The sequence below is a fragment of the Pseudomonas sp. Mn2068 genome (assembly GCF_049319725.1).
Taxonomy (GTDB): Bacteria; Pseudomonadota; Gammaproteobacteria; order Pseudomonadales; family Pseudomonadaceae; genus Aquipseudomonas; species Aquipseudomonas gingeri.
This window is the reverse complement of the sequence record NZ_JBMOUG010000008.1, coordinates 1-109796: the sequence shown is the minus strand read 5'-3', so window position 1 is coordinate 109796 and position 109796 is coordinate 1. Positions and strand designations below refer to the sequence as shown.

Annotated in this window: 108 protein-coding genes, 2 pseudogenes and 1 riboswitch (1 of these 111 running past the window's edge); of the genes and pseudogenes, 57 read left to right on the top strand and 53 right to left on the bottom strand. The window is 63.9% G+C overall.

Annotation, left to right across the window (positions count from 1 at the left end):
- From ACL9RJ_RS19390 to ACL9RJ_RS19335, 12 genes are all read left to right on the top strand, one after another.
- Window positions 1-439, top strand: partial view of a heavy metal translocating P-type ATPase gene (locus ACL9RJ_RS19390; RefSeq protein ID WP_422765566.1) — the 3' end only. Its footprint begins 2042 nt before the window's first position; 439 of the gene's 2481 nt are visible here — the last part of the coding sequence; its start codon lies off the left edge, out of view; its stop codon occupies window positions 437-439.
- A gap of 31 nt (window positions 440-470) precedes the next feature.
- The gene (locus ACL9RJ_RS19385) at window positions 471-1334 is read left to right on the top strand and encodes a LysR family transcriptional regulator (protein WP_042934834.1); all 864 of its coding nucleotides are present in this window, start codon (window positions 471-473) and stop codon (window positions 1332-1334) included.
- 104 nt (window positions 1335-1438) lie between these two features.
- Complete coding sequence (locus ACL9RJ_RS19380) at window positions 1439-2515, top strand: putative 2-aminoethylphosphonate ABC transporter ATP-binding protein (protein WP_422765565.1); 1077 nt, start codon at window positions 1439-1441, stop codon at window positions 2513-2515.
- Window position 2516: 1 nt separating this feature from the next.
- Window positions 2517-4241, top strand: coding sequence for a putative 2-aminoethylphosphonate ABC transporter permease subunit (locus tag ACL9RJ_RS19375; RefSeq protein WP_017124908.1), 1725 nt, complete (start codon window positions 2517-2519; stop codon window positions 4239-4241).
- A gap of 58 nt (window positions 4242-4299) precedes the next feature.
- A complete protein-coding gene (locus tag ACL9RJ_RS19370; RefSeq protein ID WP_422765606.1) occupies window positions 4300-5322 on the top strand; it encodes a putative 2-aminoethylphosphonate ABC transporter substrate-binding protein in 1023 nt (340 codons plus the stop codon).
- A 135-nt stretch (window positions 5323-5457) separates the two neighbouring features.
- Window positions 5458-6597 (top strand): TIGR03364 family FAD-dependent oxidoreductase, encoded by a 1140-nt coding sequence (locus ACL9RJ_RS19365; RefSeq protein WP_422765564.1) that lies wholly within the window; start codon window positions 5458-5460, stop codon window positions 6595-6597.
- The gene (locus ACL9RJ_RS19360) at window positions 6594-7190 is read left to right on the top strand and encodes a phosphonate degradation HD-domain oxygenase (RefSeq protein ID WP_422765563.1); all 597 of its coding nucleotides are present in this window, start codon (window positions 6594-6596) and stop codon (window positions 7188-7190) included. The genes ACL9RJ_RS19365 and ACL9RJ_RS19360 overlap by 4 nt, the downstream gene beginning before the upstream one ends.
- A gap of 188 nt (window positions 7191-7378) precedes the next feature.
- A complete protein-coding gene (locus ACL9RJ_RS19355) occupies window positions 7379-7543 on the top strand; it encodes a hypothetical protein (protein WP_017124904.1) in 165 nt (54 codons plus the stop codon).
- Window positions 7544-7633: 90 nt separating this feature from the next.
- Complete coding sequence (locus tag ACL9RJ_RS19350) at window positions 7634-8914, top strand: HlyD family secretion protein (RefSeq protein ID WP_256260486.1); 1281 nt, start codon at window positions 7634-7636, stop codon at window positions 8912-8914.
- Window positions 8911-11088 (top strand): peptidase domain-containing ABC transporter, encoded by a 2178-nt coding sequence (locus tag ACL9RJ_RS19345; protein WP_422765562.1) that lies wholly within the window; start codon window positions 8911-8913, stop codon window positions 11086-11088. The genes ACL9RJ_RS19350 and ACL9RJ_RS19345 overlap by 4 nt, the downstream gene beginning before the upstream one ends.
- Window positions 11088-12089 carry a hypothetical protein gene (locus ACL9RJ_RS19340; RefSeq protein WP_422765561.1) on the top strand — a complete coding sequence of 334 codons (1002 nt, stop codon included), beginning with the start codon at window positions 11088-11090 and terminating at the stop codon, window positions 12087-12089. The genes ACL9RJ_RS19345 and ACL9RJ_RS19340 overlap by 1 nt, the downstream gene beginning before the upstream one ends.
- 124 nt (window positions 12090-12213) lie before the next feature.
- Complete coding sequence (locus ACL9RJ_RS19335) at window positions 12214-12753, top strand: hypothetical protein (RefSeq protein WP_422765560.1); 540 nt, start codon at window positions 12214-12216, stop codon at window positions 12751-12753.
- A 60-nt stretch (window positions 12754-12813) separates the two neighbouring features.
- Here the strand turns inward: ACL9RJ_RS19335 and ACL9RJ_RS19330 are convergent, their stop codons facing one another.
- Both ACL9RJ_RS19330 and ACL9RJ_RS19325 read right to left on the bottom strand, forming a co-directional pair.
- Window positions 12814-14187: a DUF3482 domain-containing protein gene (locus ACL9RJ_RS19330; protein WP_422765559.1), complete on the bottom strand. Its 1374-nt coding sequence runs from the start codon at window positions 14185-14187 to the stop codon at window positions 12814-12816.
- Window positions 14180-15559 (bottom strand): DUF2868 domain-containing protein, encoded by a 1380-nt coding sequence (locus tag ACL9RJ_RS19325; RefSeq protein WP_017124897.1) that lies wholly within the window; start codon window positions 15557-15559, stop codon window positions 14180-14182. The genes ACL9RJ_RS19330 and ACL9RJ_RS19325 overlap by 8 nt, the downstream gene beginning before the upstream one ends.
- 83 nt (window positions 15560-15642) lie before the next feature.
- Between ACL9RJ_RS19325 and ACL9RJ_RS19320 the strand changes: the two genes are divergently transcribed.
- Window positions 15643-16155, top strand: a complete 513-nt coding sequence (locus ACL9RJ_RS19320; protein ID WP_017124896.1) for a dihydrofolate reductase — start codon at window positions 15643-15645, stop codon at window positions 16153-16155.
- Between the two features lie 91 nt (window positions 16156-16246).
- Here ACL9RJ_RS19320 and ACL9RJ_RS19315 read toward each other — a convergent pair whose 3' ends face one another.
- The gene (locus ACL9RJ_RS19315) at window positions 16247-17638 is read right to left on the bottom strand and encodes an L-cystine transporter (protein ID WP_422765558.1); all 1392 of its coding nucleotides are present in this window, start codon (window positions 17636-17638) and stop codon (window positions 16247-16249) included.
- Between the two features lie 331 nt (window positions 17639-17969).
- Between ACL9RJ_RS19315 and ACL9RJ_RS19310 the strand changes: the two genes are divergently transcribed.
- Window positions 17970-19025 (top strand): hypothetical protein, encoded by a 1056-nt coding sequence (locus ACL9RJ_RS19310; RefSeq protein WP_017124894.1) that lies wholly within the window; start codon window positions 17970-17972, stop codon window positions 19023-19025.
- Window positions 19026-19167: 142 nt separating this feature from the next.
- Here ACL9RJ_RS19310 and ilvD read toward each other — a convergent pair whose 3' ends face one another.
- The 4 genes from ilvD to ACL9RJ_RS19290 form a co-directional block, all read right to left on the bottom strand.
- Entirely contained in the window at window positions 19168-21015 is a 1848-nt protein-coding gene (ilvD, locus tag ACL9RJ_RS19305) for a dihydroxy-acid dehydratase (RefSeq protein ID WP_017124893.1), read from the bottom strand.
- A 133-nt stretch (window positions 21016-21148) separates the two neighbouring features.
- On the bottom strand, window positions 21149-22231 hold the full coding sequence (locus tag ACL9RJ_RS19300) for an MFS transporter (protein WP_422765557.1): 1083 nt from the start codon (window positions 22229-22231) through the stop codon (window positions 21149-21151).
- A gap of 42 nt (window positions 22232-22273) precedes the next feature.
- Window positions 22274-23353: a SagB/ThcOx family dehydrogenase gene (locus ACL9RJ_RS19295; protein ID WP_042934825.1), complete on the bottom strand. Its 1080-nt coding sequence runs from the start codon at window positions 23351-23353 to the stop codon at window positions 22274-22276.
- 332 nt (window positions 23354-23685) lie between these two features.
- The gene (locus ACL9RJ_RS19290; protein ID WP_422765556.1) at window positions 23686-24882 is read right to left on the bottom strand and encodes a class I SAM-dependent rRNA methyltransferase; all 1197 of its coding nucleotides are present in this window, start codon (window positions 24880-24882) and stop codon (window positions 23686-23688) included.
- A 198-nt stretch (window positions 24883-25080) separates the two neighbouring features.
- On the opposite strand from ACL9RJ_RS19290, the gene ACL9RJ_RS19285 reads away from it, so the two are divergent.
- The 3 genes from ACL9RJ_RS19285 to ACL9RJ_RS19275 all read left to right on the top strand — a co-directional run bounded on the left by ACL9RJ_RS19285 (window position 25081) and on the right by ACL9RJ_RS19275 (window position 27151).
- Window positions 25081-25893, top strand: a complete 813-nt coding sequence (locus ACL9RJ_RS19285) for an HDOD domain-containing protein (protein WP_177087447.1) — start codon at window positions 25081-25083, stop codon at window positions 25891-25893.
- A gap of 34 nt (window positions 25894-25927) precedes the next feature.
- Entirely contained in the window at window positions 25928-26740 is an 813-nt protein-coding gene (gene mutM / locus ACL9RJ_RS19280; protein ID WP_017124887.1) for a bifunctional DNA-formamidopyrimidine glycosylase/DNA-(apurinic or apyrimidinic site) lyase, read from the top strand.
- 66 nt (window positions 26741-26806) lie between these two features.
- Window positions 26807-27151: a hypothetical protein gene (locus ACL9RJ_RS19275; protein WP_017124886.1), complete on the top strand. Its 345-nt coding sequence runs from the start codon at window positions 26807-26809 to the stop codon at window positions 27149-27151.
- A 36-nt stretch (window positions 27152-27187) separates the two neighbouring features.
- Here the strand turns inward: ACL9RJ_RS19275 and ACL9RJ_RS19270 are convergent, their stop codons facing one another.
- From ACL9RJ_RS19270 to ACL9RJ_RS19250, 5 genes are all read right to left on the bottom strand, one after another.
- The gene (locus tag ACL9RJ_RS19270) at window positions 27188-27439 is read right to left on the bottom strand and encodes a YfhL family 4Fe-4S dicluster ferredoxin (protein ID WP_017124885.1); all 252 of its coding nucleotides are present in this window, start codon (window positions 27437-27439) and stop codon (window positions 27188-27190) included.
- A 146-nt stretch (window positions 27440-27585) separates the two neighbouring features.
- Complete coding sequence (coaD, locus tag ACL9RJ_RS19265; RefSeq protein WP_017124884.1) at window positions 27586-28065, bottom strand: pantetheine-phosphate adenylyltransferase; 480 nt, start codon at window positions 28063-28065, stop codon at window positions 27586-27588.
- A gap of 115 nt (window positions 28066-28180) precedes the next feature.
- Window positions 28181-29776 carry a GMC family oxidoreductase gene (locus ACL9RJ_RS19260; protein WP_103032762.1) on the bottom strand — a complete coding sequence of 532 codons (1596 nt, stop codon included), beginning with the start codon at window positions 29774-29776 and terminating at the stop codon, window positions 28181-28183.
- 117 nt (window positions 29777-29893) lie between these two features.
- Window positions 29894-30439, bottom strand: coding sequence for a twin-arginine translocation pathway signal protein (locus ACL9RJ_RS19255; protein ID WP_177087079.1), 546 nt, complete (start codon window positions 30437-30439; stop codon window positions 29894-29896).
- A 46-nt stretch (window positions 30440-30485) separates the two neighbouring features.
- Window positions 30486-31916, bottom strand: coding sequence for a coniferyl aldehyde dehydrogenase (locus ACL9RJ_RS19250; RefSeq protein WP_212810250.1), 1431 nt, complete (start codon window positions 31914-31916; stop codon window positions 30486-30488).
- Window positions 31917-32069: 153 nt separating this feature from the next.
- On the opposite strand from ACL9RJ_RS19250, the gene ACL9RJ_RS19245 reads away from it, so the two are divergent.
- From ACL9RJ_RS19245 to ACL9RJ_RS19235, 3 genes are all read left to right on the top strand, one after another.
- Window positions 32070-32744 carry a TetR/AcrR family transcriptional regulator gene (locus ACL9RJ_RS19245; RefSeq protein ID WP_017124880.1) on the top strand — a complete coding sequence of 225 codons (675 nt, stop codon included), beginning with the start codon at window positions 32070-32072 and terminating at the stop codon, window positions 32742-32744.
- Between the two features lie 40 nt (window positions 32745-32784).
- Window positions 32785-33639 carry a sulfurtransferase gene (locus ACL9RJ_RS19240; protein ID WP_212810249.1) on the top strand — a complete coding sequence of 285 codons (855 nt, stop codon included), beginning with the start codon at window positions 32785-32787 and terminating at the stop codon, window positions 33637-33639.
- 124 nt (window positions 33640-33763) lie between these two features.
- Complete coding sequence (locus ACL9RJ_RS19235) at window positions 33764-34747, top strand: hypothetical protein (protein WP_177119780.1); 984 nt, start codon at window positions 33764-33766, stop codon at window positions 34745-34747.
- Window positions 34748-34786: 39 nt separating this feature from the next.
- On the opposite strand, the gene ACL9RJ_RS19230 is transcribed toward ACL9RJ_RS19235, so the two are convergent.
- From ACL9RJ_RS19230 to ACL9RJ_RS19205, 6 genes are all read right to left on the bottom strand, one after another.
- Window positions 34787-35797 carry a hydrolase gene (locus ACL9RJ_RS19230; RefSeq protein ID WP_244861794.1) on the bottom strand — a complete coding sequence of 337 codons (1011 nt, stop codon included), beginning with the start codon at window positions 35795-35797 and terminating at the stop codon, window positions 34787-34789.
- Window positions 35798-35920: 123 nt separating this feature from the next.
- On the bottom strand, window positions 35921-37384 hold the full coding sequence (locus ACL9RJ_RS19225) for a M16 family metallopeptidase (protein ID WP_422765555.1): 1464 nt from the start codon (window positions 37382-37384) through the stop codon (window positions 35921-35923).
- Window positions 37377-38726, bottom strand: coding sequence for a M16 family metallopeptidase (locus ACL9RJ_RS19220; RefSeq protein WP_422765554.1), 1350 nt, complete (start codon window positions 38724-38726; stop codon window positions 37377-37379). Before ACL9RJ_RS19220 ends, ACL9RJ_RS19225 begins: the two co-directional genes overlap by 8 nt.
- 125 nt (window positions 38727-38851) lie before the next feature.
- Window positions 38852-39466, bottom strand: coding sequence for a 16S rRNA (guanine(966)-N(2))-methyltransferase RsmD (gene rsmD / locus ACL9RJ_RS19215; protein ID WP_017124875.1), 615 nt, complete (start codon window positions 39464-39466; stop codon window positions 38852-38854).
- On the bottom strand, window positions 39466-40956 hold the full coding sequence (locus ACL9RJ_RS19210) for a M16 family metallopeptidase (RefSeq protein WP_017124874.1): 1491 nt from the start codon (window positions 40954-40956) through the stop codon (window positions 39466-39468). Before ACL9RJ_RS19210 ends, rsmD begins: the two co-directional genes overlap by 1 nt.
- Window positions 40953-42305, bottom strand: a complete 1353-nt coding sequence (locus ACL9RJ_RS19205; RefSeq protein ID WP_042934812.1) for a M16 family metallopeptidase — start codon at window positions 42303-42305, stop codon at window positions 40953-40955. The genes ACL9RJ_RS19210 and ACL9RJ_RS19205 overlap by 4 nt, the downstream gene beginning before the upstream one ends.
- Before the next feature lie 174 nt (window positions 42306-42479).
- On the opposite strand from ACL9RJ_RS19205, the gene ftsY reads away from it, so the two are divergent.
- The 4 genes from ftsY (at window position 42480) to rpoH (ending at window position 46593) form a co-directional block, all read left to right on the top strand.
- On the top strand, window positions 42480-43922 hold the full coding sequence (gene ftsY, locus ACL9RJ_RS19200; RefSeq protein ID WP_017124872.1) for a signal recognition particle-docking protein FtsY: 1443 nt from the start codon (window positions 42480-42482) through the stop codon (window positions 43920-43922).
- On the top strand, window positions 43919-44590 hold the full coding sequence (gene ftsE, locus ACL9RJ_RS19195; protein WP_017124871.1) for a cell division ATP-binding protein FtsE: 672 nt from the start codon (window positions 43919-43921) through the stop codon (window positions 44588-44590). The genes ftsY and ftsE overlap by 4 nt, the downstream gene beginning before the upstream one ends.
- Window positions 44587-45609 carry a permease-like cell division protein FtsX gene (gene ftsX / locus ACL9RJ_RS19190; RefSeq protein WP_017124870.1) on the top strand — a complete coding sequence of 341 codons (1023 nt, stop codon included), beginning with the start codon at window positions 44587-44589 and terminating at the stop codon, window positions 45607-45609. The genes ftsE and ftsX overlap by 4 nt, the downstream gene beginning before the upstream one ends.
- A 129-nt stretch (window positions 45610-45738) precedes the next feature.
- Entirely contained in the window at window positions 45739-46593 is an 855-nt protein-coding gene (gene rpoH, locus ACL9RJ_RS19185) for an RNA polymerase sigma factor RpoH (protein ID WP_017124869.1), read from the top strand.
- A 206-nt stretch (window positions 46594-46799) separates the two neighbouring features.
- On the opposite strand, the gene mtgA is transcribed toward rpoH, so the two are convergent.
- Window positions 46800-47522, bottom strand: coding sequence for a monofunctional biosynthetic peptidoglycan transglycosylase (gene mtgA / locus ACL9RJ_RS19180; RefSeq protein ID WP_017124868.1), 723 nt, complete (start codon window positions 47520-47522; stop codon window positions 46800-46802).
- 70 nt (window positions 47523-47592) lie between these two features.
- On the opposite strand from mtgA, the gene ACL9RJ_RS19175 reads away from it, so the two are divergent.
- The 4 genes from ACL9RJ_RS19175 (at window position 47593) to trmB (ending at window position 49850) form a co-directional block, all read left to right on the top strand.
- Window positions 47593-47964, top strand: a complete 372-nt coding sequence (locus ACL9RJ_RS19175) for a DUF423 domain-containing protein (RefSeq protein ID WP_177087060.1) — start codon at window positions 47593-47595, stop codon at window positions 47962-47964.
- A gap of 90 nt (window positions 47965-48054) precedes the next feature.
- Window positions 48055-48255, top strand: a complete 201-nt coding sequence (thiS, locus tag ACL9RJ_RS19170; protein WP_017124866.1) for a sulfur carrier protein ThiS — start codon at window positions 48055-48057, stop codon at window positions 48253-48255.
- A gap of 65 nt (window positions 48256-48320) precedes the next feature.
- Complete coding sequence (locus ACL9RJ_RS19165; protein ID WP_017124865.1) at window positions 48321-49115, top strand: thiazole synthase; 795 nt, start codon at window positions 48321-48323, stop codon at window positions 49113-49115.
- 9 nt (window positions 49116-49124) lie between these two features.
- Entirely contained in the window at window positions 49125-49850 is a 726-nt protein-coding gene (gene trmB / locus ACL9RJ_RS19160; protein WP_103032759.1) for a tRNA (guanosine(46)-N7)-methyltransferase TrmB, read from the top strand.
- 225 nt (window positions 49851-50075) lie between these two features.
- Here trmB and ACL9RJ_RS19155 read toward each other — a convergent pair whose 3' ends face one another.
- The 9 genes from ACL9RJ_RS19155 to ACL9RJ_RS19115 form a co-directional block, all read right to left on the bottom strand.
- The gene (locus ACL9RJ_RS19155) at window positions 50076-50399 is read right to left on the bottom strand and encodes a DUF3392 domain-containing protein (RefSeq protein ID WP_017124863.1); all 324 of its coding nucleotides are present in this window, start codon (window positions 50397-50399) and stop codon (window positions 50076-50078) included.
- A 9-nt stretch (window positions 50400-50408) separates the two neighbouring features.
- Complete coding sequence (hemW, locus tag ACL9RJ_RS19150) at window positions 50409-51611, bottom strand: radical SAM family heme chaperone HemW (protein ID WP_256261795.1); 1203 nt, start codon at window positions 51609-51611, stop codon at window positions 50409-50411.
- Window positions 51608-52204: an RdgB/HAM1 family non-canonical purine NTP pyrophosphatase gene (gene rdgB, locus ACL9RJ_RS19145; protein WP_042934810.1), complete on the bottom strand. Its 597-nt coding sequence runs from the start codon at window positions 52202-52204 to the stop codon at window positions 51608-51610. Before rdgB ends, hemW begins: the two co-directional genes overlap by 4 nt.
- Window positions 52201-52632: a DUF4426 domain-containing protein gene (locus ACL9RJ_RS19140; protein ID WP_017124859.1), complete on the bottom strand. Its 432-nt coding sequence runs from the start codon at window positions 52630-52632 to the stop codon at window positions 52201-52203. Before ACL9RJ_RS19140 ends, rdgB begins: the two co-directional genes overlap by 4 nt.
- A 26-nt stretch (window positions 52633-52658) precedes the next feature.
- Entirely contained in the window at window positions 52659-53279 is a 621-nt protein-coding gene (metW, locus tag ACL9RJ_RS19135) for a methionine biosynthesis protein MetW (protein WP_017124858.1), read from the bottom strand.
- Between the two features lie 7 nt (window positions 53280-53286).
- Complete coding sequence (gene metX / locus ACL9RJ_RS19130) at window positions 53287-54426, bottom strand: homoserine O-succinyltransferase MetX (RefSeq protein WP_017124857.1); 1140 nt, start codon at window positions 54424-54426, stop codon at window positions 53287-53289.
- A gap of 204 nt (window positions 54427-54630) precedes the next feature.
- Complete coding sequence (locus ACL9RJ_RS19125; RefSeq protein WP_017124856.1) at window positions 54631-55221, bottom strand: YggT family protein; 591 nt, start codon at window positions 55219-55221, stop codon at window positions 54631-54633.
- An 18-nt stretch (window positions 55222-55239) separates the two neighbouring features.
- Entirely contained in the window at window positions 55240-56058 is an 819-nt protein-coding gene (proC, locus tag ACL9RJ_RS19120) for a pyrroline-5-carboxylate reductase (protein WP_103032757.1), read from the bottom strand.
- Between the two features lie 33 nt (window positions 56059-56091).
- Window positions 56092-56778: a YggS family pyridoxal phosphate-dependent enzyme gene (locus ACL9RJ_RS19115; RefSeq protein WP_017124854.1), complete on the bottom strand. Its 687-nt coding sequence runs from the start codon at window positions 56776-56778 to the stop codon at window positions 56092-56094.
- A gap of 56 nt (window positions 56779-56834) precedes the next feature.
- On the opposite strand from ACL9RJ_RS19115, the gene ACL9RJ_RS19110 reads away from it, so the two are divergent.
- Both ACL9RJ_RS19110 and ACL9RJ_RS19105 read left to right on the top strand, forming a co-directional pair.
- Window positions 56835-57869, top strand: a complete 1035-nt coding sequence (locus ACL9RJ_RS19110) for a type IV pilus twitching motility protein PilT (protein ID WP_017124853.1) — start codon at window positions 56835-56837, stop codon at window positions 57867-57869.
- A 111-nt stretch (window positions 57870-57980) separates the two neighbouring features.
- Complete coding sequence (locus ACL9RJ_RS19105; RefSeq protein WP_017124852.1) at window positions 57981-59087, top strand: PilT/PilU family type 4a pilus ATPase; 1107 nt, start codon at window positions 57981-57983, stop codon at window positions 59085-59087.
- Window positions 59088-59232: 145 nt separating this feature from the next.
- On the opposite strand, the pseudogene ACL9RJ_RS19100 reads toward ACL9RJ_RS19105, so the two are convergent.
- Together ACL9RJ_RS19100 and ACL9RJ_RS19095 are read right to left on the bottom strand one after the other, a co-directional pair.
- Window positions 59233-59649, bottom strand: a pseudogene (locus ACL9RJ_RS19100) (C40 family peptidase); the annotation flags it as partial.
- A gap of 131 nt (window positions 59650-59780) precedes the next feature.
- Window positions 59781-59922: pseudogene (locus ACL9RJ_RS19095) on the bottom strand (peptidoglycan endopeptidase); the annotation flags it as partial.
- 220 nt (window positions 59923-60142) lie between these two features.
- On the opposite strand from ACL9RJ_RS19095, the gene ACL9RJ_RS19090 reads away from it, so the two are divergent.
- Entirely contained in the window at window positions 60143-60562 is a 420-nt protein-coding gene (locus tag ACL9RJ_RS19090) for an NINE protein (RefSeq protein ID WP_017124850.1), read from the top strand.
- Between the two features lie 163 nt (window positions 60563-60725).
- Here the strand turns inward: ACL9RJ_RS19090 and ACL9RJ_RS19085 are convergent, their stop codons facing one another.
- From ACL9RJ_RS19085 to gshB, 7 genes are all read right to left on the bottom strand, one after another.
- Window positions 60726-61997, bottom strand: a complete 1272-nt coding sequence (locus ACL9RJ_RS19085; RefSeq protein WP_103032756.1) for a dihydroorotase — start codon at window positions 61995-61997, stop codon at window positions 60726-60728.
- The gene (locus ACL9RJ_RS19080) at window positions 61994-62998 is read right to left on the bottom strand and encodes an aspartate carbamoyltransferase catalytic subunit (RefSeq protein WP_103032755.1); all 1005 of its coding nucleotides are present in this window, start codon (window positions 62996-62998) and stop codon (window positions 61994-61996) included. Before ACL9RJ_RS19080 ends, ACL9RJ_RS19085 begins: the two co-directional genes overlap by 4 nt.
- Before the next feature lie 23 nt (window positions 62999-63021).
- A complete protein-coding gene (gene pyrR / locus ACL9RJ_RS19075) occupies window positions 63022-63528 on the bottom strand; it encodes a bifunctional pyr operon transcriptional regulator/uracil phosphoribosyltransferase PyrR (protein WP_017124847.1) in 507 nt (168 codons plus the stop codon).
- Between the two features lie 68 nt (window positions 63529-63596).
- Window positions 63597-64037, bottom strand: coding sequence for a Holliday junction resolvase RuvX (gene ruvX, locus ACL9RJ_RS19070; protein ID WP_103032754.1), 441 nt, complete (start codon window positions 64035-64037; stop codon window positions 63597-63599).
- Complete coding sequence (locus ACL9RJ_RS19065; protein WP_017124844.1) at window positions 64037-64606, bottom strand: YqgE/AlgH family protein; 570 nt, start codon at window positions 64604-64606, stop codon at window positions 64037-64039. Before ACL9RJ_RS19065 ends, ruvX begins: the two co-directional genes overlap by 1 nt.
- Window positions 64607-64745: 139 nt before the next feature.
- Window positions 64746-65645, bottom strand: coding sequence for an energy transducer TonB (locus tag ACL9RJ_RS19060; RefSeq protein ID WP_017124843.1), 900 nt, complete (start codon window positions 65643-65645; stop codon window positions 64746-64748).
- A 77-nt stretch (window positions 65646-65722) separates the two neighbouring features.
- On the bottom strand, window positions 65723-66676 hold the full coding sequence (gene gshB, locus ACL9RJ_RS19055; protein WP_042934799.1) for a glutathione synthase: 954 nt from the start codon (window positions 66674-66676) through the stop codon (window positions 65723-65725).
- A gap of 249 nt (window positions 66677-66925) precedes the next feature.
- Here gshB and pilG point away from each other — a divergent pair, with 249 nt between their 5' ends.
- The 17 genes from pilG to madM all read left to right on the top strand — a co-directional run bounded on the left by pilG (window position 66926) and on the right by madM (window position 85432).
- Window positions 66926-67333 (top strand): twitching motility response regulator PilG, encoded by a 408-nt coding sequence (gene pilG / locus ACL9RJ_RS19050; RefSeq protein ID WP_017124841.1) that lies wholly within the window; start codon window positions 66926-66928, stop codon window positions 67331-67333.
- Window positions 67334-67378: 45 nt separating this feature from the next.
- Complete coding sequence (pilH, locus tag ACL9RJ_RS19045; RefSeq protein ID WP_042934830.1) at window positions 67379-67744, top strand: twitching motility response regulator PilH; 366 nt, start codon at window positions 67379-67381, stop codon at window positions 67742-67744.
- Between the two features lie 12 nt (window positions 67745-67756).
- Window positions 67757-68296, top strand: a complete 540-nt coding sequence (locus ACL9RJ_RS19040) for a chemotaxis protein CheW (RefSeq protein WP_103032753.1) — start codon at window positions 67757-67759, stop codon at window positions 68294-68296.
- 3 nt (window positions 68297-68299) lie between these two features.
- Complete coding sequence (locus ACL9RJ_RS19035) at window positions 68300-70357, top strand: methyl-accepting chemotaxis protein (RefSeq protein WP_017124838.1); 2058 nt, start codon at window positions 68300-68302, stop codon at window positions 70355-70357.
- A 7-nt stretch (window positions 70358-70364) separates the two neighbouring features.
- Entirely contained in the window at window positions 70365-76295 is a 5931-nt protein-coding gene (locus ACL9RJ_RS19030; RefSeq protein WP_422765552.1) for an Hpt domain-containing protein, read from the top strand.
- On the top strand, window positions 76288-76743 hold the full coding sequence (locus ACL9RJ_RS19025; RefSeq protein WP_017124836.1) for a chemotaxis protein CheW: 456 nt from the start codon (window positions 76288-76290) through the stop codon (window positions 76741-76743). The genes ACL9RJ_RS19030 and ACL9RJ_RS19025 overlap by 8 nt, the downstream gene beginning before the upstream one ends.
- A gap of 264 nt (window positions 76744-77007) precedes the next feature.
- Complete coding sequence (locus tag ACL9RJ_RS19020; protein ID WP_042934797.1) at window positions 77008-77637, top strand: nucleotidyltransferase domain-containing protein; 630 nt, start codon at window positions 77008-77010, stop codon at window positions 77635-77637.
- The gene (locus tag ACL9RJ_RS19015) at window positions 77600-78034 is read left to right on the top strand and encodes a hypothetical protein (protein ID WP_212810240.1); all 435 of its coding nucleotides are present in this window, start codon (window positions 77600-77602) and stop codon (window positions 78032-78034) included. The genes ACL9RJ_RS19020 and ACL9RJ_RS19015 overlap by 38 nt, the downstream gene beginning before the upstream one ends.
- A gap of 110 nt (window positions 78035-78144) precedes the next feature.
- Window positions 78145-79821 (top strand): malonate decarboxylase subunit alpha, encoded by a 1677-nt coding sequence (mdcA, locus tag ACL9RJ_RS19010; RefSeq protein WP_177109206.1) that lies wholly within the window; start codon window positions 78145-78147, stop codon window positions 79819-79821.
- Entirely contained in the window at window positions 79822-80679 is an 858-nt protein-coding gene (locus ACL9RJ_RS19005) for a triphosphoribosyl-dephospho-CoA synthase (protein WP_422765551.1), read from the top strand.
- On the top strand, window positions 80679-80978 hold the full coding sequence (locus tag ACL9RJ_RS19000; RefSeq protein WP_017124831.1) for a malonate decarboxylase subunit delta: 300 nt from the start codon (window positions 80679-80681) through the stop codon (window positions 80976-80978). Before ACL9RJ_RS19005 ends, ACL9RJ_RS19000 begins: the two co-directional genes overlap by 1 nt.
- Window positions 80971-81822: a biotin-independent malonate decarboxylase subunit beta gene (locus tag ACL9RJ_RS18995; RefSeq protein ID WP_422765550.1), complete on the top strand. Its 852-nt coding sequence runs from the start codon at window positions 80971-80973 to the stop codon at window positions 81820-81822. The genes ACL9RJ_RS19000 and ACL9RJ_RS18995 overlap by 8 nt, the downstream gene beginning before the upstream one ends.
- A complete protein-coding gene (gene mdcE, locus ACL9RJ_RS18990) occupies window positions 81819-82622 on the top strand; it encodes a biotin-independent malonate decarboxylase subunit gamma (RefSeq protein WP_422765549.1) in 804 nt (267 codons plus the stop codon). The genes ACL9RJ_RS18995 and mdcE overlap by 4 nt, the downstream gene beginning before the upstream one ends.
- A 6-nt stretch (window positions 82623-82628) precedes the next feature.
- The gene (locus tag ACL9RJ_RS18985) at window positions 82629-83258 is read left to right on the top strand and encodes a malonate decarboxylase holo-ACP synthase (protein WP_042934828.1); all 630 of its coding nucleotides are present in this window, start codon (window positions 82629-82631) and stop codon (window positions 83256-83258) included.
- Window positions 83255-84184 carry a malonate decarboxylase subunit epsilon gene (gene mdcH, locus ACL9RJ_RS18980; RefSeq protein WP_017124827.1) on the top strand — a complete coding sequence of 310 codons (930 nt, stop codon included), beginning with the start codon at window positions 83255-83257 and terminating at the stop codon, window positions 84182-84184. The genes ACL9RJ_RS18985 and mdcH overlap by 4 nt, the downstream gene beginning before the upstream one ends.
- Before the next feature lie 65 nt (window positions 84185-84249).
- Window positions 84250-84666 (top strand): malonate transporter subunit MadL, encoded by a 417-nt coding sequence (madL, locus tag ACL9RJ_RS18975; RefSeq protein WP_017124826.1) that lies wholly within the window; start codon window positions 84250-84252, stop codon window positions 84664-84666.
- Window position 84667: 1 nt separating this feature from the next.
- Window positions 84668-85432: a malonate transporter subunit MadM gene (gene madM / locus ACL9RJ_RS18970; RefSeq protein ID WP_017124825.1), complete on the top strand. Its 765-nt coding sequence runs from the start codon at window positions 84668-84670 to the stop codon at window positions 85430-85432.
- A 4-nt stretch (window positions 85433-85436) separates the two neighbouring features.
- Here madM and ACL9RJ_RS18965 read toward each other — a convergent pair whose 3' ends face one another.
- The 3 genes from ACL9RJ_RS18965 to ACL9RJ_RS18955 form a co-directional block, all read right to left on the bottom strand.
- Window positions 85437-86351 carry a LysR family transcriptional regulator gene (locus tag ACL9RJ_RS18965; protein WP_017124824.1) on the bottom strand — a complete coding sequence of 305 codons (915 nt, stop codon included), beginning with the start codon at window positions 86349-86351 and terminating at the stop codon, window positions 85437-85439.
- A 64-nt stretch (window positions 86352-86415) separates the two neighbouring features.
- Window positions 86416-86958, bottom strand: a complete 543-nt coding sequence (locus ACL9RJ_RS18960; protein ID WP_017124823.1) for a chromate transporter — start codon at window positions 86956-86958, stop codon at window positions 86416-86418.
- Between the two features lie 3 nt (window positions 86959-86961).
- Window positions 86962-87528, bottom strand: coding sequence for a chromate transporter (locus ACL9RJ_RS18955; RefSeq protein WP_177087030.1), 567 nt, complete (start codon window positions 87526-87528; stop codon window positions 86962-86964).
- Between the two features lie 182 nt (window positions 87529-87710).
- Here ACL9RJ_RS18955 and trhA point away from each other — a divergent pair, with 182 nt between their 5' ends.
- Window positions 87711-88328, top strand: a complete 618-nt coding sequence (gene trhA, locus ACL9RJ_RS18950; RefSeq protein ID WP_017124821.1) for a PAQR family membrane homeostasis protein TrhA — start codon at window positions 87711-87713, stop codon at window positions 88326-88328.
- Between the two features lie 118 nt (window positions 88329-88446).
- Here trhA and ACL9RJ_RS18945 read toward each other — a convergent pair whose 3' ends face one another.
- Together ACL9RJ_RS18945 and ACL9RJ_RS18940 are read right to left on the bottom strand one after the other, a co-directional pair.
- Window positions 88447-89166 (bottom strand): 16S rRNA (uracil(1498)-N(3))-methyltransferase, encoded by a 720-nt coding sequence (locus ACL9RJ_RS18945; protein WP_178992258.1) that lies wholly within the window; start codon window positions 89164-89166, stop codon window positions 88447-88449.
- A 230-nt stretch (window positions 89167-89396) separates the two neighbouring features.
- Entirely contained in the window at window positions 89397-90803 is a 1407-nt protein-coding gene (locus ACL9RJ_RS18940) for an adenosylmethionine--8-amino-7-oxononanoate transaminase (protein WP_178992257.1), read from the bottom strand.
- Window positions 90804-91143: 340 nt separating this feature from the next.
- Here ACL9RJ_RS18940 and ACL9RJ_RS18935 point away from each other — a divergent pair, with 340 nt between their 5' ends.
- A complete protein-coding gene (locus ACL9RJ_RS18935) occupies window positions 91144-91695 on the top strand; it encodes a cytochrome b (RefSeq protein WP_177128327.1) in 552 nt (183 codons plus the stop codon).
- A 31-nt stretch (window positions 91696-91726) separates the two neighbouring features.
- Complete coding sequence (locus ACL9RJ_RS18930; RefSeq protein ID WP_017124818.1) at window positions 91727-92305, top strand: YceI family protein; 579 nt, start codon at window positions 91727-91729, stop codon at window positions 92303-92305.
- Between the two features lie 81 nt (window positions 92306-92386).
- On the opposite strand, the gene ACL9RJ_RS18925 is transcribed toward ACL9RJ_RS18930, so the two are convergent.
- From ACL9RJ_RS18925 to ahcY, 4 genes are all read right to left on the bottom strand, one after another.
- Window positions 92387-94243, bottom strand: coding sequence for a DEAD/DEAH box helicase (locus tag ACL9RJ_RS18925; protein WP_017124817.1), 1857 nt, complete (start codon window positions 94241-94243; stop codon window positions 92387-92389).
- A 306-nt stretch (window positions 94244-94549) separates the two neighbouring features.
- Window positions 94550-95332, bottom strand: a complete 783-nt coding sequence (locus tag ACL9RJ_RS18920; RefSeq protein ID WP_177087026.1) for a substrate-binding periplasmic protein — start codon at window positions 95330-95332, stop codon at window positions 94550-94552.
- Window positions 95333-95453: 121 nt separating this feature from the next.
- Window positions 95454-96299: a methylenetetrahydrofolate reductase [NAD(P)H] gene (gene metF, locus ACL9RJ_RS18915; protein WP_017124814.1), complete on the bottom strand. Its 846-nt coding sequence runs from the start codon at window positions 96297-96299 to the stop codon at window positions 95454-95456.
- 147 nt (window positions 96300-96446) lie between these two features.
- Entirely contained in the window at window positions 96447-97856 is a 1410-nt protein-coding gene (ahcY, locus tag ACL9RJ_RS18910) for an adenosylhomocysteinase (RefSeq protein ID WP_177087024.1), read from the bottom strand.
- Between the two features lie 21 nt (window positions 97857-97877).
- A riboswitch (S-adenosyl-L-homocysteine riboswitch) is annotated at window positions 97878-97984 on the bottom strand.
- 196 nt (window positions 97985-98180) lie between these two features.
- Here ahcY and ACL9RJ_RS18905 point away from each other — a divergent pair.
- Entirely contained in the window at window positions 98181-98588 is a 408-nt protein-coding gene (locus tag ACL9RJ_RS18905) for an acyl-CoA thioesterase (protein WP_017124812.1), read from the top strand.
- A gap of 70 nt (window positions 98589-98658) precedes the next feature.
- Window positions 98659-99564, top strand: coding sequence for a formate/nitrite transporter family protein (locus ACL9RJ_RS18900; protein ID WP_422765548.1), 906 nt, complete (start codon window positions 98659-98661; stop codon window positions 99562-99564).
- Here ACL9RJ_RS18900 and ACL9RJ_RS18895 read toward each other — a convergent pair.
- On the bottom strand, window positions 99515-100684 hold the full coding sequence (locus ACL9RJ_RS18895) for an MFS transporter (RefSeq protein ID WP_177107842.1): 1170 nt from the start codon (window positions 100682-100684) through the stop codon (window positions 99515-99517). The genes ACL9RJ_RS18900 and ACL9RJ_RS18895 overlap by 50 nt on opposite strands.
- A gap of 185 nt (window positions 100685-100869) precedes the next feature.
- Here ACL9RJ_RS18895 and ACL9RJ_RS18890 point away from each other — a divergent pair, with 185 nt between their 5' ends.
- Window positions 100870-101706, top strand: coding sequence for an EamA family transporter (locus tag ACL9RJ_RS18890; RefSeq protein WP_177087018.1), 837 nt, complete (start codon window positions 100870-100872; stop codon window positions 101704-101706).
- A 14-nt stretch (window positions 101707-101720) separates the two neighbouring features.
- Window positions 101721-102107, top strand: a complete 387-nt coding sequence (locus ACL9RJ_RS18885) for an MAPEG family protein (protein WP_422765547.1) — start codon at window positions 101721-101723, stop codon at window positions 102105-102107.
- 155 nt (window positions 102108-102262) lie between these two features.
- Here the strand turns inward: ACL9RJ_RS18885 and ACL9RJ_RS18880 are convergent, their stop codons facing one another.
- Complete coding sequence (locus ACL9RJ_RS18880; protein ID WP_212810234.1) at window positions 102263-103414, bottom strand: murein transglycosylase A; 1152 nt, start codon at window positions 103412-103414, stop codon at window positions 102263-102265.
- Between the two features lie 146 nt (window positions 103415-103560).
- On the opposite strand from ACL9RJ_RS18880, the gene ACL9RJ_RS18875 reads away from it, so the two are divergent.
- The gene (locus ACL9RJ_RS18875; RefSeq protein ID WP_042934790.1) at window positions 103561-104010 is read left to right on the top strand and encodes a c-type cytochrome; all 450 of its coding nucleotides are present in this window, start codon (window positions 103561-103563) and stop codon (window positions 104008-104010) included.
- 40 nt (window positions 104011-104050) lie between these two features.
- Here ACL9RJ_RS18875 and ACL9RJ_RS18870 read toward each other — a convergent pair whose 3' ends face one another.
- The 5 genes from ACL9RJ_RS18870 to ACL9RJ_RS18850 form a co-directional block, all read right to left on the bottom strand.
- The gene (locus tag ACL9RJ_RS18870) at window positions 104051-104446 is read right to left on the bottom strand and encodes a DUF1090 domain-containing protein (protein WP_017124805.1); all 396 of its coding nucleotides are present in this window, start codon (window positions 104444-104446) and stop codon (window positions 104051-104053) included.
- Between the two features lie 99 nt (window positions 104447-104545).
- A complete protein-coding gene (gene ligB / locus ACL9RJ_RS18865; protein WP_103032489.1) occupies window positions 104546-106219 on the bottom strand; it encodes an NAD-dependent DNA ligase LigB in 1674 nt (557 codons plus the stop codon).
- A 98-nt stretch (window positions 106220-106317) separates the two neighbouring features.
- Entirely contained in the window at window positions 106318-106713 is a 396-nt protein-coding gene (locus ACL9RJ_RS18860; RefSeq protein ID WP_422765545.1) for a DUF1090 family protein, read from the bottom strand.
- A gap of 187 nt (window positions 106714-106900) precedes the next feature.
- Window positions 106901-108091 carry a methionine adenosyltransferase gene (gene metK / locus ACL9RJ_RS18855; protein ID WP_017124802.1) on the bottom strand — a complete coding sequence of 397 codons (1191 nt, stop codon included), beginning with the start codon at window positions 108089-108091 and terminating at the stop codon, window positions 106901-106903.
- A 19-nt stretch (window positions 108092-108110) separates the two neighbouring features.
- Window positions 108111-109106 carry an ArsR/SmtB family transcription factor gene (locus ACL9RJ_RS18850; protein ID WP_017124801.1) on the bottom strand — a complete coding sequence of 332 codons (996 nt, stop codon included), beginning with the start codon at window positions 109104-109106 and terminating at the stop codon, window positions 108111-108113.
- A 274-nt stretch (window positions 109107-109380) separates the two neighbouring features.
- Here ACL9RJ_RS18850 and ACL9RJ_RS18845 point away from each other — a divergent pair.
- Window positions 109381-109796: transketolase (locus ACL9RJ_RS18845; protein ID WP_422765544.1), on the top strand; the 416-nt coding region annotated here is incomplete at its 3' end.

Here is a 109796-nt window from a genome sequence, read left to right as displayed (position 1 = left end):
CGCCAACGCGATCGCCGTCCAGGTGGGCATCGACGAAGCGCGTGGCGACCTGCTGCCGACCGACAAGCTGCAGGCCATCGAAGACCTGTACGCCAAGGGGCACCGGGTCGGCATGGTCGGCGACGGGATCAACGACGCACCGGCCCTGGCCCGCTCCGAGATCGGCTTCGCCATGGCGGCGGCCGGTACCGACACGGCCATCGAGACCGCCGATGTCGCCCTGATGGACGACGATCTACGCAAGATCCCGGCTTTCATTGGCCTTTCACGGCAGACTGCGGCTATCCTCAAGCAGAATATCGCCCTGGCCCTGGTCATCAAGGCGATCTTTCTTGCGGTAACCTTCCTCGGCATGGCGACCATGTGGATGGCGGTGTTCGCCGACATGGGCGTCAGCCTGCTGGTGGTGTTCAATGGGTTGCGCCTGTTGCGCAAATAGACGATGAGAGGGTGATGTGCCGAGTGCCGAATTGAAGAGTGCCGAGCTCAAGGCGTTTTACATGGTCGCTCGCCTCGGCAGCATCACCGAGGCGGCGAAAAAGCTCGGTCTCAGCCAGCCCACGGTCACCACCCAGATCCGTCACCTGGAAAGCCAGTACTCGGTCGAGCTGTTCTATCGCGGCGGGCGCCGCCTGAGTGTCAGCGAAGAGGGCGCGCGGTTGCTGCCGATGGTCAAGGCGTTGTTGCAGCAGGAAGCCGATATCGAGTTTTTCCTGCGCAACAGCGGCCAGGTCCAGGGCACCCTGCGCATCGCCGCGACCGCGCCGTACTACATTCTCGATCTGGTGAAAGCCTTTCGCGAACGTCTGCCCCAGGTCGAGGTGTCGGTGGAAATCGGTAATTCCCAGCAGGTGCTGGAAGCCCTGGAGGACTATCGCGTCGATGTCGCGGCATCCTCGCAGTTGCTCGAGGACCCGCGCCTGATCCGCCGGGTGCTGGGCAGCGATCCGCTGGTGCTGGCGGTGCATCGCAATCATCCGCTGGCGATTCATGAGCATGTGCCGTTGTCGGCGCTGGCCGGGCATTGCCTGCTGATGCGCGAGCCGGGCTCGACCACCCGGCAATTGACGGAAGAGCTGTTGCGCAATGCCCGGGTCAGCCATGGCCCGCTGCTGGAAATCGGCAGTCGCGAATCGATCCGCGAAGCGGTGCTGCGCAATATCGGCATCAGCATCATTGCCCGCCAGGAAGTGCCCCACGATCCGCAACTGCGGGTGCTGAGCATCGAGAATGCGCCGCAGATCCCCGAGTACCTGTATTGCCTCAAGGAGCGCAAGTCGGCGCGCCTGCCGGCGGCATTCATGGGCCTGGCCCAGGAAATGGCGCCGGTCTGAACCCAAATCCGCCAATACCACTATCGGCAGCTTTTGGCTTATTGCCACACGGGCTACGCATTCGCTCCCTAGCATGACCCTCATCTGCTTGATGAGGTCCGTCCATGAACAACTCGATCGCCACCGTCCTGGCCAATCCGGGCGCACCGATGAAAGTGCGCGGTGTACAGAAGCGTTTCGGCGCCTTCACCGCCCTGGATAATGTCTCCCTCGATGTCGCCGCCGGCGAGCTGGTCTGTCTGCTGGGGCCGTCCGGTTGCGGCAAGACCACCTTGCTGCGCTGCATCGCCGGCCTCGAGCGCCAGGACGAAGGCGAGCTGTTCCTCGGCGATCGCAACGTTTCCGAACTGCCGCCCCAGGCGCGGGACTACGGCATCCTGTTCCAGTCCTACGCCTTGTTTCCCAACCTGACGGTGGAAGCGAACATCGCCTACGGCCTGGCCGGCAGCGGACGTGATGAGGTGCGCAAGCGCGTCGGTCAGATGCTCGAACTGGTGGGTTTGGTCGGCAGCGAGAAAAAATATCCCGGCCAACTCTCCGGCGGTCAGCAGCAACGTGTCGCCCTGGCCCGCGCCCTGGCGCCGGCGCCGTCGTTGCTGCTGCTGGACGAACCCATGTCGGCCCTCGACGCGCGGGTTCGCGAGCACCTGTGCACCGAGCTGCGCCAGTTGCAACGCAGCCTCGGCGTCACCACCCTGATGGTGACTCACAATCAGGATGAGGCGATGCTGATGGCCGATCGCATTGCCGTGATGAACAACGGCAAGGTCGAGCAGTACGCCACGCCCCAGGAAATCTACGACAAACCGGCCACGCCGTTTGTCGCCGAGTTTGTCGGCCAGGGCAACTGGCTGCCGTTCCAGCATCGCAGTGCCCATCACGCGCGGGTCGGCAATATGGATGTGCGCCTCGCCGAAGGGGCCTCGCGGGCCGGTTCCGGCCGGCTGTTCTGCCGCCCGGAGTCGATCAGCGTCAATCCGCCGGTGCACGAGGAAAACCTGTTCCCGGCGCGGGTGCGCGAAATCACCTTCCTCGGCAACCGCTGCCGCATGAGCTTCGAACTCAACGAATTGCCCGGTCATCCGCTGCTGGCCGAAGTCGGTCCGCAGGATATGCCGCGCCTCGGCTCGCCGGATATCTGGGTCGCCCTGCCACCGCGCAGCCTCCAGGTGTTTGCCTGAGATGGCCGGCGAAATCAGCCTGCCGCTGGCGCGCAAGTCGAGCGTGAAGCCCTTGCGCGGCGATCTGGGTGACCGTCTGTTCGTGGTCGGTGGCAAGGTGCTCTGGCTCTGCCTGCTGGGTGTCGCGGTATTGCTGCCGCTGCTGGCGATCTTCTGGCGCGGTTTCAGCAGCGAGGCCGGGCAGGGGGGTGGCTGGCTCGCCGCGAAGGAACTGCTGAACAGCGACAACTTTCACTGGTTGCTGGGTAACAGCCTGAAGGTGTCCATGAGCGTGGCGGCGATTGTCGTGCCGCTGGCCTACCTGTTCGCCTATGCGTTGCAACGCACCCTGATTCCCGGCAAGACCCTGTGGCGCGGCCTGTCGCTGTTGCCGCTGATGGCGCCGTCGATGCTGCCGGGCATTGCCCTGGTCTACCTGTTCGGCAACCAGGGTCTATTGCGCGGGTTGTTCCCGGACAATATCTACGGCTTCTGGGGCATTGTCCTCGGCGAAGTCATCTACACCTTTCCCCATGCCCTGATGATCCTGTTGTCGGCCTTGTCCCTGGCCGATGCCCGACTGTTCGACGCCGCGTCGAGCATGGGCGCCGGTCCCTGGAAAGCCTTTCGCAGCATCACCTGGCCGGCGACCCGGCAGGCGGTGTTCGCCGCCTTCTGCCTGGTCTTCACCCTGACCATCACCGACTTCGGCGTGCCCGTGGTCGTCGGTGGCGATTACCAGGTCCTGGCCCTGGAAGCCTACAAGGCGGTGGTCGGCCAGCAGCAGTTCGGGCGGGGCGCGCTGATCGGCATGATCCTGCTGTTGCCCGCGCTGCTGAGCTTTGCCGTCGATGCCTGGTTGCGCCGGCGTCATGGCGAGGCCATGAGCGGTCGTGCCCAGGTGTTCCAGCCGGCCCGTTCGCCACTGCGCGATGGCTGCTACCTGGCGATTGTCCTGCTGATCTGCGCCGCGCTGCTGCTGGTGTTCGGCATGGCGGTGTACTCGTCGCTGGTGAAGTTCTGGCCGTACAACCTGTCGCTGTCCCTCAACCACTATCAGTTCAATGAAACGGCGGGTGGCGGCTGGCTGGCCTATCGCAACAGCCTGACCCTGGCGCTGTGCACGGCGCTGATCGGCAGCGCGCTGATTTTCACCGGCGCCTACCTGATGGAGAAAACCCGCGGCCAGCGCGGCCTGAACCTGGCGTTGCGCATGCTCAGCTTCGTGCCGATGGCCGTGCCGGGCCTGGTCCTGGGCCTTGGCTACGTGTTCTTCTTCAACCTCAACGGCAACCCGCTGCATGTGTTCTACGGGACCATGACGCTGCTGGTGGTCTGCACCATCGCGCACTACCTGACCACCGCGCAGATGACCGCCACCACCGCCCTGCGTCAGCTCGACGGGGAGTTCGAGGCCGCCGCGCTGTCGCTCAAGGCGCCGCTGTACCGGCACTACCTGAAGGTGACTGTGCCGATCTGCCTGCCGGCGCTGCTGGACATCATCCGCTACCTGTTCGTCTCGGCCATGACCACCGTCTCGGCGGCGATCTTCCTCTACAGCCCCGACACCATCCTCGCGGCGGTGGCGGTGCTGAACATGGACGACGCCGGCAATGTCGGCGGCGCGGCGGCCATGTCGACCCTGATCCTCTTCACCTCGGCGGGCGTGTCCCTGCTGCTGGCCTGGGCCTCGCGCGGTTTGCTGCGACGCTCCCAGGCCTGGCGGCAGACCGCGCCTGGCCATTGATTCGCCCACCCGATCAACTCGCACTCACTCAAGGAACCGCGCCATGTCCAAGTCACGCCTGTTCACCCCACTGGCTCTTGCCGCTGCTGTCCTCTCGGCGTTCAGCCTGAATGCCTTTGCCGCGAAAACCGAGCTGACCGTCTACACCGCCCTCGAAGCCGAACAGCTCAAGAGCTACAAGGACGCGTTCGAGAAGACCAACCCGGACGTCGAAATCAAGTGGGTGCGCGATTCCACCGGCATCATCACCGCCAAGCTGTTGGCCGAAAAAGCCCGCCCGCAGGCTGACGCGGTCTGGGGCCTGGCGACTTCGAGCCTGGCGATCCTCGACCAGCAAGGCATGTTGCAGAGCTACGCACCGAAAGACCTGGGCAAGATCGGCAGCAACTACCGTGACGCCGCCAACCCACCGTCCTGGGTGGGCATGGACGTCTGGGCAGCGACCATCTGCTTCAACACCGTCGAAGCCGAGAAGCAGCACCTGACCAAGCCAGTGAGCTGGCAGGACCTGACCAAGCCCGAGTGCAAGGGCAAGATCGTGATGCCCAACCCGGCTTCGTCCGGCACCGGTTTCCTCGATGTCAGCGCCTGGTTGCAGACCTTCGGCGAGAAGCAGGGCTGGAAATACATGGATGACCTGCACCAGAACATCGGCCAGTACGTCCACTCCGGTTCCAAGCCGTGCAAGCTGGCGGCCTCCGGCGAGTTCCCGATCGGGATTTCCTTCGAATACCCGGCCGTGCAGCTCAAGCGCCAGGGTGCGCCGCTGGACATCATCCTGCCGAAGGAAGGCCTGGGCTGGGAAATCGAGGCCACCGCGGTGATCAAGGGCACCCCGCATGAAGACGCGGCGAAGAAACTCGCCGACTTCTCCGCCAGCCCGGCGGCCATGGAACTGTACAAGGAAAACTTCGCCGTGCTGGCCCAGCCGGGAATCGCCAAGCCGCAGACCGAACTGCCGGCCGACTACGAACAGCGCCTGATCAAGAACGACTTCGCCTGGGCCTCGAAGAACCGCGACGAGATCCTCACCGAGTGGCGCAAGCGCTATGACGGCAAGTCGGAAAAAGTCGCCCAATAACCCCCGGACCACTATCGCGGGCCAGCCGGCTCCCACAAGGTGTTGTGTCGATCCCTGTTTTTGTGAACGACGCGAGTCCTGTGGGAGTCGGGCGTGCCCGCGAACCGCGTAGCGGCCATTCCCCACGGAATACCCATGGAAACTCACAACGACATTCTCATCGTCGGCGCCGGCATCCTGGGCCTGTCCCATGCCTATGCAGCCGCCCGCCGTGGCCTGCGGGTCAAGGTCTTCGAGCGCAGCGCGACTCCCCTCGGCGCGTCCGTGCGCAACTTCGGCCAGGCCCTGGTCACCGGTCAGCCGCCGGGCGTGATGCTCGACCTGGCGCGTGCCAGCCGGGACATCTGGGACCACTGGTCACGGCAGGCCGGTTTTCAACTCAAGCGCAACGGCTCGCTGCTCTTCGCCCGTACCGAGGCGGAAGAACATCTGCTGGAGGCGTTCTGTACCAGACGTGCCGGGGAGCACGGCTATCGGGTGAAGTTGCTGCGGGGCCAGGACCTGCATGCCCTGCACGACGGCCAGTTCAGTCATCACCGTGCCGCCCTGCATGGCCTGGACGACCAGCAACTGTATTCCCGCGAGGCGATCCCGACGCTGATCGACTACCTGCGCCGCGAACTGGGCGTGGAATTCCACTTCTCGACGCTGGTGCGCGAGGTCGAACCCGGCCGGTTGCACAGCACCGCCGGCAGCTTTCGCGGCGAGCAGATCATCGTCTGTTCGGGTCATGACTATCAGACGCTGCTGGCCGAATCGATGGCCCGGTTGCAGCCGGGCATCTGTCGTTTGCAAATGCTTCGCGCGCGCCCGCTGTCGAACGGCCTGAACCTGCAACACGCGGTGCTGACCGGCCTGAGCTGCGTGCACTACGGGGCGTTCTGCGACCTGCCCGAGGCGGCGGCGGTGCGGGAACAGATCCAGCGCGAGAGCCCGCACCTGCAGGAACACGGTATCCATCTGCTGATCAGTCCGACGCCTCATGGCGAGCTGATCATCGGCGACTCTCACCATTACGGCAGCGATGCTTCGCCGTTCAATGCCGAACAGGTGGACACCTGGATGCTGGAGCTGGCCGAGCACACCCTGGGCTGCAAGGTCCAGGTGCTGGAACGGTGGCAGGGTGTCTACGGTTCGAAGGGGCCGGGCCCGTTCTCGTTCCTGCGGGCGGCGCCGGGGGTCAGTGCCGCGCTGATGCACACCGGGGTCGGCATGAGCGTCGGCCCGCAGATGGCCGAAAACAACCTTGCCGCTTTGCTGGGAGAGTCCGCATGAACCAGGTCGAACGGGTACTGGACGAGGTCTTCGGCCTCTATGGGCGGTTTGGCGACGCGGACTATATCGGCGAACCGGTCTCGCAGCTGGAGCATATGTCCCAGGCCGCGCAACTGGCGATGGCCGAAGGCTTCGACGATGAAGTGGTGCTGGCGGCGTTCTTTCACGATATCGGGCATATCTGCCCGGCCGGTGAGCAGCCCGTGGGGGATATGGGCGGCTATGGCGTTGTCAGCCATGAGCGCCTGGGCGCGGATTATCTGCGCCGGGCCGGTTTCAGCGAGCGGCTGGCCCGGCTGGTGGAGTATCACGTGCAGGCCAAGCGTTATCTGACATTGACCGATCCCGGGTACTACGAGCGCCTGGGCGAGGCCAGTCGCCGTACGCTGGAGTACCAGGGGGGTGTCATGAGCCCGGAGGAGGCTCGGGCCTTCGAGCTGGACCCCTTGTGCGGCGTGAGTTTGCGGATGCGTCATTGGGACGAGCAGGCCAAGCAGCGCCACACTCCGCTCATCGACTTGCAGCTTTTGAGAGACAAGGCGCAACACCTGCTGAGTAAACCTGTGATTGATACTACAGCTCGCGAGGCATAGTTCTGGTTTGGCTGGTGCCGATTCAGGCACCGGATACTCGCCGGTCTTATAGTTCCCTTCCTGGCTGCTTGGGAGAATGATCGCGCACTCCGGCAATGCCCCCGGGCCCGTGGAGTGCGATGAAATTCAAGCCGGACAGTGTGTCCGGCCTGATGTGTTTTTCATAACTCGATCAGTGAGGTATCCCGATGGAAGATGTTAAGCAGCAAGACAATGCCCCGCAGGAAATGACCCTCGATGAAACCATGGATATCCGCGGGGCCGGTTGGGGGGCCGATGCGGGCGCGGTATTCGCCGACTTCTTCAACAACCTGGGCGATTTTTTCAGTACTCCGCTCAAACCATGGAGCTGAAGCAATAGCATCAGACGGGGCAGGTCGATGACCTCGCCCCGTTTGTCCGATGCCTGATTCACGGCGAACTTCCCCTGTACGGATTTACTTATGCTCGAATGGGGGACGGTCACCCCGAGATCGGCGTTGCGGCCCTTGCTGTTGGGCGCGGTGCTCGGTCTTTTTGTCGTGGCGGTGATGGTGCTGCTGTCGACGGGAAGCTATCTCAGGAAGGAAGAGGTCCAGGGGCGGGTAATGACCCGCGATGTGGTGCGTATCGCCAATGAGAAGGCGGCCCATGTCGACGAGGTGCTGGTGGGTGCCGGCTCTCCGGTCAAGCGCGGCCAGCCGTTGATTCGCCTGCGCACGGTGGCCCCGGAAAATATCGAGGCCGACAGTGACCGGGCCCTCTCCGCCAGAAATATCGAGCGTCTGAACAACCTGCTCGATGAGCTGGCGGCAGAAGAAAGCCTGGCCCGCTCCGCCCACGTCGCCCATCAGGACCTTCTGCAACGCCAACTGCGTCAACTGGATGAGGATCTGGCGCTCAACAGCCGCATCGGGCAATCGATCCAGCGCCGGGTCCGCACCGCCCTGGACGAGCGACAGCGCCATGAGCAACTGGCGGGCGAGGGCGCGGTTTCCGGCTCGGCCAGGGACCAGGCGGTGGTGGTCCATGAGTCGGCCCTTGAGGACCAGGCCAGCAACGAGCTGGCAAGGACCAGCACACAGCAGCGGAGCCTGGAGTTGCAGCAGCGCGTCAGCCAGGCGGACCAGGACCTGGCGGCTCGCCTGGGGCAGTTCGCCCGCCAGCGCAACGAGTGGCTGGAACGCCTGGAGTCCCTGGGCAAGAACCAGGGATATGTATTGCTTTCTCCCGTGGATGGCGTCGTGGACACCGTGGCGGTATTTGCCGGCGGCAGGGTCGAGGCGGGCCATCCGATGTTGCTGCTGCGGGCCGCTCGGGCCGGGGATCCGCAGCTGCGGATCATGCTGGACGTCAGCCCCTCGGCCATTGGTTTCGCTACACCCGGTACCGAGGTGATCTTGCGTTTCGATGCTTTTCCCTATGAGCGTCATGGTGTTGTCAAAGGCTCCATCGTGCACAGTTCCGCCAGCACCTACAGGGCGGCTATCCCCGGCGAGACCGGCGATGAAGCGCGGGAGGCGCCCACCTACCTGGTGGAGGTGCAGCCGGATTTCAGTGCTCCTCACACCCGTATTCGCCAGGACTGGCTCAAGGACGGCATGACCCTCAGGGGCTCCTTGAGCCTGGAGCGCCTGAGCCTGATGGAGTGGCTGTTCCTGCCCGTGCTCAAGGGGCTGGAACGTAATCCCGGCGTGTGGCCGGCGGCCCGGCCTGCACCGGCGGTGACGGACGAGCCGACATGAGTGGGCTCAAGGCGGTATTGCGCGATGCCCTGGCGCGCTCCGGGCAGAGGCTGCGCAAGCGCGTGCCGGTGATCCTGCAGGACGAAATGTCCGAGTGCGGCCTGGCCTCCCTTGCCATGGTCGCCGGTTACCACGGCAAGCACCTGGCCCTGCGTCAGCTGCGACGGGACTACCGCGTGGCGCGGGACGGCATGTCATTGTTCCAGCTCATCAAGGTGGCCGACGAGCTGGGGTTTACCTGTCGCCCCTTGAAAACCCTGCTGGACGGACTCGGGCAACTGCGTACGCCATCGATCCTGTTCTGGAACAACCGGCATTTCGTGGTGCTGGAGGCGGTGAGCAGAACCGGCCTGCACCTGGTCGACCCGGCGGTGGGACGGCGTTTCTACACCTGGGAAGAAGCCTTGCCGCTGTTCAGTGGTGTCGCCCTGGAAATGCTCCCGGGCCTGGCCTTTACCCTGCAGGCCGGCGTCCGGGTCCCGGCGTCGCTGGGCTTTGCCAGCCTGCTGCGCAAGAACCCGTGGCTCTTGCGCTACCTGATTCCCATGGGACTGCTGTCAGTGGTCGGCTACCTGGGCGGGATCGCCGCACCGAAGCTGTTCTCGCTGACGATCGATGAGGTCGTTGCCAAGAACGATGAGGATTTCCTGTACCTGATCTTGTATGTCTTCGGCGGGATTTTTCTGTTCAAGACCGTCGCCGCCTGGCTGCGGGCACTGCTGGATGCGCAACTGCGGGTCGCGCTCACCCAGGATCTCTCGACCGGCGTCATCGCCCGCTTGTTGCGCCTGCCGCTGGGCTATTTCGAGCGTCGCGCCCCGGGCGATCTCCTGCGGCGCACCCAGGCCGCGGACAAGGTCTATCTTCCGTTCACCGCGGGGTGGATGGACATCGGCATCGACAGCCTGTTCGCCCTGGTCTTCCTGCTGCTGATGGCGCTGATCAATCTCAAGCTGGCGGGTTTGTCCCTGGCGTTGTGCCTGCTGTTTTTCCTCTTTCGGGGCCTGACCCTGCCGGCGATGGAAAAGCGCCACAAGGCCTCGATCGAGGCCGAGACCCTGCGCAACGTCACGTTGCTGGGAGTCCTCGGTGGCATCGAGTCGATGAAGCTCTATCACTACGAAGCGGTGAAACTGGCGTCCTGGAGCAATCGGCAGGCGGACACCGAAACGGCCCGCGCCGGGGTCCAGCGCATGCAGGCGATGAACCAGGTGGTGCATGAGGGCCTGTCCCACGGCCACTCGCTGCTGGTCAGTGCGCTGGGGGCCCTGGCGGTGTTGAATGGCGAGAACAGCGTCGGCGATCTGTTTGCCTTCGTACTGTACAAGGACATGTTCATGGCATGCGCCTTCAAGCTGGTGGATGGCTACATGAACCTGCGGTTGGTGAGGGTCGAGCTGGGACGGCTGGATGACATCGTCGACGAGCAACCGGAACCGTTCGAGTCCTGTGTCTACAGCAGCAGCCCGCTCGGACAGCGCGAATCCATCGGCTCCATCCGCATGCAGGACGCGCGATTCTGCTACAGCTCGTTCGAGCGTCCGACCTTCGACAAGCTGGATTTCACCCTTGAGGGGCAGGGCGCGAAGATCGCCATCCTGGGGCCTTCCGGCTGTGGCAAGAGCACCTTCCTCAAGGTCCTGGCCGGCTTTTATCCGCTGGATGCAGGCTTGTTCCGCATCAACGGCCAGGCGCTGCGACATTTCGGCCTGCGCCGCTATCGCCAGAGCGTGGCCTATGTCATGGCCCAGGGTGAGATCGTCGACGGTACCCTGGTCGACAATATCGTGATGGACGACGAGCTGGACGGCCCATGGCTACAGGCGTGCGTCGAGCAAGTGGGCCTGCTCCAGTGCGTGTTGCAACTGACCAATGGTTTCAACACGCAACTGGGCTCGGTGGGCATCCAGTTGTCCTCCGGGCAACGGCAACGCCTGCTGATCGCCCGGGCGCTGTATCGGCGGCCGCAGTTGCTGCTGCTCGACGAGCCGACGGCCCATCTGGATCGGGCATCGCGTGATGTGGTGATCGAGACGATTCGCCGGCTGCCCCTGGCCTGTGTCGTGGTCACCCATGACCGGGAGGTGGCGGATGCCTGTACGACGGTCTTGCAGATGTCCGAAGGCCGTCTGGTGCCGGTTGACAGTCAAAGCCTGGCGACAGCGAAGCCATGATGCCCCGTGGCCTGAGTGGCCGGATGCAGCGCTGGTTATGGCTGGCCAGGTTCAAGGCCAGGCTGCGCAGGCAGTTGCTGGCGATCACGGCCGTGCTTTTGCGGATCAATGCCGTGCACGGTTTACTGGCCCTGTTGCCGACGATCCTGCTCCACTTGCCTAGGGGGTGGCGAGGCGTGGAATACCGGCGCAGTCGCCAGAACCTGGAACTCTTCGATTTTTCTCCCGGGCATTGCCGGGTCCTGGCCTGCCAATACAGCGCGATCCAGTTCCAGCGGGGGATTTATCAACACCTTTACCAGAGCCATCGGCCCGCACATCTGCGGGCCTGGATCAGGTCCATCCCGTGGTGCGATCCCGCCGGGCACTGGCAACGCGGGGCCAGGCGCCAGACCATCATGGCGCTGCCCCATTGTGGCGAGTACTGGATGGCCGTGGCCTGCGTGGTCGAGCGCAGGACCGCGCCCACGCGGTTCATTATTCCGATCTGGAACTTCGGCGATCCGTTTACCCATGGCTCGCTCAAGAACCTCGAAGGCCTCGGGCATGTGATCGAGGTCCTGGACAGCAATGATCCGAAGGCGGCACTGGCGATTGCCCGGGGGGTGAAACGCGGTGACCAGGTGATCATTTTCTGCGACCTGCCGGTGAGCCTTGACGGTGTTCGATTCGGCGAGCCGATGGCGGGACGGTTCTTCGGTCGCGATGCGCAGTTTGTCAAAGGCCCGCTGTTCCTGGCGTCGAAGCTGGGCTGCGATCTGCTGCTGGTAGGCCATCGTGTCCGCCTGGGGCAACGCGGGGAACTGCAGGTGATAGACCGGATTCTCCACGGCCCTTTCGAGCAGATGCTGGCGCAATGGATCGAGGCGTTGCAGGCCTTCATTCTCCAAGCCCCGCAAAACTGGTTGTACCTGCCCAGGATGGAGGCTTTTCATCATCGGCAATGGTCATCGGGCGAGAAGCGGCAGGTGGGGCAATCCGCAGTTGCCCGCCGGGGGTGAAAGACACGCTTTGGTGGACGTCAGGCGCCAGCGTGGTTTCTTACGAATACCCCGGAAATGGGGGTGTCGCCAGCTTGAGGACAGTGGCTTAGTTTGACGGGCTCTTAACCAAAAGGAACTTGTCATGCGTTATTTGAGAGTCACCGCCCAGGATCGAAGCGGTAGTGGAAAAGCCGACTCGGTGCTGCTGCACTTCTACCAGAAAAACCTGTGCGAGCCCGATGAAGTGGTGGGCGAAGCCATTGCCCTGGATATCTCCGGCGATGGCCTGAGCGATTTCGCCTTTGCCGCGGACATCAACCGCGATGGTCAGATCGATCAGGCGGATATCGCGTTGCTCAAGCTGTTTGCCAACACCTACCTGCAGCTGAACTGGTTCAACAAGGGGGCGAGTGAGCAGCGCGTACTCTGCATGTTCGTGGGCAATCACGGCAAGAATGGCAAACCCAGCGCCGTCTGCCTGCAATTTCGCGATCGCTGCGAGGCGGGAGGCAAACAATCACTGGTCTACAGCGCGACCGCCTATGACGGTGGCAGCAATGGACGACTGGATTCGTTCAGCAACACCGACCTCGACAGGAACGGCGTTGCCGACAAGGCCGACAAGGAGCTGCTCAAGACAATGGCCAGCACCTATCTGCAATTCAAGTGGCACGAGAAATAAGCCGCGGATTACCGCCTCCCTTCGAGTACTGCGGATCGCCCGGCCATGTGCCGGGCGATTTCATGTTTCTTCCACTCGTTGAGCCAGTACCGTGATCTGCTCCTGGCGCTCGGTCTGGTTCAATTTCATGCCGGGATTGAGTGGCGACCACTGCGGATGCGCCCGGGCCTTGTTCAGGACGTCAGGCAGCTTGCCTTCGCGCCAGGTCTTGTCCACCGGTGTCGCGACGGTGATGCTGTCCATGGCCGCATGACCCCGCGCCTCCAGTGCCTGCAGCAGTTGCCGTTGGCGTAGCGCGAGCAGGCGCAGGACGCTGTCGTCGACCGTCAGTTCACGCTGTCCCCTGAGCTTGCCGAGCAGGCGGCTGCCGTAGCCGCGAGCGGTCTGCAGCGCACCGCCGGCAATGGCTCCGGCCAGGGCGGCGGCACCGAGGGTCAGGCCGCCCACCAGCAGATCGACCCCGGCCCCCGCCGTGGCCCCGGCGGCGATGCCACCGCCGACCTTCACCCCCAATTGCTTGAGGGTTTCCGGATTGAACAGGTCGTCGCCCCAGCGCCCGTCGAGCAGCGGCAGGTCGGCCGCCGCCGCGTCGCTGGCACGAAAGGCGTAGAGCTTGAGCAGGGCTTCGACGCAGCGTTGTTCGCGCTGGCGGATGACCTGGCGCAACTCGGCGATGGCACGGCTTTCGGCATCGGCGGCGCTGACCACCTGGCGACGGCAGGCGGCGCAGTCGATCAGCAGTTCGGCGATCAGTCGGTTGGCGCTTTGCCGGCGGGCCTGGCGCTGCGCTTCCTGGTCGAGGATCAGCCGCTCCAGCTGTGCGCGGGAGCCTTCCAGCAACAGGGCCAGGCTTTCATAGAGCCGGCGCTCGCCATCTTGCGGCGGTGCGACGCTGTCGAAGCGCACCAGGGCATGCAGCCCGAGGCGGGCCAGGGCTTCACGCCAGTCGGGTTCGCGCTGGGCAGCACTGCTGACGAAGTTGAGCACCGGTAGCAACGGCTTGCCGCAACTGGCGAGGACCGACAGTTCATCGCGGTATTTGGCCAGGACCGGTTCGCGGGCATCGATCACATATAGCCCTGCATCCGACGCCAGCAACTGGCGCAGGACCTTGGCCTCCTGTTCGAAACGCTGCCGGGCTTCGCTGCCGTCAAGGAAACGCGCCACCCGCGCCGGTCCGTCCAGGCGTTCACCGGGGCGGTCCAGGCGCTCGAGGTAGTCGAGCAGGGCGATGGCGTCTTCCAGGCCGGGCGTGTCGTACAGCTCCAGCAGGGCATCGCCGTCCACCGACAGACGGGCACCTTCCACATGGCGGGTGGTGCTGGGCCGGTGGGACACCTCGCCAAAGCCCACGTCGCGGGTCAGGGTGCGCAGCAGCGAGGTCTTGCCGACATTGGTGTGGCCAACCACGGCCAGTTTTAGCGGCTTAGTCATGGCCGGTCTCCAGCCAGGTGAGCGGGGCGCAATCGGCGAACGGCAGGTCGAGCTGGCGCAAGGCGCTGTGCCAGTCGCCGAGGCGGTCGGCGTCCAATGCCTGGCCCAGCGGTGCCTGCAGCAGCCAGACGCGGGTGTCGGCGGCGCTGCGGGCCAGTTCGGCGATCAGTCCGAGGCTGCCGCGGTCCGGCGAGCGGCGCGGGTCGCAGGCGATCGCCAGGCGTGCCGGCGGGAAGCGGGTCAGTTGTTCAAGAAGTTTCTGCCGTGACTCGCGGCTGTCGAGGATACCGGCGTCCCTCACGCCCTTGGGCAGTGCCGGCGGCCAGGGCCGTTGATCGTCCAGCTCGATGGCCACCAGCAGCGCGCCGTCGCTGTCGAGCGCGGTGACCCCGGCCGCGGCATTGTGCAGGTGCTCGGGGGCGGCATCGCTGACGCCGAGGCGTTCGCTGCTGGGCATCAGGCGTTCGCGCAGGTGGGCGTAGCCGGGCAGGCTCGTGTCCAGCCGCAGGGTGCGGCTGCCGCGATGCCAGCGCCACAGGCAGAACAGTGCCAGCAGCAGGCGCGGCAGCACGCCGTAGACCACCAGCACCCCGACCAGCCAGGCGGCCCAGGCCTGGCGCGCGCCTTCCAGGTCGAGGGCGCTGTTGCCGCTGGCGCGGATCATCGCTTCGCCGGGCACGTCGAAGCCCAGCAGGGCCGGCAGGGCGCCGAGGCCCTGGGTCAGGCCGACGAAGGTGTCGCCGCCGAGAATGGTGGTTTCCCAGACAAAACCGTAGCGGCGGGTCGCCATCAGCATCAGCAGGATCACCAGCGCGCAGAGCAGGGCCAGCAGCCACAGGCCATGGACGACGATGCCTATGGCCCAGCGGTTCAGGCGCTGGCGTTGCAGCAGGAGCGCCAGCGCCGGCACCAGTTGCACGGCCTGGGCGTCGCGGGCGAATTTTTCGCTGAGCCAGAGCCACAATCGCCCCAGGCTGGCACCATGGCCGCCCGCCAGCAACAGGCCCGCGGCCCAGCTCGCCAACAGCAGCAGGTTCAACCCGAGCAGGCTGCCCAGGGCCCAGAACACATTGACCGGTGCCTGCCCGTTGCCCAGGGCGGCGAAGGCCAGGCCGGCACCGCTGAGCATCACCAGCACGGCAAGCAGCAGCAGGGCCAGGCGCGCCCCTTGCAGCCAGTGCCGCAGGGCGTCGAGCTGGCCATCCCGTTCGGCGAGCCAGAGGGCGCGGTGCTGGATGCGGGTCGCCAGGTCGCCGCCGGCCGCCCGGGCGCGGCGGTTGGCCTCGAGGTCTTCCAGGGGACCGGCCTGCTCTTCGCGCAGGCGCACGGTCTCGGTCAGCCAGAGGCGTTGCAGGGGAGTCGGTTCAGTCACGCGCCATCCTGTTGCGGGGTTGAGCCAGAAGCATAACCGCTGTGGCTAGTGCCTGCACCAAGGTGTCAGGTATCCTCGTCGGCATGAAAAACACACTCCCCCTCAGCCTGATCGCGGCCCTCGGTGAAAACCGCGTGATCGGCGTCGACAACAGCATGCCCTGGCATTTGCCGGCGGATTTCAAGTATTTCAAGGCCACCACCCTGGGCAAGCCGATCATCATGGGGCGCAAGACCTGGGATTCCCTCGGCCGGCCATTGCCCGGTCGGCTGAACCTGGTGGTCAGTCGCCAGGCGGGCCTGCGACTGGAAGGCGCGGAGGTTTTCCCGTCGCTGGAAGAAGCGATGGCGCGGGCCGAGGAATGGGCGCTGGAACAGGGCGCCAGCGAGCTGATGCTGATCGGCGGCGCGCAATTGTATGGCCAGGGCCTGGAGCACGCGGACCGCTTGTACCTGACCCGGGTAGCGCTGAGCCCCGAAGGCGACGCGTGGTTTCCGGAGTTCGATCCAGACCAGTGGAAACGGGTGGCGAACGAGCCGCACCCGGCGCTGGACGACAAGCCGGCGTTCAGCTTCGAGGTCTGGGAAAGGAGCTGAACGCTTCGGGGGCAAGCCCCCTCCCACAATGTCCTTCACACCTGTGGAAGGGGACTCGCCCCCGAAGCTGATCCAGCGAGCGCCGGGAGACTCAGGCCTGAGCCAGCTCCGCATGCTCGTCGGCATCCAGCAGGGACTTGTCGGTCTGCTGCATGAACTGGCTGGTGAGGGTGCCGGCGGTGATCGAGCCGCTGACGTTCAACGCCGTGCGGCCCATGTCGATCAGCGGCTCCACCGAAATCAGCAAGGCCACCAGGGACACCGGCAAGCCCATGGCCGGCAGCACGATCAGCGCGGCAAAGGTCGCGCCGCCACCGACACCGGCCACGCCGGCCGAGCTCAGGGTCACGATTGCCACCAGGGTCGCGATCCACAGTGGATCCAGCGGGTTGATGCCTACGGTCGGCGCCACCATGACCGCCAGCATGGCCGGGTACAGCCCCGCACAACCATTCTGTCCGATGGTCGCACCGAACGAGGCGGCAAAGCTGGCGATGGACTGGGGAATCCCCAGGCGGCGGATCTGCGCCTCGATGCTCAGGGGAATGCTCGCCGCGCTGGAGCGGCTGGTGAAGGCAAAGGTCAGCACCGGCCAGATCTTGCGGAAGAAACGCAGCGGGCTGATCCCGGCCAGCGATACCAGCAGGCCGTGGACCACGAACATCAGCCCCAGGCCGATATAGGACACCACGACGAAGCTGCCCAGCTTGATGATGTCCTGCAGGTTGGAACCGGCCACCACCTTGGTCATCAACGCCAGCACGCCATAAGGCGTCAGTTTCATCACCAGGCGCACCAGACGCATCACCCAGGCTTGCAGGGTATCGATGGCATTCACCACCTTCTGGCCCTTTTCGGCGTCGTCCTTGAGCAGTTGCAGCGCGGCAACGCCCATGAAGGCGGCGAAGATCACCACGCTGATGATCGAGGTCGGCTTGGCCCGGGCCAGGTCGGCGAACGGATTCTGCGGAATGAACGACAGCAGCAGCTGCGGGATATTCAGGTCGGCGACCTTGCCCGCGTAGTCGGTCTGGATGGTCTGCAGGCGGGCCAGTTCCTGGGTGCCGGCGACCAGGCCCTCGGCGGTCAGGCCGAACAGGTTGGTCAGGCCGATCCCGATCAGCGCGGCGATGGCGGTGGTGAACAGCAGCGTGCCAATGGTCAGGAAGCTGATCTTGCCCAGGGACGAAGCATTGTGCAGGCGGGCCACGGCGCTGAGGATCGAGGCGAACACCAGCGGGATGACGATCATCTGCAGCAACTGCACATAACCGTTGCCCACCAGGTCGAACCAGGCGATGGAGGCCTTGAGTACCGGGCTGCCATCACCGTAGATGGCATGCAGGCTCGCGCCGAAAACCACCCCCAGTACCAGGGCGAACAGGACCTTCTTCGCCAGGCTCCAGGCGGTGTGGCGGGTTTGTGCCAGGCCCAGCAGCAGGGCGAGGAACACCAGCAGATTGAGGATCAGCGGCAGGTTCATGAAGACTCCGAAAACAATAGGTGCCCATCACTCCTGGCTCTGTACGGCAACTGCCTGCGCGACGATCATGCTGCGTTAGAAACAGGCTTGCCTGATCGCCGCTCGGCGAGTTCTCGCACCGATCCTGGTTGATGGTGAACCGATAAGCCTAACAGCTTGATATATATGAATTTAATATCTAAATGGAATGGTGTGTGTCGTTTTTGGAATAAGCCGGTGGCGCTGGGGCGAATGCCGGTGACGTGATCAGGATGCAGGCGGTCGCGCTCGGATGAGGACTGTCATACAGATTTGTTAGCGTCGATGACTTTCAGTCAGGGAGATACCGCCAATGAAATTCGTCCCCAAACTTCTCGCCGCCGCACTCTGCCTGGGCCTTGCCGGCCAGGCGTTCGCCACCGAGCTGAAACACTGGCCCGAAGCTCAGGCCAAGCAGCTGGACGCGATGATCGCCGCCAATGCCAACAAGGGCAATTTCGCGGTGTTCGACATGGACAACACCAGCTATCGCTATGACCTGGAAGAGTCGCTGCTGCCGTTCATGGAGAACAAGGGGCTGATTACCCGCGAAACCCTGGATCCGTCCCTGAAACTGATCCCGTTCAAGGACACCGCCGACCACAAGGAAAGCCTGTTCAGCTACTACTACCGCCTCTGTGAAGTCGACGACATGGTCTGCTACCCCTGGGTGGCCCAGGTGTTCTCCGGCTTCACCCTCAAGGAACTCAAGGGTTACGTCGACGAGCTCATGGCCTCCGGCAAGCCGGTGCCGAGCACTTACTACGATGGCGACGTGGTGAAGAACATCGAGGTCCAGCCGCCCAAGGTCTTTACCGGCCAGGCCGAGCTGTACAACAAGCTGATGGAGAACGGCATCGAGGTCTACGTGATGACCGCTGCGTCGGAAGAACTGGTGCGCATGGTCGCGGCGGATCCGAAGTACGGCTACAACGTCAAGCCGCAGAACGTGATCGGCGTGACCACCTTGCTCAAGGACCGCAAGACCGGCGAGCTGACCACCGCGCGCAAGCAGATCAGCGCCGGCAAGTATGACGAGAAGGCCAACCTCGGCCTGGAACTGACCCCATACCTGTGGACCCCGGCGACCTGGATGGCCGGCAAGCAGGCGGCCATCCTGACCTATATCGACCAGTGGAAGAAACCGGTGCTGGTAGGCGGCGACACTCCTTCGAGCGACGGCTACATGCTGTTCCACAGCGTCGACGTGGCCAAGGGCGGCGTGCACCTGTGGGTCAACCGCAAGGACAAGTACATGACCCAGCTCAACGGCATGATGAAGACCTACGCCGAGGCCCAGGCCAAGGAAGGCTTGCCGGTGACGGCGGACAAGAACTGGGTGATCGTCAAGCCTGAAGATATCCAGTAAGCCCGGATCTTCCTGTAGGGGCTACGCCTTGTTGCCGTGGGAGCGGGCTTGCCCACTCCCAGGGATAGCCAGTCATCACGGCTGATCAGACAGGCAATAAAAAACCCGGCCTCGGCCGGGTTTTTCATGGACGGCGCGGTGCTTACGGCACCAGCTTGTCCAGCATTGCCTTGTCGCGGACCGCACCCTTGTCGGCGCTGGTGGCGAGCAGTGCGTAGGCCTTCAGTGCAGTGGTCACCTTGCGTGGGCGGCTTTCCACCGGCTTCCAGCCTTTCTTGTCCTGCTCGGCACGGCGGGCGGCCATTTCCTCGTCGCTGATCAACAGGTTGATCGAGCGGTTCGGAATGTCGATCAGTACCTTGTCGCCATCCTGCACCAGGCCGATGGCGCCACCAGCGGCGGCTTCCGGAGAAGCGTGACCGATGGACAGGCCTGACGTACCGCCGGAGAAGCGACCGTCGGTCAACAAGGCGCAGGCTTTGCCCAGGCCCTTGGATTTCAGGTAGGAAGTCGGGTAGAGCATTTCCTGCATGCCCGGACCGCCTTTCGGACCTTCGTAGCGAATGATCACGATGTCGCCGGCCTTCACTTCGTCGGCGAGGATGCCGCGCACGGCGCTGTCCTGGCTTTCGAAGATCTTCGCGTTGCCTTCGAACACATGGATCGACTCGTCGACACCGGCGGTTTTCACCACGCAGCCGTCCAGGGCGATGTTGCCGTACAGCACGGCCAGGCCGCCTTCTTTCGAATAGGCGTGCTCGACACTGCGGATGCAGCCGTTTTCACGGTCGTCGTCCAGGGTTTCCCAACGGGTCGACTGGCTGAACGCGGTCTGGGTCGGGATACCGGCCGGGCCGGCCTTGAAGAAGGTGTGCACCGCTTCGTCGTCGGTCTGGGTGATGTCCCACCTGGCGATGCCGTCGGCCAGGGTCTTGCTGTGCACGGTCGGCAGGTCGGTGTGCAGCAGGCCGCCACGAGCCAGCTCGCCGAGGATGCTGAAGATCCCGCCGGCGCGGTGCACGTCTTCCATGTGGTACTTCTGGATGTTCGGCGCGACCTTGCACAGTTGCGGCACATGGCGGGACAGGCGGTCGATGTCGCGCAGGTCGAAATCGATCTCGGCTTCCTGGGCGGCGGCCAGCAGGTGCAGGATGGTGTTGGTGGAACCGCCCATGGCGATATCCAGGGTCATGGCGTTTTCGAACGCCTTGAAGTTGGCGATGTTGCGCGGCAGCACCGAGTCATCGTTGTCGCCGTAGTAACGCTGGCACAGCTCGACGATGGTCCGGCCGGCCTGCAGGAACAGCTGCTCGCGGTCGGAGTGGGTCGCCAGGGCCGAACCGTTGCCCGGCAGCGCCAGGCCCAGGGCTTCGGTGAGGCAGTTCATCGAGTTGGCGGTGAACATGCCGGAGCATGAGCCGCAGGTCGGGCAGGCGCTGCGCTCGTACTCGGCAACCTTCTCGTCAGAAGCGCTGGAGTCGGCGGCGATGACCATGGCGTCTACCAGGTCCAGGCCGTGGGCGGCGAGCTTGGTCTTGCCGGCTTCCATCGGGCCGCCGGAGACGAAGATCACCGGGATGTTCAGGCGCAGGGCGGCCATCAGCATGCCGGGAGTGATCTTGTCGCAGTTGGAAATGCAGACGATGGCGTCGGCGCAGTGGGCGTTGACCATGTATTCGACGGAGTCGGCGATGATCTCGCGGCTCGGCAGCGAATAGAGCATGCCGTCGTGGCCCATGGCGATACCGTCATCCACGGCGATGGTATTGAATTCCTTGGCGACGCCGCCGGCACGTTCGATCTCGCGGGCAACCAGCTGGCCCATGTCCTTGAGGTGGACGTGGCCGGGCACGAACTGGGTGAACGAGTTGGCGACGGCGATGATCGGCTTCTTGAAGTCGGCGTCTTTCATCCCCGTGGCGCGCCACAGGGCGCGGGCACCGGCCATGTTGCGGCCGTGGGTGGATGTTTTCGAGCGGTAATCAGGCATGGAGCACTCCGGGCGGCTAATCAGGTATCAAATGGGGAGTGAGCTTCTATTGACCTCGGGAACACTCAGAAATGGCCGTGTGTCCGAAAGCTGCCGATAGCCGCACGGGATCGCCGTGCGTTTCAGCTTGAGCTCATAAACCCGCCGGGGGATGACTGGCGATGAATAGCGCGATTCTACACCGCTGGCGCGTGGAAGGAATGGGCCGGGCGCTCAAGGGTGTGAAGCCTGGGTTCAGCACGCGGCTATGGATTCCCGCCGCCGCTTGTGTGCAACGGGGGCTCAGCGGCTGACTCGGGCACTGCTCAGCAGGCCGGCGACGCTGAAGACCACCAGGCCTGTGGCGATGGCCGGTATCGATCTGGGCCCTGACGCCCAGGCGCCTTTGCAGCCACACGGCGAGGAATCCGCCGGACAGATAGGCCGCGCCATAGACGAGCAGCACGATGGCGTACTGGTACTCGGAGAGTTTCAGCTGATCCATGAAAATCAGCGGCGACACGCTGATCAGCGCGAAGTAGGCGGAAAACACCAGTGCCGCGATCTGCCAGTACCGGCGGAAGTCTGCGTGCCCGAGGATCGCCTGGATCGAATTCATGATCGGTTCCTGTTCCCGGGGCTGTGCCTTCGGCCTTGACGTCAGGACCCCCAGCGCCAGCAGGAAAATGGCCGCTGCGATCAGGGCAAAGGCATGGAAACTGCTCCTCCAGCCGAAGGACTCCAGCAGCCAGGAGCCCAGCAGGGGTGACAGCGCCACGAACAGCCCGCTGAAACTCATGTAATAGATGCGCACGGGGGCCCGCTCTTCCTTGTCGAACAGGTCTTCGACCAGTGCCAGCCCCAGCACAAAGAACCCGCAGCCCAGCGCCTGGACACCGCGGAAGAAGAGAAAGGCCGTGAAGTCCGTGGCGAGGGTACAGCCGAGGGCGCCGACGAAGGAAATAGCCAGGCATCCCAGCAGTACCTCCTTGCGCCCGAACCTGTCGGAGAGCGGGCCCGCCACCAACTGCGAGAAAGCGAAGACCAGCGTGAACAGGCTGATGGCCAGGGCGATATCCACCGTTGAGGTATTGAACTGCTCTGCCAGGGCCGGAAAAGCCGGCAACAGGACATTGAGCGGGAAAAAGCTGATGAGCGATATGCAAGTGACCAGCAGGATGCAGGAGCGTTTGTAGTGGCGTGATTGCAGGGCGGACGTGGGGGCGGAACCTTGCATCGTTGGACTCCTCCTGGTGGTGCGGTGCGCGAGGGAATGGGTTCACGGATGGGGGAGCAGTGCGCTGAGTTCGTCGCAGAGCGCTTCTCCGTTGCTGTAGCCCGCACCGACAAAAAGCAGCGGCTGCTCGCACAAATCGCTCAGATTCAACGATTGCTCGATTTTCTGTTCGGTCAATGCGGCCGTCACCCAGGTCTTCAGGCCCAGTGCGGTGGCGGTCAGTTGAAAGGTCTGCGAAACGTGGCCTGCTTCGAGAAGTGCAACCCGGTAGCCTTGGGAATGTGGATATTTCCACCACATCTTGTCGAAACGGGAAGTAAGGAATACACCAAAAGGCAAGTTGCCTATGAAATGTTGCTCTTGCAAAAGTGCTGCCAAGGGACTGTCGAGGCGCTTTATATAAGTCAGGGCATGTTTGTCGGGATGATAATAATAAAAGCCTGGACCAATACCCTCTACATTGTGAATGTAGATATAGCCCTCGGTGCAATTCAGGCCGCCTCCCGATGGACTGCTGCGACGAGCCTTGAATGCCTGCGGTGTTGTTGGCGCGCAATCAACTTCTCTTTCTTTCAGATAGCCCAGGGACAGATAAAGAAGGGTGCCGAGATCTTCTCGCGAAATACTCTGGCCGAGAAATTTTCGACAGGTCTTTCGTCCCAGCAGCACGCTCCTGAAATCAACGGTGTCGCTCCCGGATTCGCTGGGCAATGGCTGTGGCAGATGAATCAGGTCCTGGCGCAAGTTGTTGGCGTAACGATGGGCGACGGGCAGTGTGCGGCTCATGACCTCCTGGCAGTGTGACAGATAGCCTTTCGCCCATTGCGCCGTGTTTGCCGGGGGATTTTCCACGGGCAGGTCCCGGGTGCCGATATGGAAGATTCTCGACAGGTCATCCCAGCCCCAGTGCTCGGTGGCGAAGGGCGTTTCACTGATGATCCCGGTTGCCACGAACGTCGAGTCGGTAGGCTGCTGTGGATCGAAATGCGAGGGTGTTTCAATCAACTCGATCAGCCGGTGTGCATGCTGCCTGTCCATCGAGTACTGCTCATGTGACTTGTAGTTCCAGATCACAAGTGCAGGTGGTTTTATCAGAATAAGCAAGTCCGGATTGATATGCATGAATATCCACCCCTTGTTTGAGGTTGGGCCGAAGATGGGGGCCGACCCAACCTGTTTCGAGGCTTATTTCAAGTTTCCGAGCATCGCGTGATGACCGGCACTTACTTTGCACTCAAGTTTTACTTTCTCCATTTTCATATCTCCTGCATATCACATGGATTCTAGATCAAGGATTAGCTACATCATCTCGGTTGTCGAGGTGACGTAATGGTGATAATAGTCTTGTGGGATGAGTTGGCAATTAAGATATGCGTAGGGTATGTCCGAGTTATATGTCGGTCATATCCAGGTATTACACGACCCGCCCTGTTCCAGGGCGGGTCGACGATCACTCAGCTATTGGGGAGCAGCCGGCAGGTAATGCTCTTGATATAACGGGTTTCCGGGATCGCCGGGTGTACCGGGTGATCCGGACCCTGGCCGCCGCGTTCGAGCAGCTGGATATTGCGGTCCAGGTGGCGGGCGCTGGTCAGCAGGATGTTCTGCAGGTCGTCTTCGGGCAGATGCATCGAGCATGAGGCGCTGACCAGGATGCCGTCCTTGCTGAGCAGGCGCATGGCCTGTTCGTTCAGGCGGCGGTAGGCGCCTTCGCCGTTCTTCAGGTCTTTCTTGCGCTTGATGAAGGCCGGTGGGTCGGCGACGATCACGTCGAAACGTTCTTCGGCGGACTTCAGTTCCTTCAGGGCTTCGAAGACATCGCCCTCGATGCAGGTCAGTTTCTCGGCAAAGCCGTTCAGCGCGGCGTTGCGCTCCACGCCGTCGAGGGCGAAAGCCGAGGCGTCGACACAGAACACTTCGTTGGCGCCGAAGGCCGCGGCCTGCACGCCCCAGCCGCCGATGTAGCTGAACAGGTCGAGGACCCGCTTGCCCTTGGCATAGGGCGCCAGGCGCGCGCGGTTCATGCGGTGGTCGTAGAACCAGCCGGTCTTCTGGCCTTCCATCACCGGCGCTTCGAACTTCACGCCGTTCTCTTCCAGCGCCACCCACTCCGGTACCAGGCCGAAGACGGTTTCGACATAACGCTCCAGGCCTTCGGCATCACGGGCCGCCGAATCGTTCTTGAACAGGATGCCGCTGGGTTTCAGGACCTGGATCAGCGCCGCGATCACGTCGTCCTTGTGCTGTTCCATGGTCGCCGAGGCGAGCTGGACCACCAGGATATCGCCGAAGCGATCCACCACCAGGCCTGGCAGCAGGTCGGAATCGCCGTAGACCAGGCGATAGAACGGCTTGTCGAACAGCCGCTCGCGCAGGGACAGGGCCACGTTGAGGCGGTGCACCAGCAGCGACTTGTCCAGCGGCAACTTGATGTCGCGCGACAGCAGGCGGGCGCAGATCAGGTTGTTCGGACTCATGGCGACGATGCCCAGGGGCTTGCCGCCGGCGGCTTCGAGGATGGCCTGGTCGCCGGCCTTGAAGCCATGCAGTGGAGTCGCCGCCACGTCGATTTCGTTGCTGTAGACCCACAGGTGACCGGCGCGCAGGCGGCGGTCGGCGTTGGCTTTGAGGCGTAGGCTAGGCAGGGACATGACGTCGCTCCGGGAAAAAGAGCGGAATTATAGCGGGAGTTGCCGGCCGCCGGGTCGTCATGTTTCATGTGATTGAAGTGTACAGGTCACCCATCCGGTACAACTTTTCCGCTAGAATCGCCGACTCGCCCGGAGTGTGTACTCATGTCCCAAGAACTTTCAGCCGAACAGATCCAACAGGCCTTGCAAGGCATCAGCGTGCCGCCTCAACCGCAGATCATGGTGGATTTGCAGATGGAGCAGTACATGCCCGACCCGGACCTGGAGGTGATTGCCCGGTTGATCAGTCAGGACCCCGGTCTCTCCGGCGCGTTGCTGAAAATCGTCAACTCGCCCTATTACGGCCTGGCGAACAAGATCGCCTCGATCCAGCGGGCGGTGAACCTGCTGGGCAGCCGTTCGATCATCAACCTGATCAACGCGCAGTCGATCAAGGGCGAAATGGCCGATGAAACCATCGTTACCCTGAACCGCTTCTGGGACACCGCCCAGGACGTGGCGATGACCAGCCTGACGCTGGCCAAGCGCACCGGTTCCCAGGCCATCGACGAGGCCTACGCCCTGGGCCTGTTCCACGATTGCGGGATTCCGCTGATGCTCAAGCGCTTCCCCGACTATATGACGGTGCTGGAGCAGGCCTACGCCAAGGCCGGTCCGGAGCAGCGGGTGGTGGATACGGAAAACCAGGTGTTCAACACCAACCACGCGGTAGTCGGCTACTACACCGCCAAGTCCTGGCGCCTGCCGGAACACGTGACCAACGCCATCGCCAACCACCACAACGCGCTGGCGATCTTCAGCGACGAGAGCACACGCAACAGCCAGTTGAAGAATCTGCTGGCGATCCTGAAAATGGCCGAGCACATCTGCGCGTCCCATCGGGTCCTGGGCAACCAGACCGAAGACCACGAGTGGAATGCCATCGGCCACCTGGTGCTCGATTACGTCGGCCTGTCCGACTACGACTTCGAGACGCTCAGAGAGAACATCCGCGAGTTGGGTGCTCATTAGTTCAGAGCACGCTACTTCCTGACCTGGAATCACCATGCCTGAATTACCCGAAGTCGAAACCACCCGGCGCGGTATCGCGCCCCACCTGGAAGGGCAGCGGGTCAGCCGCGTGATCGTCCGCGACCGGCGCCTGCGCTGGCCGATCCCGGAAGATCTCGATGTACGCCTCTCGGGGCAGCGCATCGTCCAGGTCGAGCGGCGGGCCAAGTACCTGTTGATCAATGCCGAGGTCGGCACCCTGATCAGCCACCTGGGGATGTCGGGAAACCTGCGCCTGGTGGAAGTCGGCATGCCGGCGGCCAAGCATGAGCATGTGGATATCGAGCTGGAGTCGGGCCTGGCCCTGCGTTATACCGACCCACGCCGTTTCGGCGCGATGCTCTGGAGCCTCGACCCGCTCAATCACGAGCTGCTGATCCGCCTGGGACCGGAGCCGCTGACCGACCTGTTCGATGGTGAGCGGTTGTTCCAGCTGTCCCGTGGGCGCTCCATGGCGGTCAAGCCGTTCATCATGGACAACGCGGTGGTGGTGGGCGTGGGCAATATCTACGCGACCGAAGCGCTGTTCGCCGCCGGCATCGACCCGCGTCGCGAAGCCGGGGGGATTTCCCGGGCGCGCTACCTCAGGCTGGCCATCGAGATCAAACGGATCCTGGCCCATGCCATCGAGCGGGGTGGCACCACCTTGCGCGACTTTATCGGTGGCGACGGCCAGCCCGGCTACTTCCAGCAGGAACTGTTCGTCTACGGGCGCGGCGGCGAGCACTGCAAGGTCTGTGGCAGCGGTTTGCGCGAGATCAAGCTCGGTCAGCGGGCCAGTGTCTATTGCCCGAAATGTCAGAGCTGACCTGGGCCGTGCGCAGACGCTATAGTAAGTCTTTGCCCTCCCGTTGCTTAGCCGAAGGATAGAGCCATGACCCCGTTTCGCACCCTGGCCTTGTTGCTGGCCCTGAGTTCTGGCTTGCAGGCGCTGCCGGCCCTGGCCGATGACGGGACCAGCGGCGACCCGACCTATCAGATCCAGAACCCGCCGGCCTACGCGATGATCGGCGACCTGCTGATCGCGCGACCGCTGCTGGTGGGCGCGACCCTGATCGGTACGGCGGCTTTCGTGGTGTCGCTGCCGTTTACCGCGTTCGGTGGTATCAGCGGCGTGGGCAAGGCCGGCAAGGCATTGGTGGTCGACCCGGGCAAGGCGGCGTTCGCCCGTTGCCTGGGTTGCACGGCGGAAGGGTTTGACGGCAACCAGCAGCAATAACGCCCTTCGCAGGAGCCGGCAAGCCGGCGCCCACCGTCAGGCCTTGCCGGTGATCTTCCGGTACTTGGCCATCAATTCGTCTTCGGTTTCCGGATGGGCTTCATCCAGCGGGATGCAATCCACCGGGCAGACCTGCTGGCACTGCGGTTCGTCGTAGTGGCCGACGCACTGGGTGCAGAGGTTCGGGTCGATCACATAGATCTCTTCGCCCTGGGAGATGGCGGCGTTCGGGCACTCGGGTTCGCAGACGTCGCAGTTGATGCAATCGTCGGTGATGATCAGGGACATGGGCACTCCGGCCAGGGCGGCGAGCCCGGGCAACGTGAAAACTGATGGGCCAATTGTGCCGCATTGACGCGCGCAGTGCACGCGGGCACGACAAGACCGGCCTCGGGTGCGCCATTCGTGGCGGCGGCGCGGAGCCGCCAACCGGGTTATTTCTTGAAGCGCAGGTTCAGGGCCTCGGCGACCGCCGGGTGGACGAACTTGGTGATATCTCCGCCCAACGCGGCGATTTCCCGCACCAGCGTCGAGGAAATGAACGAGTAGCGTTCCGACGGCGTGAGGAACAGGCTCTCCACCTCCGGTGCCAACTGGCGGTTCATGTTCGCCAACTGGAACTCGTACTCGAAATCCGACACGGCACGCAGCCCGCGCAGGAAAACGTTGGCGTTCTGTTCCTTGGCAAAGTGCGCCAGCAACGTGGAAAAGCCCATCACTTCAACGTTGGGCAGATGTTTGGTGACCTCGCGGGCCAGCTCCACACGCTGTTCCAGGGGAAAAAGCGGGTTTTTCTTCGGGCTGGCGGCCACGGCAATGATGACGTGGTCGAACAGGCGCGCGGCGCGTTCGACCAGATCGCCATGGCCCTTGGTAATCGGGTCGAAGGTACCTGGGTACAACACTCGGTTCATCGCGTCGTCCTGGCGGGAGTCCGTTGGGGAATCGGATGGTATCGCAGCCTATCCTGTCGGCCAAGTCAGGACGTACGGAAGAAAGCCCTATAGACGCCGTGAATAATCCTCTTTCTCATGGGTTTTTCAAGCGCTCGGCCAGGGCCGTGGCCAGCTGGGCGGTCAGCCCGTACACCGATAACTGCGGGTTGGCGCCGATGCTGGTGGGAAACAGCGAGCCATCGTGGACCGACAGGTTGCGCAGTTGATGATGGCGGCCGAGGCTGTCGGTGACCGCGGTTTTCGGGTCTTCGCCCATGGCACAGCCACCCATTACATGGGCGCTGCCCAGGCGGGTGCGGTACAGCTCCAGGCTCAGGCCGTCGATCAGTTCCCGGGCCTTGGCCAGGGTGTTCACGTAGTCGGCATCGGCATGCAGCGGCAGCACCGACTTGGCGCCGGCCGCGAACTGGATCTCGGCCATGCTGTGGAAGGCCCGGCGCAGGCCGTCCCAGGCGTACGGCGAGACCGGGTAATCGAGGACCGGGGTGTCGTCGCCGCGCAATTCTACGCTGCCGCCCTGGCTGTCCGGGTGGAAACCGTCGCGCATCAGCGCCAGCATCACATGGGTGTGCGGCAGCTGTTCCATGCGCAGCGCGCTTTGCGGGCCGAAGCCGCCGAGGAGGGTGCTGGCGAGGGCCGGTTGCAGGGGCGGCACTTCCAGTTTGTAGGACATATGCCCGGTGGTGCCATCCAGCCATTGGAAATGATCGGAATAGATGGACTGGGGCGCGCCGTAGAACGGGTTGATCACTTCGGAAAACTGCCCGGCGGAGAAATTCACCAGGTGCAGGAAGGTCCGCTTCCCCAGGCGCCCGTGCGGATCGGGGGCCTTGGAGCGCAACAGCAGCGCCGGACTGTTGATCCCGCCACCGGCCAGCACGTAGTGCCGGGCCTTGACGTTGATCCTGCGTCCGTTGGGGGCGACGCAGCGGGCATCCATCCCGAGGCATTGCAGGCCGGTGATCCTGTCGCCGTCGAGCAGCAGGCGGTCGGCGCGCGCGAGATAGAGCAGTTCGCCGCCTTTCTCCAGGGTCGCTGGAATGGTGGTGACCAGCATCGACTGCTTGGCGTTGGTCGGGCAGCCCATGCCGCAATAGCCCAGGTTCCAGCAGCCGCGCACGTTGCGCGGGATGACTTTCCAGCTGTAGTCGAGTTTTTCGCAGCCGTTGCGCAGCACGTCGTTGTTGGCATTGGGCGGCACCAGCCAGGGCGCGACGCCGAGGCGCTGTTCCATTTTTTCGAACCAGGGCGCCATCTCGGCGCTGCCGTGGCCCTTGACGTTGTGTTCCCTGGCCCAGTGTTCGAGGGTCGGTTCCGGGGTGCGGAAGCTCGAGGTCCAGTTGATCAGGGTGGTGCCGCCGACGGCACGGCCCTGGAGAATGGTGATGGCGCCATCCTTGCTCATGCGGCCGATGCCTTCCTGGTAGAGGCTGGTGTAGGCCTCGTCTTCGAGCATCTTGAAGTCGCTGCTGGTTTTCAGCGGGCCTTCCTCGATCAGCAGGACCTTGTAGCCGGCGGCGCTGAGGATCTCGGCGGTGGTCCCGCCCCCGGCGCCGCTGCCGATAATGGCTACGTCGGCTTCCAGGTTCAGGTCGTGGTCCAGTTGCGAGCCGTTGTAGGTTTTCCAGCCGCGGGCGAGGCCTTCGCGGAACAGATCGGGTACGGGCATGTGACGCCTCTTTTATATTATTTTGTGTTCAACACGAACGCTGCAGGAACCGGCTTGCTGGCGATGATATCGACGCGGTCCCCTTTCGAATCGCATCGCCGGGATCGCCAGCACGCCTCAGACCTTCGGCGGTCCCGGATAGCCGCAGCGGGCCCAGGACTCGGAGCGGTTGTACCAGGCCATCATCACCAGTTGCAGCAGCGAGGCGTGACCCATGCGCAACAGGCTCAGGTAGCTGTTTTCCCAGCGCTGGAGAAAAGCCTGGATCTGCTCGGCACCGGCATTCTCCCAACTGCCCCAGATGCCGGTCAGCGGGCCACGGGTCAGTCCCATGCCGAGCACATCGAACAGTTGCCGGGTGAGCTTGAGCATTTCCGGGGACAGGTGGTCGAGGCTCTTGTCCAGGCTCGCCAGGGTCTGCTCGACGGCGCCGGGCATCTTGTCGGCGCTGACGGCCCCTTCGAGCATCACCGGGATCAGCGCCCGCAGGAATGGCAGGTCAGCCGTCTGCAGCACCGCAAAGCCGCTGGCCGGCCCGCTCGCCGAGCAGCCGCCGAGGCTGGCCGCGAGCCCGGCGGTGGTCAGGAAGGCGCTGGCGCAGAGGCCGATTTTCAGCAGGCCGCGCCGGGACAGCGCGGGGGACTCGGACAGGCTTGGGATCATTATTGTTATTCACCTGAGTGGTTGTTTTTGACGCAAGGGACACGGATCAGCGGACAAACAGCTTCTGGATCAGCTTCTGGATCGATTTTCCATAAGGTGGGTAGATCAGCCGTGCGGCGTTGAAGCGTTGCTTGGTCAGCACGCCCTTGGCCTTGCTGAAGGTCAGGAAACCTTCATGGCCGTGGTAATGGCCCATGCCCGACGGCCCGATACCGCCGAACGGCAGGTCCTCCTGGGGGACATGCAACAAGGTGTCGTTGAGGCAGACACCGCCGGAATGGGTTTCGTGGAGGACGCGGGCCTGCTCGGCCTTGTTGTATCCGAAGTAGTAGAGCGCTAGTGGGCGAGGGCGCCGATTGATGTAGGCAAATGCTTCATCGAGGCCCTTGTACGGGACGATCGGCAGCAGCGGGCCGAAGATTTCATCCTGCATCAGGGTCATGTCGTCGCTGACGTTCAACAGCAGGCTGTGGCCCATGCGGCGTTGCTGGCCTTGCTCGAACATCGGGATCAGCAGCGCGCCCTTGCTGGTGGCATCGCTGAGGTAGCCGTTGAGCCGCGCCAACTGCCGCTCGTTGATGATGCTGGTGTAGTCCGGGTTGTCGACCAGGCTCGGGTAGAAGCTGCGCACCGCCTGGCGGTAGGCCTCGACGAAGGAGCCGACGCGTTCTTCGGGGACCAGGACATAGTCCGGGGCCACGCAGGTCTGGCCGGCGTTCAGGGTCTTGCCGAAGGCGATGCGTTCGGCGGCGTCCTCGAGCGGTACATCGCTGGAGACAATCGCCGGCGACTTGCCGCCGAGCTCCAAGGTCACCGGGGTCAGGTTCTCGGCGGCGGCGCGCATGACGTGCCTGCCGATGCTGGTAGCACCGGTGAACAGCAGGTGGTCGAACGGCAGTTTGGAGAACGCCATGCCGACTTCCGCCTCGCCCAGCACCACGCACACCAGGTCCTCGGGAAACACCCGGCCGAGCAATTCCTTGAGCAGCAGGCCGGTGGCCGGTGTCGACTCGCTGAGCTTGAGCATTACCCGATTGCCCGCCGAGAGAGCACCGACCAGCGGGCCGATGGCGAGGAACAACGGGTAGTTCCACGGCACGATCACCCCGACCACGCCCAGTGGCTGGTAGACCACCTTGGCCGAAGCCGGCTGGAAGGCCAGGCCGACCTTGCGCCGCGCCGGTTTCATCCAGCCCTTGAGATGCCGGCGGGCGTAATGGAGAGCATGCAGGCTGGGCATCAGCTCGGCGAGCAGGGTTTCGTCGGCGCTGCGGTTGCCGAAATCGTGGCTGATGGCCTCGACCAGGGCCTGCCGTTCGTCGCTCAGCAACTGGCGCAGGCTGTCGAGCCATTGCCGGCGTTGTTCGGCCGGCGGCATCGGATGCGCCGCATAGGCCTGGCGCTGGACCTGAAACAGACGCTGGAGCTCGCCCAGTTGCTGCTGTGACTCCTGCAGGTAGGCAATTTCGGCAGACATGGCGCGCTCCATTAAATGTGTTTTTATTTTTAAACAAATGTTTAGAGCTTGTACTCCAAAAAGTCAACAGCCGTGTTCGACGCCGACCGTTTATCCGCTGCCGGATAGGTCGTAAGATGCCTGGCACCGCACTCTTGAAGTAAAGCTGAAGTCATGGCCCCACGAATAAAAACCAGTGAGCGCATCGTCCAGAACAGCCTGGATCTGTTCAACCAGCAGGGCGAGCGCAGTGTCAGCACCAATCACATCGCGGCGCACATGGATATTTCGCCGGGCAACCTCTACTACCACTTCCCCAATAAGCAGGCGATCATCGCCGTGCTGTTCGCCGAGTACGAAGCGCTGGTGGACAGCTTCCTGCGCCCGCCCCAGGGCCGCGTCGCGACCATCGACGACAAGCGCTTCTATCTCAAGGCGCTGCTGGCGGCGATGTGGCGCTATCGTTTCCTGCACCGCGATCTCGAACACCTGCTGGAAAGCGATGCCGAACTGGCGGCCCGTTATCGACGGTTTTCCCAGCGTTGCCTGATCCAGGGGCAGGCTATCTACGGCGGCTTCGTCGAGGCCGGGATCCTGGCCATGGACGCCGTGCAGACCGAGTCCCTGACCCTCAATGCCTGGATCATCCTGACGTCCTGGGTCCGGTTCCTGAGCACCACCCGGGAAAACGCCAATCACTTGAGCGAGGAGTCGATCAAGCGCGGGGTGTATCAGGTGCTGGTGCTGGAGTCGGGATTTGTCACGGCCCAGGCCCGGGCGGCGGTGGACAAGCTGCTGAACGAGTTCTACGTCCCGCTGGCCCAGGCGCTGGAGGACGTGCAGGAATGATCATGAACGTTGTTCTTTACCCACTTACGAGGAATGCATCATGCCCCTTGCGCAACTGATCAGCCCGCAGCAACTGGCCGAGCGCCAGGCCCGGCCGGGGTTGGTGATCCTGGATTGTCGTTTCGCCCTGGAAGACCCGGACTACGGCCAGCGCAGCTATGCCCAGGGGCATATCGAGGGCGCGCACTTCGCCGACCTGGAGCGCGACCTCAGCGGCCCGGTGACCCGGGGCGTGACCGGCCGCCATCCGCTGCCAGAGCCGACGGCGCTGGTGCAGCGCCTGCAAGCCTGGGGCGTCAGCGTCGACAGCGAGATCGTGCTGTATGACGACGGTCCCGGCATGTACGCGGCGCGGGCCTGGTGGTTGCTGGCCTGGCTGGGCAAGCGCGACGGGGTATTCATTCTCGATGGCGGCCTGAAGGCCTGGCATGGCGCCGGGCAGCCGCTGAGCCTGAACCCGCCGCCGGCCACCCGCGGGACCTTCAGCGGCACGGCCGACCCTTCGTTGCAGATCAGCGCGCAGCAATTGCAAGAGCGTCTCGGCCAGGCCTCCCTGACCTTGCTCGATGCGCGCGCGCAGCCGCGTTTTCGTGGCGAGGTCGAGCCGATCGACCCGGTTGCCGGGCATATCCCCGGCGCCCAGTGCGCGGCGTTCAGCGAGAACCTCGGTGCCGATGGGCGTTTTCTGCCGGCCGAGCAGCTCAGGCAGCGATTTGCCGGGCAACTGGGCGACCGTTCGCCGCGGGAGCTGGTGGCGTACTGCGGCTCCGGGGTGACGGCCTGCCACAACCTGTTCGCCTTGAGCCTGGCGGGTTATCCGTTGGGGACGCTGTATGCCGGCTCGTGGAGCGAGTGGATCACCGATCCGCAACGAGCGGTGGCGACGGGCGACTGATTGCCGCGGCGATCAATATTTATCTATATACACGCCTGACTCCCTGGCGGGCCTAATCCCCTGTGAGCGTGGAGCTATCCACGCTGTAGAAAGCTCTTTGATAGAACGCAGACAGGAGATTTTTATGGGACAGGTCGTGTTGGATAACCCGTTCGATCCGGGACCGCCAGGGGCCGTGGCCGAACGGGCAGGGGCAATCCCTGCCGAGCCACGCTACAGCGGGCAGATGGAGCCTCTGGCCAGGCACTTCGAGGCCCTGGCGAACAACAGCCATCAGCAGATGCTCGCCCTCGGTCGCAGCGTGTTGCCGGACAAAGACGTCGAGGTCGGCAAGGTCTTCGAGGAGCGGGCGTTCGAACTGCATCAGGCTTCCCTGCAGCTTGTTCGGGATGCGCTGCACCCCACCTCGAATATCTCGACTCAGGCGCAGCTTATCTTCCGTCATCTTGATTCCGGTACGCTCGACCAACTGACCGATGCACAATTGGGTCTGTTTTCAGACAGCATCGACCACCTGTTCAGCCTGGTCGCGGGCAGCAACTTTTTCAACATCCGTGAGCTCGGCCTGCGCCTGGTTCACGAGGCGGGGATGAGCGATTTCGCAGGTTTTCTGGCAGCGGCCGAGACAGAGATCGTCGAATCGCTGGTCTCGCTCAAGGGCAAGGTCGGGCCGCTCGCCGATGTGCTGGATCAGATCTATGCCAGGGACATAGACCCGCACCATGGCGTGGACATAGGCGTCGCCCTGGACATGAAGACATGGGCCTTGCAAGGTCCCGAGTACAACGAGCTGGCAGACAGCGCCCGGGACACCGTCGGCCCCCGGGCTGGATTGACCGACAAGCTCGATCCGGAATCGGAATGGGTCTGGTTCGATGCCGAGGGCAACGAAACAGGCATGGAAACCCTGAGTTTCGCCGATAAGCCCTTGCAGGACCGCGACATTGAAATGCTGGAAGACTGGCAGGTGGATGCGAATCTCGAAGCCGAGGTGTTTGCCTGGGCCCATGATCAGCCGGAAGGCTATGGGAATGGGCAGATAGCCGTGCCGCTATTGAATGATATCGCCACCCCGGTGGGCTTTGTCACCTACCAGGAATATGCCTGATCGATCATCGGGTCGATAGAAAGACCCCGCGCATTGCGCTCAACCTTCCCGGGCGGCCAGCCATTGCGGAATGCGTCGCTCCAGATAGTACCCCGGCTTGCCCAGCGAGCCGTCGACGAACCCCACATGGCCGCCCTTGGCCTGTAGTTCGAATTCGGTGCCCGGCGCCAGCTCGCCGGGTTCCGGCAGGCTGTGGCGAAACACGAAGGGATCGTCCGCCGCCTGGATGATCAGGGTCGGGGTGCGGATCTCACCGAGGAAATAGCGGCTGGAGGCGCGGCGATAATAATCCTCGGCATCGGCAAAGCCGTGCAGGGGCGCGGTGACCCGGCCATCGAAATCCCAGAAGGTGCGCATGCCCGTCAACGGTCCCAGATCGCTCAGGGTCGCCAGGCCGTCGATCCGGCCGTCGTGCTGGAACTGGCGCTGCTTGTTCTTGATATAAGCCAGCATCTCGCGCATGAAGTGCGCCTGATAGATCCGCGAAAACCCCTGGCCGATGCGGTCGGCGCACTGGTCCAGGCGAAACGGCACCGACACCGCGACGGCGCCTTGCAGGCCGCTGTCCCCGCCACTTTCCCCGAGATGCTTGAGCAGCACATTGCCGCCCAGGGAATAACCCACGGCATAGAGGGGCGCCAGCGGGCGCAGGGTCTTGAGATGGGCGATCGTCGCCGCCAGGTCCTCGCTGGCCCCGGAGTGATAACTGCGCGCCAGCAGGTTGGGTTCCCCCGAGCAGCCGCGCCAGTTCAGCGCCACGCTGGCCCAGCCCTGGTTGGCCAGCGCCTGTTGCAGGCCGGCGACATAGGGCGAGTTCGACGAGCCGGTCAGCCCGTGGAGGATCAGCACCAGCGGGGTATCGGCGGCGTGCGGGCCGTGCCAGTCGAGGTCGAGGAAGTCGCCGTCTTCGAGCCACAGGCGTTCGCGCTGGCGGTCCAGGTGCACGGTCTTGCGCCAGAGAGGGCCCCACAGGGTCTGCAGGTGCGGATTGCCCAGGCCTGGGGCGGGAGTGAAGCCCGGCAAATGAATGGGCTGGGAAGGTGACGGCAACGCAGCGAATCTCGGAGTGGGAATGGACGGGACCGGCGCTGACATATGCCAGTCGCCATGGCAGCCACGCTTGCGCGTGCAATACGTCTAAATTGCCACAGTCCCGTCCATTCCCGCAGCTTTTTATCCGGACGGCAGGGCGCGGGGCTGGCAGGTGGGCCCTTGTACCTGAAGATCGGGCAAGGCTTGCTGGGGGACGCTGGGGCCGGTACTGGTCACCACCCAGCTGTCGGCGGCGAAATGCGCGTTCAAGGCGCTCCTGATGGTTTCGCGGGTCAGTTGTTGCGCCTGTTCGGCGTAGTCCGTCAGGCTCAGGGGCAGGTCGTGACGGGCGATCACCAGCAGCGCCTGGAGGATATCCGCATTGCTGGCGCCATCCAGCGTCATGTCACCGCGCAGGCTCTGCTGGGCATTCTGCAGTTCCTGCTCGGTCGGGCCCTCCCTCAGTAGCTGTTCGAACATCTGCTTGATCCGCTCAATGACCGCTTCACGGTATTCGGGAGGAGTCGAGAGGCTGATGTGGAACGGGCCGCGGGCTTGCCAGTTCTTGAGCTGGGCCAGCGCCGAGTAGGTGACGCCATGCTGTTCGCGCAATACCGTCATCAGGCGACTGTCGAAGCCGCCGCCAAAGATCAGGCTGGCCACATAGAGGGCGACGTAGTCGGGATGGCTGCGCGGTGCGGCGATCTGGGCGAAATCCAGGTGCACCAGGGTGGTCGGCCGTTCGATATGGGTGGTGCCGACGGTGCTGTCTTCAGACCGGGCGCTGGCGGTTTGTGGCAATGCCGGGCCGTTGGGCAAGGCGTCGGAAATCTGCACGCTGATGCGCTGTGCCTGCTCCAGCGAGAGATCGCCGACCAACACGATGATTGCATTGCCCGCGCTATAAGCCTTCTTGTGAAAGGCCCGTAGCTGCTCGACAGTGATATTCCCGATACTTTCCCGGGTGCCATAGAGCGGCTGGGCATAGGGATGTCGTGAGTAGAGCGGCGGTGTGAAGCGGTGACTGATCCAGGTGTCGAAGGCGATATCCTGGCGCATTTGCTGGTCGAGGATCTCGCTCTTTACCCGGCGAATGGCATCGCTGCCGAAGCTGGGCTTGCTCAGCACTTCGCTCAACAATTGCAGGGCCTCTGTGCGGATGGAATCGTCGCTGAGGCTGCGCAGGGTGAAAAATCCATGATCGCGGTCGATGCCATTGCTGACCTTCACTCCCAGGCTGTCGAACGCGGTCATTATCGCGTCGACATCTTTACCCTCGGAGCCTTCGTTGAGCAGGCTCAGGGTCATGGCCGCCAGGCCGGGTTGTTCGCCGTCGTAGCGGCTGCCCGCGGCAAAGCTCACGGCCACATCGAGCAACGGCAGGCCATGGGTTTCGACGAACAGCACCTTGGTCCCGTTGAGGGTTTTCCAGCCGCGCACGACGCGGGTAGTGGGGGCGGGCGCCAGCTGCCGGACCTCGTCCAGCGATTGCAGGGGATCGACGCTCGTCAGGTCGACGCCGGCAGGCGCTGCCGAACTGGGGCCAGGGAGGGCGGCGAGCAGCGTCAGCAGGACGCTCGATAACAGCGGATGAGCCTTATTCATGAGGGTTTTTCCCAGGGCTGGCCAGGGCGACGCTGAGCCGCTCGTGGGTGAAATAGGTTTGTGCGGCGCGTTGAATATCCAGGGGAGTGACGGCCTTCAGTTGCTCCTGTTCGCGTTCTTCCAGGGTCCACGACAGGCCGACGCTTTCCAGGGCCCCGAGTTTCTGTGCCTGGTTTTCCACCGAGTCGAGGGCAAAGATGCGTTGCGCCATCATCCGGATCCGCGCGCGCTCTAGTTCCTGCGCGCTGACAGGCGATTGCTTGAGTTCGTCGAGCAGTTGCCACAGGCGTGCCTCGATATCATCCAGGCCGGGATTTTTCTGGGTATCCAGGTCGACAGCGATCTTCAGCAAGGCATCTCCGCGGTTGAAGGCCTCGTAGCGGGAGTGCGCGCGGGTGATCAGCTCTTCACGGAACTTCAGCTGTCTGAAAATCCGCGAGCCGGGGCCGACGCCGAGCAGTTCATTGAGCAGGCGCAAGGTGTGCGCGGTATGCGGATCGCTGGCGGTCACCAGGCTGGGCACGTTGAACGCCATGATCAGGCTGGGAAACTCATTGTGGGTCTGCAGGGTAATCCGTCGCTCACCCGGCTCGTTCAGCTCCAGCGGACGCCTGGTCTCAGGCAGGGCCCGGCTGGGCAGGTCGGCGAAGTAGCGCCGGGCCAGGGGCTCGACCTCCTTGAGGGTGACATCGCCGACCACTACCAGGGTGGCGTTGTTCGGCGCGTACCAACTGGCGTACCAGCCTTGCAGTTGCCGGGTATTCATGCGGTGCAGGTCGTGTTGCCAACCGACGGTCGAGGTGCGATAGCCGCTGGTGGGAAAGGCGAGGCTGCGCATCTTCTCGTCGAGTATTGCCCAGGGGACATCATCGATGTTCTGCAGCCGCTCGTTCTTGATCACCTCGATTTCCCGTCGAAAGGCGGCAGGCGAAAGTCGTGCGGAACTCATCTGATCGGCCATGATTTCCAGGGCGACGCCCAGGACCTGGCGCGGCATCAGGTATTCGTAGGTGGTGGCGTCATGATTGGTGAAGGCGTTGATCTCGGCCCCCAGGCGCTCCATGACCTGGAGCGCCTGGCCGGGACAGACTTTGCTGCTGCCCTGGAACAGCATGTGCTCCAGCGCGTGGGAGAGGCCTGATGCTCCCGGCGGTTCGTGGCTGGAACCGACCTTGTACCAGAGCTGGGCGGCCACGACGGGGGCCCGATGATCTTCGCGCACGATGATTTTCAGGCCATTGTCCAGCCTGAGTTCGTGGGTGTCGGGCATGGGAGGGGCGGCGAGGGCGACGGCCGGCGGCAGGAGCAGGCCGAGCGCGAGGCGCAGGGTGGGGCGTTTCATCGGTGAGGGATCCTTGTGTCCTTGCGGTTTTCGAAGGCACACAGTGATCCGGCTGGCGGGGGCGATGGCGGTACAGGAATAGTGATGACGGCCCGGGGATCACCGGGCCGTCATCGGGGAGCGGTCTACAGCGCCGCTACGCTGCGTTGCCACAGCGCGTAGTAGACCCGCCCCGACTTCTGCTCGCGGTGCAGGCGCCAGTTGCCCGGCAGGCCGAGGGTCGAGGGCGCGGTTTCGCTTTCGGTATAGACCCAGGCGTCATCGGCCAGCCACTGGCGTTCTTCCAGCAGGGCGCAGACGCCCGGCAGCAGGTTCTGGTTGAACGGCGGGTCGAGGAACACCAGGTCGAATGCCGTGGCCGCCTGGGTTTCCAGGTAGCGCAGGGCGTCGGCGGTCTGGACCTGGCCGACGCTGCAACGCAGGGTGCCCAGGTGTTCGCGCAGGCTCGACACCGCCACATTGCTGGCATCCAGCGCCTGGCCCATGGCGGCGCCACGGGACAGGGCCTCGAGGAACAGGGCGCCGCTGCCGGCGAACGGGTCGAGCACCTTGGCCCCGGCCACATAGGGCGCGAGCCAGTTGAACAGGGTTTCGCGCACGCGGTCCGGGGTCGGCCGCAGGCCCAGGACATCGGGAAAGCTCAGGCGCCGACTGCGCCATTCGCCACCGATGATACGCAACTGGTTCACGCCGTTATGCGTGTGCGCGGGTTTCTTGCTGGGACGTGATGAACTGGCCATTAGTGCTCCGGAACCCCGAGTGGCTGCTCGGCGGGTTTGTCAGTCGGCGGCGGCAGCGGCTTTTGCGGCACCGTGGGACCTGCGGTGACGACGATCATCTTGTCGACATCCAGGTGTTTGTTCATGGCCGCCTTGACCTGCTCGACGGTCAGCGCCTGGGTCTGCTGCATGAAGTCTTCCAGATAGTTCAGCGGCAGGTCATAGAAACCGATGGAGCCCAGTTGGCCGACGATATCGCTGTTGCTGGCGTTGGACAGCGGGAAGCTGCCGGCCATTTCGCGCTTGGCGTCGTCGAGTTCCTTCTGGGTCGGACCGGACTTCAGGTAGTCGGCCAGGACTTCCTCGACCAGCTTGCGCGTGCCTTCGCTCATCTCGGCACGGGTCTGCAGGTTGATCATGAAGGGGCCGCGGGCCTGCATCGGGCTGAACCCAGAGTAGACCCCGTAGGTCAGGCCGCGCTTTTCCCGGACTTCACTCATCAGGCGCGTGCCGAAGCCGCCGCCGCCGAGAATCTGGTTGCCCAGGGACAGGGCCGCGTAGTCGGGGTCGGCGCGGTCGATACCCATCTGTGCCAGCAGAATGGTGGTCTGCTTGGACGGGAACTCGATATGCCCTGTGCTGGGTTGCGGGTCCTTGGCCGGGGCGATTTTCGCCAGGGCCGGGCCTTTCGGCAGGGCGGCCGAGACCTGGGCGGTCAGGGTTTCGGCTTCGCTGCGCGAGAGGTCGCCGACCAGGGCGATCACCACGTTGCCGGCGGCATAGGCCTTGGCATGGAACGCCCGCAGTTGCGCGAGGGTGATCGGCGGGATGCTTTTCGCCGTGCCCTCGCTGGCATGGCCATAGGGATGCTCGCCATACAGGCGCTGGGACAGGTCCTGGCTCGCCAGCTTGCCGGGGTTCTGCTTCTGGAGCTCGAAGCCGGCCAGCAACTGGTTCTTGATCCGCGCCAGCGAGCCGGCCGGGAAGGTCGGCTTGCCGACGACTTCGGCGAACAGCTTGAGTGCCGGTTCGCGTTTGTCGGCGGCGCTGAGGCTGCGCAGCGAAGCAATCGCCATGTCCTTGTAGGCACCGTTGCCGAAGTCTGCGCCGAGCCCTTCGAAGCCCTGGGCGATGGCACCGACGTCCTTGCCGGCCACGCCTTCATTGAGCATGGCGTTGGTCAGCACGGCCAGGCCGGGGGTCTTGCCGTCCTGGCTGCTGCCGGCGGCGAAGGTCAGGCGCAGGTTGAACATCGGCAGCTCATGGGCCTCGACGAACAGCACCTTGGCGCCTTCGGCGGTGTTCCAGGTCTGCACGTTCAAGGTGCGCCGCGCCGGGGCCTTGTCATCGAGTTCGGCCAGCGATTGCAGTTTGTGGCCCGACCTGGCCTCTTCCAGCGCCTCGCTGGCCAGGGCGACGCGGGTGCCGAGCAGGGACAGGCCGAGACTGCCGGCGGTCACGATCAGGGCCAGGCCGAGCAGGGTGAAACAGGAACCCTTGGGCTTGCTCATGGGCGGGTCTCCTCGGGCAATACATGGGCGACGCTGAGACGTTCGCGGATGAAATAGGTGCGAGCGGCCTTCTGGATATCCTCCGGCGTCACGCTTTGCAGTTCGGCCAGTTCGCTGTCCATCAGTTTCCAGGACAGGCCGACGGTTTCCAGCTGGCCGATGGCGGTGGCCTGGCTGGTGATGGAGTCACGCTCGTAGACCAGCCCGGCGATGACCTGGGCGCGCACGCGTTCCAGTTCCTCGGCGGTGGGCGGCTTGGTCTTCAGCTGGTCCAGCAGGCGCCAGAGACCGGCTTCGGTATCGGCCAGGGTTTTCTTCTTCTGCGTGTTCGGCGTCGCCGACAGGGTAAAGAGGCTGTCGCCACGGGTGTAGGCGTCGTAGCTGGCCGAACCGCCGGAGATCAGCTCTTCGCCACGTTCCAGCTGGGAGGACAGGCGGGCACTGTAGCCGCCGTCGAGCAGGGCGGCGATCAGGCGCAGGGCGTTGACCGAACGCGGGTCCTGGGCGGTGGCGATGCTCGGTACGTTGAACCCGAGCATCAGGCTCGGCAGCTGGGTCTTCACATGCAGGGTGATCAGCCGTTCGCCGGGTTCGTCCAGCTCACGCGGAATCTTCGCCGGCGGCGTGTCGCGCCGGGGGATCGCGCCGAAGTAGCGCTGGGCCAGGTTCTTCACTTCATCCGGGGTCACGTCGCCGACCACCACCAGGGTGGCGTTGTTCGGCACATACCAGGACTGATACCAGTGGCGCAGTTCCTCGACTTTCATGCGGTCGAGGTCGGCCATCCAGCCGATGGTCGGCGTGTGGTAGCCACTGGCCGGGTAGGCCATCGCCTTGAAGCGCTCGTAGGCCTTGCCCATCGGCTTGTCGTCGGTGCGCAGGCGGCGTTCTTCCTTGATCACTTCGATCTCGCGGCTGAACTCGTCGGCCGGCAGGCGCAGGCTGGCCATGCGGTCGGCTTCCAGTTCGAAGGCGACACCCAGGCGATCACGGGCCAGGACCTGGTAATAGGCCGTGTAGTCGTCGCTGGTGAAGGCGTTTTCCTCGGCCCCCAGGTCCCGCAGGATCAGCGAGGCTTCGCCGGGGCCGACTTTCTCGCTGCCCTTGAACATCATGTGTTCCAGGGCATGGGAAAGGCCGGTCTGGCCCGGCGTCTCGTAGCTCGAGCCGACCTTGTACCAGATCTGCGAAACCACCACGGGCGCGCGGTGATCTTCACGGACGACGACCTTCAGGCCGTTGTCGAGGGTGAACTCGTGGGTCGGTTGTGGATCGGCAGCCAGGGCTGAAAGCGGCAGACAGAGCGTGCTGAGCAACAGGCCAGCAGCGCGGCGGGCTAGAGCATTCATTCGTTTTTAAACCTGTAGGACGGCCCGCTTGGTCTTAGCGTAGGCGGGCGAGGAGGTGCTAGGATACTGTGTTGCGCGCGAACAATCTGGTCAAAAAGCAGTCTGTTACGCATCAGAATATTATTTGCCGAAGCGCCCCCTTGGCGCGTCGCTACCTTGAGATAGCCGTCCTCCATGTTTGGTTCCAACGACGACAAGAAGACCCCAGCTGCGGCTGGCGAGAAAAAAAGCCTGTTCGGATGGCTGCGCAAAAAGCCGCAGGAAGCCGTCGTCGAACAGCCACAAGCCCAGCCTGAAGCCGCGCCGGCAGCGTTGGTCGAGACCGCCCCGGTCGCCGTCGAGCCGTTGCCGGTGGTCGCGCCGCTGATCGAACAAGCGCCGATCGAGGCCGCTGCGGCGCCCGAGCCGTGGCTGACCCTGCCCGTGGCCGAAGAGCCGGTGGCCCTGGTGGAAGATGTGCAGGCCGAGCATGTCGCGCCGCCGATTCCGCCGGTGGCCGAAGTCGTCGCGCCGACGCCGTTGGTCGCCGAGCCCGAGCCTGCGATTGCGCCCATCGTGCAACCGGCTGTGGTCGAGGCGCCTGCATCTGCGCCGGTCATCGCTCCTGTGGCTGCCGCCCCCGCGCCAGTGGTGGTTGTCGAGCCCGTGGCCGCGGAGCCGGTCAAGCCCGCCGCGGAGGAAACCAAGGCCGGTTTCTTTGCCCGTCTCAAGCAGGGCCTGTCGAAGACCAGCGCCAGCCTTGGCGAAGGCATGGCCAGCCTGTTCCTCGGCAAGAAGGCCATCGACGATGACCTGCTCGAAGAACTCGAAACCCGCCTGCTGACCGCCGACGTCGGCGTCGAAGCCACCGGCGTGATCATCCAGAGCCTGACCCAGAAGGTCGCGCGCAAGCAGTTGACCGACAGCGATGCGCTCTACAAGTCGCTGCAGGCCGAGCTGGCCGCCATGCTCAAGCCCGTCGAGCAGCCGCTGCAGATCGACACGCGGCACAAGCCTTTCGTGATCCTGGTCGTCGGCGTCAATGGCGCGGGCAAGACCACCACCATCGGCAAGCTGGCCAAAAAGCTGCAACTGGAAGGCAAGAAGGTCATGCTGGCGGCGGGCGATACCTTCCGCGCCGCCGCGGTGGAGCAATTGCAGGTCTGGGGCGAGCGCAACAGCATTCCGGTGATCGCCCAGCACACCGGCGCCGATTCGGCTTCGGTGATCTTCGATGCGGTGCAGGCGGCCAAGGCCCGCGGCATCGATGTGCTGATCGCCGATACCGCCGGTCGCCTGCACACCAAAGACAACCTGATGGAAGAACTGAAGAAGGTTCGCCGGGTGATCGGCAAGCTGGATGCCGACGCACCGCATGAAGTGCTGCTGGTGCTCGATGCCGGTACCGGGCAGAACGCCATCAACCAGGCCAAGCAATTCAACCAGACGGTACAGCTGACCGGCCTGGCATTGACTAAGCTCGATGGCACCGCCAAGGGCGGGGTGATCTTCGCCCTGGCCAAGCAGTTTGGCCTGCCGATCCGCTACATCGGTGTCGGTGAAGGCATCGACGATCTGCGTACCTTTGAAGCCGAGCCCTTTGTCCAAGCCCTTTTCGCCGAGCGGGAGCGTTCATGATTCGTTTCGAACAGGTCGGTAAACGCTATCCGAACGGTCACGTCGGCTTGCATGAGCTGAGCTTTCGGGTGCGTCGTGGTGAATTCCTGTTCGTGACCGGGCATTCCGGCGCGGGCAAAAGTACCTTGCTGCGCCTGCTGCTGGCGATGGAGCGTCCGACCACCGGCAAGCTGCTGCTGGCCGGCCAGGACCTGGGCCAGATCAGCAATGCGCAGATTCCGTTCCTGCGCCGGCAGATCGGCGTGGTGTTCCAGAATCACCAGCTGCTGTTCGATCGCACGGTGTTCAATAATGTCGCCTTGCCGCTGCAAATCCTCGGCCTGTCCAAGGCTGAAGTCGCCAAGCGCGTGGATTCGGCCCTGGAGCGCGTGGCGCTGTCGGACAAGACCGACCTCTACCCCGGCGACCTGTCCACCGGCCAGCAACAGCGCGTCGGGATTGCCCGGGCCATCGTGCACCGTCCGGCATTGCTGCTGGCGGATGAACCGACCGGTAACCTCGACCCGCGCCTGGCGGCGGAAATCATGGGGGTGTTCGAGGATATCAACCGTCTCGGCACCAGCGTGCTGATCGCCAGCCACGACCTGGCGCTGATCGCCCGCATGCGCCACCGCATGCTGACCCTGCAACGCGGCCGATTGATCGGCGACGGGGAGGCCGGCGTATGAGTGCGACCCGCAGCCCGAAAGTGGCCGAACGCGTGGCCCCGAAAGCCTCCGATCAGCCGCCACCGAAAAAGAAACGCGACGAAGACGACGGCCCGGACTTCAGCACCCTGCTGCACGCCTGGATCGAAAGCCATCGTGCCAGCCTGCTGGACAGCCTGCGCCGCCTGGGCAAGCAGCCGATCGGCAGCTTCTTTACCTGCCTGGTGATGGCCGTGGCCCTGAGCCTGCCGATGGGCTTGTCGCTGCTGCTCAACAACGTCGAGCGCCTGGGCGGTTCCTGGCAGCGCGCGGCACAGATTTCGCTGTACCTGCAACTGGACGCCAGCCCGACGGAAGGCGAGAGCCTGAGCGAGCAGATCAAGGCCATGCCGGGTGTGGCAGATGCCGAGTTCATCAGCAAGGAAAAGGCCCTGGACGAGTTCCAGCAGCAGTCCGGGCTGGGCGAGGCGCTCAAGGAACTGCCGCAGAACCCGCTGCCGGGCGTGGTCCTGGTGACCCCGAACGAGGTCGACAAGGCGACACTGGAAGCCCTGCGCCAGCGCCTGGCCGAGTTGCCCAAGGTGCAACAGGCCCAGCTGGACCTGGTCTGGGTCGAACGCCTGGCGGCGATTCTCAAGCTGGGCGACCGGTTTGTCTTCGGCCTGACGGTGTTGCTGGTTTCTGCATTACTTTTGGTGATAGGCAATACCATTCGTCTTCATATTGAAAACCGCCGCACCGAGATCGAAGTGATTAAACTGGTGGGCGGCACTGATAGCTACGTGCGTAGGCCGTTTCTGTACATGGGCGCGCTTTATGGCTTCGGCGCGGGAATTCTTTCCTGGGGCGTCCTGGCTTTCGGCCTCAACTGGCTGAACGAGGCGGTTGTCGGGCTGGCCGGCCTGTACGGCAGCGATTTCGCCCTGGCGGGCGTGCCGTCTGCCGATGGTCTGTCGCTCTTGCTTGGCGCGGTGCTGTTGGGGTATATCGGTGCTTGGATTGCGGTCGCACGGCATCTTCGCGAGCTGGCGCCGAAGTAATTAATGTCAAATTAATGTGTTCTTGTTGGTATTGACCGTAGTGGCTGTTCATGGAACTTGTTCTGCGGTTCCCGGTCAATTTTCGCAGTGCTTCACTGCACGAGTCATGTGAGTCGGAGGTTTTTTCGTATGACCACTTCTTTGCAACCTGCCTATGCGCTGGTCCCGGGTGCGAACCTGGAGGCCTACGTCAATACGGTGAACAGCATTCCACTGCTGACGCCGGAGCAGGAGCGTGAACTGGCCGAGAGTCTCTATTATGAGCAGGATCTGGGGGCGGCTCGGCAGATGGTGCTCGCCCACCTGCGTTTTGTCGTTCATATCGCCCGTAGCTATTCCGGCTACGGTCTGGCCCAGGCTGACCTGATTCAGGAAGGCAACGTCGGCCTGATGAAGGCCGTGAAACGGTTCAATCCGGAAATGGGCGTGCGCCTGGTGTCGTTCGCCGTGCACTGGATCAAGGCGGAAATCCACGAATTCATCCTGCGCAACTGGCGGATCGTCAAAGTGGCGACCACCAAGGCGCAGCGCAAGCTGTTCTTCAACCTGCGCAGCCAGAAGAAACGCCTGGCCTGGTTGAACAACGAGGAAGTCCACCGCGTGGCGGAAAGCCTCGGGGTCGAGCCTCGTGAAGTGCGCGAGATGGAAAGCCGGTTGACCGGCCAGGACATGGCGTTCGATCCGGCGGCGGAAGCCGACGACGACAGCGCGTTCCAGTCTCCGGCCAACTACCTGGAAGACCATCGCTACGATCCGGCACGCCAGCTGGAGGATGCCGACTGGAGCGAAAACTCCAACAGCAACCTGCACGAGGCCCTGGAAGTCCTGGACGAGCGTAGCCGCGACATCCTCTACCAGCGCTGGTTGGCGGAAGATAAAGCCACGCTGCACGACCTGGCGCAGAAGTACAATGTCTCCGCCGAGCGGATTCGCCAGCTGGAAAAGAGCGCGATGAACAAGCTCAAGCTGTCGATTGCCGCGTAAGCACTCAAGGCAATAAAAAACGCCCCGATCTGATCGGGGCGTTTTTGTATGCAAGGGTCAAGTCCTGTGGTGCGGCTGAAGGCCCATTCGCGGGCAAGCCCGCTCCCACATGGGGAGTGTCGAACGCAGGTTTTGTGTACGCCCACGCCCCCGTGGGAGCGGGCTTGCCCGCGAAGGCGTCCTTCCAGTCACCGCCTCTATCCGGGCTACAGCGCCCAGGGCGCCCTGCGCGAGTTATTCAATCCCACCAGGTACTCATCGCCGCCCAGCTGGCTCATCTGCTGGCGAATCCAGCCGGCGCGGCGCGCCACGTAGGTGCTCGGATGGCTGGCACTCCACTCGCGGGGATTGGGCAGTACCGCCGCCAGCAGGCTGGCCTGCTGGCGCGACAGGGCCGCGGCGCTGATACCAAAGTGATGTCGTGCGGCCGCCTCGGCGCCAAACACGCCTTCGTCCCACTCGACGCTGTTGAGGTACACCTCGAGAATCCGCTGTTTGGGCCACATCACTTCGATCAGCGCGGTAAACCAGGCTTCCAGCCCCTTGCGCAGGTAGCTGCGGCCGGACCAGAGGAACAGGTTCTTCGACACCTGCTGGCTGAGGGTGCTGGCGCCGCGGATCGAGCCGCCGCGCTCGTTATGGGCGAACGCGGCCTGGATCGCGCCGAAATCGAAGCCCCAGTGCTCTGGGAACTTCTGGTCCTCGCCGGCCATCACCGCCACCTTGAGGTCGTCGGAGATCTGGTCCCAGGGTTTCCAGGTGCGTTGCAGGTCGATCGGCTCGCCGTCGGTCCACGATTCGATCTTGCGCTCGACCATCAGCGCGGTGCCCGGTGGCGGCACCCAGCGGAACAGCAACACCAGCAGTACGCTCGCGATGGCGAACCACTTCAGGGCGGTGGTGAGGCGACGGAAAAGAAAACGCAGCATAGAGATGGCTTGGCCGGGGCGTGGGAGCGGGCCATTATACAGACCCTGTGCCCCCTGAATGGAGTTCGTCATGCTGCGTGGTTTTCTGCTGCTCGCCGCGTTTTTCGGTTTCACCGGTGTCGCCCTCGGCGCCTTCGCCGCCCATGGCCTGAAGAACCGCCTGAGCGCGGACTACCTGGCGATCTTCCATACCGGCGTCAGCTACCAGTTGATCCATGCCCTGGCGCTGTTCGGTGTCGCCCTGCTGGCCACGCATATCCCGGGGCGGCTGGTGACCTGGGCCGGCGTATCGTTCACGGTGGGTATCCTGCTGTTTTCCGGCAGCCTGTACCTGCTGACCCTGACCGGCGTGAGCAAGCTGGGCATCATTACCCCGTTCGGCGGCCTGGCGTTTCTGCTCGGCTGGTTCTGCCTGGGCCTCGCCGCCTGGCGCCTGGCTTGACTGCCGGGTCCATTTCAAGACGAATGGCTTGGGTCGCCCGGACTGATCGGGCTAGAATGCTGGCCCCTAAAAATGATGGCAGCCCGGCGCATGCGCATTCAATTGAACGGTGAATCCTTTGAACTGCCCGACGGCGAAACCGTCGCGGCATTGCTGACCCGGCTCGACCTGACCGGGCGGCGGGTAGCGGTGGAGCTGAACCTGGATATCGTCCCGCGCAGCCAGCATGCCGACACCGCCCTGCGTGAAGGCGATCAGGTCGAAGTGGTGCACGCCATCGGTGGCGGTTGAGCCCGCCTGCGGTCCCGCGTCCTGATCCACCCTGCAAGCCCTCAACCTTTCAAGAGGATTTCCGAATGAGCACCGTTCGCAGCGACAAGCCCTTCGTGCTGGCCGGCCGTACCTTCCAGTCCCGCCTGTTGGTCGGCACCGGCAAATACCGCGACATGGAAGAAACCCGCCTTGCCATCGAGGCCTCGGGGGCCGAGATCGTCACCGTGGCCGTGCGCCGCACCAACCTGGGCCAGAACCCGGGTGAACCGAACCTGCTGGATATCCTGCCACCGGATCGCTACACCATCCTGCCGAACACCGCCGGTTGCTACGACGCCATCGAGGCCGTGCGCACCTGTCGCCTGGCCCGTGAACTGCTGGATGGGCACAACCTGGTGAAGCTGGAAGTCCTGGCCGACCAGAAGACCCTGTTCCCCAACGTGATCGAAACCCTCAAGGCCGCCGAAGTGCTGGTCAAGGAAGGCTTCGACGTGATGGTCTACACCAGCGATGACCCGATCATCGCCCGCCAGCTGGCGGAAATCGGCTGCATCGCGGTCATGCCGCTGGCCGGCCTGATCGGCACTGGCCTGGGGATCTGCAACCCGTACAACCTGCAGATCATCCTGGAAGAAGCGAAGATCCCCGTGCTGGTGGATGCCGGCGTCGGTACGGCTTCCGACGCCACCATCGCCATGGAACTGGGCTGCGAAGCGGTGCTGATGAACTCGGCCATCGCCCATGCCCAGCAACCGATCCTGATGGCCGAAGCCATGAAGCACGCCATCGTTGCCGGCCGCCTGGCCTACCTCGCCGGCCGCATGCCGAAAAAACTCTATGCCAGCGCTTCCTCGCCGCTGGATGGTCTGATCAAGTAAGAGCCTTTGATGACTGAATCGAACGACACGCCAGTTTCCACGGAAGACGGCGAAGAGCGCCAACACCGCCGCATCAAGAGTTTCGTGATGCGCGCCGGGCGCATGACCGAAGGCCAGCAGAAGGGCCTGGAGCAGGGTGCACCACTGTTCGTCCTGCCGCTGGCCGATGCGCCGGTGGATTTCGACCAGGTGTTCGGCCGTTCCGCGCCGCGTTCCCTGGAAATCGGTTTCGGCATGGGCCATTCCCTGCTGGAAATGGCGGCGGCTGCGCCGGAGCAGGACTTTATCGGCGTTGAAGTGCATCGTCCGGGCGTTGGCGCGCTGCTCAATGGCGTGCTGACCCAGGGTCTGAAGAACCTGCGGGTCTATGACTGCGACGCCATCGAAGTGCTCAACCGCTGCGTGGCGGACAACAGCCTGGACCGGCTGATGCTGTTTTTTCCGGATCCGTGGCACAAGAGCCGTCATCACAAGCGTCGTATCGTCCAGGCCTCCTTCGCCGAGCTGGTGCGCAGCAAGCTGAAAGTCGGCGGGATCCTGCACATGGCCACCGACTGGGAGCCCTATGCCGAATACATGCTGGAAGTGATGAATGTCGCGCCGGGTTACCGCAACCTGGCCGAAGATGGCAAATGCGTACCACGCCCGGCCGAGCGCCCGATCACCAAGTTTGAACGCCGTGGCGAGCGCCTGGGACACGGGGTCTGGGACCTGAAGTTCGAGAAACTGGCCTGAGGGCCATGGCGGCGGGGTGAGTCGGCGCCCTCACTCACCCACACCGCAACCTTTGTGGGAGCCCGGCTTGCCGGCGATGGCGTCCGTAAGTTCAACGCCAAACCCACTGGCCTCATCGCCAGCAAGCCGGCTCCCACAGAACCGCGTTCACCGCGAAATACCGTCAAGCCCCGTCCCTTGTGGGAGCTGGCAAGCCACCCACAGTGACGGCGTTAACCTTCAGAGTCAGCGCCGGTCCGCCACCACCCCGATCAGCACCAGTACTACCAGCAGCACCGGCGCGAGGCTGTAGTTGTTGAACTGGCTCAGGCCGCGTACCACCCAGGGCGTGGCATAGATCAAGGCCAGGCCGCTGCCGATCATGCACAGCAGCGCCATCAGCGGCACGCGCAGGGCGCCGGCGATGCTGCCCAGGCGCTGATCGACCCAACCCTTGATATCCGCGCCAAACAGCACCAGCAGGCAGCCTACCAGTGCCAGGGAAATTTCCGACAGGTTGCTGCGGCTCCAGCGTGACACCGTGGCGAGCAGGTCGAGTACCAGGTCCATGGGGTTTCCTTAGGTCAAGAAGTATTGCAGCAGGTCATTGAGAAACAGCTGGCCACGGGCGGTCGCCGCCAGGCGTGTGGGTTCGACCTGCAACAGGCCGCTTTGTTCTGCCTCGGCCCGCCCTTCGCTCAAGCTGTCGAGGGCAAGCCCGGTGCGCTGGGCAAACAGGACCGCATCGACACCCTCGGTCAGCCGCAGGGCATTCATCAGGAACTCGAACGGCAACTCGTCGTTGCCCAGGGCTTTCTCTCCGGCCTTGAAGCTCTTGGCCGGGTTCAGGTAGTCCTTGGGCAGGCGGGTTTTCCAGGTACGGACAATGCGTCCGTCCGGGTGGCTGAGCTTGCCGTGGGCCCCGGCACCGATGCCGATGAAGTCGCCAAAGCTCCAGTAATTGAGGTTGTGCCGCGCCGCCCGTCCGGGCTGGGCATAGGCCGAGACCTCGTATTGGGCGTAGCCGTGCTCGGCCAGCAGGGCCTGCCCGGCTTCCTGGATATCCCACAGGGTGTCATCCTCGGGCAGCGTTGGCGGCTGGTTCCAGAACACGGTGTTGGGCTCCAGGGTCAACTGGTACCAGGACAGGTGCGTCGGCTTCAGCGCGATGGCCTGGCGCAGGTCGCCGAGGGCGTCCTCCAGGGACTGGTCAGGCAAGCCGTGCATCAGGTCCAGGTTGAAGTTGTCGAAGCCGGCCTGGCGCGCCATGTCCGCCGCCCGCACGGCTTCGCCGCCGGTATGGATGCGCCCCAGGGCCTTGAGCTTTTCTTCCTGGAAACTCTGGATGCCGATCGACAGCCGATTGATCCCCAGTTGCCGGTAGGCGACGAATTTTTCCTGTTCGAAGGTCCCGGGATTGGCTTCCAGGGTGATTTCGATATCGCCGGCGAACGGGATGCGCGCCTCGACGCCCTTGAGCAGGCGTCCCAGCGCCTGGGCGCTGAACAGGCTCGGCGTACCGCCACCGAAGAAGATCGAGCTCAGTTCACGGCCATGGGCGGCGTGCAGGTCCTGGTCGAGGTCGGCCAGCAGTGCGTCGACATACTCTTCTTCCGGCAGCACCGGGCTGGCGGCATGGGAGTTGAAGTCGCAATACGGGCATTTGCGCACGCACCAGGGAATATGGATGTACAGCGCCAGGGGCGGCAACTGCGGCAACGCCGCCCGAGGAGGTTGCGCACCGCCATGGATCAGCGGCTGCGCGGAAGAAGTCCGGGTCATTTCAGGCCCAGGCGTTGCCGCAGCAGGGCCATGGCGCGGGCGCGGTGGCTGAGCTGGTTCTTTTCCACCGGGTTCAGTTCGGCGCTGGAGCAGTCGCGCTCGGGTACCCAGAACAGCGGATCGTAGCCGAAACCGTGTTCGCCGCTGGCGGCGGTCAGGATGCGCCCGTGCCACAGGCCTTCACAGAGGATCGGCAGCGGATCGTCGGCGTGCCGCACCAAGGCCAGGACGCAGACGAACTGGGCGCCGCGCTCGGCCTGCGGGACATCCTTGAGGGCGTCCAGCAGCTTGGCGTTGTTCGCCGCGTCGCCCTGGCCGTCGGCGTAGCGGGCCGAGTAGATCCCCGGCGCACCGCCGAGGAAGTCCACCGCCAGGCCGGAATCGTCGGCCAGCGCCGGCAAGCCGGAAATACGCGCGGCGTTACGGGCCTTGAGGATGGCGTTCTCGACGAACGACAGGCCGGTCTCTTCCGGCTCGACGCTGCTGAACTCGCCGATCGAGCGCAGTTGCACCGAATCGCCGAGCATGGCCTGGAGTTCCTTGAGTTTGCCGGCGTTATGGCTGGCCAATACGAGCTGCTTGAGGTTCATCATTCGCCGGGGAAAAGCTCTTGGTTAAAATTGATGGTGTTGACCTTGTCGCCGTTCTGCACCTTGATTTCAAAGGTGTGGGTTTCCTGCTGCTCCACCGGATACTGGGCGATGTAGTAGATCGCGCCCTGTTCGGTGACCTGGCGGAAGTTCAGCGTCACGGTCTTGCTGGTCAGGTCCTTGATCGTGCCGGTGACGTTGGCGACCGACGGTTTGCCGCCCTTGATCACCGAGACGTTGATCACGCCCAGGTTCTTGCTGCGGATCAGCTCGGCGGCCTTGGCGATGTCCGGCTGCAGGTACGTGGAGTTGAAAGTGTTGTAGTGCACCGTCACGTCGCCGAAGGTTTCCTGGCGTTCGCTCTTGATGACATCCGCCGCCATGGCGCCGAGGCTCAGGCAGGCGGTTAACAACAACGCTAAACGACCCATGATCGTTCTCCTCGAAATGTGGTGATTCACACCGCGATCTGGTGTTCCAGCAGGCCGGGGCTGCTGACGCGGTAGATGCCGATCTCACCTAACAGATTAGGCCATAGCTTGCTCGCCCACCCGTGGCGGTGCTGTTGATCCACGGCCAGCCGATCAATGACCTTGGCTTCACGTTCGCGGCACAGTTCTTCAAAGTCCTCGAATGTGCAGAAGTGGATGTTCGGCGTGTTGTACCAGGTGTACGGCAGGAATTCCGAGACCGGCATCCGGCCCTTGCTCGCCAGGTACCAGCGGCAGCGCCAGTGCCCGAAGTTGGGGAAGGTGATGATGCACTGGCGGCCGACCCGGAGCATTTCGTCGAGGATCTTGTCCGGGTAATGCACGGCCTGCAGGGCCTGGGTCATGACCACGATGTCGAAACTGTTGCTGGCGAAGTTGCCCAGGCCCTTGTCCAGGTCCTGCTCGATGACGTTGATGCCCTTGGCCACGCACTCGGCGATGTTGTCCGGGTCGTTTTCCAGGCCGTAGCCGGTGACCTGCTTGTTGTCGCGCAGCCAGGTCAGCAGTTCGCCGTCGCCGCAACCGAGGTCGAGCACGCGGCTGCCGGCGGGGATCCACTCTTGGATGATTTCCAGGTCGGCTCTCATGGCGTTCTCACACTTCAACTCGGTTCATGTAGTTACCGAACGCCTGCAGATAACGCGGGATCGGAATCAGGAAGGCGTCGTGGCCTTGCGGGGCGTCGATTTCCAGGTAGCAGACGTCCTTGCGCGCCGCCATCAGCGCGTCGACCAGTTCCCGCGAGCGGGCCGGGGAGAAGCGCCAGTCGGTGGTGAAGGACATCACGCAGAACTTGGCCCGGGCGTTGGCGAAGGTCTTCGCCAGGTCGTCGTCGAAGTTCGCCGCCGGATCGAAGTAGTCCAGGGCCTTGGTCATCAGCAGGTAGGTATTGGCGTCGAAGCGCCCGGAAAACTCCTCGCCCTGGTAGCGCAGGTAGCTTTCGACCTGGAACTCGACGCTGTGGAAGTCGTAGTTGAGCTTCTCGCTCTTGAGCCCCCGGCCGAATTTCTCGCCCATGGAGTCGTCGGACAGGTAGGTGATATGGCCGACCATCCGCGCCAGCATCAGGCCGCGCTTGGGGATCACGCCGCGTTCCTGGAAAGAACCGCCGTGGAACTCCGGATCGGTGAGGATCGCCTGGCGCGCCACTTCGTTGAAGGCGATGTTCTGTGCCGACAGCTTCGGTGCCGAGGCGATCGCCAGGCAATGGCGCACGCGATCCGGATAGGTGATGGTCCATTGCAGCGCCTGCATGCCGCCCAGGCTGCCGCCGATCACGGCGGCCCATTGGCCGATGCCCAGGCGGTCGGCGAGGCGGGCCTGGCTGTGGACCCAGTCTTCCACGGTCAGCACCGGGAAGTCGGCGCCGAAGGGCTTGCCGGTCTCGGGGTTGAGGCTGCTCGGGCCGGTGGAACCGTTGCAGCCGCCGAGGTTGTTCAGGCTGACGACGAAGAACTTGTTGGTGTCGATGGGCTTGCCGGGACCGATGCAACTGTCCCACCAGCCGGGCTTGCGCTCGTCGGCGCTGTGATAGCCCGCCGCGTGATGATGGCCGGACAGGGCATGGCAGATCAGCACGGCATTGCTCGCCGTGGCGTTGAGGCTGCCGTAGGTTTCGTAGATCAGGTCGTAGGCGGGCAGGGAGCGACCGCAGGCCAGGGCCAGGGGTTCGCTGAAATGTGCCGTTTGCGGCACGACCAGCCCGACGGAATCGTGGGGAAAGACAGTGGACATCAACCCTGCTCACGCTTGAATGAGGCGTAAGTCTAATGAGCGGGGGGATCAGCGGCAAGCAGCGAGACCGCGGTGTGTACTGCTGGCGGCTGTATGAACATCGTGGGAGCCGGCTTGCTGGCGATAGCGGCGCGTCAGGCGACAATGATGTCGGCTGTCAGACCGCAATCGCCAGCAAGCCGGCTTCCACGAAGCAGGGTGGGGTCAGATCAACCGGAACAACACCTCGGGCATGCCGCTCATCACCGCCAGCGGTGGAATCACGTAGCTCTGCAGCAACTGGATGACCAGGAACGCGAGGATCGGCGAGATATCCAGCCCGCCCAGGTTCGGCACGATCTTGCGGAACGGCGCCAGGGCCGGTTCGCTGATCTGGAACACCAGTTCGGCCGCCGGACTGTGGCTGCCCGGGGCGACCCAGGAGAGGATCACGCTGATGATCATGGCGAAGAAGAACACCTTGAGGAACAGCGAGGTGACGCCGATGATCGCCCAGATCAGCAGGTAGCCGATATTGCCGGTCACGCCGTAGCTCAGCAGCAGGATCACCGCCATCAGCAGCATCTGCACGATGATCGCCAGCACCAGCGAGGACATGTCCAGGCCGAAGAGGCTGGGAATGATCCGGCGCAGTGGCTTGAGCAGCGGCTGGGTGGCCTTGACGGTGAACTGGCAGAGCGGGTTGTAGAAGTTCGCCCGCACCAGTTGCAGGATGAAACGCAGCAGAACCACCAACAGGTACAGGCTGCCCAGGGTCTGGATGACAAAAATGGCAGCGCTATTGAGTGCAAACATTAAGTGTTCCCTCGAGGATTACTGGCCGAGTTGCTCGGCCATTTCGGCCGAACGCCGGGCGGCGGCGCCGAGCGCCTGTTCTACCAGGGCTTCGAAGCCGCCGGCCTGGAAGGTCTTGATCGCGGCTTCGGTGGTGCCGGCCGGCGAGGTCACCCGACGGCGCAGCTCGGCGGCGTCGACATCGCTGGCGACAGCCATGTGGGCGGCACCCAGGGCCGTCTGCTGGCTCAGCTGGGTGGCGACCTCGCGGGACAGGCCGAGTTTCTCGCCGGCGGCGGTCATGGCCTCGATCAGCAGGAAGAAGTACGCCGGGCCGCTACCGGATACCGCGGTGACCGCGTCCAGTTGCTGCTCTTCGTCCAGCCACAGGGCGGTGCCGACGGCTGACAACAGGGTCTGTGCCTGCTGGCGCTGCCCGGCGGAGACCTGCCCGGTGGCGAACAGGCCGCTGACGCCTTTGCGCAGCAGCGCCGGGGTATTGGGCATGCAGCGCACGATCGGCTGGGCGCCGAGCCAGTTGTTCATGCTCGCGCAGGTGATGCCGGCGGCAATGGACACCACCAGCTGATGGGGCTTGAGGTGCGGGCGCAGGGCCTCGCACACGGCTTTCATGGCTTGCGGCTTGACCGCCAGCACCACCACGTCGGCCCCTTCGATGGCCTCGGCGTTGTCGGCGAACACCTCGATACCATGTTCGGCCTGGACCCGCGCGCGGGTCTCGGCGCCCGGATCGCTGGCGCGAATCAGCGCGGCATCCAGACCTTCGGCCCGCAGGCCGCCGATCAGGCTGGCCGCCATGTTGCCGGCACCGATGAAAGTGATTCGATTATTGCTCATGACGGATCCTTTGAACGAGTGTGTAAGGCCATTTCAGGCCTGGCCGTAGTCGCGGGCACCAAACAGCGCGGTACCGATCCGCACCCAGGTGGCGCCCTGGGCAATGGCCGATTCGAGATCGTGGCTCATGCCCATGGAAAGTGTGTCTAGCGGCAGGTGCAGGCTGTCTTGCAAAGTCCGCACGGTGGCGAACGCGGCGTCTTGTGCGGCACGCTCTTCGGTGGGTTCGGGAATCGCCATCAGCCCGCGCAGGACCAGGTTCGGCAAGGTGCCGATGGCCGCGACCAGGGCCGGCAGGTCGGCCGGTGCGCAGCCGGACTTGCTGGCTTCGCCGCTGACATTGACCTGGATGCAGATATTCAGCGGCGCCAGCTCGGGCGGACGCTGTTCGGACAGGCGTTGTGCGATTTTCAGGCGATCCACGGAGTGCACCCAGTCGAAATGCTCGGCAATGGCTCGAGTCTTGTTCGATTGAATGGGGCCGATAAAGTGCCAACACAAGGGCAGGTCGGTCAATTCGGCCTGCTTGCCGAGGGCTTCCTGCAGGTAGTTCTCGCCGAAATCCCGCAGGCCGGCGGCATGGGCTTCACGCACGGCCGCGGCGGGCTTGGTCTTGCTCACGGCGAGCAGGTGGATATCGGCGGCATCGCGGCCACAGGCCAGGGCGGCGGCACTGATACGGGCTGCAACGGAGGCAATGTTGTCTGCTATCGTGGTCATTCAATTTCGCCAGCAGGTCAAAAGTCTGCGGCATTCTACCTGTATTGGGGAGTCTCATGGATATCACCGAGCTGCTGGCCTTTAGCGCCAAACAGGGCGCGTCGGACTTGCACCTCTCGGCCGGGCTGCCGCCGATGATCCGGGTCGATGGTGACGTGCGCCGGATCAACCTGCCGGCGCTGGACCACAAGCAGGTCCACGACCTGATCTACGACATCATGAATGACCGCCAGCGCAAGGATTTCGAGGAGTTCCTGGAAACCGACTTCTCCTTCGAGGTGCCGGGCGTGGCGCGTTTCCGGGTCAACGCCTTCAACCAGAACCGTGGTGCGGGCGCGGTCTTCCGGACCATTCCGTCGAAAGTCCTGACCATGAACGACCTGGGCATGGGCGAGGTGTTCCGCAAGATTACCGAGGTTCCTCGTGGCCTGGTGCTAGTGACTGGCCCAACCGGTTCGGGTAAATCGACCACCCTGGCGGCGATGATCGACTACCTGAACAACAACAAGCACCACCATATCCTGACCATCGAGGACCCGATCGAATTCGTCCACGAGTCGAAGAAGTGCCTGGTCAACCAGCGTGAAGTGCACCGCGACACGCAGAGTTTCTCCGCCGCCCTGCGCTCGGCCCTGCGGGAAGACCCGGACGTGATCCTGGTGGGCGAGATGCGCGACCTGGAAACCATTCGCCTGGCACTGACCGCCGCCGAAACCGGCCACCTGGTGTTCGGTACGCTGCACACCACCTCCGCGGCGAAGACCATCGACCGGGTGGTCGACGTGTTCCCGGCGGAAGAGAAATCCATGGTCCGCTCGATGCTCTCCGAATCCCTGCAGGCGGTGATTTCCCAGAGCCTGCTGAAAAAGGTCGGCGGCGGGCGGGTCGCGGCCCATGAAATCATGCTCGGCACCCCGGCGATCCGTAACCTGATCCGCGAGGACAAGGTGGCGCAGATGTACTCGTCGATCCAGACTGGCGGCTCCCTGGGCATGCAGACCCTGGACATGTGCCTCAAGGATCTGTTGGCCAAGGGCCTGATCACCCGCGATAACGCCCGGGAGAAGGCAAAGATTCCCGACAACTTCTAGGCCCTGACGAAAACTGCCTGATCGCCGCCCGGCGAGTTTTTGTCAGGCCCGAAGACGCTGGAGCTTCTACGCTGTCACACAGGTAATGCCTGAACTGACGCGGAGAAGCTCATGGAGTTCGAGAAACTGCTGCGCCTGATGGTGGAGAAGGGCGGTTCCGACCTGTTTATCACCCCGGGACTGCCGCCGTCGCTGAAGGTCAACGGCCAGATCCTGCCGGTGACCCGCAACCCGCTGACCCAGGAACAGACCCACGACGCGGTGTTCGGACTGATGAGCGAGCGCCAGAAGCTCGACTTCACCCACCTGCACGAGTGCAATTTCGCCATCCATCCCAAGGGCATCGGCCGCTTCCGCGTGAGCGCCTTCTACCAGCGCAACCAACCGGGCATGGTGCTGCGGCGGATCGAAACGCAGATTCCGCAACTGGCCGACCTGAAGCTGCCGGAGGTCATCGAACAACTGGCGCTGCTCAAGCGCGGGCTGGTGATGTTCGTCGGCGCCACCGGCACTGGCAAGTCGACGTCCCTGGCGGCGATGATCGGTCACCGCAACCAGCAGGGCAGCGGTCATATCGTCACCGTCGAAGACCCCATCGAATTCATCCACGAACACCAGAACTGCATCATCACCCAGCGCGAAGTGGGCATCGATACCGATTCCTACGAGGTGGCGCTGAAAAATACCCTGCGCCAGGCACCGGACCTGATCATGATCGGTGAAGTCCGCACCCGCGAAACCATGGGCCATGCCCTGGCCTTCGCGGAAACCGGGCATCTGTGCCTGGCGACCCTGCACGCGCCGAATGCCGACCAGGCGCTGGAGCGGATCATCAACTTCTTCCCGGTGGACCGGCATCCGCAGATCTGGATGGAACTGTCCCTCAACCTGCGCGCCATCGTCGCCCAGCAACTGATTCCGACGCGGGACGGCACCGGCAGGCGGGCGGTGGTGGAAGTGCTGTTGAACACGCCGCTGATGGCCGACCTGATCCGCAAGGGCGAGATCAAGGAGCTCAAGTCGCTGATGAAACGCTCGACCGAACAGGGCATGCAGACCCTGGACCAGGCGTTGTACGTGTTGTACCAGGAGGGCGCGATCAGCTACCGCGATGCGCTGGCCTATGCGGATTCGGCCAATGACCTGCGGTTGATGATCAAGCTGGAGAAGGGCGCGGGTAGCGAGACATCGGCTGACTTGAGCCTGAACCCGGAGTAAGCGAGGTGATGAGGCATTGAGCGTATTGATCGTTCCCACGCTCTGCGTGGGAATATCTCACGGGACGCTCTGGGTCCGCCCTGGATCTGTGACGCGGAGCGTCACGGGCTGCGTTCCCACGCGGAGCGTGGGAACGATCATGGGATCAGCGCTGAACAACCCGCAGGTGGCTGTTCTGTTCTTTCGGGATCACTCGCTTGGCGATCGCGTAGTGGCTGTCCCAGTAGGGTTTCTTCAGCGTGTCGATGGTCACGGCCTTGCCGCGACGCGGGGCATGGATGAAGCGGTCGTTGCCCAGGTAGATGGCGACGTGGTTGACCTTGCGGCTCTTGATGTTGAAGAACAGCAGGTCGCCCGGCTTCAGGTCCTTGCGATCGACTTTCAGGCCGTGGCCGGCGGCCATGGCGTTGGACGTGCGCGGCAGGTCGCCGGCGGCCACGCCGTTGAAGGCATACTTGACCAGTCCGCTGCAGTCGAAGCCCTTGCTCGGGCTGCTGCCGCCCCAGCGGTAAGGGGTGCCCAGCACGTTCACCGCGCGACTCAGCACGGCGCTGCTCTGCTTGGCGTTCGGTGCTCCGGTGACAGCCGTGGTGGTGACCACGCCGTGCTTCACCTTGAGCGAGCTGGCATGCTTGCCCGGGTGCTTGGCGGAGGGAACGCTGATCTCGGACAGCGTGGCAACGGTTGCAGGTGACTTTGCGGTATGACCGTTGACGTTGGGAAGACGTTGCTCACGATTGGTGGCGTGGGCGGCCAGTGGCATCAAAAGGCAAATGGTCAGCCATGTCTTGAAAAATGGTCGCATTAGGCAAGGCTCATATGGGTTAGCGCGCAACTTTATAACAGCTTTTTGGTCATTTCCGAGGCCGTTTGTCGATTCTATACAGGGGCAAAACCGCTCCGGGACAGCGAAAACAGACCGGTGGGTCACGCGCAAGTCAGGCCCCACAAGGCTTTCAGCCATTTTCAGCAAGAGTTTGTTACATGTTTTGAGACAGTAAAAAAGTCACACGAAATGACGAAAAATTTATCTATCGGGCTCAGAGAGGTCACTTATGAACAGCTATCGGCAGGATGGCGCGCCAGCGAGTACCCACAACGTTTTACTCGGGTATCTGCTGTGGATTTTCGGTTTTACCGGTTCTCACCGCTTCTATTACGGCAAGCCGATCACCGGCACGATCTGGTTTTTTACCCTGGGTCTTCTGGGTATCGGCTGGCTGATCGATGTGTTCCTGATTCCAGCCATGGATCGTGAAGCCGACCTGCGCTTCACCCCGGGTCCGCTGGACTACAACGTCGCCTGGTTGCTGCTGACCTTCCTTGGCGTGCTGGGCGTGCACCGGATGTACCAGGGCAAGTGGCTGACCGGCTTGCTGTACCTGGTGACGGGCGGGTTGTTCTTCCTGGGTGTCTTGTATGACTTCTGGACGCTGAACGACCAGGTGTCGCTGAAGAACAGCGGGCGGGGCTGAACCCGGGAGTCTGTGAGTCGGGCTTAGGATCGTTCCCACGCTCCGCGTGGGAATGCAGATCGTGACGCTCTGCGTCACACAAGCGGACGCAGAGCGTCCTGAGAGGCGTTCCCACGCAGAGCGTGGGAACGATCGACCTCTGCGCCGCAGCGCTGCTCCGGTGTCAGGCCTGGTGGGTGATCCGTCCGTCCATCAGCGTGTAGCGCACTGTTCCCGGCAAGGCGTGGCCGATGAACGGGCAGTTCTCGCCGCGGGACAGCCAGTGTTCGCCGGCCACGGTCGAAGTGCTCGGATCGAACAACACCAGGTCGGCCGCCGCACCCACCGTCAGCTTGCCCGCCGGCAGGCGCAGGGCGTCGGCCGGGCCGGCGCTCAGGCGCGCGAGCAGGGTTGGCAGGTCCAGCAGGCCATCTTCCACCAGGGTCAACGCCAGCGGCAGCAGCAGCTCGACGCTGCTGATACCCGGCTCGGTCGCGCCGAACGGGGCCAGCTTGGCGTCCCGCTCATGGGGCTGGTGATGGCTGGAAATCGCCTGGACCACCCCGGATTTCACCGCTTCGCGCAGGCCGTCGCGGTCGGCGCGGGTGCGCAGCGGCGGTTGCACGTGATAGAGGCTGGAGAAATCGATCAGCGCTTCGTCGGTCAGGATCAACTGGTACAGCGCCACATCGGCGGTGACCCGCAGGCCCCGCGCCTGCGCCTGGGCGATCAGCGCCACGCCGCGGGCGCTGGTCAGCTGGCTGAAGTGCGCCCGTACGCCGGTCTGTTCCACCAGCAGCAGGTCGCGGGCCAGGGCCACGGTTTCCGCGGTTTCCGGGATCCCCGGCAAGCCTAGGAAGCTGGCGGTCGCGCCTTCGTGGGCCAGGCCGCCTTCGGCCAGGTCATGGTCCTGGGAATGGAACACCACCGTCAGGTCGAAGGTTGCCGCGTAATCCAGCGCCCGGCACAGGGTGCGGCTGTTGCGGAAACTGTCCAGGCCGTTGCCGAAGGCCACGCAGCCGGCATCGCGCAGGGCAACCAGCTCTGCCAGTTGCTCGCCGTCGAGGCCCTTGCTCAGTGCGCCGATCGGAAACACCTTGGTATTGCCGGCCTCGCGGGCACGGTCGAGGATCAGCTCGGCCACGGCCGAGGTGTCCAGCACCGGTTTGGTCCGGGGCGGGCAGCACAGGCTGGTGATACCACCGGCGGCGGCGGCCCGGGTTTCGCTGGCGATGCTGCCCTTGCGGCTGTAGCCCGGCTCGCGCAGGGCGACGTTGAGGTCCACCAGCCCGGGGGCGGCGACCAGGCCCTTGGCGTCGATGGTTTCACTGGCGGCGAAGCCCGCCGGGGCGGCGCCGATGGCAATGATCTTGCCGGCTTCCAGGTGCAGATCGGTAACTTGATCCAGGCCACTGCTTGGATCGATGACGCGGGCGCCGAGAATGCTGAGCTTCACTGGGCGTTCTCCTGCTCGAATTGGCGCTGGGCGGTCTGTCCGCTCATGGCCATGGACAACACGGCCATGCGCACGGCGATACCGTAGGTGACTTGATTGAGGATGACCGAGCGCGGACCGTCGGCCACCGCCGACTCGATCTCCACGCCGCGGTTGATCGGGCCCGGGTGCATCACGATGGCATCCGGCCTGGCACCGGCCAGGCGCGCGGTGGTCAGGCCGAACAGGCGGTAGAACTCGCCTTCGCTGGGCAGCAGGCCGCCGGTCATGCGTTCACGCTGCAGGCGCAGCATGATCACCACGTCGACATCCTTCAGGCCCTCGGCGAGGTCGGTGTAGACCTTCACGCCATATTGCTCGATGCCGATCGGCAGCAGGGTTTTCGGGGCGATCACGCGGATATCCGGGCAGCCCAGGGTCTTCAGCGCGAGCATGTTCGAGCGCGCGACCCGCGAGTGCAGGATGTCGCCGACAATCGCCACGGAGAGGTTTTCGAAGCCGCCCTTGTGCCGGCGGATGGTCAGCATGTCGAGCATGCCCTGGGTCGGGTGGGCATGGCGGCCGTCGCCGCCGTTGATGATCGCCACCTGCGGGCAGACGTGTTCGGCGATGAAGTGCGCGGCGCCGGAGTCGCCGTGGCGTACCACGAACATGTCGGCGGCCATGGCCTCGAGGTTGCGCAGGGTGTCGAGCAGGGTTTCGCCCTTGCTCGCGGACGAGGTCGACACGTTCAGCGTGATCACGTCCGCCGACAGCCGCTGGGCCGCCAGTTCGAAGGTGGTGCGGGTACGGGTGGAGTTCTCGAAGAACACGTTGCACACGGTCTTGCCGCGCAGCAGCGGGACTTTCTTCACCGCCCGGGCGCCAACTTCGAGGAAGGAGTCGGCGGTATCGAGGATCTCGGTCAGCAGCTCGCGGCGCAAACCGTCAAGCGACAGGAAGTGGCGCAGCTGGCCCTGATCATTGAGCTGCAGGGGGCGCTTGGCGTCTGGAGGCGTCATCGCAAGGGACTCTTTTTAGGTGCTTAAAGGGCCAGGTCTTGAAGTTCAAGTTGGAGCGGTGCGGGGCCGGACAATTTTACCCGTTCCGTGGGCGCCAGTGACAGGGTCGCGCCCACCACATTCGGCCGGATCGGCAACTCGGCGGCGTCCAGGTCCAGCAGGCAGACCAGGGTCACGCTGGCCGGGCGGCCATAGTCGAACAGTTCGTTGAGGGCGGCGCGGATGGTCCGGCCACTCATCAGCACATCGTCGATCAGCACCAGGTGCTGGCCTTCGATCTCGAACGGCAGCTCGGAGGGGCGTACCTGCGGGTGCAGGCCGTTCTGGCTGAAGTCGTCGCGGTAGAAGGAAACGTCCAGGGTGCCCAGCGGCGAATCGCTGTTCAGCGCCTTGAGCAGCGCCTGCGCGACCCACACGCCACCGGTGCGGATGCCGATATAGCGCGGGGTGTCGATGGCGCGCTGTTGCAGGTGGGCCTTGAGGCGGATGGCCATCTGGTCGATCAGTTCGGCGGGATTGGGCAGGCTCATGGTGGCTCCTTCAAGGGCCCCGCCCGGCAAGCGCGGCGAGGGCTGAAACGGTGGGGCGTGAAACGCCTTCAGGATTCTGGGGGTGCAGGGTTTTCTTCGATCCAGCTTTGCAGCAGCAGCTTGGCGGCGATGGCGTCCACCGGGTTGTCGCGATAGGTGCCTTTCTGTCCGCCCTTGGCCATGCGCTCGCCCTTGGCCTCGAACGTGGTCAGGCGTTCATCCTGGGTGAAGAACGGCACGTTGTAGCGACCGTTGAGCCGGCGGGCGAATTTTTCCGCCCGGGCGCACATTTCGCTGGGGGTGCCGTCCATGTTCAGGGGCAGGCCGACCACTACGGCATCGGGTTTCCACTCCTTGATGAGGGCTTCGACCTGGTTCCAGTCGGGAATGCCGTTCTGCGCCTTGAGGGTGCAAAGCTCGCGGGCCTGGCCGGTGATCATCTGGCCGACGGCGACACCGATCTGCCGGGTCCCGTAGTCGAAGCCCAGCAGCAGGCGGATATTGGCCATCAGGCGTGGCCCGCCTGGCTGGTGAGCAGGCTGAGATTGACGCCCAGCCGGGCGGCGGCGGCGGCCAGGCGTGCATCGCTGTCGGTTTCGAAGAGGATGTCCGGGGAAAACGGGCAGGTCAGCCAGGCGTTATCGGCCAGTTCGGCTTCCAGTTGCCCGGCTTCCCAGCCGGCATAGCCGAGGGCGATCAGGCTGCGCTCCGGGCCGATGCCGTCGGCGATGGCGAACAGCACGTCCTGGGACGTCGACAGCGCCAGGCCTTCGAGTTCGACGGTGGCCTGGTAGGTCTTGCCGATCGGATGCAGGACAAAGCCGCGATCGGTCTGCACCGGGCCGCCGGAGTAGATCGGCACATGCTGGCAGAGGCCGGGCGGATCAATGTCCGGGCGCAACTGTTCGAGGATATCGGCCAGGTTCAGCGATTGTGGGCGGTTGATAACCAGTCCCATGGCACCGTTCGCGGTGTGCTCGACGATGTAGGTCAAGGTCTGCGCGAAATTCGGGTCGGCCATATGCGGCATGGCGATCAGGAAGTGATGCTTGAGGTAAGTCGGGGTGAGGTTTTTCATGAGCCCTAGTGTGGCGTTGGGCGGGCAAGCTGACAAGCGGCGTGCGCGGACTTGTTGCTCCACGCAGGACCTTGCAGGCGCCGACAGCTTCGGGGGCAAGCCCCCTCCCACAGGTTTTCCTGCAGATTCTCACGGGTTCTCAGTTGCTGGACAGCTTGTCTCCCCGGGCAAAACGCCAGGTGCGGATGATTTCCAGGCGGTCGATATCCGACAGATCGCCGGTAAAGGGCGCGAAGGGGGCCGCCAGGCGCACGATGCGCTGGGCCGCCTGGTCCAGCAGGGGCTGGCCGGAGGATTCCAGGACCAGCACTTCATACAGCGAACCGTCGTGGTTGATCGAGACCATCAGCCGCAGGTTGCCGTAGATCTGCTGGCGCCGTGCTTCCTCGGGATAGTTGAGGTTGCCGATCCGCTCGACCTTCTTGCGCCACTCGTCCTTGTACCAGGCGCCCTTGTCGCGCATGGTCGAGGCGGCGCTGAGGCGGTGGATGCGCGGGCGCTTGGCGTACAACTGCTGTTCCTTGGCCAGTTCCGCCTCCAGGCTGGCGATATCGCTGGACAGCTGCGAGCTGTCGAAGGTCGGTGTTTCGGCCTTGGGCGTGACTTCGGTCCGGGTTTCCTCGCGTTTGGTCACGGTTTTCCTGGGTTTTGGCGCCACGGTGGCGACAGCGGCCTTGGGCGCGGCTTCCTTGATTTCCTGCTTGGCCGGTGGCGGCGGGGTCACTTTGTTGACGATGTTGTCCTGGAACGGCGCGACCTCGGTGGTGGTGGGGATCGCCTTCTTGTCCAGGGTGCCGCTGCCCTGCTGGTTTTCCTGGGCGATAAAGTCGGCCTTGGCAGGCTTGGTTTCGCTCTTGAAGGTGGCCAGGGTGATTTCCAGGGTCCTGCTGATCTGCTTGGGCTCGACGAAGCTGAAACCGATGCCGAGGATCAGCGCCAGGTGGATCAGGGCGGCGAGAAACAGGGTAAAGCCGAGCCGATCGGCCGGGCGCACGCCGGTGCGGGAGAGTTCGGGGGGCAGATCGGCGGGGAGTGTCATGACCAGGAAACCAACATCACGCGTATCAGAGGCGATGCATGATAACGCAATGTTGGTTTCATCTCGGCTGTTCTACATCAACGGCTTTTGAGCTTCTGCTCGATGGCATCCATCAGCAGGCCGCCGATATTGGTGCCGAAGGCATTGTCGATTTCGCGGATGCAGGTAGGGCTGGTGACGTTGATTTCCGTCAGGTGCTCGCCGATCACGTCGAGGCCGACGAACAGCAGGCCTTTTTCGCGCAGGGTCGGGCCGACCTGGGCAGCGATCCAGCGGTCGCGGTCGGTCAGCGGACGGGCTTCGCCACGACCGCCGGCCGCCAGGTTGCCGCGGGTTTCGCCGGCAGCCGGGATCCGCGCCAGGCAATACGGCACCGGTTCGCCATCGATCATCAGGATGCGCTTGTCACCGTCCTTGATCCCCGGCAGGTAGGCCTGGGCCATGATCTGCTGGGTGCCGAGGGCGGTCAGGGTCTCGAGGATCACCGACAGGTTCGGGTCGCCGACACGGTGCCGGAAGATCGAGGTGCCGCCCATGCCGTCCAGCGGCTTGAGGATCACGTCACCGTGCCTGGCGGCGAATTCGCGCAGGACATCGGCCCGACGGCTGACCAGGGTCGGCGGCGTGCAGTGCGGGAACTGGGTGGCGAACAGCTTTTCGTTGCAGTCGCGCAGGCTCTGGGGCTTGTTCACCACCAGCACGCCGGCGCGCTCGGCCTGTTCCAGCAGGTAGGTGGAGTAGACGAACTCCATGTCGAACGGCGGGTCCTTGCGCATCAGGATCACGTCCAGATCGCTCAGGGCTGCGTCGGTCTCGGCTTCCAACTCGAACCAGTGCTCGGGGTTGGCGAACACCTTCAAGGGTTTCATCCGTGCCCGGGCCACGCCAGCATCTTGATAAAGGTCCTGCTGTTCCATGTAGAACAGCGTCCAGCCGCGCTCCTGGGCGGCCAGCAACATGGCCAGCGAGCTGTCCTTCTTATAGGAGATGCTGGCGATGGGGTCCATGACAATCCCGAGACGAACGCTCATGGGCTATATCCTCTGTTGGCCGTGAAGGCCGCGATGGCTTGAAAAAGTGGCGTCAGAGTGGCGCTACACCGATTCCCGGTCAAGGAAAAACCGCCTCTGGCAGCCGCGCCGAGGCCGCTCATGGATTGCGTGGGGAGACTGTGCTAAAAAGGTTCGCATCCTGTACGAAATCCTTCCACATCAAGGGTTTCGCGCCCGGAAACCGGGTATCCGTAGAAAACGAGTCGCTGTGGCGATGGTAGAGCAGATATGGAACAGCATTCCACAGCCTTGAAAGTCATGGTCATCGATGACTCCAAGACGATTCGTCGCACGGCCGAAACGCTGCTCAAGCATGTCGGTTGCGAAGTCATCACGGCCATCGACGGTTTCGATGCGCTGGCCAAGATTGCCGATCATCATCCGGGCATCATCTTCGTCGACATCATGATGCCGCGCCTGGATGGTTATCAGACCTGCGCCCTGATCAAGAACAACAGTGCGTTCAAGTCGACGCCGGTGATCATGCTGTCGTCCAAGGACGGCCTGTTCGACAAGGCCAAGGGGCGCATCGTCGGCTCCGACCGCTTCTTGACCAAGCCCTTCAGCAAGGAAGAGCTGCTGGATGCGATCAAGGCCCATGTGCCGGGATTCGCGGCAGTGGAACAAGCACATTGACGGGTGGCCGGTGGGCCGCCCTCTTTATAAGAAATGGGGAACACCATGGCACGCATCCTGATCGTCGATGATTCGCCGACTGAAATGTACAAACTGACCGGCATGCTGGAAAAGCACGGCCATGAGGTCCTCAAGGCCGAGAACGGCGCCGACGGCGTGGCCCTGGCCCGCCAGGAAAAGCCCGACGCGGTCCTGATGGACATCGTCATGCCCGGCCTCAACGGTTTCCAGGCGACCCGCCAGTTGACCAAGGACCCGGAAACCGCGGCGATCCCGGTGATCATCATCACCACCAAGGATCAGGAAACCGACAAGGTCTGGGGTACGCGCCAGGGGGCCAGGGACTACCTGACCAAGCCGGTCGACGAAGAGACCCTGCTCAAGACCCTGAACAACGTCCTGGCCGGTTGACGGCCGGCGCCCATGGCTGAATCGCAGACCGCCTTCCAGCTGTTGCTGGAAATCGACCAGCGCTGCCGGCTGCTGGCGGCGGACCTGCCGTCCCAGGAAACCCGCCAGGACACCTGGAGCGGCATCGGTTTCCGGCTCGGCGAGCAATGGTACGTGGCGCCGATGGGCGAAGTGGCCGAGGTTCTCCATGAGCCGCGCTACACCCTGCTGCCGGGGGTGAAGCCCTGGGTCAGGGGCGTCGCCAACCTGCGCGGGCGGTTGTTGCCGATCATGGACCTGTGCGGTTTCTTCGGGCATGAGTTGTCGCCGTTGCGCAAGCAGCGGCGGGTACTGGTGCTGGAGTACAAGGAGGTGTTCGCCGGCCTGCTGGTGGATGAGGTGGCGGGCATGCAGCACTTTCCCCAGGGCAGCCGGCAGATGCATTCGGTCGAGCGCCCGGAACTGGTGGTGGCGCCCTTTGTGCAGGGCTGTTTCGAACGTGGGCGCAGCTGGTGGGTGTTCAGCCCGTTTGTCCTGGCACAGGCGCCGGGTTTTCTCGAAGTGGCGGTCTGATCGATGATTAAAGCCAAAACCAGCAAGCCGGAAGAGGCTTCGCGCAGTCGTTCGCAGATCATCGTGCTGTTTATCGCGCTGATCGTGTTCATCATGCTGTTGTTCGCCAACTTCGCGTACCTGAACACCCAGTCCAACTACGACAAGCAGTACATCAGCCACGCCGGCGAACTGCGGGTGCTGTCCCAGCGTATCGCCAAGAACGCCACCGAGGCCGCTTCCGGCAAGGCCGCGGCGTTCAAGCTGCTCAGCGATGCACGCAACGACTTCGCCCAGCGCTGGGGCTACCTGAAGAAAGGCGACCCGGCCACCGGCCTGCCCGCCGCGCCACCGGTGGTGCGCAGCGAAATGCACGCGGTGCAGCAGGACTGGGAAAGCCTGCTGAAGAACACCGATGCGATCCTTGCCAGCGAACAGACCGTGTTGTCCCTGCACCAGGTGGCCGCGACCCTGGCCGAAACGGTGCCGCAGCTGCAGGTCGAGTACGAAAAGGTCGTGGAAATCCTCCTGCAACGCGGTGCGCCGGCGGCCCAGGTGGCCATGGCCCAGCGCCAGTCGTTGCTCGCCGAGCGCATTCTCGGCGCGGTGAATACCGTGCTGGCCGGGGATGAAACCGCGTCCCAGGCCGCCGATGCCTTCGGGCGTGACGCGGCGCGCTTCGGCCAGGTGCTCAATGGCATGCTGCAGGGCAATGCGGCGCTGAAGATTTCCCAGGTCGAAGACAAGGACGCCCGCGCCCGTCTCGGCGATATTGCCGAACTCTTCCAGTTCGTCTCCGGTTCCGTCGACGAAATTCTCGAGACGTCGCCGGAACTGTTCCAGGTCCGCGAGTCCGCCAGCAATATCTTCAGCCTTTCGCAGACCCTGCTGGACGAGGCCTCGCACCTGGCCAACGGTTTTGAAAACCTGGCGGGCGGGCGTTCCCTCGACACCATCGGCGGTTATGTCCTGGGCCTGCTGGCGCTGGCCTCGATCATCCTGATCGGCCTGGTGATGGTGCGCGAGACCAACCGGCAACTGCATGAGACCGCGGAAAAGAACGAGCGCAACCAGCACGCGATCATGCGCCTGCTGGATGAAATAGAGGACCTGGCCGACGGTGACCTGACCGTGACCGCCTCGGTGACCGAAGACTTCACCGGGACTATCGCCGACTCGATCAACTATTCGGTGGACCAGTTGCGCGATCTGGTCGCGACCATCAACCTCACCGCCGGCCAGGTGGCCGCCGCCGTGCAGGAAACCCAGGCCACCGCGATGCAACTGGCCGAAGCCTCCGAGCACCAGGCCCAGCAGATCAGCGAGGCGTCCGCCGCCATCAGCGACATGGCCGAGTCCATCGACCAGGTATCGGCCAACGCCGCTGAATCCTCGGCGGTGGCCGAGCGCTCGGTGGAAATCGCCAACAAGGGCAACGAGGTGGTGCACAACACCATTCACGGCATGGACAATATCCGTGAGCAGATCCAGGACACCGCCAAGCGCATCAAGCGGCTCGGCGAGTCTTCCCAGGAGATCGGCGATATCGTCAACCTGATCGACGACATTGCCGACCAGACCAATATCCTCGCCCTCAACGCGGCGATCCAGGCGTCCATGGCCGGCGATGCCGGGCGTGGCTTCGCGGTGGTCGCCGACGAAGTCCAGCGCCTGGCCGAACGCTCTTCCGCCGCCACCCGGCAGATCGAGACCCTGGTGCGGGCGATCCAGGCCGATACCAACGAAGCGGTGATTTCCATGGAGCAGACCACCACCGAAGTGGTGCGTGGCGCCCGCCTGGCGCAGGACGCCGGTGTGGCCCTGGAGGAAATCGAAGGCGTCTCGAAGACCCTGGCGGCGCTGATCCAGAGCATTTCCAACGCAGCCCAGCAACAGACCTCGTCGGCAGGGCAGATCTCGCTGACCATGAACGTGATCCAGCAGATCACCACCCAGACCTCATCCGGCTCGACCGCCACCGCCGACAGCATTGGCAACCTGGCGAAAATGGCCAGCCAGCTGCGGCGCTCGGTCTCCGGCTTCACCTTGCCCCAGGCGCAAGATGCGCGTGAAACCCGGTAGTGCAAGCATGAGCGACCACCACGACTATGTGGCCCTCGAATGGGTCAAGGGCGAAATCGCCGACACCCTGAAGCAGGCCCGCCAGGCCCTGGATGCCTTCGACGAACCGGGGCATTCGAGCCAGGACATCGCCGAATGCCTGGCCTGCATCCACCAGGTGCATGGCAGCTTGCAGATGGTCGAGTTCTACGGCGCGGCCCTGCTGGCCGAAGAGATGGAACAACTGGTGCTGGCCATGCAGCAGGGCCGGGTCGGCGAGCAGGAAGAGGCCATCAGCCTGTTGCACCAGGCTTTCGGTCAACTGCCGCTGTACCTGGACCGTGTGCACAGCGCCCGCCGCGACCTGCCGCTGGTGGTGCTGCCGCTGCTCAACGACCTGCGCAGTGCCCGCGGCGAAAGCCTGCTCTCGGAAACCAGCCTGTTCAGTCCGACCCTGCTCGAACTGCCCGCCCTCGACGACGCGGCCCTGGCCCGCCAGGCCCCGGCGGAACTGCCCAACCTGCTGCGCAAACTGCGGCAGATGCTGCAGACCGCGCTGGTCGGCTTGCTGCGCGAACAGGACGATCAGACCAACCTCGGCTACATGGCCAAGGTCTTCGCCCGTCTCGAAAGCCTGTGCCAGAACGCTCCGCTGGGCCAGCTCTGGCAGGTCGGCTCGGCGCTGGTCGAAGGCATGCTCAGCGGTGCCATCGGCAACAGCCCGGCCCTGCGCAGCCTGCTCAAGGATTCCGACAAGGAACTCAAGCGCCTGCTGGAACAGGGCATGGCCGGCATCAACCAGGCCGCGCCGGACGAATTGCTCAAGAGCCTGCTGTTCTATATCGCCAAGGCCGAGCGGCCCACCGCGCAGATGCTCGCCCTGAAGGCGCGCTACGGTCTCGACGAGGCCTTGCCCGCGACTTCCGTGGTCGACGAAGAGCGCGCGCGCCTGGCCGGCCCCGACCGGGATGCCATGCGTTCGGTGGTCTCGGCGCTCTGTGAAGAGCTGGTGCGGGTCAAGGAGCGGCTCGACCTGTTCGTGCGCAGCGACCGCCAGCACACCGACGACCTGGCCAGCCTGCTGGCGCCGTTGCGGCAGATCGCTGATACCCTGGCGGTGCTCGGTTTCGGCCAGCCGCGCAAGGTCATCATCGATCAACTGGCGGTGGTCCAGGGCCTGGCCCAGGGGCAGCGCGAACCCAATGACGCGGTGCTGATGGATGTCGCCGGGGCCTTGCTCTATGTCGAGGCGACGCTGGCCGGGATGATCGGCACGGTGGAGCCGGAAAGCCGCGAAGAAAGCCGCCTGCCGACCACCGACCTGACCCAGATTCACCAGATCGTGATCAAGGAAGCGCGGATCTGCCTGCAGCAGGCCAAGGACCTGATCGTCGACTACATCGATGCCGACTGGGACCGCGAGCGCCTGATGCCGCTGCCCGAGCTGCTGACCCAGGTCCGTGGCGCCCTGGCGATGATTCCCCTGGGCCGCGCCGCGAGCCTGCTGGAAACCTGCAACCGCTATGTCCGCGAACACCTGCTGGTAGACCCGGCACCACCGTCCTGGCAACAACTCGATCGGCTTGCCGACGCGCTGACCAGCATCGAGTACTACCTCGAGCGCCTGGCCGAAGACCATGAGGCGCCTGGCGAGCGGGTGCTGGACAAGGCCGAGGAAAGCCTCGATGCGCTGGGCTATGCGCCGGTCGAACTGGACGTGCCGTTGCTCGAAGAAATCCTGAGCCCCAGTGAGGCCCAGGTCATGCACGATTTGCAGGCGCTGGACGACCCCCAGGTGGTGCAGTCCCTGGCCGATGTCCTGGCCAGCCCGGTCTCGGCGCTCAACCCGCCGGCCCGGCAGATGCCGGGGAGCCTGCTGCCGCCGCCGTCCGATGAAGCGCCGGTCGATGACGAATTGCGCGAAGTCTTCCTCGAGGAAACCGAGGAAGTCCTCGATGCCTTGCGCGACTACCTGCCACGCTGGCTCGCCGATCTCGAGAGCAAATCGGCCCTGGCCGAGTTGCGCCGGGCCTTCCATACCCTGAAGGGCAGCGGTCGGATGGTGCGTGCGCTGGTGCTGGCCGAACTGGCCTGGGCCGTGGAGAACCTGCTCAACCGAGTGCTGGAGCGCAGCGTCGAACCGGAGCCGGCGGTGCAGCAACTGATCGCCGATGTGGTGGCCTTGCTGCCGGAGCTGATCGGCGAGTTCGCCGCCAATGCCCAGCGCCAGCGTGACGATGTCGACTGGATAGCCGCCCGGGCCCATGAGCTGGCCAGTTCGGATGACGACGAGGCTGACGTCGCTGGCGAGGCCGAGGGCCTTGACCCGCAGTTGCTGGAAATCTTCCGCAACGAGGCCGAAACCCATCTCGACAGCCTCAACCGCTTTCTCGAGCAGGCCGCCGAACACCTGCCGCTGCAGGCCAGCGACGAACTGCAACGGGCCCTGCACACCCTCAAGGGCAGTGCCTATATGGCCGGGGTCCTGCCGATGGCCGAACTGGCCGCGCCGCTTGACCATCTGGCCCGGGAATTCAAGGCTCACCTGCTGGCGCTGGACCTGGACGAGATCGAACTGCTGTTCGAGGCCGAAGGGTTGTTTCGCCGTGGCCTGAAGCAGTTGGACAACGATCCGCTGGCCGCCATCAGCGGCGCGCCGGAGCTGATCCAGCGCACCGAGGCCCTGCTGGCGAGCCGTCTCGACGCGTTGCTGAGCGAGCCCAGCAGTGCCCAGCGGCCCCGGCGTGACCCGCAACTGATCAACAACTTCCTTGCCCAGGGCATGGATATCCTGCTGGACGCCGAGAACCTGTTGCTGCGTTGGCAGCAGCATCCCGGCGAGCGCCAGGAACTCAACGACCTGCTGGACGAACTGACCACCCTCGGCCAGGGCGCGCATATCGCCGACCTGGAGCCGGTGGACGAGTTGTGCGAAGCCTTGCTGGATCTCTACGGCGTCGTCGAAGAGAGCAGCCTGGCGGTCAGCGAACGGTTTTTCCATGAGGCCCAGCAGGCCCATGAAGCGCTGATCAACATGCTCGACGAACTGGCCGCCGGCCAGGCAATCAACCCGCAGCCGGCCCGCGTCCAGGCACTGCGCGAGTTGCTCGACGAAGCCCTCGACCCGTCCGCCACCGGGCTGATCAAGACCGACGGCAGCCGCACCCTGAGCATCACCGAGCTGACCACGGCCACCGCCGAGGCGGCCCGGGTTGACGCGGCCGGGGTGGCCGGCGGCGTCGATCTGGATGACGAGATCGTGACGATCTTTCTCGAAGAGGCGGCGGATATTCTCGACAGCGCCGGGCTGGCCCTGCAGCGCTGGCTCGACGAGCCGGACAACGCCGCGCCGCTGCTGTCCCTGCAACGCGACCTGCATACCCTCAAGGGCGGCGCGCGGATGGCCGAGATCGGTCCGGTCGGCGACCTGGCCCACGAACTGGAAAATCTTTACGAAGGCCTGGTGGACCGGCGTTTCAGCCACTCCCCGGCCCTGGCGCTGCTGCTGCAAAAGAGCCATGACCACCTCGCCGTGTTGCTGGAGCAACTGCAAGGCCAGCAACCCCTGAGCGATCCGGCGGCGCTGATCGACGGCATCCGCGCGTTTCGCCAGCAGGCGGCGGAACCGCTCGAACCGGGAGAGCCGGCCGAGTTGCCGACAGCGGTCAGCGATCCGGAATTGCTGGAGGTCTTTCTCGAGGAAGGCTTCGACATCATCGAAAGCTCCGGCGCCGCGCTGCAGCGCTGGCAGGCCGAGCCGTCGAGCCGCCAGGAAGTGGAAACCCTGCTGCGCGACCTGCACACCCTCAAGGGCGGTGCGCGAATGGTCGAGATTGCGCCCATCGGCGACCTGGCCCATGAACTGGAGTTTCTCTACGAAGGCGTGTCGACCCTGCTGCTGCAGCCTGGCGAGGCGCTGTTCGAGCTGTTGCAGAGCGGCCATGACCGTCTGGCGCAGATGCTCGATGCGGTGCGCGACGAACAGCCGGTGGTCCCGGCCGATGCCCTGATTGCCGAGATCCAGGCCTTTGGTCGCCAGCCCGTGGTCGAGCTGCCGGTGACGCCGGAGCCTGCGCCTTCGCTGCCGTCCAAGAGCGAGGCGGTGCTGCCCGAAGCCGAGCGTCCGCCCCAGGACATGGTCAAGGTCTCCGCGGATCTGCTGGAGGACCTGGTCAACCTGGCGGGGGAAACCTCGATCTTCCGTGGGCGCATCGAGCAGCAGGTGAATGACGCCAAGGTCGCGCTCAACGAAATGGAAACCACCCTCTCGCGGATGCGCGACCAACTGCGGCGGATGGATATCGAAACCCAGGGGCGGATCCTCAGCCGTCAGCAGGTGGAAGCCGAGCGCCTGGGCTACGAAGAATTCGACCCGCTGGAAATGGATCGCCACTCGCAGTTGCAGCAACTGTCGCGGGCCTTGTTCGAGTCGGCCTCCGACCTGCTCGACCTCAAGGAAACCCTGGCCGGCCGTAACCAGGACGCGGAGAACCTGTTGCTGCAACAGGCGCGGGTCAATACCGAGTTGCAGGAAGGCCTGATGCGCACGCGCATGGTGCCGTTCGAACGCCTGGTGCCACGCCTGAAGCGCATCGTCCGGCAGGTGGCCGGAGAGTTGGGCAAGGACGTCGATTTCATTGTCGGCAATGCCGAAGGCGAGATGGACCGCAATGTCCTCGAACGCATGATCGCGCCCCTGGAACACATGCTGCGCAACGCCGTTGACCACGGCCTGGAAAGTGCCCAGGTGCGGCTGGCGGCCGGCAAGCCGGAACAGGGACGGATCACCCTGGACCTGTCCCATGAAGGCGGCGACATCGTCTTCGATATCCGCGACGACGGCGCCGGTGTTCCCCTCGATGCCGTGCGGCGCAAGGCGATCAAGCGCGGGATGATCGAGGAAGACACGCTGATCAGCGACCGCGACGTGTTGCAGTTCATCCTCCAGCCGGGCTTCTCCACCGCCGAGCGCATCACCCAGATTTCCGGGCGCGGCGTCGGCATGGACGTGGTCCACGAGGAAGTGCGGCAACTGGGCGGGACCATGACCATCGACTCGATCAAGGGACAGGGCGTGCACTTCCAGATCCGCCTGCCATTCAGCGTCTCGGTGAACCGCGCGCTGATGGTGCAGTGTGGCGAGGAGCAATATGCGATCCCGTTGAATACCGTCGAAGGCATCGTGCGGGTCCTGCCCGGCGAGCTGGAAGGTTATTACCAGATGAACCCGCCGCGTTACGAATACGCCGGGCAGACCTACGAATTGCGCTACCTGGGCGAACTGCTGCAAACCGTCAGCAAGCCCAAGCTGCTCGGGCTGAGCCAGGCGCTGCCGGTGCTGCTGGTGCATTGCAACGAGCAGCGGGTGGCGTTGCAGGTGGACACCCTGGCCGGCACCCGGGAAATCGTGGTCAAGAGCCTGGGGCCGCAGTTTGCCGCCGTGTCGGGCTTGTCCGGCGCGACGATTCTCGGCGATGGCCGGGTGGTGTTGATTCTCGACCTGCTGGCCCATGTGCGCACTTCCCAGGCCTGGGTGCCGGTGCCGCGGGCGCTGAGCGACCTGGCGGTGGACTTCACGCCGATGCGACCGACGCTGGTCATGGTAGTGGACGACTCGGTCACCGTGCGCAAGGTCACCAGCCGGCTGCTGGAGCGCAACGGCATGAACGTGATCACCGCGAAGGACGGCGTGGACGCGATGACCCTGCTGCAGGAACACACCCCGGACCTGATGCTGCTGGATATCGAAATGCCGCGCATGGACGGCTTCGAAGTGGCGACCCAGGTCCGCAACGATCCGCGCCTGAAGGACTTGCCGATCATCATGATCACTTCCCGTACCGGCCAGAAGCACCGCGACCGGGCCATGGCCATCGGCGTCAACGACTACCTGGGCAAGCCGTACCAGGAATCGGTGCTGCTGGAGAGCATCGCCCACTGGAGCCATGTGCATGCATGAACATCGTGCGAGCAGCCTGACCGGGCTGATGCTGCCACTGGCCGACCGCTACCTGCTGCTGCCGAACGTGGCGGTGGCCGAACTGATCGATTACCAGCGCGGCGAACCGGCCAGCGATGCGCCGCCGTGGTACCTGCGGCAAGTCACCTGGCGTGACCGGCAGTTGCCGCTGATCAGCTTCGAGGCCGCCTGTGGCGGGGCCATTGCAGTCGGCGACCGGTCGCGGATCGTCGTTCTCAATGCCCTGGGCGGGCGGCCGGAACTGAAGTTCATCGCCCTGGTGATCCAGGGCATTCCTCGCTCGTACAAGCTCGACAGCCAGCTGAGCTTTGTCGACGTGCCGCTGTGCCACCTGGAAAAGGCCGCGGTCCAGGTCGCCGACCTGGTGGCAAAAGTGCCGGATCTGCTGGGGCTGGAGCGCCTGGTGCTGGAGTCGGGGCTGGCCTGAGCGATTGCGTGGCGGCGGCCGGCCTCTTCGCTGGCAAGCCAGCTCCTACAATGTCCGTGTCTTTTCCACGATTGCGAGACAGTCCTGAACCTGTAGGAAGTGGCTTGTCGGGGCGCCGCACCGAAGCCAATAGAACCGGTCAGACTTCGCAGATTCTGCTCAACTGATCGTCATCCGCTCGTCCAGCGCGCTCTCTATCACTAGCTCTTGATAAGTCCCAAAAAGGGACCTATCGTTCCCTTTTTGGGACTCTTTGGCGCAACCATGCAAACCCTCTCCCTCAGTGATGCGTTATTTACTGCAACACAACAGCGAATCCTGGGCTTGCTCTTCGGCAAGCCGGACCATAGTTTCTATGCCAATGAGATAGCCCGTTGGGCAAAGGTTGGCAAAGGCAGTCTGATGCGTGAACTGGAACGCCTGCAATTGGCAGGCGTCCTGACCCTCAGTCGGCAAGGCAACCAGACGCATTATCAGGCCAATCCGGCGTGCCCTATCTACCAGGAACTGCTGGGTATCGTGCGCAAGACATTCGGTATTAGCGAACCTTTGCGCGTGGCGCTCGAACCATTTGCGGATCAACTGAACTGGGCATTTGTCTACGGTTCTATCGCCAAGGATGAGGCCCATGCCGGTAGCGATATCGATCTGATGCTGATCGGTAGTGCCCTGCACTATAGCGAGGTGATGGAGCGACTATTGCCCATTGAGGAACAACTGGGCCGCGCTATCAACCCGACGCTTTACAGCCTGGAGGATTGGAGTGAAAAGCTCGCCGCCGGCAACAGCTTCGTTCAGCGGGTGGTGACGCAGGACAAGCTCAACATCATGGGACGCAATCCCCTGGAGTCTAAGGATGGACAGAAACGAGAGTCTGGAAAACCTGCAACGTAGTGGTGGCCTGAAGGCGGAGCCCCCTGACCACAAGGAGTGCGAAGGCTTGATGCGTTCGGCGACTGACCGTTTGCGCGATGCGCGTGCCACACAACTGTCCTTTGCCAGTCGTTTCGACCTGGCCTACAACGCTGCCCATGGCATTGCGCTCACGGCGCTACGCCTCAGCGGATACCGCTCGGATCGACGTTATCTGGTGTTCCAGTGTCTTGCTCATACCGCCGGAGTCAACAAGTTGCAGGTTCGCTTGTTTGCGTTGTGTCATGAACGACGGAATCTGGCGGAATATGAAGGTTACATGGATGAAGACGAGGGATTGCTGGCGGAGTTGATCGACAACGCCACTGCGTTGAAGTCGGTCGTCGAGCAAACAATGGTCGGGCTCTATTACAGTTGAATTTAGTAGAACCATTAACCTGAGCGTAACAGTCCAGCGCCGGGCTTGATTGATGCCCCGGCGATTCGCTCCTACTGTCTACTCCACGAAAGCGAACCCGTGGAGTGAGCATGACAACCCCCAATTCCCCCGACTCGCGCTGGACCCGGCGGCGTGCCGAGAAGCAGCGCCGTCTCGAGCAGGTGCGGGCCCTCGCCGATGGCGTGGTGTTGCCCACCGACAAGATCGTCGCCGCCCTGGAAGCCCTGATCATGCCCGGCGACCGGGTGGTGCTGGAAGGCAACAACCAGAAGCAGGCGGATTTCCTCTCGCGCTCGCTGGTGAAAGCCGACCCGGCCAAACTCCACGATTTGCACATGATCATGCCCAGCGTCGGCCGCGCCGAGCACCTGGACCTGTTCGAGCGCGGCATCGCCCGCAAGCTGGACTTCTCCTTCGCCGGCACCCAGAGCCTGCGCATCAGCCAGCTGCTGGAAGACGGCCTGCTGGAAATCGGCGCGATTCACACCTATATCGAACTCTACGCCCGGTTGGTGGTGGACCTGATCCCCAACGTGGTACTCAGCGCCGGCTTCATGGCCGACCGTGCCGGCAATATCTACACCGGCGCCAGCACCGAGGACACCCCGGCCCTGATCGAGCCGGCGGCGTTCAGCGACGGCATCGTCATCGTCCAGGTCAATCAGTTGGTCGATGACGTCAGCGAACTGCCCCGGGTGGATATTCCGGCGTCCTGGGTCGACTTCGTGGTGGTGGCCGACAAGCCGTTCTATATCGAGCCGCTGTTCACCCGCGACCCGCGCCATATCAAGCCGGTGCATGTGCTGATGGCGATGATGGCGATCCGCGGGATCTACGAGAAACACAATGTGCAGTCCCTCAACCACGGGATCGGTTTCAACACCGCCGCCATCGAGCTGATTCTACCGACCTACGGCGAATCCCTCGGTCTCAAGGGCAAGATCTGCCGCAACTGGACTCTCAACCCGCACCCGACCCTGATTCCCGCCATCGAGAGTGGCTGGGTCGAGAGCGTGCATTGTTTCGGCACTGAACTGGGCATGGAAAACTACATCGCCGCCCGGCCGGATGTGTTCTTCACCGGGCGCGACGGTTCGTTGCGTTCGAACCGGATGTTCTGCCAGTTGGCCGGGCAATACGCGGTGGACCTGTTTATCGGCGCAACCCTGCAGGTCGACGGCGACGGTCATTCTTCCACGGTGACCCGCGGTCGCCTGGCCGGTTTCGGCGGGGCGCCGAACATGGGGCATGATCCACGCGGCCGTCGCCATGGCACCCCGGCCTGGCTCGATATGCGCCTCGATGGCGGCGATGCGCCCGAAGCGTTGCTCGAACGCGGCAAGAAGCTGGTGGTGCAGATGGTCGAGACCTTCCAGGAGGGCGGCAAACCGACCTTCGTCGAGACCCTCGATGCCGTGGATGTGGCGAGGAAAAGCGGGATGCCGCTGGCGCCGATCATGATCTATGGCGATGACGTCACCCACCTGCTGACCGAAGAGGGTATCGCCTACCTGTACAAGGCCCGTTCCCTGGAGGAGCGCCAGGCGATGATCGCCGCCGTGGCCGGTGTCACAGCCATCGGCTTGCGGCATAACCCCAAGGACACCGCGCGGATGCGTCGCGAAGGCCTGATCGCCTTGCCCGAAGACCTCGGTATCCGTCGCACCGATGCCAGCCGCGAACTGCTGGCGGCCAAGAGTGTGGCCGACCTGGTGGAGTGGTCGGGTGGCCTCTACAACCCGCCCGCCAAGTTCAGGAGCTGGTAAATGCACGCCTTCAATCTGCAAGCCCAACCCCTGTCCCTGGCCGAGCGCCTGGCGGACTTCGCGGTGGAAGCGCTGATCGACGAAGCCGACCTGTCGCCCAAGCCGGCCCTGGTGGATCGCCGCGGCAACGGTGCCCACAGCGATCTGCACCTGGGGCTGATGCATGCCTCGGCCTTGTCGCTGTGGCCGATGTTCAGGGAAATGGCGGAAGCCGCGGCCGCCAGCGGCACCGTCGACCTGCCGCTGCGTGAAGCCCTCGGCCGTATCGGCCGTGAAGGCGAGCAGGCCATGCTGCAGACCACCGGCGGGGTGAATACCCATCGCGGCGCGATCTGGGCCCTGGGCTTGCTGGTGGCGGCGGCGGCGCTCGAGCCGCGCGCGGTGATGGCCAATGCCCTGACCCTGCGCGCCGCGCGCCTGGCCTTGCTGGAAGACCGTCATGCGCCCAACGGCAGCAGCCACGGCAGCCAGGTCGCCCAGCGCTACGGCGCGCGCGGGGCCCGGGAAGAAGCGCAACTGGGCTTTCCGGCGGTGACCCGTCTCGGCCTGCCACAACTCAAGCGCAGCCGGCTGGCCGGCCACGGCGAACAGAACGCCCGGCTGGATGCCCTGCTCGCGATCATGACCAGCCTGGCCGACACCTGCGTGCTCTACCGCGCCGGCGTGCCGGGTCTGCAGGCCATGCAACAGGGCGCCCGCGCCGTGCTGGAGGCGGGCGGCAGCGCCAGCCTGGCCGGACGGCGCAGCCTGAATGAATTGGATCAACAGCTGTTGGCGATGAACGCTTCACCGGGTGGCGCGGCGGATCTGCTCGCCGCCTGCCTGCTGATCGACCGCCTCGAACAGGAAGCCTTGTGATGGAAAAATTGTCCTTTGAATTCCCCGCCGGGCAACCGCCCAAAGGCCGTGCCCTGGTGGGTTGCGTCGGCTCGGGCGATCTGGAAGTGCTACTGGAACCCGGCCATCCGGGCCGCCTGTCGATCGAGGTGACGACTTCGGTGAACGGCAGTTCGGCGCGCTGGCAGCATCTGTTCGAGCGACTGTTCGATGGCCAGCTGCCGCCCGCGCTGAGCATCGATATCCACGATTTCGGGGCGACTCCCGGTGTGGTCCGCCTGCGCCTGGAACAAGGCTTCGAGGAGATCGGCCATGACTGACAGCGAGCAGTTGTTGCACAAGCACAGCTTCGTCGAACTCGGCGCCCGCCAGCGTGCGCGAGCGTTGCTCGACAGTGGCAGTTTTCGCGAACTGCTCGACCCCTTTGCGCGGGTCATGTCGCCCTGGCTCGAACGCCAGGGCGTGGTGCCCCAGGCCGATGACGGGGTGGTGATCGCCAAGGGCAGCATCGATGGCCTGCCGCTGGTGGTAGCTGCCATCGAGGGCGCCTTCCAGGGCGGCAGCCTCGGTGAAGTGGGCGGGGCGAAAATCGCCGGTGCCCTGGAACTGGCCGCCGAAGACAACCGCAAGGGCATCCCGACCCGCGCCGTGCTGCTGCTGGAAACCGGCGGCGTGCGGTTGCAGGAGGCCAACCTGGGGTTGGCGGCCATTGCCGATATCCATGCGGCGATTGTCGACCTGCGGCGTTATCAGCCAGTGATCGGCGTGGTGGCCGGCAGCGTTGGTTGCTTTGGCGGCATGTCCATCGCGGCGGCGTTGTGCAGTTATCTGCTGGTGACCCAGGAGGCGCGGCTGGGCCTCAACGGCCCGCAGGTGATCGAACAGGAAGCCGGACTGGAGGAATACGACTCCCGCGACCGTCCGTTCATCTGGAGCCTGACCGGCGGCGAACAGCGTTTCGCCAGCGGCCTGGTGGATCGTTACGTGGCCGATGATGTGGCACAGGTCCGGGAGCAGGTCGCGGCCTTGCTCGAGGCCGGTGTGCCCGAAGCGCAACGCAGCCGGCAGGCGCACTGGTACCTGCAGAGGCTGGCCGAACTGGATGCCGGGCCGCAGATCGATCCCGCCACGGTTCGTCGTCTTTTCCAAGGAGATCGCCCATGAGCGCTTATTCCCTGCGCGGTTTGCACTGGTTCCAGGCCCTGACCGCCGGTGTCGGCGAAGTGTCCGGCCTGCCGCCTTCACTGAAGGTCGCGGATGCCGAGCTCGGCGGCCACCCGGTGCGCTTCCTGGCAGTGGTGGCGGACCCGGCCAATCGCTTTGTCCGTGCCCGCAATGGTGAGGTCGGCCTGCTGGAGGGCTGGGGCCTGGCCAAGGCCGTGGATGAAGTGATCGAGGCTGACAGCGGACGCACGGACAAACGGGCCCTGATCGCCATTGTCGATGTACCGAGCCAGGCCTACGGGCGTCGTGAGGAAGCCCTGGGCATCCACCAGGGCCTGGCCGGAGCGGCGGACAGTTATGCCCGCGCCCGCCTCGCGGGGCACGCGGTGATTGCCCTGCTGGTGGGCAAGGCGATGTCCGGGGCCTTTCTCGCCCACGGTTACCAGGCCAACCGGCTGATCGCCCTGCGCGATCCGGGGGTGATGGTCCACGCCATGGGCAAGGCCTCGGCGGCACGGGTGACCTTGCGCAGCGTCGAAGAGCTGGAAGCCCTGGCCGCCAGTGTGCCGCCGATGGCCTATGACATCGACAGCTACGCCAGTCTTGGCCTGCTGTGGAAAACCCTGGGCGTGGAACAGATCGAACAGCCGACGGCCGTCGACATGGCGCAGGTGCAGGACTGTCTGGTCGAAGCCATCCACGATGTGGCGCACAATGGCACGGACCTGAGCGGGCGCCTGGGCGCGAGCAATCGGGCGGCGTCGAGCCGGGTTCGGCAACTGTTGCGCGAGCAGTGGTGAATGGCGATGCAGGCTGACGACGAACTCCTTCCTCATGACTTGCTCTGGGGACTGACCCCGGCGCAGTTGCCGGAGGACGCACCGGGCTGGGTTGCCGAGGCGCTGAGCCACGGCCAGCCGGTGGTGGTGCGGCGTGCGTTGGCGTCTGCTGGCCAGGTGCCGGTGGGGGTGCGCGGGGTTCTGCGTGAACAGCGTTTTGCCACGCTGATGCCCCGGCGGCTGGTCGAGCGTCGGGTACGCCCCGAAGCCCTGATCGCGAGTATCGGTTGGGGACGCGACTGGCCGGCCTTGCAGGCGCTGCATTATCTGCGGCCCTTGCTGAACGCTTCGGGCCTGGCCTGGGGCGTCGGCGGCAGTGCCGGTTTCGAGTTGGCCACCGGCTTGCCGACCCTGCATCAGCAGAGTGACCTGGACCTGATCCTGCGGGCGCCGCAAGCCTTGTCGCGTCGTCAGGCCGCCGGCCTGTTGCAGCAATTGGACAATCCGTTCTGCCGCGTCGACCTGCAGGTGCAGACGCCACAAGGCGCGGTGGCGCTGGCCGAGTGGGCGGGCCCGGCACGCCGGGTCCTGCTCAAGCGGGCCGAGGGCGCGCTGTTGGTGCTCGATCCCTGGGCCGACCAGGAGCAGGCGGCATGAGCAGCCTGCTGGTGTTTCCCGGCCAGGGTGCACAACAGCCCGGCATGTTGCAGCGGCTGCCCGATGCCGCCGTGGTCCGCGATTGCCTGCGCGAAGCGAGCGAAGTCCTGGGCGAGGAGGTCGCGACCCTGGATACGCCACAGGCCCTGGCCTCGACCCGTGCGGTCCAGCTCTGCCTGCTGCTCGCCGGGGTGGCCGCTGCCCGCTTGTTGCTGGAGAACACGGAGGCGCCGAGCCATGTCGCCGGCCTGTCCATCGGCGCCTATCCGGCGGCGGTGGTGGCCGGGGCGCTGGACTTCGACGATGCCGTACGGCTGGTGAGCCTGCGTGGTGAGCTGATGCAACGGGCTTATCCACAGGGCTATGGCATGACCGCCCTGATCGGGCTGGAACTGGCGGCTGTGGATAAGTTGTTGGCCCAGGTGCACAGCGAGCGCACCCCGGTCTACCTGGCGAACATCAACGCCGACAACCAGTGTGTGATCGCCGGGAGCGAGGCGGGTATGAACGCGCTGGTTGCCCTGATGAGAAAGGACGGCGCCTCCCGGCGCCTGGCGGTCAGCGTGCCTTCTCATTGTCCGCTGCTGGACGAACCGGCCCGGGCATTGGCCGCCGCGTTCGCCACGGTGGCGCTGCGCGCGCCGCGGCTGGGCTACCTCAGCGGCAGCAGCGCGCGGCTGCTGCGTACCGCTGAACAGATCCGCGATGACCTGGCGTTCAACATGTGCCGGGTCGTCGACTGGCGCGGCACCGTGCAAAGCGCCTATGAGCGCGGCAGCCGCCTGCAGATCGAACTGCCACCGGGTTCGGTATTGACCGGCCTGGCGCGCCGGGTGTTCGAGCAAGGCACCGTCATTGCCTTCGACGGTGCCCGGCTGGACAGCCTCAAGGCGCTGATGGATGAGGAGGGACGCCGTCACCGATAAACACCGGCTGCTGCTTCGAAGGACAAAAACAACAACTTCGACAATGCGATGCGAGGACAACAAGAATGATTATTTACGGTGTGGCACTGTTGGCGATCTGTACGCTGGCAGGGGTGATTCTGGGTGACATGCTGGGCGTGTTGCTGGGGGTGAAGTCCAATGTCGGCGGGGTCGGGATCGCGATGATCCTGCTGATCTGTGCGCGTTTGTGGATGCACAGGCGCGGCGGCATGACCAGGGACTGCGAGATGGGTGTCGGTTTCTGGGGCGCCATGTACATTCCGGTGGTGGTCGCCATGGCCGCCAACCAGAACGTGGTCACGGCGCTGCACGGCGGTCCGGTGGCGGTATTGGCGGCGATCGGTTCGGTGGTGGTCTGTGGCTGCACCATTGCCCTGATCAGTCGGACCCACAAGGGCGAGCCATTGCCGGACGAACCGGCCGATATCGTGCCGGTCACTCCTGTCGCGGGAGGTCGCTGATATGTGGGATCTCATCGAGAAAGGCCTGGAACACAATGGCCTGATCACCGCGTTCGCCTTTGTCGGCGTGGTGATGTGGGTGTCGGTGGTGCTGTCCAGGCGCCTGACCTTTGGCCGGATCCACGGCTCGGCGATTGCCATCGTGATCGGCCTGGTGCTGGCCTGGGTCGGCGGCACCCTGACCGGCGGACAGAAGGGCCTGGCGGATCTGACGCTGTTCTCCGGCATCGGCCTGATGGGCGGGGCGATGCTGCGGGACTTCGCCATCGTTGCCACGGCCTTTGAAGTGCAGGCCACCGAGGCGAAGAAAGCCGGGTTGATCGGTGCCCTGGCGCTGCTGCTGGGCACGGTGCTGCCGTTTATCGTCGGGGCGAGCATGGCCTGGGCCTTCGGTTATCGCGATGCGGTGAGCATGACCACCATCGGGGCTGGCGCGGTGACCTATATCGTCGGGCCGGTGACCGGTGCGGCGATTGGCGCGAGTTCCGATGTGGTGGCGCTGTCGATCGCGACGGGGTTGATCAAGGCGATCATCGTGATGGTCGGCACGCCGGTGGCGGCGCGCTGGATGGGCCTCGACAACCCGCGTTCGGCGATGGTCTTCGGCGGCCTGGCAGGCACGGTCAGCGGCGTGACCGCCGGCCTCGCGGCGACGGATCGGCGGCTGGTGCCCTATGGCGCGCTGACGGCAACCTTCCACACCGGGCTGGGCTGCCTGCTCGGACCTTCGGTGCTGTTCTTCATCGTGCGCGGCCTGGTGGGCTGAGCCATCAATTCAACCTGTTGGCATACATCCGGCATTCCGCCAGGAGTGCCAACAGGTTGGGATCACGTTCCTTGGCCTTGAGAAACACCACGCCGATATGCTGTTGCAGGTGATAGCGCACCTGCAGCGGGATCAGCTTCACCCGGTTCTCGTACACCGCGGCGATCCGCCCTGGCAGCAAGGCGTATCCGACGCCGGAACTGACCATGCTCAGCAGGGTGAAGATATCGTTGACCTGCATCGCCACCTTCGGCTCGAACCCCGCCTGCTCGAACACCCGGTTGCCGTCGCGGTGCGTGGCGAAGCCCTGGGTCAGGGTGATGAAGGTCATGTCCCGCAGGTCCGCCAGGTCGACTTCGTCCTGCTGGGCGAAGGGCGAGTCGGCGGGTGTCGCCAGGAAGATATCGTCGGCGAACAGCGGTAGGTGTTCGCAGTCCGGGTCGTTGGTGGTGTCGTCCAGTGACACCAGGATCGCGTCCACTTCCATGTTCTTGAGCTTGTACAGCAGGTCGAAGTTGGAGCCCAGGATCAGGTCGATGTTCAGTTCGCTGCGGCGGATCTTCAGGCCCATGATCAGTTGCGGCACGGTTTTCACCGTCAGCGAATAGAGCGAGCCGAGCTTGAACCGCTCGGCGGAGAAACCGGCGGCCTCGCGGGTCATGCGCACGCTTTCGACGACGTCCTGGATCAGCTTCTGCGCGCGCTCTTCCAGCACGTAGGCGCTTTCCAGCGGTGTCAGGTTGCGGCCCTCGTGCTTGAACAGCGGGCAGCGCAGGGCGTTTTCCAGGGAGTGGATGGCCCGATGCACGCTGACATTGCTGGTCTGCAACTCGGCCGCCGCCCGCGCCAGGTTGCCGGTGCGCATGAAGGCCAGGAACACTTCCAGTTTTTTCAGGGTCAGCTCTTCGTCGATCAGCATGGCGCGGGCTCTTTTTCGAATGCCTCGATTGTGCCCAAGTCCCGGGGTTTTGGCTGGGGCTTTTTCAGAACCAGTTGGCTCCCAGGGTGCTGCTCAGCAAGCCGAGGGCGACGCCGGCGATGATCAGCCAGATGGCGTTGACCCGGCTGAAATACACCACGGCGGCGCTGACCAGTGTCAGCAGCAGGCTCAAGGCGCTGGTTTCCATGCTGCGGATCAGGATGTAGCTGGCGGCGAGGATCAACCCCACCGAGATCGGCAGCAGGGCGCGTTTGATCCGCTGGACCCACGGCGTTGCGGTGTGTTTCTCCAGCCAGCCGGCGCCGAACCAGGTGAGCATCGAGCAGGGCAGCAGCTTGGCCGTCAGCGCCACCAGCGCTCCGGGCAGGCCGGCCGCCTGCTGGCCGATAAACACCAGAAACATGCCGTTGGGGCCCGGCAGTGCCTGGGACAGGGCGAAGAAGGCGACGAACTGGGCGTCGCTGATCCAGTTCATCTGGGTCACGGTGTAGCGATGGATGTCGCCCAGGGCCACGGTGTTGCCGCCGATGGCCATCAACGACCAGAGCGCGCATTGGATCATCAGATGAAACAGTACGGTCTGCATGGTTCAGGCCCGCGGGTCGACAAAACGCAGGGCGATCGACAGCGGGATGCAGATCAGCAGGACGCTCCATAGCGGCAGGACCAGCACGCCCATCAGAATAAAGGTCAGGCCGAAGGCGCAGTAGTTGGCGAGGTTGCGCGGCATGGCCCTGAGCAGGCGCAGGGTGCTGCCGAGCATCAGCCCGGTGGCGATCGGCATGATGGCGCCGAACACCTGTTGCACCGCGTCATTGTTCCACCAGCGGGCGTAGGCGAAGCCTGCCAGCACGGTGATGATCGAGGGGAACAGATAGAGTCCGAGCAGCGCCACGCAGGCCCCCGGCAGACCCTGCTGGCGGCGGCCGTAGATGATGCTGACGTTGCCGATGTTCGGTCCCGGGAAAAACTGGCCGGTGGTCAGCAGTTCGTTGAAGCCTTGTTCGTCGACCCAGCGCCGGCGGTCCACCATCATCTGCCGGGCCCAGGGCATCACGCCGCCGAAGCCGAACAGGCCGACCATGGCGAAGTTGTAGAAGAGTTGCCAGAGGCTGGGCGAAGGGGCGAGGGCGGTGGTTGGCGCCGTGGCGGACATCGATGGGCTCCTTGGAACAGGCGGGGGCCGTTGCGGGTTTGGCGGTGGGCCATCAGTAAAGCCGGTTCGGGCCCGGCACACCAGAGGCCGGTCGAGAAATTGCCGGGCGCCGGGCATTGCATTCCGCGCCGCGAGGCCTGAGCCTAGTGGGCGGTATTCTGATCAACGGAGGTAGGCGGCAGATGTATCACGGGGAACGATTCAACGCCTGGACCCACCTGGTGGGGGCGGTGCTGGCGTGCATCGGCGCCATCTGGCTGCTGGTGATGGCGAGCCTGGACGGCAGCCCGTGGAAGATTGTCAGCGTGGCGATCTACGGCGTCACGCTGCTGGCCCTGTATAGCGTGTCGACGGTCTATCACAGTGTGCGCGGACGAGCGAAGGTGATCATGCAGAAGGTCGATCACCTGTCGATCTACCTGCTGATTGCCGGCAGTTATACGCCGTTCTGCCTGGTCACCTTGCGCGGTCCCTGGGGTTGGACCCTGTTCGGCATCGTCTGGGGGCTGGCGGTGATCGGCATGTTGCAGGAGATCAAGCCGCGCTCCGAGGCCCGGATCCTGTCGATCGTGATTTATGCGGTAATGGGCTGGATCGTGCTGGTGGCCATCAAGCCCCTGCTGGCCGCGCTGGGTATGGCCGGCTTTATCTGGCTGGCCACGGGCGGCGCGCTGTATACGCTGGGGATCATCTTTTTTGCCCTCGATCACCGGCTGCGCCATTCCCATGGGATCTGGCACCTGTTCGTGATCGCCGGCAGTGTCCTGCATTTCGTGGCGATCTCGTGGTTCGTGATCTGACCTAAGGTCGAGCGCGGACCTTGGTGGGAGCCGACTTGCCGGCGAAGGCGGGCGATCGGGCGATGCAAGGCCGGCTGGCCTCATCGCTGGCAAGCCAGCTCAGGTTTTGCGCTGTCTGTCAGAAGTCGCCCCACAACTGCTGGGCGACCGCCAGCGCCACCACCGGCGCGGTTTCGGTACGCAGGACTCGCGGGCCGAGGCGCGCCGGCAGGTAGCCGGCCTTGGCCGCCTGCTCGACTTCGCTGTCGGACAGGCCACCTTCCGGACCGATCAGAAACGCCAGGGTGCCCGGTTTCGGGTGACTGGTCAGGGGTTCGGCCACCGGATGCAGCACCAGCTTGAGGTCGGCTTCGGTCTGTTTCAGCCACTCGGCCAGCAACAGCGGTGGGTGGATCACCGGCAGGGTGGAGCGACCGCACTGTTCGCAGGCGCTGATCGCGATCTGCCGCCAGTGGGCCAGGCGCTTGTCGGCGCGTTCATCCTTGAGACGAACCTCGCAGCGCTCGCTGACGATCGGGGTGATCGCGTTGACGCCCAGCTCGGTGGCTTTCTGGATCGCCCAGTCCATCCGTTCGCCACGGGACAGGCCCTGGCCGAGGTGGATATGCAGCGCGGAATCCGCCTGGCCGGCGAAGCGTTCATTCAATTGCACGCGCACGCGCTTCTTGCCGACTTCCAGAAGGGTGCCGAGGAATTCGCTGCCCGAGCCGTCGAACACTTGCAGCACGTCGCCTTCGCTCATGCGCAGCACGCGGCCGATATAGTGCGCCTGGGCCTCTGGCAGTTCGTGTTCGCCGAGGCTCAGGGGAGTGTCGATAAAGAAGCGGGACAGGCGCATGGTGAGTCTCTGAATAACTGAATGATGTTTTGCCTGGGAGGGGCTTTTCGCGGGCAAGCCCGCTCCCACAGTGTCCGTGCCTGACCAGGCTTCCGAGGCACGACCTCGGACCCGGGAGTGGGCAAGCCCGCTCCCATGGTGTCCGTGCCTGGCCAAGCGTCCGAGGCACGACCTCGGACCCGTGGGAGCGGGCTTGCCCGCGAAGGCGGTATCACGGACGCCGCAATATCCTAGCCCGGATCGCGGAAATCCGGATGGAAGTTGGCCGGCACCGCCACGCTGATATCGCTGCGGGTCGCTATATCGATCCCTTCGCTGGCGACTTCGGCGAGGAAGTCGATCTGCTCCGCTGTGATCACATACGGCGGCAGGAAATACACCACGCTGCCCAGGGGGCGCAGCAGGGCGCCGCGCTCCAGCGCATGCTGGAAGACCTTCAGGCCACGGCGTTCCTGCCATGGGTAGGCGGTCTTGCCCGCCTTGTCCTGGACCATCTCGATGGCCAGGGCCATGCCGGTCTGCCGTACTTCGCCCACATGGGGATGGTCCGCCAGGTGCGCGGTAGCACTGCCCATGCGCCGGGCCAGGGACTTGTTGTTCTCGATGACGTTGTCCTGCTCGAAGATATCCAGGGTCGCCAGGGCCGCCGCGCAGGCCAGGGGGTTGCCCGTGTAGCTGTGGGAGTGGAGGAACGCGCGCAGGGTCGGATAGTCGTCGTAGAAGGCGCTGTACACCTCTTCGGTGGTCAGGCAGGCCGCCAGCGGCAGGTAGCCGCCGGTCAGGGCTTTCGACAGGCACAGGAAGTCCGGGCGGATACCGGCCTGTTCGCAGGCGAACATGGTTCCGGTGCGGCCGAAGCCCACGGCGATTTCATCGTGGATCAGGTGCACGCCGTAGCGGTCGCAGGCCTCGCGCAGCAGCTTGAGGTAGACCGGATGGTACATGCGCATGCCGCCGGCGCCCTGGATCAGCGGCTCGACGATCACCGCGGCGACGCTGTCGTGATGCTCGGCCAGGGTCTGCTCCATGACCAGGAACATGTTGCGCGAATGCTCTTCCCAACCCATGCCTTCCGGGCGCAGGTAGCAGTCCGGGCTGGGCACCTTGATGGTGTCCAGCAGCAGCGCCTTGTAGGTTTCGGTGAACAACGGCACATCGCCCACCGACATCGCCGCGACGGTCTCGCCGTGATAGCTGTTGGTCAGGGTGACGTAACGCTTCTTTTCCGGCCGGCCACGGTTGAGCCAGTAGTGAAAGCTCATCTTCAACGCGACTTCGATGCAGGACGAGCCATTGTCGGCATAGAAGCAGCGGGTCAGGCCTTCGGGCGTCATCTTCACCAGGCGTTCGGACAACTCGATCACCGGCTGATGGCTGAAGCCGGCGAGGATCACATGCTCCAGTTGATCGACCTGGTCCTTGATACGCTGGTTGATGCGCGGATTGCAGTGGCCGAACACGTTGACCCACCACGAACTCACGGCGTCGAGATAGCGTTTGCCGTCGAAGTCTTCCAGCCAGACGCCTTCGCCGCGCCGGATCGGGATCAGCGGCAGCAGTTCGTGATCTTTCATCTGGGTGCAGGGGTGCCACACGACCTCGAGGTCGCGTTTCATCCACTGGTTGTTCAGGCTCATTTCCACTCTCCCACGGGCGGCTCGCTACAGGCGCGGGCAAACAATCCGCAAGCCTATGCAATGCGTGGCCGCGGGACAACCCATTGGGGCATTTACCCGACCAGGAATCGAACGATGAGGTCGTCCGGCGGCGGCATGGACGATTTTTGCGATCATGGCCCTGGCGACTCGAATAAAACCGCTTGCCGGGCTGTTCTACCTGAGCGACGACCTTAATATTTTCTTAACCCGCTCGTCTCAGACTTATGATCGTATTTCTCGATATTTCAAAGCGAAATTTTCCGCTTTAATTCGATAGGTAAACCATTAGTCTTGGACGCAATACTTACAGGATCCGGCCATGCAGCTACGTAATTCCTCTTCTCGCTACGGTGCAGTCAGCATGTTCCTGCACTGGGGCGTGGCTCTGGTGGTCTTCGGTCTTTTTGCGCTGGGCTTGTGGATGGTCGGTCTCGACTACTACAGCGAATGGCGCAAGGCTGCTCCGGACCTGCATAAAAGTATTGGCCTGACCCTGTTCGCGGTGATGGTCCTGCGACTGCTCTGGCGCTTTGTCAGCCCGCCGCCGCCGGCACCGTCCAACCACGGCCGGCTGACCCGCGTGGCTGCCAAGCTGGGCCATGGCTTTCTCTATCTCGGCCTGTTCGCCCTGATGTTTTCCGGGTACCTGATTTCCACCGCAGAAGGTGTCGGGATTCCGGTGTTCAACCTGTTCGATGTGCCTGCCTGGATTTCCAGCATCCCCGACCAGGCGGATGTGGCGGGTACGGTGCATCTGTACCTGGCCTGGACGGTGGTGATCTTTGCCGTTCTCCATGGCCTGGCTGCCCTCAAGCACCATTTTATCGACCGTGATGCGACGCTGACCCGCATGTTGGGTCGCAAAGCCTGATGTTCAACCTCGACTCAAAAGGAATAGAAGCATGTTGAAAAAGACTCTCGCCGCTCTGGCAATCGGTACCGCTCTTCTGTCTGCCGGTCAGGCGATGGCCGCTGACTATGTGATCGACAAGGAAGGCCAGCACGCCTTCGTTGACTGGAAAATCAGCCACTTGGGCTACAGCTTCGTACACGGTACCTTCAAGGACTGGAGCGGCAAGTTCAGCTTCGACGCCAAGACCCCTGAAGCGAGCAAGATCGAAGTCGAACTGAAAACCGCCAGCGTGTTCTCCAACCACGCCGAGCGTGACAAGCACATCTCCAGCAAAGACTTCCTGGACGTGGCCAAGTACCCGGAAGCCAAGTTCGTCTCCACCGCCGTCAAGTCCACTGGCGAGAAAACAGCTGACGTGACCGGCGACCTGACCCTGCACGGCGTGACCAAGCCGGTCACCTTCAAGGCCACGTTCAACGGCGAAGGCAAGGATCCATGGGGCGGCTACCGTGCCGGCTTCAACGGCACCACCACCCTCAACCTGAACGATTTCGGCATCAAGGGCCCAGGTCCTACTTCCCAGACCCTGGACCTGGATATCTCGTTTGAAGGTGTGCAGGCGAAATAAGCGGGCATCATCCGTGATACCCCCATGAAAAACGCCCCCGGCTCTCACGAACCGGGGGCGTTTTTCATTGCCGTCTGGAACTCAGCGATTGCGTGTCAGCAGCGCCGGTTTCTCGCCGCGAGGGCGGTTCGGCAACTGATCCAGCTGCTCAGGCGTCAGGGCGCGATCGCTCTTGGATTCCTTGTGAATGATCTTCGGGGCCGGGCCGCGCGGGTTCTGCACGGCCGGCTCTTCACGTGGCTGATCATCACGGGATGGACGGCGGTTGCGCGAGTCTTCGCGACGGGCCTGGCCGTCACGTGGAGCACCGTTGCGTGGACCGTTGCGCTTGGCCGGCGGGGTGCCGGTGGTCGCGCCGTTGCTGTTGCGCGGACCATTCTGGCGACCTTGCGACTGACCCGTGCGCGGAGCACCCGCACCCTGGGCCGGGGCACCAGGACGACGACCACGGCCCGGTGCCGGCTTGGCCTGGGGCACGTAGTCGACGCGGTTACCGAAGTTATCCACATCGTCGTCGAGGAACTCGTCCGGAGCACGGTCGGCTGCCGGACGTGGCACTGGACGTTGCTGCTCGCGAGGCGTGCCTTCACGGGGCTTCTGCTCGCGGGCCGGGCGCTCACCGCGAGCGTTGGCCGCCGGTTTTTCCTTGCCGCCCTTGTCCTTGCCCTTGTCCTTGCGACCGCCACCACCACCGCCGCCATTCGGACCGTCGCCGCGCGGGCCACGTGGGTTGCGCGGGTTACGCACATCCGGACGCTCGCGGACTTCCGGTTTCTCGGCTTCCACCGCACTGGCGTCAAAGCCCATCAGGTCGCCGTCGGCGATTTTCTGCTTGGTCATGCGCTCGATGCTTTTCAGCAGTTTTTCTTCGTCCGGCGCGACCAGCGAGATCGCCTCGCCCGAACGACCGGCACGACCGGTACGACCGATACGGTGCACGTAGTCTTCATCGACGTTCGGCAGTTCGAAGTTGACCACATGGGGCAACTGGTCGATATCGAGGCCGCGGGCGGCGATATCGGTGGCGACCAGGATCCGCACGTCGCCGGCCTTGAAGTCGGCCAGGGCCTTGGTGCGGGCGTTCTGGCTCTTGTTGCCGTGGATCGCGACGGCGCTCAGGCCGTGCTTGTCCAGGTACTCGGCCAGGCGGTTGGCGCCATGCTTGGTGCGGGTGAACACCAGGACCTGTTCCCAGGCGCCGGCGGTGATCAGGTGCGCCAGCAGCGAACGCTTGTGGCTGGCCGCGAGGCGGAACACGCGCTGTTCGATACGCTCGACGGTGGTGTTCGGTGGCGTGACTTCGATGCGCTCGGGGTTGTGCAGCAGCTTGCCGGCCAGGTCGGTGATGTCCTTGGAGAAGGTCGCCGAGAACAGCAGGTTCTGCCGTTTGGCCGGCAACCGCGCCAGGACCTTCTTCACGTCATGGACAAAGCCCATGTCGAGCATGCGGTCGGCTTCGTCCAGCACGAGGATTTCCACGTGGGACAGGTCGACGCTGCCCTGGCCACACAGGTCGAGCAGGCGACCCGGGCAGGCAACCAGTACGTCGACACCACGGGACATGGCCTGGACCTGTGGATTCATGCCGACACCGCCGAAGATGCAGGCGCTGACGAACTTCAGGTCGCGGGCATAGAGCTTGAAGCTCTCGTGCACCTGGGCGGCCAGTTCGCGGGTCGGGGTCAGGACCAGCACGCGGGGTTGGCGCGGGCCGTGACGTTGGGACTTGTCCGGGTGACCGTTGGGGAACAACCGCTCCAGAATCGGGAGGGCGAAGCCGCCGGTTTTACCAGTACCTGTCTGTGCCGCGACCATCAGGTCGCGACCTTGCAACACGGCGGGAATGGCCCGCTGTTGCACCGGAGTAGGCTCGGTATAGCCCGCTGCCTCGATGGCGCGGACTAAAGCCTCGGAGAGACCGAGGGAAGCAAAGGACATGAGTAATCCTGTTCAGTTAGGGCATAGCCCGATGGGAATCTTGCCTGGCGCGAATGGCGTTTGGGGGCTGGACGAGAGCGGCCGGCATATCGCACGGCGCTTTTTCGTTCAGTCCTGGAGGACGCAATCCCGTCCGGTCCTGCTGGATCTTGAGGCTCTACGCACGGCGCGCGCGGGCCATTGGGCGGCGCTGGTCACAGTGTCGGAATACCTGATGCAAGGTCGAGCGTCCGGGCGTAAGCCTGGCGGGAACGCCGGAGTATAACAGAGCAATCGACGCGTGCCGCTTTCCTGCTGCTCAACGGTTTACTGCTTTTGCTTTCCCGAGGTCGCCGGCGGTTTTGCCGTCGGGGTGATTCCGCCATAGCGGGCAGCGAGTTCGGCATAGGCCGGCTCGCGCTTGAAGCGCTTGAGTTCGGCGTTGAAGCGCTGCACCAGCAGGTCCATGCCGGCGTTGCGGCGCAGGGCCAGGTACTGGCTGCCCTGGCGGATCACCGTCGGGTACTGGGCAATCCGCTCTTGCAGGTGCAGTTCCTCAAGTATGCGCTGGCCCACCCGGCGGTCGGTGATCAACAGGTCGATGCGGCCCAGGTCCAGTTTGCCGAAATTGGCCTCGTGGGTGGGCGCCGGTTCGCGCCGGAACTGGGGCGAGTCGTTGAATGATTCACCGTAGAAGTAGCCGGGAGAGGTCCCCACGGTCAGTCCCTTGAGGTCGTCGAGGGTGCTGACGGGGTGCGGACGGGCCTTGGCGTAGAAAAGCACGAACTCCACTTCGGAGAGGGGTTCTTCGGGATACAGCAGCGTCGCGTCGCGCTCGCTGTTGTGAAAGATATCCAGGGCGCCATCGGCCTGGCCCTGTTCGAGCATCGCCAGGCAGCGCTTCCAGGGCAGGAACTGCCACTCCACTTCAATGCCCAGGCGCTGGAAGACGATCGCCGTGGTTTCGTAATCGAGCCCCACCGCCCGGCCGTTCTCTTCGTACACGTAGGGCGCCCAGGGTTCTGTGACAATACGCAGCTTTTCACCTCGAGCCGCAAAGCTCAGGCAAGCGAAGAGTACGGCTGTCAGAAGCTGGGCAATGACGGGCATCGTTGGAGATTACGACGAGAACCCGGCCAATGGCTAGATCGGAAAGGCTCTGGCTCAAGGTTTTACCCATAAAAAAAGGTCCTGCTTGCGCGAGGACCCTTGTCGCTGTCCGGGCTGGAAGTCAGCGCGGCAACTTCAGATTGTTCCAGATCGCCAGGCTCGGCTCGGCCTGGTTCAGGGTGTAGAAGTGCAACCCCGGGGCGCCGCCTTGCAGCAGGCGTTCGCACATTTCGCTGATCACCTGTTCGCCGAACGCCTGGATGCTCTGGCTGTCATCGCCGTAGGCTTCCAGTTGCTTGCGGATCCAGCGGGGGATCTCCGCGCCGCAGGCGTCGGAGAAGCGCGCCAGCTTGCTGTAGTTGGTGATCGGCATGATACCCGGCACGATCGGGATATTCACGCCCATCGCCCGTACCCGCTCGACGAAGTAGAAGTAGCTGTCGGCGTTGAAGAAGTACTGGGTGATCGCGCTGTCGGCACCGGCATTGGCCTTGCGCACGAAATGCTGGATGTCGTCTTCGAAATTGCGCGCCTGCGGATGCATTTCCGGGTAGGCGGCGACTTCGATATGGAAATGGGCGCCGGTCTCTTCACGGATGAAGCTGACCAGGTCATTGGCGTGGCGCAGTTCGCCGCTGGCCATGCCCATGCCGGACGGCAGGTCGCCGCGCAGGGCGACGATGCGGTTGATGCCCGCGGCCTTGTACTGGGTCAGCAGGCCGCGCAGGTCGTCCTTGCTGTCGCCGACGCAGGACAGGTGCGGTGCGGCGGGAATCTTCACTTCGCTCTCGAGCTGCAGCACGGTGTTGATCGTGCGGTCGCGGGTCGAGCCACCGGCACCGTAGGTGCAGGAGAAGAAGTCGGGGTTGTGACTGGCCAACTGACGGGCAGTGGCAAGCAGCTTTTCATGCCCAGCGTCGGTCTTGGTCGGGAAAAACTCGAAGCTGTAGCGACGATCTTGAGACATGGTAATACCTATGGAAGCTCAGAATACCGGTGTGGGAGCGGCCTTGCCCGCGATGCAGGCACCTTGCTCGTTCAGCAAGAGCGTGTCGCAGGCAAGCCGGCTTCCACAAAAGCCTGCTCCCACGGGGAGAGCAGGCAACCAGGCCGATCAGTAGCGATAGGCGTGCGGCTTGAACGGGCCTTCGACAGTCACGCCGATGTAGTCGGCCTGGGTCTTGGTCAGTTGGGTGACCACGCCACCGAAGCCGCGGACCATTTCCAGGGCCACTTCTTCGTCGAGTTTCTTCGGCAGTACTTCAACGGTCAGGCGCTCGGCTTTCTGGGCTGGCGACAGGTCGGCGTACTTCTGGCCGAACAGGAAGATCTGGGCCAGGACCTGGTTGGCGAACGAACCGTCCATGATGCGGCTCGGGTGACCGGTGGCGTTGCCCAGGTTCACCAGGCGGCCTTCGGCCAGCAGGATCAGGTAGTCATCGTTCTGTGGATCGAAATCGCCGTGGCCGGTGCGGTGGATCTTGTGCACCTGTGGCTTCACTTCTTCCCATGCCCAGTTCTTGCGCATGAAAGCGGTGTCGATTTCGTTGTCGAAGTGACCGATGTTGCAGACCACGGCGCGCTTCTTCAGGGCCTTGAGCATGTTCGCGTCGCAGACGTTGACGTTGCCGGTGGTGGTCACGATCAGGTCGATCTTGCCCAGCAGGGCCTTGTCGATGCTGGCTTCGGTGCCGTTGTTGATACCGTCGATGAACGGCGAAACCAGTTCGAAGCCGTCCATGCAGGCTTGCATGGCGCAGATCGGATCGACTTCGGAAACCTTGACGATCATGCCTTCCTGACGCAGGGACTGGGCCGAACCCTTGCCCACGTCACCGTAGCCGATGACCAGCGCCTGCTTGCCGGACAGCAGGTGGTCGGTGCCACGCTTGATGGCATCGTTCAGGCTGTGACGGCAGCCGTACTTGTTGTCGTTCTTGCTCTTGGTCACCGAGTCGTTGACGTTGATGGCCGGGATCTTCAGTTCGCCCTTGGCCAGCATGTCCAGCAGGCGGTGTACGCCGGTGGTGGTTTCTTCGGTGACGCCGTGGACTTTTTCCAGGACGGCCGGGTATTTCTTGTGCAGCAGCTCGGTCAGGTCACCGCCGTCGTCGAGGATCATGTTGGCATCCCAGGGCGCGCCGTCCTTCAGGATGGTCTGCTCCAGGCACCACTCGTACTCCTGCTCGGTTTCACCTTTCCAGGCGAACACCGGGATACCGGCGGCGGCGATGGCGGCAGCGGCCTGGTCCTGGGTCGAGAAGATGTTGCAGGACGACCAGCGAACTTCGGCGCCCAGGGCAACCAGGGTTTCGATCAGCACGGCGGTCTGGATGGTCATGTGGATGCAGCCGAGGATCTTGGCACCCTTGAGCGGTTGCTCGGCCAGGTACTTGCGACGCAGACCCATCAGGGCCGGCATTTCCGATTCGGCGATGATGGTTTCACGACGGCCCCAGGCAGCCAGGGACATGTCGGCGACTTTGTAGTCGGTGAAATCTGCAGGCGTGTTGACAGCGCTCATGAAGAGCCTCCATTCGTAGTATGCGAATGGGCGCCGTTGTGCGTTTAGTGTCCGTGCAGGTGAACCTGAGCGAACAACGCCCCATCCGAGCCTGACAGGTCGAACCTGCTGCAGCGCCCCTCGGACAGGTGGCGGGAAAACGGTATCAAGAGAAGATGACCGTTTGAAACGGCGGTGATTATAGCGGGCCGGGACCGACTTCCCAAGGGTTTCTGTCGGTTCGATGAAGATTGCTCATGGCGACCATAGCCCGACGCTCATAGAGCTTGACCCTGTGGTCTGCCATGATAGGTGGCATCAATGGCAAGACGGTCAGGAGAACGCATGAATTTCCATACGCGCAAGTGGGTCAAACCCGAAGACCTCAACCCCAACGGCACCCTGTTCGGTGGCAGCCTGCTGCGCTGGATCGACGAGGAAGCGGCGATCTACGCCATCGTCCAGCTGGGCAACCAGCGCGTGGTGACCAAGTACATCTCCGAGATCAACTTCGTCAGCGCCTCGCGCCAGGGCGACATCATCGAGCTGGGGATCACCGCGACCGAATTCGGCCGCACTTCCATCACCCTGACCTGTGAAGTGCGCAACAAGATCACCCGCAAAAGCATCCTCACCGTGGAGAAGATGGTCTTCGTCAACCTGGGTGAGGACGGCCTGCCGGCTCCCCACGGGCGTACCGAGATCAAGTACGTGAAAGACCAGTTCAAGGACGACGGGGCCGACGAGAACTGATCGACGGACGTACTGAACAGCCCTGAACCCCCAGTGTCGTAATGACACACACCTCGGGTTCAGGAGCTTCATGGGCACGCAAAAAGACGGCAAGACTCCGGACCTGTCCCCGGCGGAACAACAGGATGTCACGCGCAACCAGCCGCCTCGGGCTGCCGTGTTGCACGAGATCATCCGCCTCCAGGGCAACCAGGAACTGGAGCGCAGTGTCGCCGCGCTCTGGTGGTCGGCACTGGCCGCCGGCCTGACCATGGGCCTGTCGCTGATGGCGATGGGATTGCTCAATTCCCGGCTGCCGGATGGCGAGGCCTTCAAGGTGATCGCCAGCTTCGGCTACTGCGCGGGGTTTCTCGCGGTCATCCTGGCCCGCCAGCAGTTATTCACCGAAAACACCCTGACGGCCGTGCTGCCGGTGATGAGCCGGCCGACCCTCGGCAACTTCGGCCGGCTGTTGCGGCTGTGGGGCGTGGTGTTGCTGGGCAACCTCTGCGGCACCCTCCTGGTGGCCTATGTGATGCTGCATCTGCCGATCTTCGACAGCAAGACCGACCTGGCCTTCCTGGAGATCGGTCGCAAGGTGATGGAGAACGAGCCGCCGCAGATGTTCGCCAAGGGCATCGTCTCCGGCTGGATGATCGCCACCATGGTCTGGATGATCCCCTCCATGGAGAGCGCCAAGATGTGGATCATTATCCTGATCACCTACCTGATGGCGCTGGGGGATTTCACCCATATCGTCGTCGGCTCGGCCGAGGTGTCCTACCTGGTCTTCGCCGGCGAGCTGTCCTGGCGCGAATTCTGGCTGCACTTCGCCGGCCCGACGCTGGGTGGCAATATCATTGGCGGCAGCTTTATCTTCGCCTTGATCAGCCATGCGCAGATTCGCAGCGAGAGCGGCGTGCCCAAGGGCCAGGCAGCGCCCGCTCCTAGCCGGAGACGCCCACCGCCTGGATCCGGCGACGCTGCAGGAAAATAAACAGCAGCGCCGCCAGCAGGGTGACGCAACCGCTCAAGGCCCCGGTCCATGGCAGGTCCGCCAGGTCGATCCCGCTGCCGACCACCAGCCCGCCGATCCACGCCCCGCTGGCGTTGCCCAGGTTGAACGCGCTCTGGTTGAGGGTCGAGCCCAGGTTCGGTGCCTCGTGGGCCTGGTCGATGATCAGCAGTTGCAGGATCGGGCACAGGGCAAAGGCGAAGATCCCCCACAGGACCAGGGTGATCGCCGCCGGAATCAGCGAGCGGCTGGTCTGGCTGAATGCCGCGAGCACCAGCACCACCGCCAGGGCCATGCCCACCAGCGAAGGCAGCAGGCGGCTGTCGGCCAGGCGCCCGCCGAGCATGCTGCCCGCGGTCAGGCCGACGCCGAACAGCAGCAACATGATCGTCACGCCGTGGGGACTGACGCCGGTGACGTCCTGCAGGATCGGCGCGATATAGGTGAAGACGCTGAACAGGCTGGTCGAGGCCAGCACGCTCATGCCCAGCGCCAGCAAGACGTTGGTCTTGCCCAGAACGCGGAATTCGCTGGCGAGGTTGGCCTTGTCCATGGCGATATGTTTCGGCAGCCAGATCCACTGGGCGATGGCCGCGATCACCCCGATCACCGACACCGCCCAGAACGTCGAGCGCCAGCCGGCGTACTGTCCCAGGGCCGTGCCCAGAGGTACGCCGAGGACGTTGGCCAATGTCAGCCCGGTGAACATCATGGCAATCGCCTGGGCCCGCTTGTTGGGGGCGACCAGCCCGGCCGCCACCACCGAACCGATGCCGAAGAACGCCCCGTGGCACAACGCCGTGACCACCCGTGCCGCCATCAGCGTGGCGTAGTTCGGGGCCAGTGCGCAGAGCACGTTGCCCAGGATGAACATCATCGTCATGCCCAGCAACGTGGCCTTGCGGGGCATGTTGGCGGTGCCGATGGCCAGGATCGGTGCACCGAAAACCACGCCCAGGGCATAGCCGGTGATCAGCAGGCCGGCGTGGGGAATGCTGACGGCGAGGTCGCGGGCGACATCGGGCAGCAGGCCCATGATGACGAACTCGGTGGTGCCGATGCCGAAAGCGGCGACGGCGAGGGCAAGCAAGGCAAGTGGCATGCGCTTTGATCTCGGGCAGTGGGTTCGGGCGTGCGCACACGACTGTCCGGGCCGTGACCGATCGGGCAGAAGCGAATAGTTATTGGAATGGGTTTTTGCGCATTGAGTGCGGCGTGGTGGCTTTAGTATAAACAGCTGTTGAAATATGACGAATCAATTCTCTTCATTCGAACAAGGAGTGTGCCGTGCTGGCGACGGCTCTGGTGCTGGTCGCGGCAGTCCTGCATGCGGCATGGAACACGCTGATCAAGTTCAGCGGCGAACGCCTGCTGGTGGTGGCCTGCATGGACAGCGTGGCGTTGCTGTTCGTCCTGCTGATGCTGGGGTTCGTCACGCTGCCGCCGGCCGGGATCTGGCCCTGGATCATTGCCTCGGCCCTGTTCGAACTGCTTTATCGCTACCTGCTGATCCAGGCGTATCGGGTCGGTGACCTGGGTCTGGTCTATCCGCTGATGCGCGGGCTGTCGCCCCTGGTGGTCCTCGGTTTGACCCTGGTGTTTGCCGGCGAGTCCCTGACCACGCAGCAGATCCTCGGCATCCTGCTGATTCCCTGCGGCATGCTCTGCCTGCTCTGGCAGGGCGGTGGCGGGGATCGCCTGCCCTGGTCGATGTTGCCGGTGGTGTTGCTGATCGGCCTGTGCATCGGTGGCTATACCTTTGTCGATGGTCAGGCACTGCGGCGCTGGCCGCACCCGCTGGACTACCTGGTGTGGATGAGCCTGCTCAGTGCCTGGCCTTACCCGCTGGTGGCGCTGACCCGCCGTCGTGCCGCCTTTGCCCGGTTCTGGCGCGAGCAATGGCGACTGGGCCTGGGCGTCGGGTTCTGTGTGTTGTTCAGTTATGCGCTAGTGTTGTGGGCGATGCAGTTGGGCTCGATTGCCGAGGCGGCGGCGTTGCGCGAAATCAGCGTGATCCTGGTGGTGCTGTTCGGCATGCGCTACCTGAAGGAACCGTTCGGCCGGCCCCGGCTCCTGGCCTGCGGGCTGGTGCTGGCCGGCATGCTCATCATGAAAATCCAATAAGAAGGGACTGTGTTATGATTCCAGCGTTCTGGTGTGTATTGATCGCGATTTTCCTGCCGTACCTGTGCACCGGCATCGCCAAGTTCAGCGGCGGCAAGTTCGGCCCCCGGCAGAACCATGATCCGCGGGCCTTCCTGGAAACCCTCGAAGGTTTTGCCAGGCGGGCGCATGCGGCGCAATTGAACAGTTTCGAAGTGACCCCGGCCTTCGCGGCGGCGGTGATCATTGCGCATATCGCCGGCAATGCCTCGCTGGTGACGATCAATGTGCTGGCGGTGCTGTTCATCACCAGTCGCCTGCTGTACATCATCTGCTACCTGGCGGACTGGGCTGCCTTGCGCTCGCTGGTGTGGTTTGTCGGGATGGCACTGATTGCGAGTTTCTTCTTCGTCTCGATCTGAGAGGCGCGGCCTTCAGGTCATGGGGCGCCTGTTCGATCGTTATCGCGGGCAAGCCGGCTCCTGCACAGGTTTGTGTCGTGCACAAAATCCATGCTCGACGCTGTACTGTAGGAGCCGGCTTGCTGGCGAAGGCGCCAGTTCAGGCACCAGAGCCATCAGCTCCCGATATCGGCTGTCTTGGGCAAGGCCATGCCTTTCGGCCACAACATCCAGATATTGCCCTTCTGCTTCATGTCCCCGGCCAACTGCCCGGCGGCATCGCCGGTGCCCCAGAACAGGTCGGCGCGTACTTCGCCGGCAATGGCTCCGCCGGTGTCCTGGGCGGCCACCGGACGGACCAGGGCGCTGCCATCCGGCCGGGTGGTCGACAGCCACAGCAGGCTACCCAGCGGAATCACCTTGCGGTCCACCGCCACGCTGTAGCCGGCGGTCAGCGGCACGTTCAGCGAACCGCGCGGACCCTCGTTGCTGTCCGGGTTGCGGGCAAAGAACACATAGCTCGGATTGCTGCCCAGCAGCTGCGGGATACGCGTCGGATGGGCCTTGGCCCAGGCGCTGATGCTGCCCATGGTGACGTCTTCCTTCTTCAACTCACCCTGTTCCACCAGCCAGCGGCCGATGGCGCGATAGGGGTAGCCGTTCTGGTCCGCGTAACCGATGCGCAACTGCCGGCCATCATCCAGGCGGATGCGACCGGAACCCTGGATCTGCAGGAACTGCAGGTCCATCGGGTCGGTCAGCCAGGCCAGCACCGGAGCCTTGACGCCCTGGGTGGCGATCAGCGCGGCATCGTCATAGGGCTTGATCACCCGGCCTTCCAGGCGTCCGCGCAGGCGCTTGCCCTTGAGCTCGGGGTAGAGGCTTTCCAGTTGGACGATGATCAGGTCGTCGGGCACGCCGTAGACCGGCACCGTGGCCTTGGCGGTGCGGGTCAGGCTGCCGGGATAGACCGGTTCGTAGTAGCCGGTGATCAGCCCGTCGGCACTGTTTTCGGCGGAGCGTAGCCCGTAGACCTCGAGGTTCTGCTGGAGGAAAGTGCGAATGGCGGCGGGTGTATTCGCGACATTGGCGGCAGTGGAGCAGGTCGCCGCCCAGTTGGCATCGTTCTTCAGCCGGGTACAGGCACTGCGCCAGGAGGCAAAACCGGCCTGCAGGTCGGCATCGGAAACATCCGGCAAGGCCTTCCAGTCCGCCTTGACATAGGTGGTCACCGCCGGTGCAGGTGGTTGGTGGTCCTTGCCATTGCAGCCGGCGAGCAGGGCCAGGGCGAGCATGCTCCAGCCCAGGCGTTTGAAAGTGGTGTTCATCAACAAGCGTATTCCTTGAGTCACTACCCGTTCAGTCTCTGTTCAGGTAGTCCATTCAAATAGTAAGGGTATTGGCCCTTGGGCCTATTGGTCTTTGATGTCGAGGCGAGGATACTGGCCGCCGTCTCCCGTGACCTGAAGCCATCATGACTCTTAAAAGACTTTCCGTTGTATTGCTGGCCTGCCTGGCCCTCGGTGCCTGTGGCGGCATTGACCCGAATTCGCCCCTGGGTCAGCGCAAGGCCATTTTCAAGCAGATGCTCAAGACCAGTGAGGACCTGGGTGGCATGCTGCGTGGGCGCATCCCCTTCGACGGTCCGAAGTTTGCCGAGGGGGCGAGCAAACTTGACGGGTTGTCCCATGAGCCGTGGCAGCATTTCCCGCAGGTCAAGGAATCGGAGCATACCAGTGCCAAGGCCGATGTCTGGCAGAAGCAGGCGCGTTTCCAGGAGCTGGCGCGCTCGCTGGAAGGGGCTACCGGCCAACTGGTGATCGCCAGCCGGGTCCAGCCCTACCAGGCGAGCATCCTCAGGCCGGCAGTGGAGAAAGTCGAAGACGCCTGTGATGCCTGTCATAAAGAGTTTCGCGATCACTGATCGGTAACGGGCGCCGCTGGCCGCAAAGTCCGGTCGCGAATCACTTGTCCAGCTCATCCAGCGCGTCCTGCAGTTCCTTGCGGGACTCGGCCAGCTTGTCCTTGCGTTTGTTGATCTTGTCCGGATCGCCCTTTTTCATTGCCTTGTCGAGGTCGGCCTGGCGACGGCTGACTTCGTGGCGGGCGTCGAGGACCTTGTTTTCCCGCTCCTTTTTCAGCGAGGCGTCGGTGCAATGGGTGGTTACTTCGGCCAGGGCTTTTTCCAGGCCGGCCTGCTGGTCGCTGTTGCCCTGGGCCCTGGCGATTTCCAGCTGGCTGCCGATGGCCTGGCGCTTGGCGGCGCAGCCGGTCAGCTCGGGTTGTTCTTCGGCGGCCAGGAGCGGGGCGGCCATGACGCTGCACAGGGTGAAAAGAGCCAGCGGTGAGAGAAATTTCATGAAAAGCTCCGTGTAGAAAAAAGACTGAAAAAACACACTATGAATAAATAAAGCCAATCCGCCTTTATGACAGGCCCGGATTAGCCGGCAATTATGTCCTCAAAATCCATCGACCCCGGCGGTACTTAATGATTCAGCCAGGGCCATCACCTGCGGGTCGCGGAAGAAAGCGCTCAGTTGCGCGGCCCGCCCGGGCCCGATTCCCGGTTGCGCCTGCCAGTCCTCGGCGGTTCGACTGGCCAGGACCTGCCAGGGGCCGGTCAACCTGACGCCGGCGGTCGCCGGCAGCCCCAGCGCCTTGAGCCAGCGTTCGAAGGGGCGTTGCCGAGCCACCTGGACACTGTCGAGCCATTGTCGGCTGCGGCTCGGACCGAAGCCTGCAATGTTAGCAAGCTCGCGGGCATCGAGGGTCAGCCAATCGAGCAGGGACTGCAAACGACCTGCGTGAATCAGCGTCTCCCAGGTGCCGCGCCCCAGGTGCGGCAGCGCCAGGCCCTGCTTGCCACTCAGCCAGATCAGGCGAGCGAGGAACTGGCTTTCGCAGCCCGGGCTGTTTTGCCAGCAGCTCGCGGCATGGAAAGCATCCGGGTCGGGGACGTCCAGCGGCTCTCGCTCGATGCTGCGCCAGGCCACGCCTTCCAGGCGCGGGATGGTCAGGCCCGCCAGGCTGATGGTCACCTGGTCGCCTGGACGGATATCCAGTGCCTGCCAACGTTGCAGGGAGCCGACGCTGATCCGCCTGATCTGTCGATCATCCAGCCGCACAGGCATCAGATCGAGCATCGGCGTGATCCGTCCGGTGCGGCCGACCTTGAAACTGACCTTGCGCACATGGGCCAATGCCCGGGCATGCGGGTATTTCCAGGCGACGCTCCAATGGGGCGGCCGGGCTTGCCAGCGTCGCGCGTCGGGTCGCTGGCTCTGGCGCAGCACCACGCCATCGCTGGCAAAGGGCAGCGGCTGGCGAAACCAGTACTCGCGCCAGTCCCGGGCCTGGGCAAAGTGGCTGATCGGTCGGCTGTAGGTTTCGCTGTCGGTGAAGCCGAGGGCGCTCAGGCCGCGCAGGCGTTCGAGCTGGGTGGACGGTCCGTCGGGCCAGTCCCAGACAAACAGGCCGATACCTTCCGCTTCATCGGCGCTCAACTGGTGTCGTGCCATCAGTCCCGCGACCTTGCCGCGGGCATTCAGGCTGCCGTTTTCGGCTTGTACATGGTCGACCAGGCGCCAATACAGTTCGCCCTGCAGCACCAGGTCCAGGGGCTGTGGCAGTTGCGCCGGGATGGCGGCGATCCTGCGGGCACTGTCGGTCCAGTCCTGGCCCTTGAGTCCATCGCCACGGCTGATGGCCTGGTGCAGCCGGCCTTGTCGATAAACCAGGGTCACGGCCACGCCGTCGACCTTGGGCTGAATCCACAGGTCCTGGCGGCCCTGCACCCACTCCCGGACCGCCTGGTCGTCCGGCAGCTTGTCCAGTCCGGTATGGGCCGTCGGGTGGGCAACGGTTCCGCGGGCCTTGAGCAACGGGTTGTCCGCCTGCCCGGGCGGCAGGGCGAAACATCGGCGCCACTGGGCCAGGGTCTGGCGGGATTGATCGTAGAGTTCGTCGGCCACTGGCGAAATGCCCTGGCGGTGGTAGAGCTCGTCCCAGCGCGCCAGTTGCTGTTGCAGGGCGTCGGCCTCGCGTCGGGCGCGTTCCGCCGGCCAATCCGGGCATTGGCCGGCATAGGCGTTGAAACACCAGACAAGAACTGCCCAACCAGTGAAGACACGCATGCCGGAGCATCCTTGCTCGACTTAAAAATACAGCCTAGATCAGTCCGGGCATAAAAAAGCCCCGCCGCAGGCGAGGCTTTTTTACCGCGTGTGTCGCCTTACTTGAACAGGCCGCCGAGCGCCTTGATACCGGCATCAACCGCCTGGGCCTTGGGGTCCTGGGCCGCTGTCGGGGTTTGTGCGACCGGCTGCGGCGCCGCGGCTACCTGGCCATTGAGCTGCGTGCAGCTCTTGGAAGCATGGTCCATCGCCAGTTGCAGGCCGCTGGCCTTGAGGCTGTCGCCCTTGGCCTTGGCGGTGTTGATCTGTGTCTGCAGGTCCTGGATCTGTTTGGTGCAGCCGCCGGAGTTGGCGGTGGTGCCCGCTGCGGGCGTTGTCGCGCCGCCGGTCAGTTGCGATGCCAGGTCGCCAAGCGCACTCAGGTCGGCGGCTTGTACGGGAATAGTGAACAGACCCAGCAGAATCGCGGCGGGCGCGAAGACGGAAGTACGCATGGCAAACCTCAATGTTCGATTGCCGACGGCCAAGGGGCTCTCGAACAGGCGTCGCGCAATATCCAAGTAGGGGAAAAGGTCCGAGAACGCGAAATATTAGGAAACATGATCGGCTCGTGCAAGATTTTGCACCCATGAAAAAGCCCTCCCTGGCGGACCAGGGAGGGCTTTTGTGACGCAGGCGACATTACAGGCCGGCAGCAGCTCGCAGAGCCTCTACACGGTCGGTCTTTTCCCAGGTGAAGGTGGTGAAGGTGTCGTTGCCGACGGTCTTCTGCTGCGGGGTACGACCGAAGTGGCCGTAGGCCGCGGTTTCCTGGTACATCGGGTGCAGCAGGTCGAGCATGGTGGTGATGGCGTATGGACGCAGGTCGAAGATCTCGCGGACCAGCTTGATGATCTTGTCATCGCTGATCTTGCCGGTGCCGAAGGTGTTCAACGAAATCGAGGTCGGTTGCGCGACGCCGATGGCGTAGGAGACCTGGATTTCGCAGCGGTCGGCGAGGCCGGCGGCAACGATGTTCTTGGCCACGTAGCGACCGGCGTAGGCCGCGGAACGGTCGACCTTCGATGGGTCCTTGCCGGAGAACGCGCCGCCGCCGTGACGGGCCATGCCGCCGTAGCTGTCGACGATGATCTTGCGACCGGTCAGGCCGCAGTCGCCCACCGGGCCACCGATGATGAAGTTGCCGGTCGGGTTGATATGGAACTGGGTGTCCTTGGTCAGCAGTTCGGCCGGGATGACGTGCTTGACGATCAGTTCCATCACGCCTTCGCGCAGATCGCTGTAGGAGACGTCAGGGTTGTGCTGGGTCGACAGGACGATAGCGTCGACACCAACCACCTTGCCGCCTTCGTAACGGCACGTCACTTGCGACTTGGCGTCCGGACGCAGCCACGGCAGCACGCCGGATTTGCGAGCTTCGGCCTGGCGCTGCACCAGTTGGTGCGAGAACGCGATCGGAGCAGGCATCAGTTCCGCGGTTTCGTTGCTGGCGTAGCCGAACATCAGGCCCTGGTCACCGGCGCCCTGGTCTTCCGGCTTGCTGCGGTCAACGCCCTGGGCGATGTCCACGGACTGCTTGCCGATGATGTTCATCACACCGCAGGTGGCGCCGTCGAAACCGACGTCGGAGCTGTTGTAGCCGATGTCGAGGATCACGTTACGCACGATGTCTTCGAGGTCGACCCAGGCCGAAGTGGTCACTTCGCCGGCGATGATGGCAACACCGGTTTTCACCAGGGTTTCGCACGCGACGCGGGCGAACTTGTCTTCGGCGATGATGGCGTCCAGCACCGCGTCGGAGATCTGGTCGGCGATTTTGTCCGGATGCCCTTCAGACACGGACTCGGAGGTGAAAACGGAATATTCGCTCATATCGATGGTTTTCCTGAGTTTACCGATGTTGAGTGGCACCAGCCGGTCGCTGAAAGTGGCGAACCTGGATCTGGAAACCATTACGTAAGCCTACATAGAGGCTGTCCCCGGGCATGAGCCCCGCAGCAGTGGCCCAACGGGCCAGATCTTCCTGTTCGAACCCCAACCAAAGATCACCGCAGGCCTCCCTGGCCCAACTCTGGTTGTGGCTGCACAACTCTGTTACCAGCAGACTGCCGCCCGGTCGCAGCAGGGCGGCCATCTGCTTGAGGGCCTCGGCCGGCGCGGCGAAATGGTGCAGGACCATGTTCAGGACCACGCAGTCGGCCTGGATACTGTCGTCCAGCAATGCATCGGTCAGCTGCAGGCTGACATTAGCCAGTGATTCGCGTTCGCACAGCTGGCGCGCTAGCTCGAGCATCGCCGGGCTGTTGTCCAGTGCCGTGACCCGCTGGAAGCGCCGCGCCAGGTCTGGCAGGAAGCCACCGTCGCCGGGGCCGACTTCCAGCGCCGTGGCTTCGGGGCCGAAGCCGAGCTTGTCGAGCAGCGCCAGGATGCTTTCGCGGTACTGCGGCAAGCCGGCGATCAGATCCTGCTGGGCCCGAAACTTTTCCGCGACCCGCGAGAAGAAGTCCTGGCTGGCGGCCGCGCGTTGGCCGTGTACCAGGGCGATGCGCGCTTGCACGTCGGCCGGCAGCTCAAGGCTGTCGACTTCATCGAGCAGGGCGGCATGCAGCTTGCCGCCGGGCAATTCGGTGTGGGGCAGGGCGCGACGGTAGAAAATCGCGTTGCCTTCACGACGGGTGGCCACCAGGTCGGCCTGGGCCAGCACCTTCAGGTGATGGCTCATGCCGGACTGGCCGATGGCGAAGATCTGCGCCAGCTCCAGCACCCCGAACGAATCATTGGCCAGGGCCCGCAATACATTGAGACGCAACGGGTCGCCGCCGGCCTTGCACAGGGCGGACAGTTCGTCGCAATCATCAGGACGCAGGGCAGGTGCACGTAGATTCATAAGGCCAGCAGTCTAGATGACGGTCGCGGCGCCTCGCAAGATCAATATCAAAAAGTTTTGATATTGCACGATAAATGGCACTTTCCCGTGCGCCTTTGTCTCTACAGACGAAGCGCGGAAAGGTTTCACCCGTGCAATGCGCAACTATCGGCAGGAAAAACGTGGTCGAGCGACTATCTGTCATTGCCCCCTGGCGGTGCCTGAGGGAAAATGCTCGCCTTTTTTCCGTTTCGTTTTATTTACTTTCAATTGAACATCCTCCAGGAGATCAGCGATGCCCAGCCGTCGTGAGCGTGCCAACGCCATTCGTGCCCTCAGCATGGATGCCGTGCAAAAAGCCAACAGCGGCCATCCGGGTGCCCCGATGGGCATGGCGGATATCGCCGAGGTGCTTTGGCGCGATTATCTGAAGCACAACCCGAGCAACCCGTCCTTCGCCGACCGTGACCGCTTCGTCCTGTCCAACGGCCATGGCTCGATGCTGATCTACTCGTTGCTGCACCTGACCGGCTACGACCTGTCCATCGACGACCTGAAGAACTTCCGCCAGCTGCACAGCCGCACTCCGGGCCACCCGGAATACGGCTACACCCCGGGCGTGGAAACCACCACTGGTCCGCTCGGCCAGGGCCTGGCCAACGCCGTTGGCTTCGCGTTGGCGGAAAAGGTGCTGGGCGCGCAGTTCAACCG

What these genes read in the sequence shown, in the direction of transcription:
- ACL9RJ_RS19380 (WP_422765565.1), top strand. Translation starts at nt 1,439, where the DNA reads ATGAACAACTCGATCGCCACCGTCCTGGCCAATCCGGGCGCACCGATG.
- ACL9RJ_RS19375 (WP_017124908.1), top strand. Translation starts at nt 2,517, where the DNA reads ATGGCCGGCGAAATCAGCCTGCCGCTGGCGCGCAAGTCGAGCGTGAAG.
- ACL9RJ_RS19365 (WP_422765564.1), top strand. Translation starts at nt 5,458, where the DNA reads ATGGAAACTCACAACGACATTCTCATCGTCGGCGCCGGCATCCTGGGC.
- ACL9RJ_RS19360 (WP_422765563.1), top strand. Translation starts at nt 6,594, where the DNA reads ATGAACCAGGTCGAACGGGTACTGGACGAGGTCTTCGGCCTCTATGGG.
- ACL9RJ_RS19355 (WP_017124904.1), top strand. Translation starts at nt 7,379, where the DNA reads ATGGAAGATGTTAAGCAGCAAGACAATGCCCCGCAGGAAATGACCCTC.
- ACL9RJ_RS19350 (WP_256260486.1), top strand. Translation starts at nt 7,634, where the DNA reads ATGCTCGAATGGGGGACGGTCACCCCGAGATCGGCGTTGCGGCCCTTG.
- ACL9RJ_RS19345 (WP_422765562.1), top strand. Translation starts at nt 8,911, where the DNA reads ATGAGTGGGCTCAAGGCGGTATTGCGCGATGCCCTGGCGCGCTCCGGG.
- ACL9RJ_RS19340 (WP_422765561.1), top strand. Translation starts at nt 11,088, where the DNA reads ATGCCCCGTGGCCTGAGTGGCCGGATGCAGCGCTGGTTATGGCTGGCC.
- ACL9RJ_RS19335 (WP_422765560.1), top strand. Translation starts at nt 12,214, where the DNA reads ATGCGTTATTTGAGAGTCACCGCCCAGGATCGAAGCGGTAGTGGAAAA.
- ACL9RJ_RS19330 (WP_422765559.1), bottom strand. Translation starts at nt 14,187, where the DNA reads ATGACTAAGCCGCTAAAACTGGCCGTGGTTGGCCACACCAATGTCGGC.
- ACL9RJ_RS19320 (WP_017124896.1), top strand. Translation starts at nt 15,643, where the DNA reads ATGAAAAACACACTCCCCCTCAGCCTGATCGCGGCCCTCGGTGAAAAC.
- ACL9RJ_RS19315 (WP_422765558.1), bottom strand. Translation starts at nt 17,638, where the DNA reads ATGAACCTGCCGCTGATCCTCAATCTGCTGGTGTTCCTCGCCCTGCTG.
- ACL9RJ_RS19310 (WP_017124894.1), top strand. Translation starts at nt 17,970, where the DNA reads ATGAAATTCGTCCCCAAACTTCTCGCCGCCGCACTCTGCCTGGGCCTT.
- ilvD (WP_017124893.1), bottom strand. Translation starts at nt 21,015, where the DNA reads ATGCCTGATTACCGCTCGAAAACATCCACCCACGGCCGCAACATGGCC.
- ACL9RJ_RS19300 (WP_422765557.1), bottom strand. Translation starts at nt 22,231, where the DNA reads ATGCAAGGTTCCGCCCCCACGTCCGCCCTGCAATCACGCCACTACAAA.
- ACL9RJ_RS19295 (WP_042934825.1), bottom strand. Translation starts at nt 23,353, where the DNA reads ATGCATATCAATCCGGACTTGCTTATTCTGATAAAACCACCTGCACTT.
- ACL9RJ_RS19290 (WP_422765556.1), bottom strand. Translation starts at nt 24,882, where the DNA reads ATGTCCCTGCCTAGCCTACGCCTCAAAGCCAACGCCGACCGCCGCCTG.
- mutM (WP_017124887.1), top strand. Translation starts at nt 25,928, where the DNA reads ATGCCTGAATTACCCGAAGTCGAAACCACCCGGCGCGGTATCGCGCCC.
- ACL9RJ_RS19275 (WP_017124886.1), top strand. Translation starts at nt 26,807, where the DNA reads ATGACCCCGTTTCGCACCCTGGCCTTGTTGCTGGCCCTGAGTTCTGGC.
- ACL9RJ_RS19270 (WP_017124885.1), bottom strand. Translation starts at nt 27,439, where the DNA reads ATGTCCCTGATCATCACCGACGATTGCATCAACTGCGACGTCTGCGAA.
- coaD (WP_017124884.1), bottom strand. Translation starts at nt 28,065, where the DNA reads ATGAACCGAGTGTTGTACCCAGGTACCTTCGACCCGATTACCAAGGGC.
- ACL9RJ_RS19260 (WP_103032762.1), bottom strand. Translation starts at nt 29,776, where the DNA reads ATGCCCGTACCCGATCTGTTCCGCGAAGGCCTCGCCCGCGGCTGGAAA.
- ACL9RJ_RS19255 (WP_177087079.1), bottom strand. Translation starts at nt 30,439, where the DNA reads ATGATCCCAAGCCTGTCCGAGTCCCCCGCGCTGTCCCGGCGCGGCCTG.
- ACL9RJ_RS19250 (WP_212810250.1), bottom strand. Translation starts at nt 31,916, where the DNA reads ATGTCTGCCGAAATTGCCTACCTGCAGGAGTCACAGCAGCAACTGGGC.
- ACL9RJ_RS19245 (WP_017124880.1), top strand. Translation starts at nt 32,070, where the DNA reads ATGGCCCCACGAATAAAAACCAGTGAGCGCATCGTCCAGAACAGCCTG.
- ACL9RJ_RS19240 (WP_212810249.1), top strand. Translation starts at nt 32,785, where the DNA reads ATGCCCCTTGCGCAACTGATCAGCCCGCAGCAACTGGCCGAGCGCCAG.
- ACL9RJ_RS19235 (WP_177119780.1), top strand. Translation starts at nt 33,764, where the DNA reads ATGGGACAGGTCGTGTTGGATAACCCGTTCGATCCGGGACCGCCAGGG.
- ACL9RJ_RS19225 (WP_422765555.1), bottom strand. Translation starts at nt 37,384, where the DNA reads ATGAATAAGGCTCATCCGCTGTTATCGAGCGTCCTGCTGACGCTGCTC.
- ACL9RJ_RS19220 (WP_422765554.1), bottom strand. Translation starts at nt 38,726, where the DNA reads ATGAAACGCCCCACCCTGCGCCTCGCGCTCGGCCTGCTCCTGCCGCCG.
- rsmD (WP_017124875.1), bottom strand. Translation starts at nt 39,466, where the DNA reads ATGGCCAGTTCATCACGTCCCAGCAAGAAACCCGCGCACACGCATAAC.
- ACL9RJ_RS19210 (WP_017124874.1), bottom strand. Translation starts at nt 40,956, where the DNA reads ATGAGCAAGCCCAAGGGTTCCTGTTTCACCCTGCTCGGCCTGGCCCTG.
- ACL9RJ_RS19205 (WP_042934812.1), bottom strand. Translation starts at nt 42,305, where the DNA reads ATGAATGCTCTAGCCCGCCGCGCTGCTGGCCTGTTGCTCAGCACGCTC.
- ftsY (WP_017124872.1), top strand. Translation starts at nt 42,480, where the DNA reads ATGTTTGGTTCCAACGACGACAAGAAGACCCCAGCTGCGGCTGGCGAG.
- ftsE (WP_017124871.1), top strand. Translation starts at nt 43,919, where the DNA reads ATGATTCGTTTCGAACAGGTCGGTAAACGCTATCCGAACGGTCACGTC.
- ftsX (WP_017124870.1), top strand. Translation starts at nt 44,587, where the DNA reads ATGAGTGCGACCCGCAGCCCGAAAGTGGCCGAACGCGTGGCCCCGAAA.
- rpoH (WP_017124869.1), top strand. Translation starts at nt 45,739, where the DNA reads ATGACCACTTCTTTGCAACCTGCCTATGCGCTGGTCCCGGGTGCGAAC.
- mtgA (WP_017124868.1), bottom strand. Translation starts at nt 47,522, where the DNA reads ATGCTGCGTTTTCTTTTCCGTCGCCTCACCACCGCCCTGAAGTGGTTC.
- ACL9RJ_RS19175 (WP_177087060.1), top strand. Translation starts at nt 47,593, where the DNA reads ATGCTGCGTGGTTTTCTGCTGCTCGCCGCGTTTTTCGGTTTCACCGGT.
- thiS (WP_017124866.1), top strand. Translation starts at nt 48,055, where the DNA reads ATGCGCATTCAATTGAACGGTGAATCCTTTGAACTGCCCGACGGCGAA.
- ACL9RJ_RS19165 (WP_017124865.1), top strand. Translation starts at nt 48,321, where the DNA reads ATGAGCACCGTTCGCAGCGACAAGCCCTTCGTGCTGGCCGGCCGTACC.
- trmB (WP_103032759.1), top strand. Translation starts at nt 49,125, where the DNA reads ATGACTGAATCGAACGACACGCCAGTTTCCACGGAAGACGGCGAAGAG.
- ACL9RJ_RS19155 (WP_017124863.1), bottom strand. Translation starts at nt 50,399, where the DNA reads ATGGACCTGGTACTCGACCTGCTCGCCACGGTGTCACGCTGGAGCCGC.
- hemW (WP_256261795.1), bottom strand. Translation starts at nt 51,611, where the DNA reads ATGACCCGGACTTCTTCCGCGCAGCCGCTGATCCATGGCGGTGCGCAA.
- rdgB (WP_042934810.1), bottom strand. Translation starts at nt 52,204, where the DNA reads ATGATGAACCTCAAGCAGCTCGTATTGGCCAGCCATAACGCCGGCAAA.
- ACL9RJ_RS19140 (WP_017124859.1), bottom strand. Translation starts at nt 52,632, where the DNA reads ATGGGTCGTTTAGCGTTGTTGTTAACCGCCTGCCTGAGCCTCGGCGCC.
- metW (WP_017124858.1), bottom strand. Translation starts at nt 53,279, where the DNA reads ATGAGAGCCGACCTGGAAATCATCCAAGAGTGGATCCCCGCCGGCAGC.
- metX (WP_017124857.1), bottom strand. Translation starts at nt 54,426, where the DNA reads ATGTCCACTGTCTTTCCCCACGATTCCGTCGGGCTGGTCGTGCCGCAA.
- ACL9RJ_RS19125 (WP_017124856.1), bottom strand. Translation starts at nt 55,221, where the DNA reads ATGTTTGCACTCAATAGCGCTGCCATTTTTGTCATCCAGACCCTGGGC.
- proC (WP_103032757.1), bottom strand. Translation starts at nt 56,058, where the DNA reads ATGAGCAATAATCGAATCACTTTCATCGGTGCCGGCAACATGGCGGCC.
- ACL9RJ_RS19115 (WP_017124854.1), bottom strand. Translation starts at nt 56,778, where the DNA reads ATGACCACGATAGCAGACAACATTGCCTCCGTTGCAGCCCGTATCAGT.
- ACL9RJ_RS19110 (WP_017124853.1), top strand. Translation starts at nt 56,835, where the DNA reads ATGGATATCACCGAGCTGCTGGCCTTTAGCGCCAAACAGGGCGCGTCG.
- ACL9RJ_RS19105 (WP_017124852.1), top strand. Translation starts at nt 57,981, where the DNA reads ATGGAGTTCGAGAAACTGCTGCGCCTGATGGTGGAGAAGGGCGGTTCC.
- ACL9RJ_RS19090 (WP_017124850.1), top strand. Translation starts at nt 60,143, where the DNA reads ATGAACAGCTATCGGCAGGATGGCGCGCCAGCGAGTACCCACAACGTT.
- ACL9RJ_RS19080 (WP_103032755.1), bottom strand. Translation starts at nt 62,998, where the DNA reads ATGACGCCTCCAGACGCCAAGCGCCCCCTGCAGCTCAATGATCAGGGC.
- pyrR (WP_017124847.1), bottom strand. Translation starts at nt 63,528, where the DNA reads ATGAGCCTGCCCAATCCCGCCGAACTGATCGACCAGATGGCCATCCGC.
- ruvX (WP_103032754.1), bottom strand. Translation starts at nt 64,037, where the DNA reads ATGGCCAATATCCGCCTGCTGCTGGGCTTCGACTACGGGACCCGGCAG.
- ACL9RJ_RS19065 (WP_017124844.1), bottom strand. Translation starts at nt 64,606, where the DNA reads ATGAAAAACCTCACCCCGACTTACCTCAAGCATCACTTCCTGATCGCC.
- ACL9RJ_RS19060 (WP_017124843.1), bottom strand. Translation starts at nt 65,645, where the DNA reads ATGACACTCCCCGCCGATCTGCCCCCCGAACTCTCCCGCACCGGCGTG.
- gshB (WP_042934799.1), bottom strand. Translation starts at nt 66,676, where the DNA reads ATGAGCGTTCGTCTCGGGATTGTCATGGACCCCATCGCCAGCATCTCC.
- pilG (WP_017124841.1), top strand. Translation starts at nt 66,926, where the DNA reads ATGGAACAGCATTCCACAGCCTTGAAAGTCATGGTCATCGATGACTCC.
- pilH (WP_042934830.1), top strand. Translation starts at nt 67,379, where the DNA reads ATGGCACGCATCCTGATCGTCGATGATTCGCCGACTGAAATGTACAAA.
- ACL9RJ_RS19040 (WP_103032753.1), top strand. Translation starts at nt 67,757, where the DNA reads ATGGCTGAATCGCAGACCGCCTTCCAGCTGTTGCTGGAAATCGACCAG.
- ACL9RJ_RS19035 (WP_017124838.1), top strand. Translation starts at nt 68,300, where the DNA reads ATGATTAAAGCCAAAACCAGCAAGCCGGAAGAGGCTTCGCGCAGTCGT.
- ACL9RJ_RS19030 (WP_422765552.1), top strand. Translation starts at nt 70,365, where the DNA reads ATGAGCGACCACCACGACTATGTGGCCCTCGAATGGGTCAAGGGCGAA.
- ACL9RJ_RS19025 (WP_017124836.1), top strand. Translation starts at nt 76,288, where the DNA reads ATGCATGAACATCGTGCGAGCAGCCTGACCGGGCTGATGCTGCCACTG.
- ACL9RJ_RS19020 (WP_042934797.1), top strand. Translation starts at nt 77,008, where the DNA reads ATGCAAACCCTCTCCCTCAGTGATGCGTTATTTACTGCAACACAACAG.
- ACL9RJ_RS19015 (WP_212810240.1), top strand. Translation starts at nt 77,600, where the DNA reads ATGGACAGAAACGAGAGTCTGGAAAACCTGCAACGTAGTGGTGGCCTG.
- mdcA (WP_177109206.1), top strand. Translation starts at nt 78,145, where the DNA reads ATGACAACCCCCAATTCCCCCGACTCGCGCTGGACCCGGCGGCGTGCC.
- ACL9RJ_RS19005 (WP_422765551.1), top strand. Translation starts at nt 79,822, where the DNA reads ATGCACGCCTTCAATCTGCAAGCCCAACCCCTGTCCCTGGCCGAGCGC.
- ACL9RJ_RS19000 (WP_017124831.1), top strand. Translation starts at nt 80,679, where the DNA reads ATGGAAAAATTGTCCTTTGAATTCCCCGCCGGGCAACCGCCCAAAGGC.
- ACL9RJ_RS18995 (WP_422765550.1), top strand. Translation starts at nt 80,971, where the DNA reads ATGACTGACAGCGAGCAGTTGTTGCACAAGCACAGCTTCGTCGAACTC.
- mdcE (WP_422765549.1), top strand. Translation starts at nt 81,819, where the DNA reads ATGAGCGCTTATTCCCTGCGCGGTTTGCACTGGTTCCAGGCCCTGACC.
- ACL9RJ_RS18985 (WP_042934828.1), top strand. Translation starts at nt 82,629, where the DNA reads ATGCAGGCTGACGACGAACTCCTTCCTCATGACTTGCTCTGGGGACTG.
- mdcH (WP_017124827.1), top strand. Translation starts at nt 83,255, where the DNA reads ATGAGCAGCCTGCTGGTGTTTCCCGGCCAGGGTGCACAACAGCCCGGC.
- madL (WP_017124826.1), top strand. Translation starts at nt 84,250, where the DNA reads ATGATTATTTACGGTGTGGCACTGTTGGCGATCTGTACGCTGGCAGGG.
- madM (WP_017124825.1), top strand. Translation starts at nt 84,668, where the DNA reads ATGTGGGATCTCATCGAGAAAGGCCTGGAACACAATGGCCTGATCACC.
- ACL9RJ_RS18965 (WP_017124824.1), bottom strand. Translation starts at nt 86,351, where the DNA reads ATGCTGATCGACGAAGAGCTGACCCTGAAAAAACTGGAAGTGTTCCTG.
- ACL9RJ_RS18960 (WP_017124823.1), bottom strand. Translation starts at nt 86,958, where the DNA reads ATGCAGACCGTACTGTTTCATCTGATGATCCAATGCGCGCTCTGGTCG.
- ACL9RJ_RS18955 (WP_177087030.1), bottom strand. Translation starts at nt 87,528, where the DNA reads ATGTCCGCCACGGCGCCAACCACCGCCCTCGCCCCTTCGCCCAGCCTC.
- trhA (WP_017124821.1), top strand. Translation starts at nt 87,711, where the DNA reads ATGTATCACGGGGAACGATTCAACGCCTGGACCCACCTGGTGGGGGCG.
- ACL9RJ_RS18945 (WP_178992258.1), bottom strand. Translation starts at nt 89,166, where the DNA reads ATGCGCCTGTCCCGCTTCTTTATCGACACTCCCCTGAGCCTCGGCGAA.
- ACL9RJ_RS18940 (WP_178992257.1), bottom strand. Translation starts at nt 90,803, where the DNA reads ATGAGCCTGAACAACCAGTGGATGAAACGCGACCTCGAGGTCGTGTGG.
- ACL9RJ_RS18935 (WP_177128327.1), top strand. Translation starts at nt 91,144, where the DNA reads ATGCAGCTACGTAATTCCTCTTCTCGCTACGGTGCAGTCAGCATGTTC.
- ACL9RJ_RS18930 (WP_017124818.1), top strand. Translation starts at nt 91,727, where the DNA reads ATGTTGAAAAAGACTCTCGCCGCTCTGGCAATCGGTACCGCTCTTCTG.
- ACL9RJ_RS18925 (WP_017124817.1), bottom strand. Translation starts at nt 94,243, where the DNA reads ATGTCCTTTGCTTCCCTCGGTCTCTCCGAGGCTTTAGTCCGCGCCATC.
- ACL9RJ_RS18920 (WP_177087026.1), bottom strand. Translation starts at nt 95,332, where the DNA reads ATGCCCGTCATTGCCCAGCTTCTGACAGCCGTACTCTTCGCTTGCCTG.
- metF (WP_017124814.1), bottom strand. Translation starts at nt 96,299, where the DNA reads ATGTCTCAAGATCGTCGCTACAGCTTCGAGTTTTTCCCGACCAAGACC.
- ahcY (WP_177087024.1), bottom strand. Translation starts at nt 97,856, where the DNA reads ATGAGCGCTGTCAACACGCCTGCAGATTTCACCGACTACAAAGTCGCC.
- ACL9RJ_RS18905 (WP_017124812.1), top strand. Translation starts at nt 98,181, where the DNA reads ATGAATTTCCATACGCGCAAGTGGGTCAAACCCGAAGACCTCAACCCC.
- ACL9RJ_RS18900 (WP_422765548.1), top strand. Translation starts at nt 98,659, where the DNA reads ATGGGCACGCAAAAAGACGGCAAGACTCCGGACCTGTCCCCGGCGGAA.
- ACL9RJ_RS18895 (WP_177107842.1), bottom strand. Translation starts at nt 100,684, where the DNA reads ATGCCACTTGCCTTGCTTGCCCTCGCCGTCGCCGCTTTCGGCATCGGC.
- ACL9RJ_RS18885 (WP_422765547.1), top strand. Translation starts at nt 101,721, where the DNA reads ATGATTCCAGCGTTCTGGTGTGTATTGATCGCGATTTTCCTGCCGTAC.
- ACL9RJ_RS18880 (WP_212810234.1), bottom strand. Translation starts at nt 103,414, where the DNA reads ATGAACACCACTTTCAAACGCCTGGGCTGGAGCATGCTCGCCCTGGCC.
- ACL9RJ_RS18875 (WP_042934790.1), top strand. Translation starts at nt 103,561, where the DNA reads ATGACTCTTAAAAGACTTTCCGTTGTATTGCTGGCCTGCCTGGCCCTC.
- ACL9RJ_RS18870 (WP_017124805.1), bottom strand. Translation starts at nt 104,446, where the DNA reads ATGAAATTTCTCTCACCGCTGGCTCTTTTCACCCTGTGCAGCGTCATG.
- ligB (WP_103032489.1), bottom strand. Translation starts at nt 106,219, where the DNA reads ATGCGTGTCTTCACTGGTTGGGCAGTTCTTGTCTGGTGTTTCAACGCC.
- ACL9RJ_RS18860 (WP_422765545.1), bottom strand. Translation starts at nt 106,713, where the DNA reads ATGCGTACTTCCGTCTTCGCGCCCGCCGCGATTCTGCTGGGTCTGTTC.
- metK (WP_017124802.1), bottom strand. Translation starts at nt 108,091, where the DNA reads ATGAGCGAATATTCCGTTTTCACCTCCGAGTCCGTGTCTGAAGGGCAT.
- ACL9RJ_RS18850 (WP_017124801.1), bottom strand. Translation starts at nt 109,106, where the DNA reads ATGAATCTACGTGCACCTGCCCTGCGTCCTGATGATTGCGACGAACTG.